At 53.0% G+C, this 115,343-nt stretch carries 95 protein-coding genes and 3 pseudogenes (2 of these 98 cut by a window edge); 43 read left to right on the top strand and 55 right to left on the bottom strand.

Annotation, left to right across the window (positions count from 1 at the left end; genetic code table 11):
• The 4 genes in view from ACRQ84_RS21145 to ACRQ84_RS21160 are tightly spaced (at most 31 nt apart) and all read right to left on the bottom strand, a layout consistent with a single transcriptional unit that may run on beyond the window.
• Nucleotides 1-225, bottom strand: partial view of an autoinducer 2 ABC transporter substrate-binding protein gene (locus tag ACRQ84_RS21145; protein ID WP_483817989.1) — the start only. The gene continues 747 nt to the left of window position 1, outside the view; 225 of the gene's 972 nt are visible here — the first part of the coding sequence; its start codon is at nucleotides 223-225; the stop codon falls past the left edge of the window.
• Nucleotides 226-256: 31 nt separating this feature from the next.
• Entirely contained in the window at nucleotides 257-1,024 is a 768-nt protein-coding gene (locus ACRQ84_RS21150; RefSeq protein WP_064740163.1) for an ATP-binding cassette domain-containing protein, read from the bottom strand.
• On the bottom strand, nucleotides 1,021-1,680 hold the full coding sequence (locus ACRQ84_RS21155; RefSeq protein ID WP_064740164.1) for a TenA family protein: 660 nt from the start codon (nucleotides 1,678-1,680) through the stop codon (nucleotides 1,021-1,023). Before ACRQ84_RS21155 ends, ACRQ84_RS21150 begins: the two co-directional genes overlap by 4 nt.
• Nucleotides 1,680-2,525: a BtpA/SgcQ family protein gene (locus tag ACRQ84_RS21160; protein WP_483817990.1), complete on the bottom strand. Its 846-nt coding sequence runs from the start codon at nucleotides 2,523-2,525 to the stop codon at nucleotides 1,680-1,682. The genes ACRQ84_RS21155 and ACRQ84_RS21160 overlap by 1 nt, the downstream gene beginning before the upstream one ends.
• Before the next feature lie 28 nt (nucleotides 2,526-2,553).
• Here ACRQ84_RS21160 and ACRQ84_RS21165 point away from each other — a divergent pair, with 28 nt between their 5' ends.
• On the top strand, nucleotides 2,554-3,423 hold the full coding sequence (locus ACRQ84_RS21165) for a PfkB family carbohydrate kinase (protein WP_483817991.1): 870 nt from the start codon (nucleotides 2,554-2,556) through the stop codon (nucleotides 3,421-3,423).
• Between the two features lie 4 nt (nucleotides 3,424-3,427).
• On the opposite strand, the gene ACRQ84_RS21170 is transcribed toward ACRQ84_RS21165, so the two are convergent.
• Nucleotides 3,428-4,378 (bottom strand): ABC transporter substrate-binding protein, encoded by a 951-nt coding sequence (locus tag ACRQ84_RS21170; protein WP_483817992.1) that lies wholly within the window; start codon nucleotides 4,376-4,378, stop codon nucleotides 3,428-3,430.
• A 511-nt stretch (nucleotides 4,379-4,889) separates the two neighbouring features.
• Between ACRQ84_RS21170 and ACRQ84_RS21175 the strand changes: the two genes are divergently transcribed.
• The 6 genes from ACRQ84_RS21175 to ACRQ84_RS21200 all read left to right on the top strand — a co-directional run bounded on the left by ACRQ84_RS21175 (nucleotide 4,890) and on the right by ACRQ84_RS21200 (nucleotide 11,028).
• Nucleotides 4,890-5,918, top strand: coding sequence for a LacI family DNA-binding transcriptional regulator (locus ACRQ84_RS21175; RefSeq protein WP_483817993.1), 1,029 nt, complete (start codon nucleotides 4,890-4,892; stop codon nucleotides 5,916-5,918).
• A gap of 371 nt (nucleotides 5,919-6,289) precedes the next feature.
• Nucleotides 6,290-7,036, top strand: a complete 747-nt coding sequence (locus tag ACRQ84_RS21180; protein WP_176972170.1) for an ATP-binding cassette domain-containing protein — start codon at nucleotides 6,290-6,292, stop codon at nucleotides 7,034-7,036.
• A gap of 18 nt (nucleotides 7,037-7,054) precedes the next feature.
• Nucleotides 7,055-8,056 (top strand): ABC transporter permease, encoded by a 1,002-nt coding sequence (locus ACRQ84_RS21185; protein WP_179452746.1) that lies wholly within the window; start codon nucleotides 7,055-7,057, stop codon nucleotides 8,054-8,056.
• A gap of 3 nt (nucleotides 8,057-8,059) precedes the next feature.
• Nucleotides 8,060-9,139, top strand: coding sequence for a phosphotriesterase family protein (locus ACRQ84_RS21190; protein WP_483817994.1), 1,080 nt, complete (start codon nucleotides 8,060-8,062; stop codon nucleotides 9,137-9,139).
• A 12-nt stretch (nucleotides 9,140-9,151) separates the two neighbouring features.
• On the top strand, nucleotides 9,152-9,907 hold the full coding sequence (locus tag ACRQ84_RS21195; protein WP_483817995.1) for a glutamine amidotransferase: 756 nt from the start codon (nucleotides 9,152-9,154) through the stop codon (nucleotides 9,905-9,907).
• Nucleotides 9,907-11,028, top strand: a complete 1,122-nt coding sequence (locus tag ACRQ84_RS21200) for a M20 family metallopeptidase (RefSeq protein WP_483817996.1) — start codon at nucleotides 9,907-9,909, stop codon at nucleotides 11,026-11,028. Before ACRQ84_RS21195 ends, ACRQ84_RS21200 begins: the two co-directional genes overlap by 1 nt.
• Before the next feature lie 31 nt (nucleotides 11,029-11,059).
• Here ACRQ84_RS21200 and fhuE read toward each other — a convergent pair whose 3' ends face one another.
• The gene (gene fhuE / locus ACRQ84_RS21205; RefSeq protein WP_483817997.1) at nucleotides 11,060-13,255 is read right to left on the bottom strand and encodes a ferric-rhodotorulic acid/ferric-coprogen receptor FhuE; all 2,196 of its coding nucleotides are present in this window, start codon (nucleotides 13,253-13,255) and stop codon (nucleotides 11,060-11,062) included.
• Nucleotides 13,256-13,830: 575 nt separating this feature from the next.
• On the opposite strand from fhuE, the gene ACRQ84_RS21210 reads away from it, so the two are divergent.
• Nucleotides 13,831-14,232, top strand: a complete 402-nt coding sequence (locus ACRQ84_RS21210) for an H-NS family histone-like protein (protein WP_064740174.1) — start codon at nucleotides 13,831-13,833, stop codon at nucleotides 14,230-14,232.
• A gap of 65 nt (nucleotides 14,233-14,297) precedes the next feature.
• Here ACRQ84_RS21210 and ACRQ84_RS21215 read toward each other — a convergent pair whose 3' ends face one another.
• The 4 genes from ACRQ84_RS21215 to ACRQ84_RS21230 form a co-directional block, all read right to left on the bottom strand.
• Entirely contained in the window at nucleotides 14,298-15,158 is an 861-nt protein-coding gene (locus tag ACRQ84_RS21215; protein ID WP_483817998.1) for a 5'-methylthioadenosine/S-adenosylhomocysteine nucleosidase, read from the bottom strand.
• A gap of 141 nt (nucleotides 15,159-15,299) precedes the next feature.
• The gene (locus tag ACRQ84_RS21220) at nucleotides 15,300-16,499 is read right to left on the bottom strand and encodes an aminotransferase class I/II-fold pyridoxal phosphate-dependent enzyme (protein ID WP_483817999.1); all 1,200 of its coding nucleotides are present in this window, start codon (nucleotides 16,497-16,499) and stop codon (nucleotides 15,300-15,302) included.
• Nucleotides 16,500-16,517: 18 nt separating this feature from the next.
• Nucleotides 16,518-17,819 (bottom strand): LLM class flavin-dependent oxidoreductase, encoded by a 1,302-nt coding sequence (locus ACRQ84_RS21225; RefSeq protein ID WP_064740176.1) that lies wholly within the window; start codon nucleotides 17,817-17,819, stop codon nucleotides 16,518-16,520.
• 33 nt (nucleotides 17,820-17,852) lie between these two features.
• On the bottom strand, nucleotides 17,853-18,923 hold the full coding sequence (locus ACRQ84_RS21230; RefSeq protein ID WP_483818000.1) for an iron-containing alcohol dehydrogenase family protein: 1,071 nt from the start codon (nucleotides 18,921-18,923) through the stop codon (nucleotides 17,853-17,855).
• A 330-nt stretch (nucleotides 18,924-19,253) separates the two neighbouring features.
• Here ACRQ84_RS21230 and ACRQ84_RS21235 point away from each other — a divergent pair, with 330 nt between their 5' ends.
• From ACRQ84_RS21235 to ACRQ84_RS21245, 3 genes are read left to right on the top strand one after another with little or no spacing between them, the layout of a single operon-like run.
• Nucleotides 19,254-19,799 carry a GNAT family N-acetyltransferase gene (locus ACRQ84_RS21235; RefSeq protein WP_064740178.1) on the top strand — a complete coding sequence of 182 codons (546 nt, stop codon included), beginning with the start codon at nucleotides 19,254-19,256 and terminating at the stop codon, nucleotides 19,797-19,799.
• On the top strand, nucleotides 19,796-20,938 hold the full coding sequence (locus ACRQ84_RS21240; protein ID WP_064740179.1) for an amidohydrolase: 1,143 nt from the start codon (nucleotides 19,796-19,798) through the stop codon (nucleotides 20,936-20,938). Before ACRQ84_RS21235 ends, ACRQ84_RS21240 begins: the two co-directional genes overlap by 4 nt.
• A complete protein-coding gene (locus tag ACRQ84_RS21245) occupies nucleotides 20,938-22,251 on the top strand; it encodes an MmgE/PrpD family protein (RefSeq protein ID WP_483818001.1) in 1,314 nt (437 codons plus the stop codon). Before ACRQ84_RS21240 ends, ACRQ84_RS21245 begins: the two co-directional genes overlap by 1 nt.
• Here the strand turns inward: ACRQ84_RS21245 and ACRQ84_RS21250 are convergent.
• The gene (locus ACRQ84_RS21250) at nucleotides 22,248-22,472 is read right to left on the bottom strand and encodes a hypothetical protein (protein WP_008103158.1); all 225 of its coding nucleotides are present in this window, start codon (nucleotides 22,470-22,472) and stop codon (nucleotides 22,248-22,250) included. The genes ACRQ84_RS21245 and ACRQ84_RS21250 overlap by 4 nt on opposite strands.
• A 114-nt stretch (nucleotides 22,473-22,586) precedes the next feature.
• Nucleotides 22,587-22,709 carry a hypothetical protein gene (locus ACRQ84_RS21255; RefSeq protein WP_255438391.1) on the bottom strand — a complete coding sequence of 41 codons (123 nt, stop codon included), beginning with the start codon at nucleotides 22,707-22,709 and terminating at the stop codon, nucleotides 22,587-22,589.
• A 424-nt stretch (nucleotides 22,710-23,133) separates the two neighbouring features.
• Between ACRQ84_RS21255 and ACRQ84_RS21260 the strand changes: the two genes are divergently transcribed.
• The gene (locus ACRQ84_RS21260) at nucleotides 23,134-26,844 is read left to right on the top strand and encodes an NAD(P)-binding protein (protein WP_483818002.1); all 3,711 of its coding nucleotides are present in this window, start codon (nucleotides 23,134-23,136) and stop codon (nucleotides 26,842-26,844) included.
• A 102-nt stretch (nucleotides 26,845-26,946) separates the two neighbouring features.
• On the opposite strand, the gene ACRQ84_RS21265 is transcribed toward ACRQ84_RS21260, so the two are convergent.
• The 4 genes from ACRQ84_RS21265 to ACRQ84_RS21280 form a co-directional block, all read right to left on the bottom strand.
• Nucleotides 26,947-29,232 carry a molybdopterin-dependent oxidoreductase gene (locus tag ACRQ84_RS21265; RefSeq protein ID WP_483818003.1) on the bottom strand — a complete coding sequence of 762 codons (2,286 nt, stop codon included), beginning with the start codon at nucleotides 29,230-29,232 and terminating at the stop codon, nucleotides 26,947-26,949.
• A 148-nt stretch (nucleotides 29,233-29,380) separates the two neighbouring features.
• Nucleotides 29,381-30,142: an amino acid ABC transporter ATP-binding protein gene (locus ACRQ84_RS21270; protein WP_061719602.1), complete on the bottom strand. Its 762-nt coding sequence runs from the start codon at nucleotides 30,140-30,142 to the stop codon at nucleotides 29,381-29,383.
• A complete protein-coding gene (locus tag ACRQ84_RS21275) occupies nucleotides 30,135-31,058 on the bottom strand; it encodes an amino acid ABC transporter permease (protein WP_483818004.1) in 924 nt (307 codons plus the stop codon). Before ACRQ84_RS21275 ends, ACRQ84_RS21270 begins: the two co-directional genes overlap by 8 nt.
• Nucleotides 31,055-31,951: an ABC transporter substrate-binding protein gene (locus ACRQ84_RS21280; RefSeq protein WP_483818005.1), complete on the bottom strand. Its 897-nt coding sequence runs from the start codon at nucleotides 31,949-31,951 to the stop codon at nucleotides 31,055-31,057. Before ACRQ84_RS21280 ends, ACRQ84_RS21275 begins: the two co-directional genes overlap by 4 nt.
• Before the next feature lie 500 nt (nucleotides 31,952-32,451).
• On the opposite strand from ACRQ84_RS21280, the gene ACRQ84_RS21285 reads away from it, so the two are divergent.
• A complete protein-coding gene (locus ACRQ84_RS21285) occupies nucleotides 32,452-34,623 on the top strand; it encodes a TonB-dependent siderophore receptor (protein WP_483818519.1) in 2,172 nt (723 codons plus the stop codon).
• Between the two features lie 17 nt (nucleotides 34,624-34,640).
• Here the strand turns inward: ACRQ84_RS21285 and ACRQ84_RS21290 are convergent, their stop codons facing one another.
• Nucleotides 34,641-35,555, bottom strand: coding sequence for an alpha/beta fold hydrolase (locus ACRQ84_RS21290; protein ID WP_483818006.1), 915 nt, complete (start codon nucleotides 35,553-35,555; stop codon nucleotides 34,641-34,643).
• Between the two features lie 326 nt (nucleotides 35,556-35,881).
• Here ACRQ84_RS21290 and ACRQ84_RS21295 point away from each other — a divergent pair, with 326 nt between their 5' ends.
• Nucleotides 35,882-36,796 (top strand): DMT family transporter, encoded by a 915-nt coding sequence (locus ACRQ84_RS21295; protein WP_483818007.1) that lies wholly within the window; start codon nucleotides 35,882-35,884, stop codon nucleotides 36,794-36,796.
• A 2-nt stretch (nucleotides 36,797-36,798) separates the two neighbouring features.
• On the opposite strand, the gene ACRQ84_RS21300 is transcribed toward ACRQ84_RS21295, so the two are convergent.
• On the bottom strand, nucleotides 36,799-37,686 hold the full coding sequence (locus tag ACRQ84_RS21300) for a MurR/RpiR family transcriptional regulator (protein ID WP_483818008.1): 888 nt from the start codon (nucleotides 37,684-37,686) through the stop codon (nucleotides 36,799-36,801).
• Nucleotides 37,687-37,893: 207 nt separating this feature from the next.
• Between ACRQ84_RS21300 and ACRQ84_RS21305 the strand changes: the two genes are divergently transcribed.
• From ACRQ84_RS21305 to ACRQ84_RS21320, 4 genes are all read left to right on the top strand, one after another.
• On the top strand, nucleotides 37,894-40,023 hold the full coding sequence (locus tag ACRQ84_RS21305) for a TonB-dependent siderophore receptor (protein WP_483818009.1): 2,130 nt from the start codon (nucleotides 37,894-37,896) through the stop codon (nucleotides 40,021-40,023).
• Nucleotides 40,013-41,182, top strand: a complete 1,170-nt coding sequence (locus ACRQ84_RS21310) for an ABC transporter substrate-binding protein (protein ID WP_483818010.1) — start codon at nucleotides 40,013-40,015, stop codon at nucleotides 41,180-41,182. Before ACRQ84_RS21305 ends, ACRQ84_RS21310 begins: the two co-directional genes overlap by 11 nt.
• A 117-nt stretch (nucleotides 41,183-41,299) precedes the next feature.
• Nucleotides 41,300-41,452, top strand: coding sequence for a KGG domain-containing protein (locus ACRQ84_RS21315; RefSeq protein WP_008110189.1), 153 nt, complete (start codon nucleotides 41,300-41,302; stop codon nucleotides 41,450-41,452).
• A 248-nt stretch (nucleotides 41,453-41,700) separates the two neighbouring features.
• Nucleotides 41,701-42,597 carry an SDR family oxidoreductase gene (locus ACRQ84_RS21320; RefSeq protein WP_483818011.1) on the top strand — a complete coding sequence of 299 codons (897 nt, stop codon included), beginning with the start codon at nucleotides 41,701-41,703 and terminating at the stop codon, nucleotides 42,595-42,597.
• Nucleotides 42,598-42,704: 107 nt separating this feature from the next.
• Here ACRQ84_RS21320 and ACRQ84_RS21325 read toward each other — a convergent pair whose 3' ends face one another.
• Nucleotides 42,705-43,616, bottom strand: a complete 912-nt coding sequence (locus ACRQ84_RS21325; protein ID WP_483818012.1) for a LysR family transcriptional regulator — start codon at nucleotides 43,614-43,616, stop codon at nucleotides 42,705-42,707.
• Nucleotides 43,617-43,763: 147 nt separating this feature from the next.
• Here ACRQ84_RS21325 and ACRQ84_RS21330 point away from each other — a divergent pair, with 147 nt between their 5' ends.
• Entirely contained in the window at nucleotides 43,764-44,510 is a 747-nt protein-coding gene (locus tag ACRQ84_RS21330) for an SDR family NAD(P)-dependent oxidoreductase (RefSeq protein ID WP_483818013.1), read from the top strand.
• 150 nt (nucleotides 44,511-44,660) lie between these two features.
• On the opposite strand, the gene ACRQ84_RS21335 is transcribed toward ACRQ84_RS21330, so the two are convergent.
• Nucleotides 44,661-45,833 (bottom strand): ROK family protein, encoded by a 1,173-nt coding sequence (locus ACRQ84_RS21335; protein ID WP_483818014.1) that lies wholly within the window; start codon nucleotides 45,831-45,833, stop codon nucleotides 44,661-44,663.
• Nucleotides 45,834-45,984: 151 nt separating this feature from the next.
• On the opposite strand from ACRQ84_RS21335, the gene ACRQ84_RS21340 reads away from it, so the two are divergent.
• From ACRQ84_RS21340 to ACRQ84_RS21360, 5 genes are all read left to right on the top strand, one after another.
• Complete coding sequence (locus ACRQ84_RS21340) at nucleotides 45,985-47,304, top strand: MFS transporter (RefSeq protein ID WP_483818015.1); 1,320 nt, start codon at nucleotides 45,985-45,987, stop codon at nucleotides 47,302-47,304.
• A gap of 10 nt (nucleotides 47,305-47,314) precedes the next feature.
• On the top strand, nucleotides 47,315-48,958 hold the full coding sequence (locus tag ACRQ84_RS21345; RefSeq protein ID WP_483818016.1) for a GMC family oxidoreductase: 1,644 nt from the start codon (nucleotides 47,315-47,317) through the stop codon (nucleotides 48,956-48,958).
• Complete coding sequence (locus ACRQ84_RS21350; protein WP_483818017.1) at nucleotides 48,951-50,030, top strand: M24 family metallopeptidase; 1,080 nt, start codon at nucleotides 48,951-48,953, stop codon at nucleotides 50,028-50,030. The genes ACRQ84_RS21345 and ACRQ84_RS21350 overlap by 8 nt, the downstream gene beginning before the upstream one ends.
• 10 nt (nucleotides 50,031-50,040) lie before the next feature.
• Complete coding sequence (locus tag ACRQ84_RS21355; protein WP_483818018.1) at nucleotides 50,041-50,820, top strand: SDR family oxidoreductase; 780 nt, start codon at nucleotides 50,041-50,043, stop codon at nucleotides 50,818-50,820.
• 262 nt (nucleotides 50,821-51,082) lie between these two features.
• Nucleotides 51,083-51,973 (top strand): oxidoreductase, encoded by an 891-nt coding sequence (locus tag ACRQ84_RS21360; protein WP_483818019.1) that lies wholly within the window; start codon nucleotides 51,083-51,085, stop codon nucleotides 51,971-51,973.
• Between the two features lies 1 nt (nucleotide 51,974).
• On the opposite strand, the gene ACRQ84_RS21365 is transcribed toward ACRQ84_RS21360, so the two are convergent.
• From ACRQ84_RS21365 to ACRQ84_RS21375, 3 genes are all read right to left on the bottom strand, one after another.
• The gene (locus ACRQ84_RS21365; protein WP_483818020.1) at nucleotides 51,975-52,754 is read right to left on the bottom strand and encodes a MipA/OmpV family protein; all 780 of its coding nucleotides are present in this window, start codon (nucleotides 52,752-52,754) and stop codon (nucleotides 51,975-51,977) included.
• Between the two features lie 78 nt (nucleotides 52,755-52,832).
• The gene (locus ACRQ84_RS21370; protein ID WP_483818021.1) at nucleotides 52,833-54,101 is read right to left on the bottom strand and encodes a sensor histidine kinase; all 1,269 of its coding nucleotides are present in this window, start codon (nucleotides 54,099-54,101) and stop codon (nucleotides 52,833-52,835) included.
• Entirely contained in the window at nucleotides 54,098-54,799 is a 702-nt protein-coding gene (locus ACRQ84_RS21375) for a response regulator (RefSeq protein ID WP_483818022.1), read from the bottom strand. Before ACRQ84_RS21375 ends, ACRQ84_RS21370 begins: the two co-directional genes overlap by 4 nt.
• Before the next feature lie 339 nt (nucleotides 54,800-55,138).
• On the opposite strand from ACRQ84_RS21375, the gene proP reads away from it, so the two are divergent.
• From proP to ACRQ84_RS21400, 5 genes are all read left to right on the top strand, one after another.
• Nucleotides 55,139-56,578: a glycine betaine/L-proline transporter ProP gene (proP, locus tag ACRQ84_RS21380; RefSeq protein ID WP_064740199.1), complete on the top strand. Its 1,440-nt coding sequence runs from the start codon at nucleotides 55,139-55,141 to the stop codon at nucleotides 56,576-56,578.
• A gap of 294 nt (nucleotides 56,579-56,872) precedes the next feature.
• Nucleotides 56,873-58,657 (top strand): malto-oligosyltrehalose trehalohydrolase, encoded by a 1,785-nt coding sequence (treZ, locus tag ACRQ84_RS21385; RefSeq protein ID WP_483818023.1) that lies wholly within the window; start codon nucleotides 56,873-56,875, stop codon nucleotides 58,655-58,657.
• Nucleotides 58,654-61,140, top strand: a complete 2,487-nt coding sequence (treY, locus tag ACRQ84_RS21390) for a malto-oligosyltrehalose synthase (protein WP_483818024.1) — start codon at nucleotides 58,654-58,656, stop codon at nucleotides 61,138-61,140. Before treZ ends, treY begins: the two co-directional genes overlap by 4 nt.
• Before the next feature lie 35 nt (nucleotides 61,141-61,175).
• Nucleotides 61,176-63,248 carry a glycogen debranching protein GlgX gene (glgX, locus tag ACRQ84_RS21395; RefSeq protein WP_064740202.1) on the top strand — a complete coding sequence of 691 codons (2,073 nt, stop codon included), beginning with the start codon at nucleotides 61,176-61,178 and terminating at the stop codon, nucleotides 63,246-63,248.
• Nucleotides 63,249-63,487: 239 nt separating this feature from the next.
• On the top strand, nucleotides 63,488-65,131 hold the full coding sequence (locus ACRQ84_RS21400; protein WP_483818025.1) for a methyl-accepting chemotaxis protein: 1,644 nt from the start codon (nucleotides 63,488-63,490) through the stop codon (nucleotides 65,129-65,131).
• 56 nt (nucleotides 65,132-65,187) lie between these two features.
• Here ACRQ84_RS21400 and ACRQ84_RS21405 read toward each other — a convergent pair whose 3' ends face one another.
• Nucleotides 65,188-65,670 carry a cold-shock protein gene (locus ACRQ84_RS21405; protein ID WP_064740204.1) on the bottom strand — a complete coding sequence of 161 codons (483 nt, stop codon included), beginning with the start codon at nucleotides 65,668-65,670 and terminating at the stop codon, nucleotides 65,188-65,190.
• 190 nt (nucleotides 65,671-65,860) lie between these two features.
• Here ACRQ84_RS21405 and ACRQ84_RS21410 point away from each other — a divergent pair, with 190 nt between their 5' ends.
• Nucleotides 65,861-66,559, top strand: a complete 699-nt coding sequence (locus ACRQ84_RS21410; protein ID WP_483818026.1) for an RluA family pseudouridine synthase — start codon at nucleotides 65,861-65,863, stop codon at nucleotides 66,557-66,559.
• A 47-nt stretch (nucleotides 66,560-66,606) separates the two neighbouring features.
• Here the strand turns inward: ACRQ84_RS21410 and ACRQ84_RS21415 are convergent, their stop codons facing one another.
• The 7 genes from ACRQ84_RS21415 to ACRQ84_RS21445 all read right to left on the bottom strand — a co-directional run bounded on the left by ACRQ84_RS21415 (nucleotide 66,607) and on the right by ACRQ84_RS21445 (nucleotide 73,439).
• Nucleotides 66,607-67,146: a DUF2058 domain-containing protein gene (locus ACRQ84_RS21415; RefSeq protein WP_483818027.1), complete on the bottom strand. Its 540-nt coding sequence runs from the start codon at nucleotides 67,144-67,146 to the stop codon at nucleotides 66,607-66,609.
• Nucleotides 67,147-67,295: 149 nt separating this feature from the next.
• On the bottom strand, nucleotides 67,296-68,036 hold the full coding sequence (locus ACRQ84_RS21420; RefSeq protein ID WP_483818028.1) for an SDR family oxidoreductase: 741 nt from the start codon (nucleotides 68,034-68,036) through the stop codon (nucleotides 67,296-67,298).
• Between the two features lie 19 nt (nucleotides 68,037-68,055).
• Nucleotides 68,056-69,186, bottom strand: coding sequence for an alkene reductase (locus tag ACRQ84_RS21425; protein ID WP_483818029.1), 1,131 nt, complete (start codon nucleotides 69,184-69,186; stop codon nucleotides 68,056-68,058).
• A 179-nt stretch (nucleotides 69,187-69,365) separates the two neighbouring features.
• Nucleotides 69,366-70,121, bottom strand: coding sequence for an alpha/beta fold hydrolase (locus ACRQ84_RS21430; protein ID WP_483818030.1), 756 nt, complete (start codon nucleotides 70,119-70,121; stop codon nucleotides 69,366-69,368).
• A gap of 35 nt (nucleotides 70,122-70,156) precedes the next feature.
• On the bottom strand, nucleotides 70,157-70,837 hold the full coding sequence (locus ACRQ84_RS21435) for a type 1 glutamine amidotransferase domain-containing protein (RefSeq protein ID WP_483818031.1): 681 nt from the start codon (nucleotides 70,835-70,837) through the stop codon (nucleotides 70,157-70,159).
• A 275-nt stretch (nucleotides 70,838-71,112) separates the two neighbouring features.
• A complete protein-coding gene (locus tag ACRQ84_RS21440) occupies nucleotides 71,113-72,507 on the bottom strand; it encodes an NAD-dependent succinate-semialdehyde dehydrogenase (RefSeq protein WP_483818520.1) in 1,395 nt (464 codons plus the stop codon).
• Between the two features lie 119 nt (nucleotides 72,508-72,626).
• On the bottom strand, nucleotides 72,627-73,439 hold the full coding sequence (locus tag ACRQ84_RS21445; protein ID WP_483818521.1) for a helix-turn-helix transcriptional regulator: 813 nt from the start codon (nucleotides 73,437-73,439) through the stop codon (nucleotides 72,627-72,629).
• A gap of 381 nt (nucleotides 73,440-73,820) precedes the next feature.
• Here ACRQ84_RS21445 and ACRQ84_RS21450 point away from each other — a divergent pair, with 381 nt between their 5' ends.
• A complete protein-coding gene (locus tag ACRQ84_RS21450) occupies nucleotides 73,821-74,804 on the top strand; it encodes a DUF1852 domain-containing protein (RefSeq protein ID WP_483818032.1) in 984 nt (327 codons plus the stop codon).
• Between the two features lie 29 nt (nucleotides 74,805-74,833).
• Nucleotides 74,834-75,865: a methionine synthase gene (locus ACRQ84_RS21455; RefSeq protein WP_483818033.1), complete on the top strand. Its 1,032-nt coding sequence runs from the start codon at nucleotides 74,834-74,836 to the stop codon at nucleotides 75,863-75,865.
• A gap of 75 nt (nucleotides 75,866-75,940) precedes the next feature.
• Here the strand turns inward: ACRQ84_RS21455 and ACRQ84_RS21460 are convergent, their stop codons facing one another.
• Entirely contained in the window at nucleotides 75,941-77,446 is a 1,506-nt protein-coding gene (locus tag ACRQ84_RS21460) for a glucosyltransferase domain-containing protein (RefSeq protein ID WP_483818034.1), read from the bottom strand.
• Nucleotides 77,447-77,619: 173 nt separating this feature from the next.
• On the opposite strand from ACRQ84_RS21460, the gene yajD reads away from it, so the two are divergent.
• Nucleotides 77,620-77,967, top strand: a complete 348-nt coding sequence (yajD, locus tag ACRQ84_RS21465) for an HNH nuclease YajD (protein WP_034460453.1) — start codon at nucleotides 77,620-77,622, stop codon at nucleotides 77,965-77,967.
• A 48-nt stretch (nucleotides 77,968-78,015) separates the two neighbouring features.
• On the opposite strand, the gene fliD is transcribed toward yajD, so the two are convergent.
• Nucleotides 78,016-79,428, bottom strand: a complete 1,413-nt coding sequence (gene fliD / locus ACRQ84_RS21470) for a flagellar filament capping protein FliD (RefSeq protein ID WP_483818035.1) — start codon at nucleotides 79,426-79,428, stop codon at nucleotides 78,016-78,018.
• Between the two features lie 306 nt (nucleotides 79,429-79,734).
• Between fliD and licT the strand changes: the two genes are divergently transcribed.
• Nucleotides 79,735-80,598, top strand: coding sequence for a BglG family transcription antiterminator LicT (gene licT, locus ACRQ84_RS21475; protein WP_483818036.1), 864 nt, complete (start codon nucleotides 79,735-79,737; stop codon nucleotides 80,596-80,598).
• Nucleotides 80,599-80,671: 73 nt separating this feature from the next.
• Here the strand turns inward: licT and ACRQ84_RS21480 are convergent, their stop codons facing one another.
• The 4 genes from ACRQ84_RS21480 to ACRQ84_RS21495 form a co-directional block, all read right to left on the bottom strand.
• A complete protein-coding gene (locus ACRQ84_RS21480; RefSeq protein ID WP_483818037.1) occupies nucleotides 80,672-82,066 on the bottom strand; it encodes a glycoside hydrolase family 1 protein in 1,395 nt (464 codons plus the stop codon).
• A 15-nt stretch (nucleotides 82,067-82,081) separates the two neighbouring features.
• Nucleotides 82,082-83,950: a PTS beta-glucoside transporter subunit IIABC gene (gene bglF, locus ACRQ84_RS21485; RefSeq protein WP_483818038.1), complete on the bottom strand. Its 1,869-nt coding sequence runs from the start codon at nucleotides 83,948-83,950 to the stop codon at nucleotides 82,082-82,084.
• Nucleotides 83,951-84,163: 213 nt separating this feature from the next.
• Nucleotides 84,164-84,868, bottom strand: coding sequence for a YoaK family protein (locus tag ACRQ84_RS21490; protein WP_064740217.1), 705 nt, complete (start codon nucleotides 84,866-84,868; stop codon nucleotides 84,164-84,166).
• A gap of 64 nt (nucleotides 84,869-84,932) precedes the next feature.
• On the bottom strand, nucleotides 84,933-86,381 hold the full coding sequence (locus ACRQ84_RS21495; RefSeq protein WP_483818039.1) for a sugar porter family MFS transporter: 1,449 nt from the start codon (nucleotides 86,379-86,381) through the stop codon (nucleotides 84,933-84,935).
• 243 nt (nucleotides 86,382-86,624) lie between these two features.
• On the opposite strand from ACRQ84_RS21495, the gene ACRQ84_RS21500 reads away from it, so the two are divergent.
• Nucleotides 86,625-86,810, top strand: coding sequence for a con-10 family general stress protein (locus ACRQ84_RS21500; protein WP_073991688.1), 186 nt, complete (start codon nucleotides 86,625-86,627; stop codon nucleotides 86,808-86,810).
• Between the two features lie 41 nt (nucleotides 86,811-86,851).
• Here the strand turns inward: ACRQ84_RS21500 and ACRQ84_RS21505 are convergent, their stop codons facing one another.
• Nucleotides 86,852-87,145 carry a hypothetical protein gene (locus tag ACRQ84_RS21505; RefSeq protein WP_064740219.1) on the bottom strand — a complete coding sequence of 98 codons (294 nt, stop codon included), beginning with the start codon at nucleotides 87,143-87,145 and terminating at the stop codon, nucleotides 86,852-86,854.
• Nucleotides 87,146-87,222: 77 nt separating this feature from the next.
• Between ACRQ84_RS21505 and ACRQ84_RS21510 the strand changes: the two genes are divergently transcribed.
• Together ACRQ84_RS21510 and map are read left to right on the top strand one after the other, a co-directional pair.
• Nucleotides 87,223-87,465, top strand: a complete 243-nt coding sequence (locus ACRQ84_RS21510; protein WP_064740220.1) for a ParD-like family protein — start codon at nucleotides 87,223-87,225, stop codon at nucleotides 87,463-87,465.
• Nucleotides 87,465-88,247, top strand: a complete 783-nt coding sequence (map, locus tag ACRQ84_RS21515) for a type I methionyl aminopeptidase (protein WP_064740221.1) — start codon at nucleotides 87,465-87,467, stop codon at nucleotides 88,245-88,247. Before ACRQ84_RS21510 ends, map begins: the two co-directional genes overlap by 1 nt.
• Nucleotides 88,248-88,290: 43 nt before the next feature.
• Here map and ACRQ84_RS21520 read toward each other — a convergent pair whose 3' ends face one another.
• Entirely contained in the window at nucleotides 88,291-89,793 is a 1,503-nt protein-coding gene (locus ACRQ84_RS21520) for a methyl-accepting chemotaxis protein (RefSeq protein WP_231102743.1), read from the bottom strand.
• A gap of 492 nt (nucleotides 89,794-90,285) precedes the next feature.
• Nucleotides 90,286-90,780: a DUF892 family protein gene (locus ACRQ84_RS21525; protein WP_064740223.1), complete on the bottom strand. Its 495-nt coding sequence runs from the start codon at nucleotides 90,778-90,780 to the stop codon at nucleotides 90,286-90,288.
• Between the two features lie 450 nt (nucleotides 90,781-91,230).
• Here ACRQ84_RS21525 and ACRQ84_RS21530 point away from each other — a divergent pair, with 450 nt between their 5' ends.
• Complete coding sequence (locus ACRQ84_RS21530) at nucleotides 91,231-91,434, top strand: con-10 family general stress protein (RefSeq protein ID WP_064740224.1); 204 nt, start codon at nucleotides 91,231-91,233, stop codon at nucleotides 91,432-91,434.
• A 659-nt stretch (nucleotides 91,435-92,093) separates the two neighbouring features.
• Nucleotides 92,094-92,516: a hydroxyisourate hydrolase gene (uraH, locus tag ACRQ84_RS21535; protein WP_483818522.1), complete on the top strand. Its 423-nt coding sequence runs from the start codon at nucleotides 92,094-92,096 to the stop codon at nucleotides 92,514-92,516.
• A gap of 87 nt (nucleotides 92,517-92,603) precedes the next feature.
• Here the strand turns inward: uraH and ACRQ84_RS21540 are convergent, their stop codons facing one another.
• On the bottom strand, nucleotides 92,604-93,689 hold the full coding sequence (locus ACRQ84_RS21540; protein ID WP_483818040.1) for an aldo/keto reductase: 1,086 nt from the start codon (nucleotides 93,687-93,689) through the stop codon (nucleotides 92,604-92,606).
• Nucleotides 93,690-93,967: 278 nt separating this feature from the next.
• On the opposite strand from ACRQ84_RS21540, the gene ACRQ84_RS21545 reads away from it, so the two are divergent.
• Nucleotides 93,968-94,780, top strand: coding sequence for an OBAP family protein (locus ACRQ84_RS21545; RefSeq protein WP_483818041.1), 813 nt, complete (start codon nucleotides 93,968-93,970; stop codon nucleotides 94,778-94,780).
• Here ACRQ84_RS21545 and ACRQ84_RS21550 read toward each other — a convergent pair.
• A complete protein-coding gene (locus ACRQ84_RS21550) occupies nucleotides 94,773-95,792 on the bottom strand; it encodes a helix-turn-helix domain-containing protein (RefSeq protein WP_483818042.1) in 1,020 nt (339 codons plus the stop codon). The genes ACRQ84_RS21545 and ACRQ84_RS21550 overlap by 8 nt on opposite strands.
• 116 nt (nucleotides 95,793-95,908) lie before the next feature.
• Here ACRQ84_RS21550 and ACRQ84_RS21555 point away from each other — a divergent pair, with 116 nt between their 5' ends.
• The gene (locus ACRQ84_RS21555) at nucleotides 95,909-97,375 is read left to right on the top strand and encodes an MFS transporter (protein ID WP_483818043.1); all 1,467 of its coding nucleotides are present in this window, start codon (nucleotides 95,909-95,911) and stop codon (nucleotides 97,373-97,375) included.
• Here the strand turns inward: ACRQ84_RS21555 and ACRQ84_RS21560 are convergent, their stop codons facing one another.
• The 7 genes and pseudogenes from ACRQ84_RS21560 to xerC all read right to left on the bottom strand — a co-directional run bounded on the left by ACRQ84_RS21560 (nucleotide 97,376) and on the right by xerC (nucleotide 103,092).
• A complete protein-coding gene (locus tag ACRQ84_RS21560) occupies nucleotides 97,376-97,924 on the bottom strand; it encodes a pyridoxamine 5'-phosphate oxidase family protein (RefSeq protein WP_483818044.1) in 549 nt (182 codons plus the stop codon). It abuts the gene before it with no gap.
• Nucleotides 97,925-97,952: 28 nt separating this feature from the next.
• The gene (locus tag ACRQ84_RS21565) at nucleotides 97,953-98,528 is read right to left on the bottom strand and encodes a TetR/AcrR family transcriptional regulator (protein WP_483818045.1); all 576 of its coding nucleotides are present in this window, start codon (nucleotides 98,526-98,528) and stop codon (nucleotides 97,953-97,955) included.
• Complete coding sequence (locus tag ACRQ84_RS21570) at nucleotides 98,525-99,118, bottom strand: NAD(P)H-dependent oxidoreductase (RefSeq protein ID WP_483818046.1); 594 nt, start codon at nucleotides 99,116-99,118, stop codon at nucleotides 98,525-98,527. The genes ACRQ84_RS21565 and ACRQ84_RS21570 overlap by 4 nt, the downstream gene beginning before the upstream one ends.
• Before the next feature lie 62 nt (nucleotides 99,119-99,180).
• Entirely contained in the window at nucleotides 99,181-99,633 is a 453-nt protein-coding gene (locus tag ACRQ84_RS21575; RefSeq protein WP_483818047.1) for a GNAT family N-acetyltransferase, read from the bottom strand.
• A 475-nt stretch (nucleotides 99,634-100,108) separates the two neighbouring features.
• Nucleotides 100,109-100,441 carry an Imm45 family immunity protein gene (gene imm45 / locus ACRQ84_RS21580; protein ID WP_483818048.1) on the bottom strand — a complete coding sequence of 111 codons (333 nt, stop codon included), beginning with the start codon at nucleotides 100,439-100,441 and terminating at the stop codon, nucleotides 100,109-100,111.
• A gap of 1 nt (nucleotide 100,442) precedes the next feature.
• Entirely contained in the window at nucleotides 100,443-101,390 is a 948-nt protein-coding gene (locus tag ACRQ84_RS21585) for a hypothetical protein (RefSeq protein ID WP_483818049.1), read from the bottom strand.
• Nucleotides 101,391-102,036: 646 nt separating this feature from the next.
• Nucleotides 102,037-103,092 (bottom strand): annotated as a pseudogene (gene xerC, locus ACRQ84_RS21590) (site-specific tyrosine recombinase XerC).
• Nucleotides 103,093-103,415: 323 nt separating this feature from the next.
• Between xerC and ACRQ84_RS21595 the strand changes: the two are divergent.
• On the top strand, nucleotides 103,416-103,571 hold the full coding sequence (locus ACRQ84_RS21595; RefSeq protein ID WP_483818050.1) for a SymE family type I addiction module toxin: 156 nt from the start codon (nucleotides 103,416-103,418) through the stop codon (nucleotides 103,569-103,571).
• 47 nt (nucleotides 103,572-103,618) lie between these two features.
• On the opposite strand, the gene ACRQ84_RS21600 is transcribed toward ACRQ84_RS21595, so the two are convergent.
• From ACRQ84_RS21600 to ACRQ84_RS21610, 3 genes and pseudogenes are all read right to left on the bottom strand, one after another.
• Nucleotides 103,619-103,819 (bottom strand): hypothetical protein, encoded by a 201-nt coding sequence (locus ACRQ84_RS21600; protein WP_483818051.1) that lies wholly within the window; start codon nucleotides 103,817-103,819, stop codon nucleotides 103,619-103,621.
• 2 nt (nucleotides 103,820-103,821) lie between these two features.
• On the bottom strand, nucleotides 103,822-104,730 hold the full coding sequence (locus ACRQ84_RS21605) for a VENN motif pre-toxin domain-containing protein (protein ID WP_483818523.1): 909 nt from the start codon (nucleotides 104,728-104,730) through the stop codon (nucleotides 103,822-103,824).
• A 153-nt stretch (nucleotides 104,731-104,883) separates the two neighbouring features.
• Nucleotides 104,884-105,843: pseudogene (locus ACRQ84_RS21610) on the bottom strand (hemagglutinin repeat-containing protein); the annotation flags it as partial.
• On the opposite strand from ACRQ84_RS21610, the pseudogene ACRQ84_RS21615 reads away from it, so the two are divergent.
• Nucleotides 105,834-106,433 (top strand): annotated as a pseudogene (locus ACRQ84_RS21615) (tyrosine-type recombinase/integrase); the annotation flags it as partial. The pseudogenes ACRQ84_RS21610 and ACRQ84_RS21615 overlap by 10 nt on opposite strands.
• A 625-nt stretch (nucleotides 106,434-107,058) precedes the next feature.
• Here the strand turns inward: ACRQ84_RS21615 and ACRQ84_RS21620 are convergent.
• From ACRQ84_RS21620 to ACRQ84_RS21630, 3 genes are all read right to left on the bottom strand, one after another.
• Entirely contained in the window at nucleotides 107,059-107,376 is a 318-nt protein-coding gene (locus tag ACRQ84_RS21620) for a hypothetical protein (protein WP_483818052.1), read from the bottom strand.
• Between the two features lie 196 nt (nucleotides 107,377-107,572).
• Nucleotides 107,573-107,941: a DUF596 domain-containing protein gene (locus ACRQ84_RS21625; RefSeq protein WP_483818053.1), complete on the bottom strand. Its 369-nt coding sequence runs from the start codon at nucleotides 107,939-107,941 to the stop codon at nucleotides 107,573-107,575.
• On the bottom strand, nucleotides 107,938-115,343 hold the 3' portion of the coding sequence (locus ACRQ84_RS21630) for a hemagglutinin repeat-containing protein (RefSeq protein ID WP_483818054.1). 3,871 nt of this gene lie beyond the right edge of the window; 7,406 of the gene's 11,277 nt are visible here — the last part of the coding sequence; its start codon lies off the right edge, out of view; it ends in the stop codon at nucleotides 107,938-107,940. The genes ACRQ84_RS21625 and ACRQ84_RS21630 overlap by 4 nt, the downstream gene beginning before the upstream one ends.

The raw sequence follows: 115,343 nt of genomic DNA on the forward strand, positions 1-115,343 counted from the left end.
CAGGTTCTGCACAATCTGCAACTGATCCATTGGGTTGGTATCCACCGGGCCGCTGTACACGAACTCGACGCCCAGATCGCTGGCTGCACGTTTACCGCCCGCCTCCATCGCCTGAAAATAGGGAATACCGATGATCTGCGGCACAAAGGCCACTTTTTCGGCGGCAAGGGCATAACCTGAAAACAGTAATGAGAGAGAACAGACTGCAGTGGTAATTCGACGCATCTTTATTTCCCCTGGGTTAATGGCATAACAATTACTGATTCTCAAACGCGCGCGCATCGGGATGCGCGCCGGTAATGAGTGAAACGATTTCATCGGGTGAGGTTTCGGCATGACGGCGCTCGGCAATTTTTCGCCCACGGCGGAATACCACCATGCGATCGGCCACCGCGAACACATCGCTGATGTTGTGGCTGATCAGCACCACCGCGCAGCCGCGTTCAGCGAGTCGGCGTGTAAGCTGCAAAACCTTCTGCGTCTCGGCCACCGCCAGCGCGGCGGTGGGTTCATCCATGATCACCAGTTGCGCGTTAAGGTTGAGCGCGCGACAGATCGCCACCGCCTGACGCTGTCCGCCGGAGAGACTGCCGACCGAGGCTTCGGCATCGGAGATGTGTGCATCCAGATCCTTTAACAGTTGATCAACCTGCTCGCGCATCTCCCGGCGTCGCAGGAAAGGAATGCCCAGCACGCGCCGCTTGAGCTCACGACCAAGAAACACGTTTTCCGCAATGCTGAGGTTCTCCGCCAGCGCCAGCTCCTGATAAATGGTGGCGATACCGTGTTCGGATGCCTGGCGCGGCGAACTGAATTTCACCGCTTTACCCTCGATCCATAATTCGCCGTCGCTGGCGCTGTATGCGCCCGACAGCACTTTGGTGAAGGTGGATTTGCCCGCGCCGTTGTCACCCAGCAGCGCGAGAACTTCACCGCGATGAATGCTGAGATTCACCTGATTGAGGGCGGTTAAGGCGCCAAAGCGTTTGCAGATGTTGCGCGCTTCAATAAAACACGTCGTCATCTTGCCTCCCCGGCACTCAGATAGGCGGCGCTGTGAAAATCGATCTCCCACTGCAGTACCTGCGCGTAGAGATCGGATAAACGCTGCTTTTCCTCTTCCGCCAATGCCAGCGCGCTGCGGTCCAATTCGGCTTTCAACCATAACGCCTGTTGGTGAAACGCTTCTTCGGCATGCATATCGACCCAATGACGAATGTCATCATCCAGCAGCGGCTGAGCGCTGACGCGGGCGCACCAGTGGTAATACATCCACTCGGCACCAAACATTAGGGTCAGGATTTCGGCAAAACTGCCCTGCTTTGCCACGTGAAACATGCCATCGCGAAACGCGGTGACGCCGGGCAGATCATCGGGATAATCCAATGGGTTGATGTGGCGGCGCGCCAGCACCTCCTCAAACCAGGCGATTTGCGTATCCACCAGCGCATTCAGCACGCCGATTAGCCAGCGTTGCTGACGAATATCGGGCGCTTTGCTCACCGCCAGCGCGAAGATGTTGATGGCGGTGGCGACGAAGTTACCTTCAAACACCAGATAGCGGTTAAACACCGCGTCGGGCAGCTGATTGCGCTCAATATCTCTCACAAACGGATGTTGTTGCATCGCCTGCCACAGTGCGTGGTGCTGCTGCAAAAGCTGGTCAGTAAAGCTGTTCATTACGCTTCCTCCAGCGCCGCTTGCGCCACGGACATAAAGTGCTTCACGCGCGCGCGTTCTACCTCGTTCCACCACACGCCATCGACTTTCAGGGTGCTGGCAACAATCACGCCTTGCGTGCGGCCAAGAATCTGGCACACGTTGGCGGGCGTGACGCCGGAACCGACCAGCAGCGGCAGCTCGGTGGCGGCGCGGATTTCGTCGATCTCATCCAGCGTGGCGCTGTCGCCGGTGCGTTGCCCGGTGGCGATTACCGCATCGGCTTCGAAGAAATCAACGTCGCGTGTGAGCTCCTGAATCGAGCGGTCGGCCACGATGGCGTGGCTACCGTGTTTGACGTGGCTATCGGCAAACACACGGATATGTTCGGCGCGTAGCTGGCTGCGGTAGCGCAGCGCTTTCGCTGCTGCACCCTCAATAAAGCCTTCGTTGGCGATATAGGCGTTCGCCCATTGATTGACACGCACAAAATCTGCGCCGCCCGCTAAGGCGGTAGCAAAGGCAGGAATGGCGGCGTTCGCCAATACGTTAATCCCCAATGGCACGCCAAAACGTTCGCGAATCTTCTCCGTTATCACCGCCATAAAGGCTGCGGTTTCCGGGCCAATATCGTCTGGTTTAGCAAAAGGAATATCGCCGTGGTTTTCGATAATCAAACCATGCACGCCACCAGAAATATAATTTTCAGCATCGCGTAGCGCACGCTCAATAATAGCTGACAGTGGTTTTCCACGATATTTAGGCGACCCTGGAAAAGCATCGCAATGCACGACGCCAATCACTGCTTTCTTTCTGGAAAAAATATCTTGTATTGCGCTAACTTTTCCTGCTGATATAGAAACCATCTTCTCCACCTTATTAACGAGAACCATTATGCAAATTTATGTTGCAGGGAATATTGTTGTTGATGAAACCTGGTCGATTATCGATCTTCCGCAAAAAGGCGCCTCTATTCACGGCGTTAAAGTCTCGCAGGATATCGGCGGCAAAGGCGCTAATCAGGCGATTGTTATTGCACGCTGTGGTATCGATACACGATTAATTGCTGCCATCGGTGACGACAGCAATGGCCAGTGGCTGCGTGAAAAAATAGCGCAAGAGCCGGTTACGCTACTCCCCACTGAATATTCATCATCGCCCAGCGACGCCTCAATTATTTTAAACAGCCGCGATGGCGATAATGCCATTATTACCACGACGGCGGCGGCAGACACATTAACCGTTGAGCAGATGCTGCCTTATTTAGCCGATGCTCAAGCAGGCGATATTTTATTGCAGCAAGGCAACTTCTCTATTGAGAAAACGCGCCTCCTTTTCATGTGGGCAAAAGCCAACGGCTTGAAAACAGTTTTTAATCCCTCGCCGGTCAATGCTGACTTCACGCAACTTTGGCCGCTGGTCGATATCGCGGTTGTCAATCAGCTGGAAGCGGAGTTGCTGCAACCCGCTGGCGTGAGCAGCTTAATCATCACCCAGGGCGCGGCGGGCGCCTGGCTAATCAATGAAACGGAACGCCACTTCTGCCCGGCAGCGCCGGTGCGCGCGGTGGACAGCACTGGCGCGGGTGATACCTTCCTCGCCGTGCTGCTCGCGTCCTCGCTGTTACGCGGCGTGGAACCCGATGCACTTGCTTTACACCACGCCAGCCTGGCCGCCGCGATGACGGTAGGTCGCACCGGCACCGTTAACGCTTTTCCCAGCCAGCAAGAACTCGCTGCGCTGCTTGCCACGCGCAGCGAGTGATCTGTTACTTAAACAGCGGACGGTAGCTATCGACGTTCGCTTTGGTTACCACGGTGGCCGGAACCAGAATGGTTTTGCTCACCGTTTTGCCTTCAGAAAGCGCGTTCAATGCTTTCAACGCCTCTTCACCCATCTTTTTTGGATCCTGCTGCAACACGGCGGTGACGTAGCCGCCATCAATACCGCTGATGGCTTTTGCCGTCAGATCCCAGCCAAATACTTTGATATCTTTCTGGCGGCCCTGATTTTCCACTGCCGCAATCGCACCGAGCAATGCCGGTTCACCGGTGGCGTAAATTGCGGTTAAGTCAGGATTGCCGGTGATCAGGTTTTCCGCTGCCGTCATGGCGTTGTCCTGAATATTCTGCCCATCCACCACATCGGCGACGGTGATATTGCTGTTACTTTTAATCGTCTCTTCGAAGCCTTTCTGCCGCTGGTTCTGAATTGCCGAATTTAATGCGCCAACAATACCGACACGCGCTTTGCCGCCCATCTCTTTCGCCACGTAATCGACAAAATATTTACCGAGGATTTTTCCACCTTCAAGATTATCCACGCCGACCTGTGCCGCTTGCGGACCGGCGGGTAATACCGCATCAATGGCAATGACGGTAATTTTTGCGGCGGCGGCTTCTTTAATCGCTGGCATAATGCCATTGACGTCAATGGCATCAACTAAAATACCTTTCACACCTTGCTGAATATAGTTTTCAATCGCATCGTTCTGCGCCACAGGATTATCGGTGGCATTGAAAATAACCAACTCTTTACCGCTGGCTTTTGCCGCTTCTTGCGCGCCCTGATTCATGAGATTAAAGAACAGCGCCTGCTGATTAATTTGCACTAATGCATAAGTCGGCGCGGCCTGCGCCAGGGAGAAAAATGAACCCGCAGAAATTAAGGTGGAAGCCAAAACCAATGAACGCAGTTTTCCGGTGAAAGATAACATCATGGTGTTCCTCGTCGGGAATAAAGAATAATCAGCGTTTCCCAGCCTTAAGACACTGAGATTATTTTTTGGCGGGCAAATATCGATGGCGAGATGTACACACGGCAACGTAGCCGTGTTTTTACAACGACCTGCTTAAGTTTTTTTCGGTAACCCATCCGTTAGGAATACCTGGTGAAATAACTTAAGTCGGTTTGGGAATGGATTCCCGGTAATGCGGTAAACTGTGCATACAATTCGCTGAGTGACTTTTTTTGTCAAGTGTTTATTTACGCGCCAGTGAATACAGGAAAGCGCTGTATCAGCTGTGCTTATGTGTGTTACAGATATTGCGGCGCTTAGTGAGGTCGCCATTTTTGGCGCAATGCTTGTCAGTTACTTCAATAACCGAGCGCACACATTGTAGCGGCGCAATTCATTGCGCGATAAATCGCGCCGCTACGGAATGTGCGGTGTTTTGATACGGCGCTTAAGTGAACGGTATTACCCCATTTTTGGCGACCAATAACTCAATATGGCGAGGACTATGAATACCAAACGCGTGCTGTTATCCGACGTGGCACAGTTAGCCGGGCTTTCCAAAGCCACGGTCTCTCGCTATATGAATCACAGCATTGTATTGCCGCAGGAGACGATTGATCGCATCGAAGCAGCGATACGTCAGCTCGATTATCGCGGCAACAGCCTGGCGCGGCGCCTGAGCAAAGGCGGCAGCGAAACCCTCGGCCTGGTGCTACCCGATATCACCAACTCCTTCTTTGCTGAACTGGCCGATGCCGCAGAAGAAGCGGCGTCAGCGCGGGGTTACAGTTTGGTGCTGTGCATCACCCGCAACAATCCCGACAAAGAAGCGCAGTTCATTCGCTGGCTGGATACACGTCAGGTTGATGGTCTGCTGTTCACCACCAACCGCCCCGATAACGGCCTGTTGCGTAAAGAGATCCAGCGCCATCAGCATATTGTGTTACTCGATGAAGACATTCCCGGCAGCAGCGTGCCAAAAGTGTTTGCCGACAACGTGCAAGGTGGGCGTATCGCCACGGAACACCTCATCGCCGCCGGACATCGTCATATTGCGTTTATCGGTGGCCCGGAACAGTTAATGAGTGTGCGCGAACGTTATCTCGGCTTCTGCACTGCAATGAAGCAAGCCGGTTTGGCGATACCGGACGAATGGGTGATGTACGGCAACTACGCACGCGAGTTCGGCCAGCAGGCCTTGCAGCACCTGTTTAGCCAGTCGCCACGCCCTTCAGCGGTATTTGCGGCCAGTGATTATTTGGTGCTGGGATTGCTGGATGGTTTACGCGCCAGTGGATTACAGGCACCAGATGCCCTTTCACTGGTTGGCTTTGATGACGCCAACTATACCGACCTGACGCAGCCGCGTATCTCGACCATCCGCCAGCCCGCACGGCAACTGGGTTATACCGCAGTGGACATCATGCTGCGCCTGCTCAATAACGACACCACTATCCCGCTGGAAACGCGCCTGCCCGTTGAGTGGGTGGGACGCGATTCAATCCAGATTTGCCTTAGCTGACCCACAATGGCGCAAAATTGCACAACATTGGCGCAAATGTTGATCAATGCAGTGACGTCAAACGGCGCGAGGTAAACCGGTTTACTAAACATTAAATTATTAACCTGCTGAATTTGAATCAGTTTTACCCTAGCTAAACTGACTACATTCTAACCTGGCACAGAAGCTGCAACGTTCCCAGCGGCAAACAAATATCGTTGTAACCTATTGCTCTGTGAGTTCGGATAATAATTTATCTGACAGGTAAACCGGTTTACTAGACTGTAAATCGTGTCAGATAAGGCATTTTTCGCGCTAACAGAGCCTGTTCCCGGCAACCGATTGGGAGTGTTCAGATGCTGCAGCCACACGCTACCTCAGCGCGGGTAGAGATGATTAACATCACCAAAACTTACGGTTCAATACGGTCCCTGCGCGGCGTCAATCTGCAATTGGCGCCGGGCGAAGTACTGGGCTTAGTCGGCGATAACGGCGCGGGTAAATCGACGTTAACCAAAGTGCTCTCTGGCGCGGTAGTGCCCACCAGCGGCACCATTCGCATTGATGGAGAACAACAGCACTTTACTAATCCGGCCGATTCGCGCCGCTGTCACATCGAAATGGTCTATCAGGATTTGTCGCTGTGCGACACCGTAGACGTCGCAGGAAATCTGTTTATGGGTCGCGAGCCCATGAAAAGCGTGCTCGGTATTCCTTTTCTCGATCAAGCCAAAATGCACGCTGAGGCGCGCGAGATGCTGAAAGGCTTAGGCATTTCAATTCCGGATACGCGTTTACTGGTGCGCAATTTGTCTGGCGGACAACGTCAGGCGATTGCAATTGCGCGTGCCGCCGCGTTCGAGCCCAAGGTGCTGATCATGGATGAACCGACTGCCGCATTAGCGGTAGCGGAAGTCGAAGCGGTGCTGGAACTGATCCGCCGTGTCTCGGCACGTGGAGTCAGCGTCATCCTCATCACCCATCGCCTGCAGGATCTGTTCCTGGTGTGTGATCGCATCATGGTGATGTACGAAGGCACCAATGTGGCGGATCGGCGCGTAGCGGATACCAGCCTGAGCGATATCGTTAATTTGATCGTGGGTGAGAAGTTTACCGCTCACTCAGCGGCGGCACACTGAGGTAACGGGATGAGCATCATGAATTTAAGCAGTTCGCGCATGATCCAGCATTCGCTACCGCGTCGCCTGCTGCACAACCATTCGGGCGTGGTGAGCATTGCGCTGTTTTTCATTTTTTGCTGCGTCGTGTTTTCACTGATCACCAGCAACTTTCTCTCCAGCACTAACTGGCTGAATATCATTCGCCAGAGCGCCCCACTGCTGATCGTCGCCACCGCGATGACGCTGGTGATCACCACCGGCGGCATTGATCTATCGGTGGGTTCGACGCTGGCGCTGGTGGGTGCGCTTTCGGCTATCGCGCTGAATAACTGGGGATTGCCGTGGCCGGTGGTGTTAATTGGCGGGCTGTTGCTGGGCGGATTGGTTGGCGCGATTAATGGCTTCTTTATCGCCTTTGAGGGGATTCCGGCGTTTATCGTCACCTTAGCCACTTTAGCCGTGGTGCGCGGTATCGCGCTGCTGGTCACTCAGGGTTACTCAATTCCGATCCCGGCTGACAGCCTGTTTACCTTTATGGGCCGCGCGTGGGTGCTGGGCATCCCGATGCCCGCACTGATCGGTATCGTGGTGCTGTTCGCCGGGCATATAGTGCTCAATCATATGCGGTTTGGCCGCTACGTGACGGCGATTGGTTCGAATGCCGAAGGCGCGCGCCGCAGCGGCATCAATACCAAAGCGGTCACCATGAAGGTCTACATTATCAGCGGCATGGCTGCGGCGCTGGCCGGGATGATCATTACCGCGCGTCTCGGTAGCGGTTCATCTAATCAGGGCGAAGGCTTTGAGTTGCAGGTGATCGCAGCTGTCGTTCTCGGTAGCACCAGCCTGTTTGGTGGCTTCGGCACCATTATCGGTACGCTACTGGGCGCGCTGTCGATAGCGATTATTCAGAACGGGCTGATCCTGTCGCACATCTCGCCGTTCTATACGCAAATCGCTACCGGCACCATCATCCTGCTAGCCATCTGGCTCAACACCCGCATTCTCAATCCCACCCGCGCGCCGGCAAAAGGATAGCTCATGAAAGGATCGATTTTTCGTCATGCGGATCCGTTACCGCTCGGCGTACGCAGTGGACAAGTGATGACAGTTTTGGGGCCGCTGCCGCTGAGCCAGATGGGCGTCACTTTAATGCACGAACACATTCTGCTGGATGCGTCCGGCAAATGGGTGCCGCCCTGCTGCTGCAGCGATCGTCATCTCGCTGAGATGCCGGTCAAAATGGAGAACCTCGGCGAACTCAACATGAATCCGTTGATGAGCCGCGACAACTGCCAGCTGTTTGACGTCGAGATGGCGATTGACGAGTTGATGAAGTACCGCGCATTGGGCGGCGAAACCATCGTCGATCCTACCAATATCGGCATTGGCCGCGATCCACAAGGCTTGCAACGCATCGCGCGTTTAACCGGACTCAACATCGTGATGGGTACCGGGCTGTATCTGGAACCGTCACATCCGGAATGGGTGAAGCGCATCAGCGTCGAGCAACTCGCTGAGAAGTTGATTTTTGACCTCGGCGGTGCAGCGGAAAAACCCGAGGTGATCGCCGGATTGATCGGCGAGATCGGCATCTCCAGCCGCTTTACCGCCGATGAAGAGAAGTCGCTGCGGGCTGCCGGGCGCGCCAGTGCGGCGACCGGCGTACCGATTCAGGTGCATCTACCGGGTTGGGAGCGTTTAGGTCACAACGTGCTGGATATTCTGCAGCAGGAAGGCGCCGATTTGCGTCATACCGTGCTGTGCCATATGAATCCCAGCTTTGCCGATAAAACCTATCAGCGTGAACTGGCCGACCGCGGCGTGTTCCTTGAATACGACATGATCGGCATGAGTTATTACTACGCCGATGAATCCGCGCAATCGCCTTCCGATGAAGAGAACGCGCGCGCCATCTGCGAACTGATCGATGACGGCTACATCCAGCAAATTTTGCTGTCGCAGGATGTGTTCCTGAAAACCATGCTGACCCGCTTTGGCGGTCACGGTTATGGCTACATCCTCAAACATTTTGTCCCGCGCCTCAAACGTCACGGTGTTAGCGGCGAACAACTCGAAACCTTAATGATTGCTAACCCGCAGCGCGTATTTGGCGGGTAAAAGGGAAATATTATGCAGAAACAAGTCTTGCTGGTGGGCGAATCCTGGACCAGCACCTCGAACCATATTAAAGGCTTTGACCAATTTTCCACCGCGACCTGGCACAGCGGTGCCAACGATTTTATCGCGGCGCTGAAGGATAGCGATTACGCCATTACCCACATGCCTGCGCATGCCGCCGCCACGGATTTCCCGCTGACGCTCGAAGGGCTGCAAAAATGGGATGTGATTATCCTGTCGGATATTGGCGCCAATACGCTGCTGCTGCATCCTGATACCTGGCTGAAAAGCCGTCGCACCGCCAACCGCTTGTCATTGATCCACGATTACGTTGCCGCCGGCGGCAGCCTGATGATGATCGGCGGCTACTTCAGTTTTCAGGGCATCAATGGCGGCGCGCGTTTCCGCAATACGCTGGTCGAGAAAGTATTGCCGGTGCGCTGCCTCGCCTGGGATGACCGCATCGAAACGCCGGAAGGTTCCACGCTGGAGATAACACAATCACACGCGCTGTTCGATGGTATCTCTGACGAATGGCCGTGGATGCTGGGCTACAACGAAGTGGAGATGCAGCCCGAAGGCACGCTGCTGGCGACCGTCGCCGGGACTTTGCATCCTTTATTAGCAGTGCGCGAATATCAGCAAGGCCGCTCGCTAGTGTGGACCAGCGATATGTCGGCGCACTGGTTGCCGGAAGAGTTTACCCAATGGCCTGGCTATCGCCAGCTGTGGATTAACTGCTTTGACTGGCTGACGGAGCGCGCCTGATGCAGCCGGCTTCACTCGCACTCGCCCAGCAACTGCTCGGCTTCGACACCATCAATCCGCCGGGCAACGAAGCCGCCTGTATGGCGTTTTTTGCCGCATGGCTGAGCGAGCAGGGTTTTGACGTGCAGCTATCATCGTTTGGCGAAGGTCGCAGCAATCTCGTGGCGCAGATGCGCGGTACTGCTCCGGGCAAACCGCTGGCGTTTACCGGACATATCGATACCGTGCCGCTCGGCAATCAGCCGTGGCAGCACGATCCTTTTGGTTCGGAGGTGGCCGACGATCGGCTGTATGGGCGTGGTTCGAGCGACATGAAAGCAGCCATCGCCGCGTTTGCCCTCGCCTGCATCCAGCAACAGCAGGCAATTCGTGCCGGACGCGGCGTGGTGTTGCTCATCACTGGCGGTGAAGAGACCGGCTGCGATGGCGCGCAGGCGCTGATTGAGGCGGGAACGTTGCCGGCGATTGGTGCGCTGATCGTTGGCGAACCCACGGCAAATTACCCGGTAATTGGTCACAAAGGCGCGCTGTGGTTACGCTGTGAGACGCGCGGCAAAACCGCGCATGGCGCAATGCCGGAATTGGGTATTAACGCCATTTATCTTGCCGCCGATGCGTTAGGTAAAATCCGCCACTTTTCTCCCGGCGCGCCGCATCCCTTAATGAAGCAGCCCACGCTCAACGTTGGCCGTATTCAGGGTGGCTTGAATATTAATTCGGTGCCGGATCGCACGGCGTTTGATGTTGATATCCGCAGCGCGCCCAACCTGCAACACGCCACTATTCGTCAGCAGTTAGGCGACTTGATGGGTGAAGCCGTACACATCACCACCTTAGTCGACCTGCCTGCGGTGTTGAGTTCAGAAGAGAACCTGTGGATTCAGTCGATCTACCGTCATTGTCAGGCGATGTTCGAGCAGCCATTACACGCGCGCGTGGTGCCCTATTTTACCGATGCATCCTTACTGCTGCCCGCGCTGGATCATCCGCCGTGTATTATTTTAGGTCCTGGCGAGCCGACGATGGCACATCAAACCGATGAGTATTGTCTGGTGAGCAAGCTGGGTGAAGCCGAGCAATTGTATGGTGAGATCATTGCCGAGTGGATGAGGATTTCGTAGGGTGCGCAATCCTGCGCACCCAGACCTTTCATCAGAAGCGATAAGTTGCCGAGACTGAGAAGTTACGCGGATCGCCGTACACGATGCCGCCGTTACTGACGTTGGTATCGTACTCTTTGTCGAACAGGTTGTTGATGTTCGCTTGCAGCGAGACGTTTTTGGTGACGTCATAGCGCGCGAACAGATCCACCACCGAGTAGCTGCCCTGACGAGCACGCCAGGTGCCTTCACCCTCTGGACCACCAATGTCGCCGTACGTTTTCGACTGCCAGGTCACGCCGCCACCCATGGTCAACTGATCCAGCATCGGCAAGCGATAGCTGGTGAAGAGATTGAATGAGGTGCGCGGCAATTGAGAGTTGTAGTTTTCGCCATCACGATCTTCAGCCACATAGCTGGTGCCGCCGAAGGTCATCTGCCAGTTATCAGTTACCGCACCGTTGATTTCAAACTCGACACCACGGCTGACTACACCACTTTTACCCACATAAATAGCATTGCCGGTTTCCGGGTTAGTTTGCCCGGTAGCCTCGCCAACGTTATCCAGTTCGGTACGGAATAACGAGATAGAGGTGGTCAGACGGCTGTTAAACCAGTCTGATTTCACGCCCGCTTCGTAGTTTTTGCCAATCACCGGCGCCAGGAATCCGCCCGAGGCATCCTGATAATCCTGCGGCTGGAACACTGACGTGTAACTGGCATACGCAGACCAGTTGTCGTAGAAGTCCCAAATCACGCCACCATACGGCGTGATGTTGTTCTTCTCCATCTCTTCGCTCAGCGTCTGACGATTCCAGTTGGTGTAGCGTGCGCCCAGAATCACATGCAGCGGATCGGCCAGCGAGAGGCGGGTTGCCAGATAAGCAGATTTCTGATGTACCCGTTGTGTATCTGACGCAGGTTCACGCGGATCCCAGTTGGATTCCGGGAAATCGCCGTTGTAGTTATTGAAGTTACCCAGCTCGGCGGATGAGATGTTTTCCCACGAACTGTAGTACTTGTTGTCCTGACGGCTGTAGTTAACGCCGATCATCAGCTCATGCTGACGGCCTAGCAATTCGTATGGGCCGCTGGCGAAGGCATCCACCGCATCCACTTTACGTTTACCGGTGTTGTAGCCCGTACCGCCGATAACCGGATAGCCGGCGTAAGAAGAAGAACCCGCACCGGTGGTTTTATCAAAGAAGCCATCGATATACAGCTGTTTGCTGTCGAGGAACATTTCGTTGTGCGTGCCGTTAAGCGTAATGTTCCAGCCGTTATCGAAATTCTGCTGCAGGTTAACAAAGACCTTTTTGTTTTCTTTGTTGTTGTAAGCCCAATCCGGTGCGGTGTTGTAACCCCGACGCGCTTTAATCTGCGAACCATCGGTATACCAGCGCGGTGAACCGCTCCACATTGGCGAATCGGTATTGACCTGCGAGAACTCGTAGCCCACCGACAATTTGGAGGAGTCGGTCAGATCAGCGTCAACCACGCCATAGACGAACTTTTTGTCTGCGCCGTAACGTTCGATAAAGCTGTTTTTATCTTCATAACCCGCGACCAAACGACCACGCACGTTGCCTTCTGGCGACAGCGGTGCGGAGAGATCCGCAACATAACGCTGCTTATTCCAGCTGCCATAGCTGGCGGAGACATCACCGGTGAACGTTTTGCTGTCGGCGTGCTTACGCACCATGTTGATCGAGGCGGATGGATTGCCTGGGCCAGTTAACAAACCGGTGGCACCGCGCACCACTTCTACGCGCTCATACAGCGCCATATCACTTTGCGCATCGCCCAGGTTCCAGCGTGATGCGAAGGCAGTGGGAATACCATCGACCATATAGTTGTCGATAATAAAACCGCGCGAATAGTAATTAGTACGGTCCATATCGGACGAGACGCCGTGAATGCCGGTGGTGTTCTTCAGCACGTCATTGAGCGATTGCAGCTGCTGATCTTGCATACGCTGCTTGCTTACGATCGAAACCGATTGCGGAATATCGCGCGCGGTGAGCGCCATTTTGGTACCGGCACGCGTCACCGGAACGCTGTAATCCTGTGCCGCCTGCTGTTCCTGTTCCGCAGTAGCGCTGGCATCAACGTTCAGTGTCTGTTCGGTTTGGCTGGTCTCTGCTGCCTGCGCGATACCCGACGCAACCAACATAGCCAGTAAAGAGAGACGCAATGCACGCTGAGGCACACTGCCGGGTTTCCTGACGCGCAAATCTTCGAAAGACATACGATTCCTCGATCAACTTATCGTTATTTTTTTGCGGCACCGCTGCTGACGTCTGAAAGAGGAACGACAGTAAGGAAGCCGTTAAGAAAGCAAATGAGAAATATACGCATTAAGATTTCCAATGCAAGAAATTGTTACCGGTTTACTGACACTTTTACACTTCAAGAAAAACCTTAATCTTCAACGAGTAATAGTTGAGAGGCGTTATTTTTAGGAGTATCCGCTTGGCATTTCCGGCAACTATGTGAAATTAAACGGATTCACCCTGTAGCGGCGCAATTTATTTCGCGTGAATTGCACATTGAATCGCGCCGCCACAGAATGTGCGGCGAAATAATGATGAACTTAACTAAACGGCATAAAACGTGGAGTACGTGCACATTTATTACTCGCATTGCTTTGCGTCATAAAAAAACGTCAAATAGTGTGAATAATCATCAAGTCAAATAAAGAAATACCTGATCTCATCCCTATTTTCCGGACAATTCTGTTGATAGTAGATTATTTTAATTTGGTGAAAAATCTCGTAGAATGCGCGGCTTCAAACCATTTATATAAGTAATAAGGATTTATTCATGAGCGATGCACTTAAAGCATTGAACAATCTTCGTACGCTGCGTGCTCATGCGCGTGATATTGAGGTCGCAGTATTAGAAGAGATGCTGGAAAAATTCGCCGTGGTAGTCGCCGAACGCCGTGAAGAAGTGGATGCAGAAACTGCAGCACAGCGAGAAAAAGAAGAAAAACTGGCGCTGTACAAAGAGATGCTGCTGAATGACGGCATCGATATTAATGACCTGGCGCAATTAAACCTGCAGGAAAGTAAACCAAAAGCGAAACGTGCGCCGCGTCCAGCTAAGTATAAGTTCATCGATGAACAGGGTAACGAAAAATTGTGGACCGGCCAGGGCCGCACGCCGTCACCGATTAAGGCTGCACTTGATGCCGGCGGTTCAATGGATGATTTCCTGATTTAATCGACACCATGCAGTACAGCGCATGAACGTAAAAAACGCAGCACATGTGCTGCGTTTTTTACTTATTACTTCTGAACGTTAATCTGTTTGATATACGCCTTTAAAACGTCGTAAACATAATCCTGGCAAGCGATACCGGTTTGCGCATCGTACTTACCGTTATTGGTGATGTTGTTGGATAACACACGGATACCGATAAACGGGATAGTAAACAGCGATGATATCTGTGCTGCAGACGCGGTCTCCATCTCCTCGACAGAGGTGCTGAAATTCTCATGGAAGAAGCGAATACGGTCTAACTCGCTATTCCACACATCCGCAGATCCAATCACGCCTTCCACTACTTTGCCTTTGGTGTAGGCCGGTATCGCCTGCTCGGCCGCTTTCATCAGCTGCGGATCGGCGGCAAACTGGCGGATGCTGTGGGCATTTTTATCTTCACCTGCGCTGCCTTTCGAGGCCAGTAGATCCATCGGTTTCCACTCAACGGAATTACTGCCTGCGCCTTGTAACTTGTGCGGCGTTTTAAACGCACCGAGGTTCACCGAATATTTGCCTACCACGATGTCATAAACATGTAATGCCGGATCGTGACCGCCCGCCGTGCCCTGATTAATGATGGCTTTGGGTTTAAATTCGACCGCAGCAATCGAGGTTGCTGCCGCCACATTCGACATGCCTTTTAATGTTTCAGAAACAATCACCGGATAACCGTCAACCGTGCCCTGCCAAAAACGCCATTCGCCAATCTGGCGCTGTTTAACGTTATCCAGTTTGGCAGCAAAATGTTCTGCTTCTACCGGCATCGCTCCCTGAATAATAATCGGTGCTGGAGACGTTTCTGTATTTGCCAGGGCGTGCAGCGGTGAGAATATAGCCACGCCGCTGATCAATGCGGTATTCAGATTCAACAATAGTTTAGGCATGAAATAATAACCGAAAATAATGAAAAAAATCATTATGCGCGATGACACGCGCGTTGGAAAGTTGTTAATTCATTGATGAAGTTATGGTGATAAGACGCCAGATAAATCTCAGGAAATATCTGACATCATTTAATAGCAGGATTATTTCAGCGCTGCACAGGCCTGCGCAATTCTGCGGCCCGCCTCACGCACCGTTTCAATATCGGTGGCAATCGACAAGCGGAAATAAGGCGATAAACCGTACGCGCTACCCGCCACACCAGATACACCGCTCTCCAGCAGATAATTCATCACATCTTGCTCGTTTTCGATCTTCTGACCATCGGGACGCGTTTTGCCCAGTAAACCTGCGCAGCGGCAGAAAATAAAGAACGCGCCGTCAGGATTCAACACTTCAATATCGTGCACCGGCATTAACAGCGCCATAATCGCATCACGGCGATCCTGATAAGCCGTGCGTTGCGGCGGCAGGAAGTCGAGTCCACCATTATACGCCGCCACCGCCGCGGCCTGGCTGATAGCGCTGGCACCGGAACTGTTTTGCGACTGCACCACCACCATCGCATCAATCAAAGCTTTGGGCCCGGCACCGAAGCCGATGCGCCAGCCGGTCATGGCGTAGGTTTTCGACACGCCGCCCACCAGCAGAATTCGATCGGCTAAATCCGGCGCGACGTGCAACAGGCTGACGTGTTCACGGCCATCAAACAGAATATGCTCGTAGAGCTCATCCAGCATGATCAGCACATTGGGATGATCGCGCAGCACCGCCGCCAGCGCGGTCAGTTCATCGGCGCGGTACACCATGCCAGAAGGGTTGCCGGGATTGTTCAACACCAGCCAGCGAGTTTTCGCCGTGATCGCCTGCGCCAGCTGCTGCGGCTGCAACTTATATTCCTGCTCCAGCGGGCATTCAAGCAATACCGCTTTACCGCCATTAAAACGCACGCTATCGGGAAAAGTCGGCCAATACGGTACCGGCACTATCACCTCATCGCCTTCATTCAGCGTGGCGGCAAAGGCATTGAAGATGATCTGCTTGGCACCGTTAGCGATGCAGATCTGCGCCAGTTCATAATCGAGCTGATTTTCATTTTTCAGCTTGGCCAGCACCGCCTTGCGCAGCGGCGTGGTGCCGTTGGTTGGCGTGTAACGCGTTTCACCGGCTTCCATTGCTGCCACCGCCGCCTGACGAACATGCGCGGGCGTATCAAAATCTGGCTCACCGGTGGTGAGATCGAGAATATCGACGCCCTGCTCTTTTAGCTGGCGCGTTAGTTGACGCGCCGCAGCATTGGCAGAGAGCGACACGGACTGCACACGCTTTGATAAGGTGACCATGTTGAACTCCTGAATAAGTTAAGCCACCGGTAAGCCAAGGTTTTCACGCAGCGTGGCGAACTCGTAGTCGTCACGGAACAGGCCGCGACGGCGCAGTTCAGGGATCACCAGCTCAACAAACAGATCCAGCTGCTCAGACATGATTGCTGGCATGATATTGAAACCATCCGCGCCGCCCTCTTTCATCCACAGCTCGAAATCGTCGGCAATATCTTCGGCGGTGCCGACAATCACGCGGTGTCCACGTGAACCAGCAGCCACTGCCGCCAGCTCACGCAGCGTCAGATTTTCACGCTTCGCCATGTCGGTCATCAGTTTGACGCGACTCTGGTTACCTTCACCCAGCGGTACTTCTGGCACCGGACCATCCAGCGGGAACTGGCTGAGATCCATGCTGAAACGCAGCGACAGCTGGCGCAGACCGTTTTCGATATCCACCAGCGTGTTGAGCTCTTTCCACAGTGCTTTGGCTTCTTCACGCGTGCGGCCAACAATCGGCATCACACCCGGCATAATGACCACGTGATCCGGATTACGACCGGCGGCAACCACCTGATCTTTCTGCGAACGATAGAAGGTTTGCGCTTCTTCGAGGCTGGCGGCGGCGGTAAAGATCACTTCCGCAGTTTCCGCCGCCAGTTTCTGGCCATCGGCGGATGAACCCGCTTCGATAATCACCGGACGACCTTGCGGCGAACGGGTGATGTTAAGCGGGCCTTGCACCTGGAAATGTTCGCCTTCGTGGTTAATCGGCTGAATTTTGTCATCAACAAAGTACGCGCCGGTTTCTTTGTTTGGCTGCACTGCGCCCTCTTCCCAGCCGGCCCACAGTTTTTCCGCCACTTCGAGGAACTCGCGCGCACGCGCATAACGCTCGGCGTGATTCGGCATATCGTTGCGGCTAAAGTTGCGTGCCACATCGGCAGAAAACGATGTCACCACGTTCCATGCGGCGCGACCACGGCTGATATGATCCAGCGAGGAGAAGCTGCGCGCCATCGTGAACGGATCGCTAAAGGTAGTGGATGCCGTGGCTGCCAGGCCAATGCGTGTGGTGTTCACCGCCAGCGCCGACAGCATGGTTAGCGGCTCGAGACGCGCCATAGTCGATGGCAGACGATACATGCTGGTGGCCAGCGCATCGCCGACGAAGAACAGATCGAATTTACCGGCTTCCGCTTTTTTGGCGATGGTGATCAGCCAGTCAATGTCGGTAGGATCGCCGAGTTTTTCCGTCAGACGCCAGCCGCTAACGTGTTGTCCTACCGGTTGTACGAAAAGGCCTAAGCGGATGCGGCGTTGTTGTTGTGAGTTAGCCATTAATTTGTCCTGGTCAATAAAAAGTGGTGCGTTTTAAAACGTGTTCTCGGTCGCCAGTAGCGCTTGTTCCAGCGCATCGGCTGAGATGCGGAAGGGCAGACGTTCAGCGCTGGCCGCCGGGAATTTGATGTGTTCCGCGATAGTGCGGATCGCCACGGCGCGGTTGCCGGTTAAGGGTGCTAGCGTTAAAGGCATATCGTACTCACGCAGGAGCGCCAGCAGATCGGCATCCGGCACGCCGTTATGTTCAATCAACGATTGCACCAGCAGGCTGTAACCCACCTTCTCGCCGTGCAGCCATTCGTGCAGTTCCGGCAGATGGGTGAGACGATTGTGGATGGCATGGGCAAAGCCCGGCGTCGGCAACACATCGCGTACGCTGTTGGCCAAACCGGCTAACACGATATTGGCATCGATGATTTTCACCAGCTCCGGCGTTACCTGCTGCTGTTGGTTAGCGGCAACAGCCGCTGCACCCAGCTCGCGATAGAGATCCAACGCGCGTTTGGCGGTCATCACTTTGAGATCCAGCGCCAGATCGTTGGGATTATTACGTTGATAAGGGTAGAACTCGTAGTATTTTGCCAGCGCATCAACGATGCCGGCTTTTAAATAACGCACATCGCTGCGTGCAATAATTTCGCTATCAACCAGCACCAAATCCGGCATTTTGCCCAGCGGCTGGCTGCGCACATGGCCACCCTGTTCATTGTAAATGATGGCGATGGGCGACCAGGCCGCGCAGGTGGCGGCCACCGTCGCGAAGTTAATCACTTTGAGATCGGGCAGCTGGCTGCCGACCGCTTTCGCCGCATCCAATACACGTCCGCCGCCCACCGCAAACAGCAGTTCAGCACCTTGTTGCACCACATTGTGCTTCAGGCTTTCGATGGCGCCGTCGGTACATTCGCCCGATAAATATTCAAGTTCCCAGCGAATACCGTTGGCCTCCAGGCTCTGCGTTAATTCCGGATTAACGGCCTGCCAGGCACGAGGAGAAGTAAAGATGCGAATATGCGAAGCGTAAGGTTTGATAAATTCACCGGCGCGCGCACGCAAACCGGATTCATGTGCGTATGCACGCGGAGATTTGATCGCTAACACGGCGTCACCCTGATTAAGAATAAGGCTATAACGGATTAAAATTAAGATAATTCAGAGGGTTAATACAGAATAGTTATAGCGCTATGTATTTTCTGCATACTACGGTAAATAACGATTTAAGCAATGCAAAACCGGCGATTTCATTTTCACAAATTCGCATTAGCTTAGTTATTTTTCACATATAGCGCGGTAAGGCTTTGCTGGTAATCTGATCTTTATGACTGCAAGCTCAATCCGCAGCGGCGCAATTTATTGCGCGATAAATCGCGCCGCTACGGATTGTGCATATTTTTTTATTCGCCGCCTATTGGCGGTTTTCCGGGGATGTCTATGTCACTTGAATTTCGTCAGGTTAGAGAAGACGAGGTGGAAACCTATCAGGCGCTCATGCATGCCGCGTATGCGCCCACGCTGGCACTGGGCATTAAGTTTGATGCCGCCACCGCCGATCGCGCGAAAACCCTGCGCCACCTGCAAAGCCACGGTGTTTATGCCCTTTATGCAGATGAGGTGATGGTCTCGTCCGTTACCGTGCGCTATCCGTGGGGACCGCTGCCCGGCCCCTTTGGCTTGCCACATATCGGCTGGTTCGGTGCGCATCCCGACTATCCCGGCAAGCAGTATGGCCGCCAGGTGCAGGATCGCCTCGAAGAAGACATTCTCTGGGGCAAATTACGCGCCCCCGCCGTTTCGCTTGGCACCGCCACCAGCCATCCGTGGCTGATTGACATGTACCAGAAGCGCGGTTTCCAATTGATGCACACCACCGATCTCGGCAAAGGCCACATTACCCAATATATGAAGAAAGTACTGGATGCAGCCGCCCATGATGCGTGGTTATCACGCCAGGCGGCGCAACAAGGAGTAAACGCATGAGTCAATCACTCGACACCTTAGGCGAACAGCTGATCGCTTTCCGCCACGAACTGCACCGTTTTCCCGAGCTCTCCAATGAAGAGTTTGAAACCACCGCACGTATTCGCCAGCAGTTAGAGCAACACCACATTCGCGTGCTGGATCTGCCGCTCAAAACGGGCTTAGTCGCTGAAATCGGACCGGAAACAGGTCCGCTGATGGTGTTACGCTCTGATATCGACGCGCTGCCGATTGAAGAGCAGTCAGACGTTACGTTCCGCTCTGAACGTCCTGGCGTGATGCACGCCTGCGGCCACGATTTCCACAGTTCAGCGGCGCTGGGCGCGGCGATTCTGTTGAAACAGCAAGAAGAGACACTGCCAGGCCGCGTGCGCATTCTGTTTCAGGCCGCTGAAGAGACCGGCCAGGGCGCGCCCGACGTGATCGCCACTGGCGCGCTGAATGACGCGGTGGCGATCTTCGGTATCCATAACGATCCGTCACTGCCGCCGGGCGTGATTGGCAGTAAAGCCGGTCCGCTAACTGCGGCGGTCGATCGCTTTGATATCAGCATCACCGGTATGGGTAGCCACGCCGCTAAGCCACATCAGGGCAACGATCCGATTGTGATCGCCGCGCAAATTGTCTCGGCAGCGCAAACGTTAATCAGCCGCAATGCGCCCTCCGGCGACAACGCAGTGGTATCGATTACGCAGATTCACAGCGGCAGTACGTGGAACGTCATTCCAGACAGCGCCTGGCTGGAAGGCACGGTGCGCTCGTTTTCACAGGAGACGCGCGAACGTCTTGAGCAGCGCTTCCGTGAAATCGTGCAAGGCATCGGCGCAGCCTTTGCCGCCGAGGTGAAATTCAACTGGCATGCAGGTCCGCCCTCCGTGGTGAATGATGCGCATTGGGCGGATTTTGCCTTGCAGCAGGCCAGCGCAAGCGGCTTTGAGGCGCGCGTGGTCGAAGCCAGCCCGATTGGCGAGGACTTCGCGTTCTATCAGCAACAGCTGCCGGGTGCGTTCATGATGATCGGCACGGGCGAGCCCTATGCGCTGCACCATCCGGCCTTCCGCATCAATGATGATGTGCTGCTGCCCACGTCGCGCTACCTCGCTAATTTGGCGGTCGCGGCCTTGAAGAGCGTGAGCTGATGAACCTGACTGCCGCGCTGGCTGAGCGCATTGTTCACAGCAAACCGGATGCCGCCGCACGCGACGCGGCGCGCACAGGCGTGCGTGATTTTCTCGCCGTCAGCTGGCCGGTGCTGCAAGGCCAGGTGCCGGACAGCGGTTTACCGGCGCTGCGCAGCGTGTACGGCGACGGCAGTGCGCGATCCAATGCGTTGCTGCTGGGTTATGCCAGTCACGCGCTGGATTACGATGATTTTCATGCGGATTTTCGCGGTCACCCCAGCGTGGTGATCTTGCCCGCGCTGTTTGCCTGGCAGCAACAGCAGCCTTCTGAGCGGGACCATTTCCTTGATGCCTATGCGATTGGCGTGGAAGTCGCCGGACGTTTAGGCCTCGCCGTTAGCCAGCAGCATTACGCATTAGGCAATCACAACACCGCGACGCTTGGCACAGTTGCCGCCGCCGCCGCGCTGGCGCGTTTGCTGGCTTTGGATGTGACCGCCACCGCGACGCTGCTCGGCATTGCCACTACCCAGGCCAGCGGTTTGCGTGCGCAGTTTGGTTCGGCAGTGAAGCCGTTGCACGCTGGCTTTGCCGCAGAACGTGCGGTAACCGCGGCACAGCTAACGTTGGCAGGTTTTGAGGGTAAACAGGATGGCGTGATTGATGCGTTCATCTCTGCCACCAGCAACGGCCAGGCGCAGCCAGAAAAGCTGGTTGAGAACTGGGGGCAACCGTGGCGCATTGTCTCGCCAGGTCTTGAGTTCAAACCGTTCCCCACCTGCGCCGGTACGCACAGCGCCGCGGAAGCCACGCGCATTTTGCGCAATGAATGGCTGGCGAGCGGTAAATCCCTGGCGTCGTTGCTGGAAAGTATTCGCGATATTAGCGTGGCGTTTCCGCCCGGCGGCGATATAGCCGCCTCGGTGCGCGTGCCGACTAATGGCATTGAAGCACGTTTCAGTCTGGAATACGTGATTGCCGCGATGCTGATTTACGGCGATTTACGCTTGCAGGATTTTGCGGAGGGCGAGTTAAATCAAGAAGTGATGCCGCTGGCGGCCAAAGTATGTCGCGCCCCGGATAGTACTGCGCCGCCGGATGCGATTAATCCAGCGCTGCGTTTTCATCTGGTAACGATCACGCTGCGAGATGGCTCACAGTTGCAGCATCGCCGCACACGTCAGCAATCGCTGGCCGATGCGGTCGATGTCGCAGGCAAACTGCGTGCGGCGTTGCAGCAGGAATCTCCGCAACGCCAGCACCAGCTGCTCACCAGTAGCGAACTGGTTAATACCACACATTTGATGGCATTAACTCAGCTGCTACATTAAAGCGTTTCGACGGGCTCAAGCGCATCCTGAATGGCATCGGCCAGATTTGCGATCTCATTGGCAACCGCCTGCAAATCCCACGATGCCTTTGATCCGCTGGCAGAGGTTGAGGCGCTCACTGACTCTTTTGCCACCGCTAACGCTGCAGCAACCGCAACGGTACGCTTATGCTGCTCAACTGTGACGCCAATCGCTGGCTGTGTGAAATAGTCGTTGACCATCGTATCTCTCCCTCAAGTGCTAAAAAAATAAATGAATTCAGGAGAGGTATTATGGGGCAATTACAGCAGAGTGCTATCTAAATAGTGAGCCGCCACTGGCGGCTCACGCCATTTTCAGATTTTAGGTTGCTGATCTTCTGGGAATTCAGTATCGCGGGGTAAATCATCATCTTCGTCGGGTAATGGTTCATCATCACCTGGCAGGGGAATTACATCATCATCTGGACGCTCTGACATAGGTACCTCCGTAAACCCGAAATGGGTTAATTAAATTGTAGTAATAAAATAAATTTAAAAGCACCCTTCTCTCCATTATGTGAGTTAAGCGTAAGAATTAATTTAACTATATCACTTAAAGACTCACCTGCCGCTTCACTTATTTAACCAGAACTCACGCTGTGCTTATTTTCTTTTCAGCTCAGTCATTTGCGTTAAGCCAAAGCGTGGTTATAATTTTAATTGGTTTTTCCAAAAAATGTGTCGTTTAGATACGCAGTCTAACGATCGGTAAATGACCGCACATATCGTAGCAGCGAGATGTATCGCGCAATAAATTGCGCCGCCACGAGATGTGCGCAGATAAATATTTATGCGTACCACTTAATTAATAAATTAAATTCTCTCACTTTTTATTTCCTGAATTCTATTCCGGGGGAACACCATGCCGCCATTTTCCAGCTTTTGGCAAGCCGGTTATGAGGGAGCAGATCATATCAATCCCTGCGGGGAACGGCTTTCAATGAATGCGTTGACCGACCATTTATCACAATACCATACCGATTATGCCGCGCTGCAGCAGTTCGGAATTACATCGGCCCGCGAAAGTATTGGCTGGCGACTGGCGGAAATGGAACCGCAAGCCACGCTCGAAAGTTTAAAAAAGCGCATGAATGCCGCGCGCTCATTTGGTGTGCAAATTAACTGGACCTTTTGCCATTACGGCTGGCCGGACGACTTAACCTTATTTTCCAGCGAATTTGTGCCGCGCTTCGCCGCATTTTGTCAGCGCATGGCGCTATTTCTCGCTGAATATTATGAAGACGCACCCATATATTCGCCGATGAATGAAATCTCGTTTATGGCATGGGGAATATCTGTCGGCCTGTTTGGCAATAATGCGCATAACGATCCCGACGAAATTAAACGCCAGCTCATTCGCGCCACGCTGGCGGGCTGCGCCGCGATTCGCTGTGTCGATCCGCGCGCACGCTTTCTGCATTGTGACCCGATTATTCATGTGGTGCCGGATGAAGACAGCGAGGCGTGTCGGCAGCGCACCCGCGAGATCAACGCGTCACAATATCAGGCGTGGGACATGATTGCCGGTCTGCGCGAGCCGGAACTCGGCGGTAAACCACACTATCTCGACGTGGTGGGTGCCAATTATTACCACAGTAACCAGTGGTTTGCCTGGTCTGGTGGTCTGTTGGACTGGCATCTCGGAGATAAGCGCCGCGTGCCGCTGCATCCGTTGCTGACGCAGTTAACCCAGCGCTATCAGCGGCCGATTTTGCTGGCTGAAACCAGCCATGTCGGCAGCGGACGCGCCGCCTGGATTGCTCAGGTCACTGCCGATGTCGCGCAGGCACAGCTTAGCGGCTGTGATATTCGCGGCATATGCCTTTATCCGATTATCGATCGCCCACTTTGGGAGGATCTCCAGCACTGGCCACGCAGCGGCTTGTGGGATGTAGATCCCCACAAAAAGCGCCAGCTGAACCCGGTTTATGCCGCGTCATTACTGCAATCACAACGCGTATTAGCCCGTTTCCAGGGTCTTATCACCGTGGCCAACCGGCCAGAGGAAAGCGTCATGAAACAATCCGTATTAGTGGTATTCAGTCATCTACGTTGGGGATTTGTTTTTCAACGTCCGCAGCATTTGTTGTCGCGCCTCGCACAGTTCCACCGCATCGTGTTTATTGAAGAGCCGATTTATCAGCCCGGTGAAGCGGCGTTACGCCAATATCAACCAGCACCCAATGTGACGGTGATCGAGCCGCATACCGATGTGGCTGCACCCGGTTTCCATGACAGCCAAATCGCCGTGCTGCAACCGCTGCTGGCCGAACTGCTTGATGACGATGAAACGCCGCTGGTGTGGTTTTACACACCGATGGCGCTGCCGCTACTGGCCTGTTTCACCCCAAGTGCCATTATTTATGACTGCATGGATGAGCTCTCTGCCTTCAACCAGGCTCCACGTCAGTTACAACAACGTGAATCCGCGCTGTTAAGCCGCGCAGACATTGTGTTCACCGGCGGCACCAGCCTGTATGAAGCGAAAAAACATCGCCATCCGCAGGTTTACTGCTGCCCAAGCAGCGTAGATGCCGCGCATTTTGAGCAGGCGCTGGACCGGACTAACAGCCATCCGCTGCAGGAAAACATGCCGAAACCGCGCCTGGGCTATTACGGTGTGATTGATGAGCGCCTCGATTTAACGCTGATTGCCGCGCTGGCAGATGCACATCCTGACTGGCAGATTGTGATGGTCGGTCCGGTAGTGAAAATTGACGTCGCCAGCTTGCCGCAGCGCAGCAATCTGCACTGGTTTGGTCAGCAGCCTTACGCCGCCTTGCCGCATTTTCTCGCCGGTTGGGACGTGTGCCTGATGCCCTTCGCGTTAAATTCATCTACGCGCTTTATTAGCCCAACCAAAGTGCTGGAATACATGGCGGCGCAGCTGCCGATCGTTAGCACGGCAATTGCCGATGTAACACGTCATTATGCCGAGGTGGTGAGCATCGCCGATTCACAGCAGGATTTTATTCAGGCCTGCGAAGCGGCGCTCAACATGCCGGTAGAAACCCGTTATCAATTGGCGAAAAACATGGCAGCACGCGTCGCCGAGACTTCATGGGATCGCACCGCTGAAGAGATGCAAGCGCACATCGTGGCGCTGATGAAACACCCGACTTCCCCTGCCGAAGTGGCCGCCGCCGCCCCGCCAGCGCTGGCGCATAACACCATTGAGTGCCTGATCCTGGGTGCCGGCCCCACCGGATTGAGTGCCGGATATCATTACGGTGCAGGTGCAGTGGTGCTGGAGAAGAATGCCAGCGTAGGCGGCTGGTGCCGTTCTGTCGAGGATCAGGGATTCACTTTCGATCACGCCGGCCACATCATGTTTTCTAACGATCCTTACGTGTTGCGCCTGTACGACATTCTGCTGGGCGACAATCAGCACTGGCAAACGCGTGAAGCCTGGGTTTACAGCCATGATGTTTACACCCGCTATCCGTTCCAGTCGGCGCTGCATGGTTTGCCTGCCGAGGTGATTGGCGAATGCGTGTTGGGTGCGATTGAAGCGCGCTATGAGTCGGCTCCTGTGCTGCAAGCCGTCGCCACAGAAGCGCGGCATGACTGCTGCGCTGATGGTGCCATCCCGGATGGTGAAAGCCTGGCCTGTCAGCCGGAGAGTGAAGATTTCGAAAGCTTTATTTTCCGCACCTGGGGTAAAGGCATCGCCCGACATTTTGCCCTGCCCTATAACCAAAAACTGTGGAAAACGCCGCTGGCAAATATGGAAACCTCATGGCTCGGCGGACGCGTACCCTTGCCAGATTTAGAGCAAATCATTTCTGGCGCACTGGCACCGCTGGATAAACCTGTCGGCCCCAATGCACGCTTTGGTTATCCGCTGCGCGGCGGTTTTCAGGCGTTGATGGAAGGATTCCTGCCACATCTGGCTTGCTCGCTGGAGATGGAGGCGAGCGTCAATGAGATTCAGCCGCTGCAACGACGCGTACTGTTGAGTGATGGCCGACAATTCCACTATGACCAAATGATCAGCACCTTGCCGCTGCCGGAACTGGTGCGATTGATGGGCAACTTTGCGCCGGAAGCGGTACAAAAATCGGCAAAACAGTTGCGGCATATCTCGGTACGCTGCGTCAATCTGGGCATTGGCCGCGCGGCCATCAGCGATAAGCACTGGATTTACTATCCTGGTAACACGCTGTTCCACCGCATCTTTTTACAAGGTAACGCCAGTCCACACTGTAATCCTGCAGGCGGTTTTGGCCTGACCTGCGAAATGACCTATCGCGATGATCAACCGCTGCCCTGTGAAGGCGACGCGTTGATTGAACGCTGTATCGCGGATTGTATTCGCGTGGGCATTATTAATGCCGATGATGCGATCGTTACCGCCAGCGAAGTGGATATGCCGTATGCCTACGTGGTGTACGACCATCAGCGCAGCGCCAATGTTGCGCTGATTCGTAGCTGGCTGGCGACGCAAGGTATACATCTTTCAGGACGTTACAGTGAGTGGGAATATTACAACTCAGATCACGCGTTTCTTGCCGGGAAACGTGCAGCGGAAACGGTCAAGGATTTGACGCATAACCAGAAAACCACCGCGTAATTAACGGTGCGCATCCCTGCGCACCCGACAAAAATTTCGCCAACTGACTGTACGGTCGCCATTGATGGCGACCGATTTACGTTGTCCCGCCGGACATCATGATCACTGTGGCGGCGTAAATGCCTGCACCGGCGTCAGTTCGCCACGGTATTTGCGCACCTGCACCACCGTGATTTGCCCGCTGCAGCCTTGTGCAAGTGATGAGGTGCCGATATCCAGCGTCAACACATTCGGATTGCCGTGACGGCACAGCGGACGTAGTGCGGTGGGATCAACCGGATCATACCAGGCGCCGGTCGGCAACTGCACCACGCCACGCATAATGGTTTCGGTCAGACGCGCACTGGCCAGCACATGACCGCGCGCGTTGTAGAGTTCGATAATGTCGCCATCGTGAATGCCTAATGACGCCGCATCAGCCGGATGCAAACTGCACACTTCGCGCCCATCCCGTTTGCCGCTCTGGCTGTAATCCCCGAAATCGAGCTGGCTGTGCAAACGCGTCGCTGGCTGATTGGCGATCAGCCAAAATGGATGATCGGGATTCGGTTTCTGCTGCGGTTCACGCCATACCGGATGACCCGGGCAGTTTTCGTAGTTAAAGCTGGCGATAGTGGCGGAGAAGATTTCGATTTTGCCGCTTGGCGTTGGCAACGGCGAGGTATCTGGATCGGCGCGGAAGGCGTTAATCATACGGCCGCCATCCTTCAGCTGCGGCAACGCCAGCACGCCTTCTTGCCAGAATTTATCAAACTCAGGAATCTCAACCTGATGCGCCGCCAGCTTTTGCTGCAGCTGGGCATAATGATGTTGCAACCAGCCGCGCGTATCACGTCCTTCAGTAAACGCCTCTTCGCGGCCTAAACGCCGCGCCAGCTCGGTGAAAATCGCGTAATCATCTTTGGCTTCGCCGAACGGTTCTGCCACCGGCTGCATGGCAAACAGGTGACGATCGGTTGGCGCGCCGCCAATGTCTTCACGTTCCAGCGTCATGGTGGCGGGCAAGACGATATCCGCATGACGCGCGCTGGCGGTCCAGGCAATTTCATGCACGATCAGCGTATCCAGCTGGCAGAATGCCTGCCGCAGGCGCGCCAAATCCTGATGATGATGGAACGGATTGCCGCCCGCCCAATATGCCAGACGGATATGCGGATAGGTTAACCGGCGACCATTGTAATCAAATGGCTTGCCGGGATTGAGCAGCATATCGGCGATACGCGCCACCGGAATCAGGCGATCGATGCCGTTTTTGCCCTGTTGCAGCGCCGGGAAACTCACCAGATTGTGATGTTTGCCGTAATGGCCGAGCGCGCCAAGTGCATAGGTATAACCGCCGCCCGGCAAGCCCGGTTGCCCAAGCGCTGCCGCCAGCACCAACCCTAGCCACACAGGCTGTTCACCGTGTTCGGCGCGCTGCAGGGCATGTGCTACCGTCACCAGCACGCGCTTGCCGTGCAGCTGGCGGGCAAAATCGTTAATAAATTCGGCGCTTACGCCGCAAATTGCTGCTGCCCACACTGCATCGCGCGGTGTGCCATCCTCTTCGCCACGAATGTAGGCCGCCATTTCTGGCCAACCCACGGTATAGCGCGCGAGGAAGGCTTCATCAGTCAACTGCTCGGCGATCAACACTGATAACACGCCAAGAATAAAGGCCGCGTCGGTGCCCGGTCGCAGCGCCAGCCATTCGCCCTGCGCTTCTTCAGGCAGATCGCTTTTCAACGGACTGACCGAAATGAAGCGCGTGCCGCGCTGCGCTGCCTGCTGCATAAAGCCGCGCTCGGTGTGTTCGCTTAAACCGCCGCTGGCGACCTGCGAGTTTTTCAGCGCCAAACCGCCAAATGCCAGCACGATTTCGCTGTGTTGGGCGATCTCTTCCCAGCTAACGCCGCGACGGGCAATTTCATTCATGTCGCCGACAATATGCGGCAACAGCACTGAAGCGGAGCCGGAACTGTAGCTATTGACCGAACGCACGTAGCCGCCGAGCGTGGTGTTGAGAAAACGATGCACCTGACTTTGCGCGTGGTGGAAACGTCCCGCGCTCGACCATCCGTAAGAGCCGCCGAAGATGCCTTCCGGACCATAATTGTCGCCGACGCGTTGCAGCTCACGCGTCACTAATGCGTAAGCTTCATCCCAGCTCACCGCCACGTACTCATCGTTACCGCGACGATCGTCTGGGCCAGGCCCATTCTCCAGCCAGCCACGACGCACCATCGGACGGGAAACGCGCGCCGGATGGTTTAATGCGGTGCGGAAGTTTTGCAGGAGCGGACTCGGATCGGGATCGCCCTTGAACGGTTCAATGGTGAGCCGATCGCCCTGTTGCTGGGCATGAAAAGCGCCCCAATGGGCGCTGTGCATTACCGGTTTTTGCGTCATCACTGTTCCTGGCATTCATTGAAATCCAATCACTGCAGATAGGGTAGCGGCGCAATTTATTGCGCAATGCCGCAGCGACGAATGAAATTAAAAACAGCGCGATAAATCGCGCCGCTACGGTATGTGCATGCTGCAAGGGCTGAGGAAATTAAAGCACCGTTGCAATAAAGTTTCTTACGCGCCCGTTTTCCGGGTCGTCGAGGACTTGCTGGGTCGGCCCCGCCGCCACGATTTTGCCGCTTTCCATAAACACGATGTTGTCGGCAACCTCGCGGGCAAAACCAATCTCATGCGTGACCACCACCATGGTGATGCCGGAGTGCGCCAGCTGTTTAATCACCTGCAGCACTTCGCCAACCAGTTCAGGATCGAGCGCAGAAGTGGGTTCATCAAACAGCATCACGCCGGGATCCATTGCCAGCGCTCGGGCAATCGCCACACGCTGCTGCTGACCACCGGAGAGATTCTGCGGCCACTCTTCTTCGCGGCCTGACAAACCCACTTGCTTCAACAGCGACAGCGCTTTACTGGTCGCTTGCTGACGGCTCTGCTTCTTCACCCGCATCGGTGCATCCACGATATTTTGCAATACGGTACGGTGCGGGAACAGGTTGAACTGCTGAAACACCATGCCGATTTCGGCACGCTGACGCGCAACCTCACCGCTGCTTAACTCGTGCAGCGCCTGGCCTTTTTGCTTGTAGCCAATGATCTCGCCACCAATGCGAATGGTGCCGCCATCCAGTTTTTCCAGATGATTAATGCAGCGCAACAGCGTCGATTTTCCCGACCCGGACGGCCCAAGGATTACCGTGACTGACCCGGCGGGAATATCCAGATTCACTTCGTCAAGAATAGTGACGCCAGAGAAGCGCTTGGTGACTTTACGTAATGCGATGGCTTCACCCATTGCTGACGCTCCTTTCTGCTTTCGCCGCTGAGAAGCCCGGCAGCGATTTAAACAGGCTGCGTTTTTCCCGGCGTGTGACGCCACGACCAAAATAGCGTTCCACATAGAACTGACCCACTGACAGCACCGAGGTCATCAGCAGATACCACAAGGTTGCCACCAGCAGCAGCGGAATCACTTCATAGGTACGCTGGTAAATAATCTGCGCCGAGAACAGCACGTCCTGCAGCGAGATCACTGAGACCACCGCCGTGGTTTTCAACTGACCAATGATTTCGTTTCCGGCGGGCGGCATGATGGCGCGCATCGCCTGCGGCAGCACGGTGTGACGGAAAATCTGCGATGGACGATAGCCAAGCGCACGCGCGGCTTCCAGCTGGCCGTTGCCGACGCTTTGGATACCGGCACGCACAATTTCAGCAGCATAAGCAGATTGGTGCATCACCAGCGCGATCACCGCCGCACTGAATGGGCTCACCAGCGCGTTAGATTGCGTGCTCCAGAGTTCGCCGAGACCCGGGATAGACAGGGCGATGGTTGGATAGAGCGCCGCGATGTTGTACCACAGGAACAGCTGTACCAGCATCGGCACACCGCGGAAGAACCAGGTATAAAACCAGCTTACGCCCACCAGCACCGGATTGGAGGAGAGGCGCATCAGCGCCAGCACCGTACCGAAGGCAAAACCCAGCACCACAGAGATCGCGGTGAGCTGCAGCGTCATTACTACGCCTTGCAGGATCGATTCGCCGGTAAAGTTCTCCGCAATCACGCTCCATTCGAAGCGTGGGTTGTTAATCATCGAGTTCGCCATCGCCACCACGCACAACAGCACCACCAGCGCACTCAGCCAGCGTCCGTAATAACGTTTGCCGACGATTTTCAAATCGCCGGTGTGGTCGTGAATATCACTCATTGAAAGATTTCCTGATTGCGTTTGGCTTGTTTAACAGCGCCAAAGCCGATGCCCCAGGTATCGAGGATCTTGTTGTAGCTGCCGTCTTTGATCAATGAGTTGAGCGCGGCCTGTACGGCTGGCTCCAGCGCAGAGTCTTTCGGGAAAGCGACAGAAACTGGCGCGTCGTGAACGGTGATTTCGCCGCTCATGGTTAACGGTTTGATCACTTTAACCTGCCACAGCAGGCCTTCGTACGGGCCGAGGAACATGGGCACGCGACCGCTTACCACCGCCTGCACGCCAGCAGGACGATCCGGGAACACCGACACTTTGATCGGTTTTTTACCTGCGGCTTCACAGGCTTTGCTGGCGTCTTCAAGGCGCGTGACCTGCGTGGTGCCAGAACCGGCCCCCACTTCTTTACCGCAGACATCCGCAAGATCTTTGAATGGCGCAATATTGGCATCTTTACGCGAGATAATGCCAAGGCGGCTGGCATCGTAGTAACCGACGAAGTCGATGATTTTGGCACGCGTCGGCGTGGCGTTGATGTTGGAAAGCGCCACATCATAACGACCGGTTTTCAGGCCTGGAATAATGTTGTCGAAACCGCCGGTATCGCGCCATTGAACCTGGATTCCCAGACGCTCACCTACGGCATTCATGATATCGATTTCACGACCCGCCAGCGTTTTGTTGTCTTCTTTATAGAAGGTGGTTGGCGGCGTGTTGGGGTTGGTTCCGGCGACAATGTAGCCACGCTTTACCACATCCGCAGGCAGCAGGCTTTTCAGCGCAGGATCGGCCTGCACATGGATTGAGCTGTCAGTTGGCACGGATTCATCGGCGGCAAACGCGGTGTGGGCACTCAGAGCGAGCGCAATAAAAGTGATGCCTTTGGCGAGTTTCACTGGAACCTTTCTCCTGATTTATAAAATGTTTCCCCATCGGGAAAAGGCGTTGAGGTAGCGATGTTTTTTTCTCCAGACTCACCGCGCATCACGGCGTACAGTGGTTGGCATTTTCATCCTCATTACGTCCCTGCGTCATTCTCTGTGAAGATATACAGCGATCACAAATGCAAAAAATACATATCTATTCCCGAAAAATGGGAATAGAGAGACCAACGCCTTAAATCAGGCATTTCCGCGCAGGTGTGCGTAAAGAAAAGCGCGCGGATTTCAGATTTTACTAGCGAATCAATAACCTGCTTTTGCTGCTCGCAATGAATAAACGCTTCTTAGTCATAACAGATTCATCTAACCGATTAGGACTACCCCGCTTCAATTAACGTCGCCTCGGTGTGTAAAGGTTTGTCATGCCAGATATACAATGAGAAACGTTATCATTATCATGCGCATTTACTTACAATTGTTAACCTAACAGGGAGAAAAATTAAGTGAATGTAACCATGCGTGGCAAAAAGCGTCCGATTGCGCTTGTTTTAGCGGGAATGCTAACGTCGCCTGCCTTTGCCGTTGAAACAACCGAAAAGCTGGCTGACGATGAGTCGATGATTGTTACCGCCGAGCAGGAGCTCAAACAGCAACCGGGCGTATCCACGATTACGGCTGAAGACATCAAGAAAAATCCCCCTGTTAACGATCTCTCCGACATCATCCGCAAAATGCCCGGCGTTAACCTCACCGGTAACGGTGCCAGCGGCAGCCGCGGTAACAACCGTCAAATCGATATCCGCGGCATGGGCCCGGAAAATACTTTAGTGATGATCGATGGCGTGCCGGTTTCCTCGCGTAACGCGGTGCGCTACAGCTGGCGCGGCGAACGTGATTCTCGCGGCGATACCAATTGGGTGCCGGCTGAAATGGTTGAGCGTATTGAAGTGATTCGTGGCCCGGCTGCGGCACGCTACGGTTCTGGCGCGGCGGGCGGCGTGGTGAATATCATTACCAAGCGCCCTACTAACGATTGGCATGGCTCGCTATCGCTGTATACCAGCCAGCCCGAAAATGACAAAGAAGGCGATACCCGACGCGCTAACTTCAATCTCAGCGGCCCGCTGGCCGGTGATGCGTTGACGATGCGTCTCTACGGCAATATCAACCGCACCGATGCCGATGCGTTTGATATCAACACCGCCGAAAATGGTTCTTATGCCGCGGGCCGTGAAGGCGTGCGCAATAAAGACATCAACACCGTGCTTTCGTGGAAAATCACGCCGTTGCAAATCATCGACTTCTCTTACGGCTACAGCCGCCAGGGCAACATTTACGCCGGTGATACGCAAAACAGTAACAGCAACGCCAGCACCGACGGTTTAGTGGAATCGCTGTACGGCGATGAGACAAACCGCATGTATCGTCAAAGCTACGGCATCGCGCACAACGGTATCTGGGATTGGGGAACCTCAAAGTTCAATGTTAACTACGAGAAAACCAACAATACGCGTCTGCAAGAAGGCACTGCCGGTCGTACCGAAGGCATGATCAATAGCGATACTTATGCCACCAGCCGCCTGGAAAGCTACCGCGCGGGCGGAGAGATCAACTTCCCGCTACAGCTGCTGGTTGATCAAACCGTGACGCTGGGCGCGGAGTGGAATCGCGATGAGCTGAACGACCCAGCATCGATGCTTTCGGCCAGCGCTATCGGGGTGAATTTGCCGGACAGTTCAGGCGATCCGTCGCAGCGCAGCAGTAAAAACAGCGCCACCCTCAGTTCGCTGTTCTTCGAAGACAACATTGCCGCCACCGATAGCACCGAAGTGATTCCGGGCCTGCGCTTTGATTATCACGATCAATTTGGCGCGAACTGGAGCCCAAGCCTCAACGTTTCGCAAGGTCTGGGCGATTACTTCACGTTGAAAGCCGGTATTGCGCGCGTGTTTAAAGCCCCTAACCTTTATCAATCTACACCGGGTTATCTGCTCTCCACGCGTGGCAACGGTTGCCCGATTGGCCTCAGCCAATGTTATCTGCTGGGTAATCAGGATCTTGATGCGGAAACCAGCGTCAACAAAGAGATTGGGCTGGAATTCAGTGACCAAGGCTACGTCGCGGGCATAACCTGGTTCCGCAATGACTATAAGAACAAAATTGTCTCGGGCACCGAGCCGGTTTATTCCAGCAGCCGCCCGGTTTACAACGTGCTGCGCTGGGAAAACGGTGGCAAAGCGGTTGTTGAAGGACTGGAAGGTAATCTGACCATTCCTTTAATTGCCGACACGCTGGAATGGCGCTCTAACGCCACCTATATGTTCCGCTCCGAGAGCAAGAAAACCGGCAATCCGCTGTCAGTGATCCCGGAATTCACTATCAACTCGCAGCTAGAGTGGCAGGCGACGCAGGATCTCAGCGCTAACATCAACTGGACGCAGTATGGGCGCCAGAAACCGCGTCAGAATGTCGAGACCAATATCGATGCGTCCAGCATGACGACGCAGGAGATTAGTCCCTATTCGGTGTTTGGTTTGAACGCCAATTACGACATCACTAAAAACCTGCGCGCCAATGCCGGTATCAACAACCTGTTTGATAAACGCATTTACCGCGAAAACTCGGGCGCTTCAACCTATAACGAACCAGGCCGCGCCTATTATGCTGGCGTGACGATGTCGTTTTAATTGAGCCGCTTCCTGGCTTAACTAAAAAACTCGCGTAACGCATCTGCTAGCGCCTGCGGTTGCTCATCTGGGATGAAGTGACCGCAGTGCGCGATTTTAATTCCCGTGACATCCGCCGCGTATGCACGCAACGGCATCGCCATATCGGGAATCGAACCTTGATCGGCGCTGATCGCTAATAAAGGCAAGGCGAGTTTGCCGCGTTGATGAAGTAACTCACGGTTTTGCCCTGCGGATACCGCCACGTCACGATATGCAGCCATGCCTGCGCGTATCGCGCCCTTCTGCTGTAACAAACGGGTGTATTCCGCCATATCTTCATCGCCGAACACCATCGGGCTGGCCGCTTTCCGTTTCAGGAACCATTCGAGATAGATCGCTTCGCGCCCTTCAATCAACGCCTCCGGTAAATCGGGCAAGAGATGGAACGCGAAGTGCCAGGTTTTCCACGCTTTATCCGGCGTAGCCGGCAGCGACTCCGGCAAGGTGACGCCGGGAATGCCAGCATCCAGTAACGCCAGCTTTTTTACCTGGTGGCTAAACAGCGTGGCATACGGCCAGGCAACCCACGCACCGACGTCGTGCGCCGCGAGATAATAGCTATCGAGGTCCAGTTGCTGCATCAAACCCTGCACTTTTTGCGCCAGCGAGGTGGTGTCGTAGCCGCTGAGCGGTTTATCTGAGTCGCCCTGGCCGGGTAAGTCTGGCGCGATAATAAAATAGCGATCGCCCAGGCGCGCCATTACCTGTCGCCAGGCAAACCAGCTTTGTGGGAATCCCGCCAGCAGCAGCAAGGTTTCCCCGTTTACGTTACCGCCACTGACATAATGCAAACGTACGCCATCCACCGTGGCGTAATGATGGGAAAATCCGTCTAATTCGCTAAAGGGCTGCGTCCAGCCCGGCGCATGCTTCAAAACTGATGCTGACATTTTTGCTCTCCAGATATTTAGGAAACGATCGATACCTAAATACTACATGACGATCGCCACATTGGGGAATTTAAAACCTGATTGCGTGAAGGGTGAGACGGTCGCAATGAATGGCGTAATGCCGATCAGTTAAGCCCCGTATTAATTACCGCACATTCCGTAGTGGCGCGATTTATCGCGCAATAAATTGCGCCGCTACAAGGTGTGCGCCAGGTAGTTGGGGTTTTCATCTCTTAACTGACAAGCATTACGCAGTGAATGGCGCCCCTACGTCGCAGGTTATTTGCTAACATAAGCGCGAATTTTTCTTAACCATTGTGAAACTTATGCGAACATCGGATCTGTTGCGACTGCTGCTTTTAGCCGCGATTTGGGGTGCCAGTTTTCTGTTTATGCGCATTGCCGTGCCGGCGCTGGGCGCGGTGAACACGGCATTTTTACGCGTGTTGTGCGGCATGTTGGGCTTATTGCTTATCATGGCGATAATGCGCATTCCTCGCCGCTTTGATGGCAAGTTAAGCTGGGCGATGTTGTTAGGCGTGATCAACTCCGCCATTCCGTTCCTGATGTATTGCCTTGCGGCGCGTGTGTTGCCTGCGGGCTATTCCGCTATTCTCAACGCCACTGCACCCTTAATGGGCGTGATAATCGGCGCGGCCTTTTTTGACGATAAGCTGACCGTTAACAAAGTGCTCGGCATGATCGCTGGATTTAGCGGCATCATCGTGATTAGCACCACCGGCGAAGCGCATTTAAGCACAACCTTGGTGATGGGGATTTTGGCCTGCCTGGTGGCAACAACCTGTTACGGCTTTGCCGGTTTTCTAGCGAAACGCTGGATTAGTACTCGCGGTGGCTTGGACGCCACTAAAGTCGCATTTGGCAGCCAGCTCGGCGCAACTCTCTTTTTGCTGCCCTTTTTTGCCTTCAGCGCGCCGCAAACGCCGGTCGCCAGTTGGCAGATCCCGGCAGTATGGGCCTCGATTCTGGCAATTGGGTTTATCTGTACCGCACTCGCCTACATTCTGTACTTCCGCCTGCTGGCCGATATCGGCCCGCTGCGCACGCTGACTGTCACCTTTATGATTCCGCCATTCGGAATTTTATGGGGCTGGTTAGTGCTGGACGAGCAGATTAATCAGGGCTTTATCGGCGGTTCGCTGCTGATTGTCTGTGCGGTTTGGCTGGTGACCAGCAAGGGTTTCGGCAAACGCGCCGCGGTTAACAGCAGCGCCAAATAGCGTTACTTCTTACCCGATGGCTTCAGCGATCGATTGAGATCCTGAATACGCTTCATGGTTTTCACCGTGCGCGATGAGGTCGCCGAAGCCACCGACAAAATCAGCATCTCCAGACACACCAACACCGTACCGTGCAGCGGCATACGCCCCTTCTCGCCGCCGCGCGGCACGTTGATAATCACATCCGCCTCTTTAGCGAAAGCTGAATCCATGGCGTTGGTGAGCAATATCACCGGCATGCCGAGACGTTTCGCCTCTTTCAGTGCGGTGATGCCTTCACGATGCGCCGATTTCTGCGCCATCATAATCAGCACATCCCCACGTTGCAGCGTGATCAGCTGTTCCGCCAGCGCAATGCCTGAGCGGTTGAGCGTCACCGCCGGAATGCCAATGCGCGTGAATAACCGCGCGCTGTATTCTGCCAGAATCCCCGATGCATTAATGCCAAACAGCGCCACCTGGCGGGCGTCAATCAGGTGCGACACCGCTTTAGCGACAGCTTCGCGATTGTGCGTTTCGGATAACGCATCGCAGGCACGTTTATGCCCACTCAGCACAAAATCGATGCCCGAATTGATATCGCACGACAGTTCGTTGACGGTGGCGCTCATCTTCTCTTCGGAGTTCATCGCCGGACCAAACCAGGCGTTCAGCGTGGTTTTTAAATCACGTAAACCGGCAAAACCGAGAGCCTGCACCGCGCGAACCACGGTGGCGTCCGATGTGTTAGTGGCATCGGCTATTTCCAGCGCCGTGGCATCCAAAATCACCTCGCGGTTGTCGTGTATGTAACGCGCCACCGCTTGCAGACGGGATGATAATGTCGGCGCACGTGACCGATAGCGTTCCCCCAATACATCCACACGACTTTTAATGCTATTTCGACTCATCTGCTGATTGCTCAATTAATAGTGAGGATGACGGGATGGGTTTAGGGGTTATTTGTAGTAAATTCTTCACATTATTCAACTGACATGCAAATAAATGCATGATTTATAATAAATATCATTGTAGTGATTGTGTAATTATTTCCATTTACTACTACATTACAACATGATTGAATGATTCTCAATTGCATTGCACCAGGTTAATGTCCCATGAATAACAACAAACTGTTCGCTTTTAAATCTCAGCGCCATCCAGCCATCCTTGCTGCGATTTACGGCGTGAGCATCTGGGGTTCCACCAGCAGTTTTGCAGCTGAGGAAAGCAACACCCTCACTGTCTCAGCGCAGGAAGATAGCGCGCAAGGTTACAACGTCACGAATAGTTCGGTTGGCAGTAAAACCTCTACACCGCGCATCAATCAGGCGCAATCAGTTAGCGTGGTAACGCAGCAGCAGCTTGAAGATTATCAGGCATCAAGCCTCGCCGATGCGATGCGCTTTGTCAGCGGTGTAACGGAAGGCAACACGTTGGCAGGCACCGAAGATGGCTTTGTGCGCCGCGGGTTTGGTAGTAACTCGGATGGTTCAATCTATCGTGACGGCGTCCGCAGCAGCCAGGGTTTGAATTTCGATGCCACCACCGAGCGCGTGGAAGTGTTAAAAGGTTCTGCATCCCTGCTGTATGGCATCCAGAATCCGGGTGGCGTGATCAATGTAGTAAGCAAAAAGCCGCAGTATGAATGGCACACTAAAGTCAGCGGCAGAACCTCAAGTGAAGGCGGCGGCGCGGGCACCGTCGATGTCACGGGACCGCTCGGCAACGGCTTTGCCTTCCGCCTGATTGCGGAAAAACAGAATCAGGATTACTGGCGCAATTTTGGCAGTGAGAAACATACATTGATTGCGCCCTCGCTGCAGTGGTTTGGGGAGCAAGCCAGTTTCCTGATTAGCTACGCAGATTATCAGTACGACATTCCTTACGACCGCGGTACTGCATTTATCAACGGTAAGCCGATTGATATTGGTTACAAAGATCGTTTGGATGACAAAGCCAATCATGCGTGGGGCCATAATAAAACCCTCAACGCGCATTATGAGTGGCAATTTAATGACGACTGGAGCACGCGTGTCACGCTCGGCTGGAACCAGCGCCAATATGATAACAATGAAGTGCGCGTGACCGCAGTGAATCCCACCACCGGCGTGGTGACGCGCCGTGCCGATGCCAATCGCGGCTTCAACCATAAAACCAAATACGTATCGTGGGACTTAATCGGCTCACAGCAAATGTTGGGTATGACGCATGATCTGGTGCTGGGCAGCGATTATGAGATGATCCAAACGTATCGCGCGCATCAATATCAAGGCAAAGCCAATACCGGATTTAACTTCACCGATCCGCAGTACGATATTCTGTCGCCGATCGCCAACAGCAGCACCGAAAACAGCGCCAATGCCAATAATCTCAACCGCACGCACAGCCGTTCAATCTATGCAAAAGATAGCATCAGCCTGACGGAAAACTGGATTGCAGTGTTAGGCGGGCGTTATCAGCATTACGAACAGCGCGCCTCGAAAGGCTTCGATCCGGTGGTGCAAACGCTGGACAGCGAAGGCAACAAATTCCTGCCGCAGGCCGGTTTGATCTACAAAGTGACGCCGGACGTGGCGCTCTATACCAGCGTGAGTAAATCCTTCACGCCATCGACCGATGTTGATGATGATGGCAACGTCGGTAAACCGGAACAGGGCACCACATGGGAAGTGGGCAGCAAATGGCAGATTTCACCGAAGCTGTTTGCCAGCGTGGCGCTATATCGCATCGACGAGCGCGATATGTCGCTGAGCATCAACGGCACCACGCGCGCCATCAATAAAGCCCGTTCCAGCGGCGCAGAATTTGAGTTAAATGGTGAAGTGCTGCCGGGTTGGGATCTCAGTGCCAACTACAGTTACGATAAAGCAGAGATCGTTGATGATGGCGTAAACGCTGATAACAATGGTCATCGTCTGCAGAATGCGCCCCGCCACTCAGGCGCGCTCTATCTGAGCCATAATCTGGCCATCTCCGGCATGCCGGGCGACTTCCGCGTAGGCGGTGGCGCACGCTATGTGGGCACGCGTGCGGGCGATCCAGAAAACAGTTTTACCCTGCCTGATTACGTGGTCGCGGATAGCTTTATCGCCTGGAACAATCAGCTGTTGGGTGAGAAAACACAACTGAAACTCAATCTGAATAACCTGTTCAACCAACACTATTACACCTCCAGCGGCGGCAATTTGCGCGTGCGTGAAGGAGAAACCCGCAACCTGATGCTCGAGGCCAGCGTTGAATTCTGATGCGAAATTGACGGCAGGCGCACCACGTGCGCCTGTCCTGCTCAGCCCGTTACGGGTGCTACTGACCTGTTTTTTGCTGATGTTGAGCAGCGCGGCGTGGGCAAAAACGGTCACCGATATCGACGGCAATCGCGTTGAAATCCCCGATCATCCGCAACGTATCGTGCTGGGCGAAAGCCGCATGTTGTATACGCTGGCGCTGCTGGAGCCGGGCGATCCGTTTCAGCATATTGTGGCGTGGCCGCAGGACCTGAAAAAATACGACAGCCAAACCTGGAACAGCTTTGCACGCCAGTTTCCTCAGATGCTGAAAATCCCGTCGCTCGGTTCTGGCGGTCCGAACGCCATCAACCCTGAACAGATTCTGGCGTTGCAACCTGACGTGGTAATTTTGCCCAGTCTGGCACGCTATGATGATGCCGACTTGCGATTAGTTACCATGCTGAAAGCAGCGCATATTCCGGTGGTAAAGATCGATCTGCGCGTGCATCTGCTCAAAAATACGCGCCGTAGCGTAGAGATTTTTGGGGAGGTTTTGAACCAGCAAGCGCGAGCGCAGGCGTTTAATCGGTTCTACGACCAGCATATGCAGGTGATTCGTGAACGCTTAGCCCGCTATCAGGGCGCCAAACCTTCGGTGCTGCTACAACTGCATCTTGGGCGACGTAACGAGTGCTGCGTGACGGCGATCAACGGCAGCCTTGGCGAGTTACTTAACGCGGCGGGCGGTGACAATATTGCCAGTAAAACTCAGCACGGCGTGTTTGGTCGCCTCAGTGAAGAAAGCGTGATTGCTGCCCAGCCGGAGTATTACTTCGCTACCGGCTTTGGCGATAACGCCTCGCAGGGCTTACTCAAATTGGGGCCAGAAGTGGCACACGGAACCGTGCTCAGCAGTTTCAAACAACTGACTGCGCAGCAAAACGGTTTGCGGGAATTAACGGCCGTGAAAAATGGCCACTCGGCGGTGATCTGGATGAACTTCTATCTTAGCCCGTGGCATATTGCCGCCACCGAATTTATGGCGAAAATGCTTTACCCGCAACTGTTTACCGACATTGAACCGGAAAATACGCTGCAGCAGATTTTTCACGATTTCTTACCGATTCCTTACAGCGGAACTTATTTCACACCCATTCCGCCAGTGAACAATAAATAATCATTAGCGCTCCGCTTGTGATTAACTGGAACCTCGCTAATCTTAAATTTGCAGCACGGGCACGGCGTCGAAGAAGTTATTTCCGTCGTGCAACAACAACTCACGAGAGGATGTTTTATGGCTGAGCATAGAGGCGGTTCCGGTAATTTTGCTGACGATAAAAAGAAAGCGTCAGATGCCGGTAAAAAAGGTGGAGAAAAAAGCGGCGGTAGCTTCAAAGACGACCCCGCTAAAGCGTCAGAAGCAGGAAAGAAAGGCGGTAAGAAGTAGTCACCTACGCTGTAAATAGCACCACGTATCTTGGAAATCCGCCAGGGCATGGACGCCCTAAGAATTATCTCATCCCCGCATTTACATTTTGAAAAAGATTCGTTAATTACCTCACGTAACAGCTGACATTTTTAAACATCTCCTTTTCCGTTTCGTCTTAATAAATCTAATTGCTCACTTTCTAACGTGACAAATATCACATTTATGCCAGGCTTATTTTATTCACCTCATGCGACAAGGAGATATATATGACTACGCAAACCACCAATAAAACCCTAATTACTGAAACGTATCCGGTTCCGCCATTTAAAAAGCAGACGCAACCGATGCCGGGTTTGGCGAGCAAAATGGATCCACGTCCCGATCATGGTGAAACCAGTTATCGTGGTACCGGCAGATTGACCGGTCGTAAAGCCCTGATCACCGGCGGTGATTCCGGGATTGGCCGCGCCGTAGCGATTGCCTATGCTCGTGAAGGGGCTGATGTGGCGATTAACTTCCTGCCGGAAGAAGAAGCTGATGCGGCAGAAGTAGTGAAACTGATTGAAGCGGAAGGCCGCAAAGCGGTGGCGATTCCGGGTGACATTCGTTCAGAAGAGTTTTGCCAGCAGCTGGTCGATCAGGCCGCTGATCAGCTAGGGGGATTGGATATTCTGGTGAATAACGCCGGACGTCAGCAGTTCAATGAATCAATCCTCACTTTATCCACTGAAGACTTTGACGCCACCTTCAAGACTAACGTCTATGCAATGTTCTGGATTACCAAAGCGGCGTTGAAATATTTGCCAGCCGGATCGTCCATCATCAACACCTCGTCTGTGCAGGCTTACCAGCCAAGCGCCATTCTGCTGGATTATGCGCAAACCAAAGCGTCGATTGTGGCATTCACTAAAGCGCTGGCGAAACAGTTGGGTGAAAAGCAGATTCGCGTCAATGCGGTTGCGCCCGGCCCATACTGGACTGCGCTTCAGGTGAGCGGTGGGCAGCCGCAAGAGAAAGTGGAGAAGTTTGGTGAATCCGCTCCGCTGGGCCGTCCGGGACAACCGGCGGAAATTGCCCCGCTCTACGTTACGTTCGCGGATGTGAAAAACAGCTTCACTTCCGGTCAGGTTTGGTGCTCTGACGGCGGTACCGGTACGCTGTAACCCGCTGCTATGATAGAAGGTCGCCATAAATGGCGACCTACGTTGATAGCGCTGATTTTTGTAGGGTGCGCATTCATGCGCACCCTTATTTATGTGTCATTTATTGCTTATGTGAGCGCCAGCAATCGCTCAGGAAACACCTCACGCAACCACGCGATAAACACCTGCAAGCGCTGCGTCAGATGACGATTTTGTGGATACACCACATGAAACGGATAATTTGCCGGACGCCATTCCGCCAAAATCTCCACTAACCTCCCCGCCTGCAAATCCCCCGCCGCCGCGTAGCGGAAGGTTTGAATGATGCCCAATCCCGCCACCGCCGCCGCCAGATGCGCATTACTTTCATTGACGCCAATCCGATGCTCGGTTTTGATTTCCAGCGTCTGCTCACCGTTGGCAAAGCGAAACGGAAATGCCCGGCCGCTTTGAGGCGAGAGATAACTCACCAGCCGATGGCCGTTTTTCAACTCTTGCGGATAGGCCGGCACGCCATAGGTTTTCAAATAGCCCGGCGCGGCGCAGGTGATCATCTCTGCATCACCTAAATGCCGCGCGACCAGTGAGGAATCACTGAGCGGACCGCCGCGAATTACGCAATCGACGTTACCGCTAATCAGGTCAACCGCTCGATCGGACACGCCTAGGTCAAGCTGAATGTCAGGGTAGCGACGGATGAAATCGGGCAGCGCGGGAATCAGCACGTCACGCGCCGTTGAGCCGCCAATATCAATGCGCAGATAGCCGCCTGGTCGGGTGCTTTCCGCATTGAACGAGTGATCGATATCTTCCAAATCACGTACGATGCGCAGCGCTTTTTCGTAATAATCGCGCCCTGCTGGCGTTACCGTGACGCGCCGCGTGGTGCGTTGCAGCAAGCGAATACCGAGATGCGCTTCCAGTTCCTGCACCAGTTTGCTCAGCGTCGCGTTGGGCATGTCGAGCGAATCCGCCGCCCGCGTAAAGTTGCCTGCTTCGACCACGCGCGCAAATGCCTTTATCGCCATTAACTGATCCATGCTGTTTTCCGCTGCATTTGATTATCCACACACAGAAATAGTCATTTCGATTTTACACCATTTATCAGCAAACGCCGTGAAGATAGATTGCTTATCAGCCACTGCAGCGCAGTGAACGAAACCTCATCACACACTGGAGAAGCAAACATGAACGCACTCAACGGTAAAATCGCCCTGGTAACGGGCGGCACATCGGGCATTGGTCTGGCATCCGCGCAAGAGTTGGCGGCACAAGGCGCTCGCGTCTTTATTACCGGTCGTCGTCAGGTGGAACTTGATGCGGCAGTAACCCGCATCGGTGCCAGCGCAACGGGCATTCGCGCTGACGCTTCGGTACTGACCGACCTCGACAACGTTTACGCAGAAATTGCGCAACAAGCGGGCCGCCTCGACATCCTGTTCGCCAACGCCGGTGGCGGCGACATGTTGCCGCTCGGCGCCATCACCGAAGAACATTTTGACCGCATCTTTGGTACCAACGTGCGCGGCGTGCTGTTTACCGTGCAGAAAGCCTTGCCGCTGCTCAGCGACCACGCCTCAGTGATCCTCACCTCTTCCACCACCTCGGTGCAGGGCACCGCCGGATTTAGCGTGTATAGCGCCAGTAAAGCCGCGGTGCGGAACTTTGCCCGCTCGTGGGCGCTGGACGTGAAAGATCGCGGTATTCGCGTCAATGTGGTCAGTCCCGGCCCGGTGCGTACGCCAGGGTTAGGCGGTTTAGTACCTGAAGAACAGCGTCAGGGATTGTTTGATGCGCTGGCAGCGCAGGTACCGTTGGGTCGTCTTGGCGAACCCGACGAAATTGGCAAAGTTGTGGCGTTTCTGGCGTCTGATGCATCCAGCTTTATCAATGCCGCCGAACTGTTTGTTGATGGCGGCATGGCGCAGGTGTGATGACATCCAGAGCCTGTAAGGTCACCATGAATGGCGCCCCTACGTTTACAGCGCTGGGTTTTCGTAGGGTGCGCATTCATGCGCACCTGCATCATCAGGCAATTCTTTGCTTCAGTGAGCAGCATTACACCATGAATGGCGACCACTTTCTTAAGCCGCGCTGGGATCCGCTTCCACATACAAATACCCGATCCCCAATACCTGACGGGCACGATCCAACTGGCCAAAATGCACATGGGTGCCTTTGCTTTTCAGCGCATCACGCGGATCGAAGGGATTCACATCAATCTGGCGCACGATGGTGTTTAGCCACGCTTCACCAAACGTGCAGCTACGACCGTATAACCAAATTTGATTAATATTCAGCGTGTTGAGAAAATTGTACAAACTCACACCAATCGCCTCGGCCGCTTGCTGTGCCCACGCCACAATCCAGGGTTCACCCGCTTGCCACGCCGCCAGTAACTGCTTACTGCTGGGCTGCGGTGCATCCGGCACGCGCAGATGCGCGGCCTGCTTTAACGCACTCAGCGACGCCAGCGTTTCCAGACATCCCTGGCGTCCGCAGCTACAGCGCTGCCCGTGTGGTTCAATGAGGGTATGGCCAATTTGTCCGCTGCCATACAGATTACCGCGAAAGATCTCACCGTTGATCACGAAGGATGAACCGATGCCGTAATCCACGTTAATCACGCAGAATTCGCTGAGAACATTGCGATTAAGCCACTTCTCCGCCAGCGCCAGCATCACGCAGTCGTTATCAACGCGCACCTCAACCGCAAGCTTCTCCTCAAGTAAAAATTTCAGCTGCAGCGGGGTTTTCCACGCCGCTTGCGGCATATGCTGCGACACTCCGGTCACCGGATCCACCTGGCCATGCACCGCCAGTGCCAGATTGATGCGCCTTTTCGGCCACTGTTTGCAGGTTTGCCGCCACACCGCTTCAATCTCGTTCAGCAGATCCTGCGGCGTTGCCGCGTTGATGGTGATCTGCTGATAGTCGCCCTGCGCCACCAGCTGCGCATCAGCCAGTTGAAGCTCAATGCTGGTCGGTTTAATGCATAAACATAAGGTCCAGGCACCTTCAGCAGGCAGTTGAAAGCTGCCGTTGCTGTGGCCGCGCGCGCTCATCAATACAGCGCTTTTTTGCAGTTTTTTTTCGTCCAGCAGCGCCTGCAAAATTTTACTGGTGGCAGGAATGGTCAAGCCGCTCAGGAGCGCCAATTGCGCTTTACTGAGCTGTTTATGGCGCCACATTAGCGCCATAAACAACGCCTTATTGTGTTTTCGCACCTGGTAATTATTCAAACCAACCTGCTTCATATTCACTCCAGCGCAACACGCCATACACGTTTACTAAACAGAGTTTACTGTCTTTTGTGATGATCACGCCATCCCGGCAACTTGCCTTGCTCTAAAGTTCATCCCCATCCCTATAACAACGAACCATCGCGACCTCTTAGAGAACCTTAAAATGACAACATCATCGACTCAACATCCGTGGCTGATTCGCCTCGGCATTCCCCCGGCGCTGGCGTGGGGCTACGTAGCCGTTCTGCTGTTTATGATTGGCGACGGCGTGGAATCCAACTATCTGGCACCTTATCTGCACGAAAATGGCTTCTCCCTCAATATCGCGGCGGCGGTGATTGCCTTTTACGGCGTTACGGTCACGCTCGGCTCGTGGCTGGCGGGTTCGCTCTCCACGTTGATTGGCCCGCGCAAAGTAATGCTGGCGGGCGGCGTTATCTGGATTGTGTTCGAAGTGCTGTTCCTTGCCATTGCGCTGCCATCCCACAGCGTATTGCTGTTGGCGTTGACCTACGGCCTGCGCGGCGTGGCGTATCCAATGTTTGCGTATGCATTTTTAGTGTGGATTCAGGCGGCGGCACCTGCTGATATGCGCGGCTCGGCTACCGGTTGGTTCTGGCTGGCGTTTACCGGCGGCCTGCCTACGCTGGGATCGCTCGTGGCGATCTTCTCGATAAAATTGATTGGCGAGTACGCCACCTTCTGGCTTTCGCTGGGGCTGGTGGCGCTGGGAATGCTGGTGATGGTGATCGCGCTGAAGGAGCGCAGCGGATATCAGTCGCTGCTGGATGAACAGCAACGTCAGCAAAGCGTGGCACGTACGCTGATGGGCGGCATTGATATTCTGTGGCGTGAACCGCGCATTGCGGCCGCTGCGGTAGTACGCATCATCAACACCACGCCCTACTTTGGTTTCTTTATTTTCCTGCCGGGCTTTTTCACCGAGCAGATCGGCTTTACGCAAACCGAATATCTCAGCCTGATCACCATTATGGGTTTAGTCGGCATGAGTTTTAACCCGATTGTTGGCAAGCTCAGCGATCGCCTCGGGTGGCGCAAAGTGTTGACGGTATTTGGCGGACTCGGCTCCGGCATCTCCATGTTGCTGATGTACTTCGTGCCGCAGTGGAGCCACGGCAGCTTTGTGCTCAGCGTGATCTGTGCCTGTTTATATGGCATCACCTTATGCGGCTATGTTCCGGCTGCCGCCCTGTTCTCTTCCCTGTGCCAGCCGAAAGATAAAGGCAATGCGATGGCGATTTACTGTTTCGCCGCCGGACTTTCCACCTTTTTCGGCCCGGCGCTGTACGGCGCTTTCAACGCGCTGTTTGGCACATCGGGCGTGATTTGGGGCTACGCCGCCTTGTATTTGATCAGCGCCATCGTCTCCTGGTGTTTCCTGCTCAGCCCACTCGATCCCGGCGAGCAGCATAATCCCGAGGCGCAGCGTCTGCGCCGTTTAGATTCCGTTGCTTCAGAGTAAAGAGAGAACCATGAAAGAGTTTGATTACATTGTGGTAGGCGGCGGCAGCGCCGGTTGTATTGTCGCCGCCAGGTTAGTCACGCAGGGTAACGCGCGCGTCTTGCTACTGGAAGCCGGACGCGATGAGTATCATCCGGTATTAAAAATGCCGGCGGGATACATGAAATTCCTCGCCAGGGATAAGTTTCTCACTCTGCATCAAACCGAGCCGCAGCCGCAGCTGAATGGGCGCGGCGTGATTGTGCCGCAGGCGAAAGTGCTGGGCGGCGGCTCAACGGTGAATGCCATGGTGTATATGCGTGGGCATCGCCAGGATTATGCCGACTGGAACCGCGCGCTCGGCAATCGGGGCATCGACTGGTCGTGGGATGCGCTGCTGCCGCACTTCACCGCCATCGAAGATAACGATCACCTTGGCGCGCCCCATCACGGCGTGGGCGGGCCGATGAAGGTGTCGCATCTCGGTCACTTTAGCCCGCTGAGCCGCGCCTACGTCAAAACCCTGCAAGGCATGGGCATTCCCTACACGCCGGACTTCAATACCGGCAATCCCTATGGCGTCGGTTTTATGCAGCACACCATTAACGGACAAACGCGCCAGCGCTGCAGCGTGGTGGATGCCTTTATCACGCCGCTGCGCGAGGATCAACGCTTGACCATTGCCACCGGCGCACAGGTAGAGGAAATTTTGTTCGAGGGCGCGAACGCCGTCGGCGTGCGCTATACCCAGGACGGACATCCGCAGCGTGCCCGTGCGCGCCAGGAGGTGATCCTCGCCGCCGGAGCCTATCAAACGCCGAAATTGTTGATGCTCTCCGGCATCGGCCCGCAGCAGCAGCTGAAACAACATGGCATCACGCTGCGCCAGCATTTGCCCGGCGTTGGTAAGAACTTGCAGGATCACTACGAAGTGCCGGTGGTGGCCAGCACCAACGGCGAATTTGGCTATTACGGTCAGGATCGCGGCTGGCCAATGGTGAAAGCCGGATTGCAATATATGTTGTTCAAAACCGGCCCGGTCACCACCACCGGTGTGGAAACCTGTGCCTTTTTCGATCCGCTCGATTTCAACGCCACGCCAACCATTCAGATGTTCTGCGTGCCCACGGTTTATCTCGATCGCGACGTGATGGGTGCCGATCCCGGCCACGGCGTAACCGTTAACTCGCTGCTGCTGCGGCCAAAAGCCACCGGCGAAGTAACGCTGCGCGACGCCAGTGCCAGCAGCTTGCCGCGGGTGGATACGCAAATCTTTGGTCATCCTGACGACCTCGCTCGCACCATCGCCGGTTTCCGTTTTGCGCGCAAGGTGATTGCCGCCGCGCCGATTAGCGCCATGGTGCAACATGAGATCTTCCCCGGCGCGGAAATCACCTCGGATGCGACTATCGCTGAGCACTGCAAACGCATGGTGAAAACCGGCTACCACCCGGTCGGCACCTGCCGCATGGGTCACGATGACGATCCTTTGGCGGTGCTGCATGATGATTTGCGCGTGCGCGGGGTCAACCGGCTGCGCGTGGTAGATGCTTCCATGATGCCCAACATTATTAGCGGCAACACCAACGCCATCGTAATGGCGGTGGCGCATCGCGCTGCTGAGCTGCTTTTGCAGACCCAGGTTGCCGAACAGAAGGAGCCGGTTTATGAGTGAAAAATTAATGCGACTGCAAGCTGCCCTCGCCGACTGGCAGCTTGACGGTGTGCTACTCACGCGGCGCGATAACGTTGCCTGGCTGACCGAAGGTGCCAGTTATTATGTGGTCGAGCGCGCCGAAACCGGCGTGGCCAGCTTGCTTATTACCGCGGACAAGGTGTTGCTGCTCGCGCCAGAAAATGAGCTGCCGCGCATTCTTGCTGAAGAGCCGCTGCCGTTTGCCTGCGAAACGCAACGCTATCCGTGGTTTCGATCGCTAAATAGCGTGTTGCCACAGGGCCAGTTCGGCAGCGATATGCCGCCTGGCGAAACGGCAGATATTCAGCAACGGCTGGTGGCGCTACGACAGGGCTTAAATGCTCATGAACAGCTGCGCTATAAAGTCCTGGGCCGTGAAGCCGCACAGATTGTCGAAGGTGTGGCGCGCCAGTTAAAAGCGGGCATAACCGAATGGCAAGTGGAGGCGGAGATCGTCGCCGCCTGCCTGGCGCGCGGCATTCGTCCAATGTGCACCTTAGTGGCCGCCGACGAGCGCATCGCCGCTTTTAAGCATCCGGTGCCTACGCCGAAAAAACTGCACCAGCAGATGCTGATTACGCTGGGCGCGGAACGGCATGGATTGCACGTCAGCCTGACGCGCCTGGTGCATCTCGGTGAAATGCATCCCACACTGCGCCAACGACATCACAGGTTGTGCCAAATCCATGCCGATATGTTGATTGCTACGCAGCCGGGCCAGCGCTGGTCTGCGGTTTTCCAGCAAATTACCCATGCTTATCAGCAACACGGCGAGGCGGAGGCGTGGCGGGATCACCATCAGGGTGGTCCCGCCGGTTACGGCTGCCGGGACTGGATCGTCACGCCGGAAACCCCGGGCGAGGTACGCAGCAATAGTGCTGTGGCGTGGAATCCCACGTTGCGCGGCGTAAAAAGTGAAGACACCTATTTGCTCAGCCCGGCGGGATGCGAAGCGCTAACGCGCAGTGACGAATGGCCGCTGATTAGCGTGCAGCGCGGCGAGCGTACGCTGCACTTCCCCGACTGGCTGGTGTTGCCGGCATCTTCATAAGGAAGCGAACATGTCATTACGACTGCACAATAAAACCGCGATTATCACCGGCGCAGGCAGCGGCATTGGCCGCGCGATTGCCCAACTCTTTACGCAGCAAGGTGCGCGGGTCGCGCTGTTCGACCTGGCGAGTGAAACCACTGGCGCACTGGCAGAGGCATTACAGCAGCAAAGCGGGCAGCGCTGCCTCGCCTACGCCGCCGACGTCACGCAGCCTGATCAGGTACAACGTGCGGTCATCGCGGCACAAGACGCACTTGGCCCAATTGATATTCTGATTAACTGCGCGGGTGTTAATGTGTTTCGCGATCCGCTGGCGCTGGAAGATGACGAGTGGCAGCGCTGCATGGAGGTGAATCTCAAGGGGCCGTACAACCTGATCCGTAGCGTGCTGCCGGGGATGCTGGCGCGCCAGTATGGCAACATCGTGAACGTGGCTTCGGTGCATGGCCATAAAATCATTCCCGGCGCGTTCCCCTATCCGGTGGCTAAGCATGGTTTGATCGGTATGACGCGCTCGCTGGGCGTGGAATACGCCAGCCAGGGCATTCGCATTAATAGCATTTCACCGGGATTGATCATGACGCCCGCCGCAGAAGCCTGGCTGGCAAGCTGCGCGGACCCACAAGTCGAGCGCGAACGCCAGGCGGCGTTGCTGCCCTGCAAACGCATCGGTGAACCGGCTGAAGTGGCCTACACTGCGCTGTTTCTCGCCTCCGATGAAGCGCGATTTATCAATGCCACCGATATTCTGGTCGATGGGGGGCGCAGCCAGGTTTATCACGATTAATAAAGTGGACAGCATTGCGCTGGAATGCCATACAGTTGAGCGCGAGATTTCTTTTACGCAGATTGTGTAGCGGCGCGATTCATCGCGCAATAAATTGCTTAATTGTACAGGTGCGCATGAATGCGCACCCTACGAAAACCCAGCGCTGTAAACGTAGGGTCGCCATTTATGGTGACCGATTCGCGCTTAACTGACGAGCATAACGTAATAAATTGCGCCGTCACAACAGATGCGCCACTTGATAATCAGGAGCTTACTAAAGATGTCTGAGAATCCCACCATCGCTCTAATTGGCCCGGGCGCGATTGGCACCACCATCGCCGCAGCCCTGCATGAAGTTGGACGCACGCCGATCATTTGTGGTCGTACCGCGCATCCGCAGCTGGCGTTGCGCCATGACAGCGGCACTATCATTGTTCCCGGCCCGGTGCTGACCAATCCTGCCGAGATCGCAAAGCCGTTTGATCTGGTGTTTGTGGCGGTGAAAACCACCCAGGTTGAGGACACCGCGCCCTGGCTGGCCGCGTTGTGTGATGAGAATACTGTGGTGTGCGCATTGCAGAATGGCGTGGAGCAGAAAAGCCAACTTGCGCCCTATGTGAACGGAGCCAGCGTGCTGCCTTCGGTGGTGTGGTTCCCGGCCCAGCGTGAACCGGATGCATCGGTGTGGCTACGCGAAAAACCGCGCCTGACGTTGCCCGATACGCCGCACGCCGCACGGGTAGTTAACGCCCTGCGCGACACGCGCTGCGCGGTCGATCTCTCCGCCGATTTTCTCACTATCGCCTGGCGCAAGCTGCTGCAAAACGCAGTAGCCGGTTTGATGGTGCTGGCGAATCGTCGCGCGGGTATGTTTCAGCGCGACGATATTACCGCACTGGCACTGGCCTATTTGCAGGAATGCCTGACGGTAGCGCGCGCCGAAGGTGCCGCGCTGAGCGATGACGTGCCGCAGGAGATTGTCGATCGTTTTCACCGCGCACCCGCCGATTTAGGCACTTCAATTCTTGCCGATCGCCAGGCCGATCGCCCGCTGGAGTGGGACATTCGTAACGGCGTGGTGCAGCGTTATGGTCGGGCGCGCGGCATTCCTACACCGATTAGCGATGTGATCGTGCCGCTGCTGGCGGCGGGCAGCGAAGGTCCGGGTTGAATTAAAAACGCCACGCCGCGTACAGCGCGCCGCTCATCTGGCTTTTTTCTTCGGTGATCGGGCTGTCGGCGGCGTGGTTTTCCAGATGCTGCGCATTTATGCGTGCACCGATCAGCCACGCTGGCGTCAGCGTATACTCCAATCCTGCTTCCCAACCAACCTTTTCCAAACCGGCCCCGGCAGCGTAGCGCGCCAAACCGCTGCGTGCCGATTGCCTTGCCGTAATGCCGTATTGCGTCTGCATATAATCGCTGTCGGCCCAACTCAGGTTCGGGCCGGTATACAAACGCAGGCTTTCGGTCGGACGCCATTGCACATGCGCGTATGAGGCGAGTTTAAAGCCCTGCTTATTGCCGCCCACATCCTGCGTTATAATCATGCCGCCTTTGAAAAAGGCATTTTCATAAATTGCTGAAGTGAAGGCGCGTGGCGTGACATCAATGTCGCCCAGCCCATGAAGAAGGGGATCGTCGGATTCCTGGCGTGGTGAAATGTTGGTTCCCACACCCAGCGAAAAAGTCCAGCCACCGGTTTTGGCCACATCCCAACCGAAAGCGACCAAATCATCCACGCCGCCAACAAACAGCGGACCGTATTGTAGTTTAAGCGCCGGCACAACATCAGTTTTGCTGTCTTTAGCACCGGAATACTTCGGTTTCACACCTACGCCGCCGCCGATAAAGCCGGAGAATGCATTTTGGGCGTCGTCAGCGATAACTGGGAACGTGGCAGGCGATAACAATAAAAATAGCGCGAGAGGTTGAGCCAGGTTGGAACGCATCGACATCTTCCTTTATGAACACAGTGATGATTCCATTGCACCAGCCTTGTGTAACGCCTGTTTTTACCTCGGGTAAAGTTATGTAACAGCCAGCGGTAAACGCACGCAAAACCGGGCGCCGCCGCCCGCTCGGTTTTGCACCTCAATGCTGCCACCATGATGTTCAGTAATCGAACGGACTAAAGCCAATCCTAAGCCCAATCCGTGAGTGCCGTGCGCGAGGCGATAAAACGGCTGGAAAATACGATCTATCTCATCCGGCGGAATGCCAGGCCCACGATCCTGCACCGCCAGCGTAAAGTGACGATCTGCCGCATGCTTCAGCACCACACAAATCTCTGGCCCGGCGTAGCGCAGCGCGTTCTCAATCAGATTACGCAACAAGCGCCGAATAAGCCGCGCGTCGACCTGCGCCACCACATGCTCAGCCTGTAACGCAATGTGCACTGCAGCGCACTCTTCCGCCGCGATCGCCGTGATATCAGCGACGTGAAAGTCGCCGCTGATGGCGCTGGTCGCCATTTCCAGCCGACTCAACGTCAGGATCTCTTCCACCAGCGCATCCAGCTCGCCAACGCTGCGTTGTAGCTCACGCCGCGTTGGCGAGTCGTCTGGCGCCAGTAATGCCGCCGCCATCTGGATGCGCATTAGCGGTGATCGAAGTTCGTGTGAGGCATTGGCCAGCATGGTTTTTTGCGACTGCACTAACTGCTCAATCTGCGTGGCGGAGCGATTAAAGCTGGCGGCCAGTTGCGCCACCTCATCACGCCCGCCGACCCTGACGCGGGCGCTAAGATTGCCGCTGCCAAGCGATTCCACGCTCTGCTGCAGCGACTCGAGCCGCGCGGTTAAACGTCGAATCACCGGGAAGGAAATGAGTGCCACGCTGGCCGCCAATCCCAGCATCAGCAAAATAAACAGCCACGGGCGCTTCTGTTGATCGCTACTCAATTGCATGACCAGCACACGCTTATCCTTGAGCTGCCAGACAAAGCGCATGCCGTACCAGTCATCTTCGAGTTGACCAAAGGCTGCAGGTTGGGGAAATTCCAGTGGCGGATGAAGCGGACGGCTAAGCCGTTCGCCATTGGCGGCAAACAGGGCAAAGCGTGTGTGGGCGCGCGCCATCCAACGATCTATCGCGGCCGTTTGTACGCTACGAGATGCATCGACAGGCGGTAAGTTCTGCTCCACCAGTTCAGAAAAGGTGGCAAACGCGTTGAGATGACGATTGTCGTCATTGTTCCACAGCCACAGCAAGATGGTGCAGATCACCACAATTAACAACGCGCAGCTGAAGGCGAAAAAAATTTGCAGATGTAAAGGGAAGTCAGCGAGGCGCTTCATGCGGTGGGTAACGCCGAGAAGAGATAACCCACGCCGCGCACCGTGATGATGCGTTTCGGCGCGCGGGGATCGTCCTCAATAAGCTGGCGGATACGGCCAATATGTACATCAATCGCCCGGTCAAAACTGTCGTAGGTTTCGCCGCGCACCGATTGCCAGATCTGCTCGCGATTTAGCACCCGTCCGGCGTGTCGTGCCAGCGAGACCAGCACATCAAACTGTAATGAGGTCAATGAACACACTTGCTGATTGAGCAGCACGGTACGCGCGGCTGTATCAATTTCCAACGGGCCAGAACGTATAACGTTGTCGTTTTTTGCCATGCCGCCGGGTTTGATGCGCCGCAGCACCGCACGCATACGCGCCAGCAGTTCACGCGGCTCGAATGGCTTTGGCAGATAATCATCCGCCCCCACCTCTAATCCGATGATGCGATCTGCCGGATCGCCGCGGCCGGTTACCATAATAATCGCCGGTTCATTGTGACATTGAAGACGAATCTCGCGGCACAACGCTAATCCATCTGCATCACCCAGCATCAAATCCAGCAGCACCACATCAAATTCACGCTGCTTCATTTTCCACTGCGCGTCCCGCGCACTGGCGCTGTGTACCACGCTGAATTCGTACTGCGCCAGATAAGGCACGATCATGTGGGCAAGCCGGTGATCATCCTCAATTAACAGAACGGAGGTCATGAGATTTTTTCCAGAGAGAAAGGTTTCGCAGATAGGTTAGAGACAGTGTTAGAGGGTAATTAGTTTCGCCCTGTTGCCACACACTTAAAGAGGGCAACATCGTAGCGGCGCAATGTATTGCGCGATAAATCACGCCGCTACGGAATGTGCGATCGTTGAATCCAGTGCATCGTGGGATTTATGACCACAGGCAGCAGTGTTTTATGTCGCAAACTTGCGCTGCGCTAAAATCTTTACTAGGGTTTGCGCTTCTTCTGCCTCTTATAGCTTTCTTTTCCATTCATGAAAATACGGCTGCGAAAGCTATAAGATCGCGCCATTTTTTCACTTGGGGAATTTATGAGCACAGGAACGGATACAACCAAACCCGCCACATCCAGTGGTTTAACCGTTGATGACATCACCGTTATCGACAATAAGTTACTCAAGCGCGCGGTTGGTGCCGCTGCATTGGGTAATGCCATGGAGTGGTTTGATTTCGGCGTATACAGCTATCTCGCTGTCATCATCGGACAGGTATTTTTTGCCGATGCCAGCGCGGCCGCACAGTTGATTGCCTCGTTCGGTACCTTCGCCGCTGCGTTTTTAGTCCGCCCCATTGGCGGGTTGGTCTTCGGCCCGCTCGGCGACCGCATTGGTCGCCAGAAAGTGTTGGCGATCACCATGATCATGATGTCGATTGGCACCTTCTGCATTGGCCTGATTCCAAGCTATGCCAGCATTGGTATCGCCGCACCGATTCTGCTGTTTGCCGCGCGCTTGCTGCAGGGTTTCTCCACCGGCGGGGAATATGGCGGCGCAGCCACCTTTATCGCGGAATACTCCACCGATAAGCGCCGCGGCTTTATGGGCAGTTTCCTTGAGTTCGGTACGCTGGGCGGCTATCTGCTGGGTGCCAGCCTGGTCACGGCAATGATTGCCTTCTTACCGCATCAAACCATGATGGATTGGGGCTGGCGCGTGCCGTTCTTCCTCGCTGCCCCGTTGGGTCTGTTCGGCTTGTATATCCGTTTGAAGCTGGAAGAGACGCCGGCGTTTAAAGATCACATGGATAAGCGCGAGGAGATGGAGCACAACAAGCCGCGTTTAAGCGTGTGGCAGATGCTGCGCGATCAGCGTAAACCGCTGCTGAAATGTATTGGTTTGGTGCTGTTGTTCAACGTCTCCAATTATATGCTCACCGCCTATATGCCGAGCTATTTAACCGGCGTGCTGGGGATGAGCGAATTATCCGGCTTGATGTTGGTGATGGTGATTATGTTTATCATGATGCCTCTGACCTTAATGTGGGGTCATTTGACTGACCGCATTGGTCGTCGCCCGGTGATTGGTTTAGGTGCGTTGGGCTTAATTTTGCTCGCGATCCCGAGTTATATGCTGATTGGCTCCGGCAATATGCTGCTGGTCTTTGCCGGTCTGGCAATCCTCGGCTTATTACATACCTGCTTCAGCGGCACCATGCCAGCAACGTTACCGGCGCTGTTTGTCACCGATATTCGTTACAGCGCATTGGCAATTGGTTTTAATTTATCAGTTTCGCTGTTTGGTGGCACCACGCCACTGATTACCGCATGGCTGGTGGATAGCACGCACAATAATCTGATGCCTGCGTATTACATGATCGGCGCCGGAATCATTGGCTTGTTGACGGTATTAACCCTGAGCGAAACGGCGCGTAAACCGCTGAAAGGTTCATCGCCTGCGGTTGCGAGCGAGGCAGAAGCGCATCGCTTGATCGATAAACTGCGCAAGCGTAAGTCAAAGCACAAACCGGCTTAATTTGCCACTTGTGTAATCTGTGGTCGCCATCAATGGCGACCCTACGCCATTTCTGTAAGGTCGCCATTCATGGCGACCATCTCAAGCGTTAACCGAAGCGTGAAAATCCCCCTCTTATTCGATAATTTCTGAAACCCGCCTGAAATCCATCGCTTCGCGCCAGAAAAGCCCAAAATATCGACTATGATTTGTAGTCCGATCCAACGTTAGTCCCAATTTATTTATCGTTTTCAGCCAGTAGCGAATCGCTTGATGTCGTCCATTGCCCCTGCGTGGGCTAAACGAGGCAATTGAATGGAATTCAGATCATTTGAAAAATCCTGGGGCGCAGAAATTCTTGCTGATGACAGCGTCCGTTTTCGTGTTTGGGCACCTGGGCAACAGCAAGTTAGCTTGCGACTCGCCGACAATGATTCGGCGATGCTGCAAGGGGGTGACGGTTGGTTTGAACTGCACGTCAGCGGCGTTGCGCCGGGTGCGGAGTATAACTTTGTATTGGCCGATGGCACGGTCGTGCCCGATCCCGCCGCGCGCGCGCAAAAGGCCGATGTTAACGGCCCTTCTCTGGTGATCGATCCGCAACACTATCGCTGGCAGCAGACCGCGTGGCAAGGTCGGCCGTGGCACGAGACCGTGGTGTACGAACTGCATATCGGTACTTTCACGCCGGAAGGCACTTTCCTGGCGGCCATCGACAAATTGCCGTGGCTGGCCGAGTTGGGCATCACGCAGCTGGAGGTGCTGCCGGTGTCGCAGTTTGGCGGCAATCGCGGTTGGGGCTACGACGGCGTGCTGCTCTATGCTCCGCATGCGGCTTACGGTTCACCGGATGATTTCAAAGCCTTTATCGATGCCGCGCATGCCCACGGTATCTCCGTGGTGCTGGATATCGTGCTCAACCACTTTGGCCCGGAAGGCAACTATCTGCCGCTGCTGGCGCCGGAATTTTTCCATCAGGAACGTATGACGCCGTGGGGCGCCGGTATTGCTTATGATGTCGATGCGGTGCGTCGCTACATCGTGGAAGCGCCACTTTACTGGTTGCAGGAGTTCAACCTGGATGGTTTGCGCTTCGATGCCATCGACCAAATTGAAGACAGCTCCAGCAAACACGCGTTAATCGAGATCGCCGAGCGCATACGTCAGGAAATTCCCGATCGCCCTGTGCATCTCACCACCGAAGATTGCCGTAACGTCATCTTCCTGCATCCCCGCGATAAACAGGGCAACGCGCCACTGTTTACCGGCGAATGGAACGATGATTTTCACAACGCGGTGCATGTTTTCGCCACTGGCGAAACCCACGCTTACTACGAAGATTTTGCCGACGTGCCGGAAAAGTTGGTCGCGCGTGTGTTGACGGAAGGCTTTGCTTATCAGGGCGAACTGTCGCCGCAGAGCGGTCAACGCCGCGGCGTGCCGAGCGCCAGCCAGCCGCCGGTGGCGTTCGTTGATTTCATCCAGAACCACGACCAGGTGGGGAACCGCGCGCAGGGTGACCGCTTGATCAGCCTTGCCGGCAGCGATCGTACCAAAGTGCTGCTGGCCACGCTGCTGCTGTCGCCGCACATTCCGCTGCTGTTTATGGGCGAAGAGTACGGTGAAACCAATCCATTCCTGTTCTTTACTGATTTCCACGGCGATTTGGCCAAAGCGGTGCGTGAGGGTCGCGCGAAAGAGTTTACCGGCCACGCCGGGCATGACGAAGAGGTGCCCGATCCGAATGCTGAGCAAACCTTTACTCGCTCGAAACTCGACTGGAATAAGCTGCAAACGCCTGCAGGCCAACGCTGGCTGGCGTTAACGCGCGAACTGCTGGCGCTGCGTCAGCAATACATCGTGCCGCTACTGGCCGATGCCGGCGGCAACTGCGGCAAAGTGCTCACCACCGCTGAAGGCTTCGTGGCCGTCAGCTGGCGTTTCCCGCAGGGCGAGCTGTCACTAGCACTGAACATCGGCAAGCAAACGCAACCGTTGCCGACGATGCCGGGCCGAACGATTTTCGCCTGGCCGCAAGAAACTGAAGCATTGCCACAACACGCCATCGTGGTGCGTTTGGACCAGGGAGCAACAACATGAGTATTCCAACTGCGACGTACCGCATTCAGTTCCGTAATGGCATGACCTTTGATCGCGCCGCTGCGCTGGTGCCCTATCTGCAACGCCTCGGCATTAGCCATTTGTACGCGTCGCCGATTTTCAGCGCCACCGCCGAATCCACCCACGGTTACGATGTGACGGATGCCAATGAGATCGAACCGGCGATTGGCGGTCGTGACGGTTTTAATCGCCTGGTTGAAGCGTTGCAGGACGCAGAAATGGGTCTGATTCTCGACATCGTACCGAATCACATGGCGGCCTCGCTGGAGAACGCCTGGTGGCGCGATGTGATCGAATATGGCGAGAGCAGCCGCTATGCCAATCATTTCGATATTGACTGGACGCGCCGCCTGACGCTGCCGTTTCTTGGTGACAGCTTTGAGAACGTGCTGGAAAACGGTGAATTGAGCATCAAAGCGCATCCGGAATCCGGCCATCCCGCGCTGGCTTATTACGACAGCTTTTATCCGCTGACGCCCGCCAGCTGGCAGGATCGTGTCGACGAGGTATTGGCAATCACCGATGTGAAGGCGATTGCTGAACTGCATGAGCAGCAGCCGTGGCGCTTAATCAGCTGGCGTGCTGCGCGCAGCGAGCTCTCCTATCGCCGCTTTTTTGAGATCACCGGTCTGGTCGGCGTGCGCGTTGAGGATGAAGCGGTGTTCGCTGAGTCCCACCAGCTGATTCTCGAGCTGGTGCGATCTGGCGCGGTCAGCGGCCTGCGCGTCGATCACGTCGATGGGCTTGCCGATCCGCAAGGCTATTTGCGTCAGTTGCGCCAGGCAACCGGCCCGGATTGCTACATCACGGTGGAGAAAATTCTTGCCGAAGGTGAACAGATTCCTGCCGACTGGCCGATTTCCGGCACCACCGGCTACGAATTTATTGCCGCGCTGTCGCATGCGCTGGTCGATGATTCGCAGATCGATACCCTGCATCTGGCGTATGAAGCCACCACCGGACAACGCAACGACGTTGAAGGCGGACTGCGCGTGGCGCGCGAACTGATGGTCGATCGCAATTTCGCCGGTGAGTTTGCGCGTTTACTCAAGCTGGCAACACAAATCGCCGGTACAGAACATCGCAACCTCGGCGAAGCGGAGCTGCATGTCGCATTGCGGGAAATACTGATCGCCTTCCCGGTGTATCGCACTTACGGCCAGCAAGATGGCATGCCGCTAGAAGGCGAAGAGCTGCTGCAACAGGTGCTGGAACGCGTGAAAAACAGCGCATCGCCAACGGTGTTGAGTTTGCTGCAGGCGATTCTGCTGGGCGCGGTCTCCGAAGAGAGCGTAAGGGATGCGCACGAATTCCGCGTACGCTTCCAGCAGTTGAGCGGACCGCTGATGGCGAAATCGGTGGAAGATACGTTGTTCTTCCGCAACCACGTGGCGTTAGCCATCAATGAAGTGGGCGCAGAACCGCTGCCGCACCCCTTCTCGCTCGCACATTTTCACAGCGAGATGCAAACGCGCCTGCAGCAGCAACCTGATGGCATCTCCTCGACCTCAACACACGACACCAAGCGTGGCGAGGATGCGCGTGCGCGACTCTACACGCTGAGTGAAGCGCCCGCGCTGTGGGCCGAACACGTTACACGCTGGCGGCAGATCAATCAGTCGCAGGTGGTGGCGCTGGAAGATGGACCCGCCCCTGAACCGGCAGTCGAATGGATGCTATATCAGGCGTTAGCCGGCATGTGGCCCACCACGCTGCAGCCGCAGGATGCCAGCGAACTTGAAGAACGCTTTATTCCCTTTGTTGAAAAGGCATTACGCGAAGCCAAGCTGCGCACCGACTGGGCAGAGAGCAACGAAGCGTACGAAAAAGCGGTGCTGGATTATGCGCGTCATCTGCTGTCACCGGCAAATCAGCTCTTCCTCAGTGATTTTAGCCACGCCTTGCAACCGTTTATTCAGGCCGGGCTGATCAACAGCCTGACACAAACGGTGATTAAACTGACCGCGCCAGGCGTGCCGGATATCTATCAGGGCAGCGAAGCGCTGGATTTCAGCCTGGTCGATCCCGATAACCGCCGTACGCCGGACTTTGCGCAGCTGGAACAGCAGCTGGAAGAATCGACCCCGCCCGATTTTAACGATGCGCAGCACTGGCTGAGCGGCAAGCTTAAACAGCAAGTGATCGCGCGTTTACTGCATCTGCGCCGTGATTATCCGCAGTTGTTCCGCATGGGGGATTATCAGCCGCTGAATGCCAGCGGAGAACATCAGGAGAAAATCATCGCCTTTGCGCGTCAGGACAGCGATCACGCGCTGCTGGTGATCTTGCCACGCCTGAGCTTCAACAACGCGCAGTGGACGCAAACCGAAGTGGTGCTGACCGAATCACTCGCCCATCGACACTATCGCAACTTATGGACCGGCGAAACGGTGGCGATTGGCGATTACATTGCGCTGGATGAGGCGGCCTCAAGTGCGCCGTTAGTGCTGCTGAGCAGCTGATGCATTACCCGATTAATCTGTATGGAGAATAATTGATGACAAGTAAGCCTTCAGAAATTACAGCAGGTTCGGGACAAGTACTTGGCGCTAACTTTGATGGCGAAGGCGTGAATTTTGCGCTGTTTTCCGCCTGCGCTGAGCGTGTGGAGTTGTGTTTGTATGATGAGAGCGGCGAAAATGAAATTGCCCGCTTCGATCTGCCAGAGTATACCCACGAAGTGTGGCACGGTTATATTCCCGGTTTGCAGCCCGGCGCACTCTATGGTTATCGCGTGCATGGCCCTTACGAGCCGGAAAATGGACATCGCTTTAACCCTAATAAGCTGTTGCTGGATCCGTACGCGCGCGAGCTCGCGGGCGAACTCCATTGGGATGAGTCGCACTTTGCGTACGATCTCCTGCATGAAGATAAAGATTTAAGTTTCGATACCCGCGATAGCGCACCGTTTACCCCGAAATGTCGGGTGATCGATCCCAACGAATTTGACTGGCAAGATGCCAATCGTCCAAATATTCCGTGGTCGAAAACCGTGATTTATGAAGCCCACGTCAAAGGTTTCAGCCAGCTTAATCCGGCGGTGCCGGCTGAAATGCGTGGCACTTACGACGGTTTAAGCAATCAGGCTTCAATCGATTACATTAAAAGTCTGGGTGTGACGACGGTTGAACTGCTGCCAGTGCATGGCTTCCCGGACGATCAGCATCTGCTCGATCGTGGTTTGAAAAACTTCTGGGGCTATAACACGCTGGCCTTCTTCGCACCGGCAACGCGCTACTTTGGCCCGCGCGGCATTCAGGGCTTCCGCGATATGGTGCGCGCCTTCCACGATGCCGGCCTCGAAGTGATTCTGGATGTGGTCTACAACCACACCGCCGAAGGCAATGAACTCGGTCCAACCTTGTCGTTTAAGGGCATCGATAACTACTCCTACTACCGCACGCTGCCGGATCAGCATCGTTACTACATCAACGATACCGGCACCGGCAACACCGTTAACACCTCACATCCGCGCGTACTGCAGATGATTCTGGACTCGCTGCGCTATTGGGCCGAGTCAATGCACGTTGATGGCTTCCGTTTCGATCTCGGCACCGTGCTGGGCCGCGAGCCAGAAGGCTTTGACGAACGTAGTGGCTTCTTCGATGCCATCATGCAGGATCCAGTGCTGTCCAAACTGAAGCTGATTGGTGAACCCTGGGATATCGGACCGGGTGGCTATCAGGTCGGTGGCTTCCCGCCGGGCTGGGCGGAGTGGAACGACAAGTATCGTGATACGGTGCGCGAATACTGGAAAGGTGACATGGTCACCAATGATTTTGCCGCCCGCTTGCTGGGTTCCGGCGATCTCTACGATCAGCGCGGTCGTCGTCCGTGGTCCAGCATCAACTTCCTTACCGCGCATGATGGCTTCACGTTGAACGATTTGGTTTCGTATAACGAGAAACACAACGAAGCCAACGGCGAAGACAACAACGACGGCCACAACGATAACCGTTCGTACAATTACGGCGCCGAAGGCCCGACGGACGATGAAGGCATCAACGCCGTGCGTGAGCGGCAGAAACGCAACTTCCTCGCCACGCTGCTGTTCTCGCACGGCACGCCGATGTTACTGGCGGGCGATGAGTTTGGGCGTAGCCAACTCGGTAACAATAACGGCTACTGTCAGGACAGCGAGATTTCCTGGCTGCATTGGGAAAACCTGCCGCCCTCCGCCGATGCGCTGCGTGACTTTACGCGCCAGGTATTGGCGTTGAGAGCCGCGCAACCGTTATTGCGCCGCGAAAGCTGGCGCGATGGGATGGATATCAAATGGTTCAACGCGGGTGGCGGCTTCCAGCAGGACGATCAATGGGATGATGGCACCACGCTTGGGGTTTATCTCGGCCGCCCGGATCTGCAACCGGAAGAAGGCATCTGGCATGACGTGCTGATGCTGTTTAACCCGTACGAAGGCAACGTGCCGTTCCGCATCCCGCAGTTTGGAGAAGGCGGTTGGGTGCTGGAGCTCTCCACGTCTGACGGCGTTGAAAAGGGATTAGTGATTACCAAAGAGAAGGATTTCGAACTGGAAGGCCGCAGCATGGCACTGTTCCGTAGACCGTAATTATTCCTTCTTGTGATACGCCCTAAATTGCGCCGCTACAGAGTGAGTATGGGTATCCGTAGCGGCGCGATTTATCGCGCTCTGTTGAAATTCCCTCCGCATACGCAATGTCTCCGCAACGTGATGTGTAACCGCTGATAAAAATAAATTAACTAAAAACCCTCATCTGCCGATGTTTATTCATCTGCCCTGCTGCATGCGTTTTTCTGTGGGGCGTTTTTTAGATCAAGGATAATAAGATGACTATCTCGCAACGTCTGTTCGCTACTTTTTCTATTCTGTTTGGTGCCATCATCCTGCAAGCCGTGCTGGCTATTTATTTGCTTTCCGGGTTTCAGGATCGCTTTGAATATGTGCAGGCCAATGCGATTCCCTCGATCAAAGATCTCGGCAAAATGATCGATGAAAGTAATGGACTGGCTTTGACACTGTATAAGCACAAAAGCCAGACTGACAACAGTAAAATGCCCGCCGTTGAGAGTGAAATCCAAAAAAAATTAGCGGAGTTGAAGTCGCAGACGGATTACTACATGGCGCACGATATTTCAAGCGATGAGGATAAGCGCTTAACAGACGTTGCTTATGCCAATATTCAGCACGTTAACGCGACGCTTCCGGCCTTCTTAGCCGCTTCGCAAGCGCATCAAAACGATCTCAGCATGGATTTAATTGACGGTCCCAACGGCATCGGTGCTGCAATACGTCAGCTGATTGCTGATTATCAGAAACAACTGGCGCTCAATATTGCTATTGGCGAAGAGCTGCGCGTCACTAACCGCAGCACCTTCCACAGCGTTCTGTGGACAACCATCGTGGGCGTGATTGCGACGGTAGTGATTTTTGGTGTGCTGTCGCTGTTCACCGTCCTCCGTATTCGTCGTAGTTTGTCTGCGGCAGGCAAAGTGATGATGGATGCCAGCGAAAACCTTGATCTGACATTGAAGGCGGATGAAAGTCGCCGCGATGAAGTCGGCAACATGGCGCATTCGTTCAATATCTTGATGGTGCGCGTTGCCGAAGCGTTATCTTCGGTGCGCCAGGCTTCGCAATCAGTGAGCAGCGCATCAGTGCAAATTTCAGCGGGTAACGAAGATCTCTCTTCTCGCACCGAGCAGCAGGCGGCATCGCTGGAAGAAACGGCCGCCAGTATGACCGAATTAAGTGAAACCGTGCGTCAAACCGCCGAGAATACGCATCAAGCCAGCCAACTTGCCGCTAATGCCAGTACATTGTCAGAGAAGAGTGGCTCTTCACTTACCACCATGCTTTCAACCATGGACAGCATTCGTGGCAGCTCACGCAAAGTAACGGAGATTGTCTCTATTATTGAAGGCATCGCTTTTCAGACCAATATTCTGGCCCTTAACGCCGCGGTAGAAGCCGCGCGCGCGGGCGAACATGGTAAAGGTTTTGCGGTGGTGGCGGGTGAAGTGCGTAATTTATCGCAGCGTTCAACCACCGCCGCGCGCGAAATTAAGATGCTGATTGAAGAGTCACATCGTCTAACGGAAGCGGGTGCGGCTCAGGCCAGCGATGTTGGTCGTAACATGAACGTCATGAACGATGCCATTCATCAAGTTAGTCAGCTAGTGAGCGAAATCGCCGCTGCCGCCGTTGAACAGAGCCAGGGCATTCTGCAGGTTCAGCAAGCGGTAAATCAAATGGACGATGTCACGCAGCAGAACGCCGCGCTGGTGGAAGAAGCGTCAGCCGCTTCCCAGTCACTGCAGGAACAAGCCGGGAATCTTGATCATTTGGTGGGCAAATTTCGTGTTGCTGCAGCGGTAGAAATTCGTCAATCGCAGGCGGTGGTGCGTTCGCCATCGCTGGTCAAGCCATCGCGCGTTGCGGTAGTCAATGACGCGGATTGGCAAAGTTTTTAAGCAGTGATTCGCAGGTGCGTAAAACGCGCACCTGCATTATCCAGGCTTTGAAAATTTCACATTTTGAGCATTTTCACCGTAGCTTCCACGTCTATCTCATCTGCCGAAAAGATTAAGGTTGTACCCTGAAAAGTGGTGATCGCCAGTTTTTTTAACGAGCGCATTTCATCAGGTTTAACATCTTTTTTCGGCTTAATACTGTTCATCAATAAACCCACAGACAGCACCGGATTTTCCTTATCGATGCGGGTCTCGACAGGCACTTCTTCGCTGTAGACCACGAAGTTTTTGATCGCCGTAAGTTTGAGGCGCTCGCCTGCGATATAGATGTATTTGCTTTCGGGTGACACTTTTACAGCATAAGCTGATAAACCCTTGTTATTGGTGGTGGGTTCAAAAGTGACCGCTGCATCTTTTTTAATTAACTCTGGGTTAGCGACCTTAATCACATGAAAATAGCGGTTATCGCCATTTTCATCTTTGATAAATCCAAAACCTTTGTCCTGAAACCAGGTCGTGATCGTTCCGTTCATCGCCATTGCCGCCTACCTAATCGTTATCTACTCAGTTTTTTCAGCGCGCAGTGTAAAGCACATTGCCTGCGCAGACCACGTCTTTGGTTTAAGTCTGGACGATAAATTTCGGCTCGGCGAATGGATAATTGGTCAGATTCGCCAGTGAGTGAAAATTTCGCTATTATCCGCGCCCATACTCCAGCCGGGCAGCCTGATGACGACGATTATCGATACCTTTATTGCCCCGCCATGCGCTGAAGAGATAGAGATTCTCTCTCACGATGATCATCTGGCGGTGATCAATAAACCCGCTGGGCTGCTCAGCCTGTCGGGGAAAAATCCGTTAAATTTCGATTCTGTGCATCATCGGCTGCTTAAGCAGTTCCCCGGCTGCACGCTGGTGCATCGCCTGGATTTCGGGACATCAGGATTGATGGTGATTGCCCGTAATAAGGCTATTAATGCTGCACTTTGCCAACAGTTCAGCCAGCGTAGCGTGACCAAGATTTACAGCGCGCTACTGTGTGGGCATTTGGAAGACGATGAAGGTGTGATTGATGCAGCGATTGCCAAAGATCCGGCACGCTTCCCACGCATGTCAATCTGCCCCATCAATGGCAAGCCAGCGCGCTCACGCTATCGGGTAATTGAACGTATTGATCAATTGCTGGCAGACGGAACAATACTGCCATTAACGCGAGTGCAACTTACGCCAGAAACCGGACGCACTCACCAGCTGCGCATACATTGTCAGCTGTTGGGTCATCCTATTTTAGGTTGCGATCTGTATGGTGGACTTGTGTTAGCAGGTACCGAACAGACGTCTCGTCTGATGTTACATGCCAGTGAGTTGCATTTTGTGCATCCCATTAGCGGAGAATGCATTGCTGCCCGCCATGCCAGCCCGTTCTGAAGACGTCGTATTGCCGCCGAACGGGCGTCCGGCGTTTAAATCATGTATTACCACATCAAATCATCAGGCACTTTAAAATCAGCGTACGGATCTTCTTCGTCCTGCTCTTCCTGACTCAGTGCGCTATTCAGCACAATACTGTTCGCATCGCGCTGCGCAATTTTATCCGCCACGCTAGCGGGAATAATCGCGTACTGGCTCTCCCCATTGCTATCCACGGCTAATCGCGCAATAGCGAGACGACCGCTAATCAGCTGAGCCTGAGTGATCTTATCCACCATCATTTTTTTGATTAAATTATTGTCGGTGAAATTAAAACCAATATTGCCTTTCGAAATATCAATTTTGTTCATTTCGATAAGCTGCTTAACCTGGGCTTTGTGCTCTTTAGATAAGGTCGCTTGCTTTTGCTGTTCACTCAGTTGTTTATCGCGCTCAAGCTGGGCTTTTTTGTTCTCTTCTACCGCCTCTCTTGCTTCACGAGCCTGAACGCGTGATTTTTTAGCCGTTCTCTGGACCTTGTCCATTTTTTTGCTGCTGACCAATCCCGCTTTCAGCATCTGTTCTTGTAAGGTGAGCTTTGTCATTTTGTTTCTAAGTCAGTTGAAAAATTTGGAGGAATTATAGCTGGATTTTTGCCGACTTTACCAGGTTGAGAAGCCTTATTTCATTGTGGAAAATCAGGCCCGGTCCCCCTACAAGAAGCGGGCCTGATGAAATTTGGCACCCGCGGAGATCAGAACTCCTGACGTGTCGGGCGGAGAACTATCTCATTGATATCAACATCCGCGGGTTGTTCAATAGCAAAAGCGATAGCCCGCGCAACAGAGGCGGCAGGTATAGCCTGTTTATAAAATTCCAGAACATTTTCTGCTGCCGTACCTGATGTCGAGTATTTAAGATCGCTCTCGACGGCGCCAGGTTCAATTGAGGTCACGCGGACTTTATCCCCCACTTCTTGCCGTAACCCTTCAGAAATGGCTCTCACGGCGAATTTGGTGCCCGAATAGACCGTACCGCCAGGCGCAAAAACTTTTATGCCCGCCACCGAACTGAGGTTAATAATATGACCGCTTTCCTGTGCCAGAAAACGTGGCAACGCGGCAGCAATACCATAAAGCGTTCCTTTCAAATTAACATCAATCATCGCATCCCATTCGTCAGTATTGACCTCTGACATGGGGCGGATTGGCATCAAACCGGCATTGTTTATCAGCACGTCAAGCCTGCCGAAATCGCTAATTACGGATGAAACTACTGATTCAACCTGCTGCTTATCAGTCACATCAAGCGTGTACCCTCGGGCATTGCCGCCGCTGCGGATGATGTCCTGCAAAACGTCGTCTGTTTTCGCTTGTCTGCGGGCTGCAATCGCCACTTTGGCACCACGACTGGCGAGCAGTCGGGCAACTTCAGCCCCTATTCCGGTATTACCGCCGGTGATCAATACAACTTTATTTTCAATTCCGTTATTCATGGTATGTCCTCTTAGATAATTAACGCTGCGCGTGGTGCACCGGATAATCCGTAAAACCTTCTTCGCCTCCGCCATACAGGGTGGCGGCGTTAAGTTGGTTAAATGCCCAGCCATTGGCGATGCGTTCGGGCAGATCAGGATTGGCGATAAATGGACGACCAAACGCGATGAGATCCGCCAGCTTTTCCTCAATCATTCGGGCACCGCGCTCTGCTGTGTAGCGACCGGCGTAGATGATGCGACCACTAAATACCGCGCGGATCTCACGACGGAAGGTTTCCGGTAAGTCGGGGGCATTTTCCCAGTCGGCCTCCGCTATAGAGACATAGGCGACACCCGCCTTTTCCAGGATTTTTACCGCTTCGATATAGGTTTTATGCGGATCTTTCTCCACCAGACCGATATAGACGCGATCCTCATCGGTGCTGGTGAATAAAGGCGTAAAGCGAACACCCAGACGATCTGCCCCGACCGCCTTACTGATAGCCTGAACAATTTCATTCAGAAAGCGCAGTCGATTTTCAATAGAACCGCCGTATTCATCTTTACGCTGGTTTGCATGCTCCGAAATGAACTGATTGACCAGATAACCATTCGCCGCATGTATCTCAACGCCATCAAACCCTGCACGGATGGCATTTTTTGCCGCCTGAGCATACATATTCACGAGTTTTTTAATCTCATCACGCGTCAGTTCACGCGGGATTGAAGGTGTCACCAGCGTGCCTTTACCTGGCGCAGTCTCAATAAACGCCTTTGCTTGTTCAGCCTGGAGCGCTGAAGGCGCAACCGGGGCATGTTCACCGGGTTGAAGTGCAGAATGAGAGACGCGCCCCACATGCCAGAGTTGAGCAAAAATAATCCCTCCATCGGCATGAACCGCGCGGGTGACTTTTTTCCAACCCTCAACGTGTTGCTCGGTATAAATTCCCGGTGTCCAGGCATAACCTTGCCCACGGGGTTCAATCTGCGTGCCTTCAGTGACCATGAAACCTGCACCCGCGCGTTGACGGTAGTATTCGGCCATCAGATCGGTGGCTACATTACCTGGCTGTGCACTTCTTTGGCGTGTAAGTGGGGGAAATACGATGCGATTTTTCAGGGTGTACGGCCCGAGCGTGGCTGAATCGAACAAGGCTTTATTATTCATAAGGATTTTCCATAGGTGATCACGATGAGCGGTGGCAGACGAGCGTCCTGCCACCTTCACTCCATCAACGGCATGCTTAGCGGATAAATCAGCTGTGCCGTCCTTGCTGTCGAGAGCACTTAAATTAGACCAGTCGTCTAACGACTGGGTAAGTTAAAAAGTGCCCGACGTAGAAACGCTTACTGAGATAAGCTTTTTGCTGCCTGTTCAATGACAGCCGCAATTTTTTCCGGTTGTGATGCGTAAATGGCATGGTTGCCTTTCAGTTCAGTCACGGTGCTGCGCGCGCGTTTGGCCATAAAGCGCTCCAGTTCTGGATTGATAGCACGATCCTGAGTGGCCACAACCGCCCAGCTTGGCTTCGTTTTCCATGCAGGCGCGCCAGCGGGCGCAGCGAACGCTGCGACTGCAGGCATCACCTGTGAACGCGCCAGCAAGTCTGTCTCTTTCACCGGCAGATCTGCCGCAAAGTCAGCGTGGAAATTTTCCGGCTTGATATAAAGGAAGTGATCAGGTGTTTCCGTAATCGACTTGGCGGCAGACGGATATTTTTTCGCCAGGCTTAGTAAAGAGTCACCTTCCTCTGGTTGAAACGCTGCGATGTAAACCAGGCCCGCAACTGAAGGATCATTTCCTGCATCACTGATAATCATGCCGCCGTAACTATGACCGACCAGCAGGGATTTGCCCTGTTGTAACGCCAGCACACGTCGCGTGGCTGCGGCATCATCCGCCAGCGATGTTTGCGGCTCCTGAACAATCGACACTTTATAGCCCGCTTTATCCAGAATACGCGCCACTGGGTTCCAACCTGAGCCATCAACAAACGCCCCGTGTACCAGAACAATGTTTTTTACTGGCTCAGCCAGTGATGATTGTGCATAGACTGACATCACCAGGCTTAATGCCGCAGCAGTAATTGATTTTTTAAACATGATTAATTTCCTTAAATTTTTGATTAAATTACTAATTATGCATTGAGTTGGGTAATCAGCTCTGCCGCCGTCGCTGCTGAGGACGTTGGGTTTTGTCCGGTAATCAGCAGACCATCGCTGACCACATACGAACTCCAGTCCGCACCCTTGGAATAAATTCCGCCTTTGGCAATCAGTTCATCTTCCACCAGGAAAGGCACTATCTGCGTCAGACCTACCGCTTCCTCTTCGCTATTGGTAAAACCGGTGACCTTACGGCCTTCAACCAGAGGTTTTCCTGCGGGTGTTTTCACATGCCGCAGCACGCCAGGCGCATGACAAACGAGAGCGACATGCTTGTTGGCCGCGAGGAATGCTTCGATAAGTGCAATGGAGTTTTTGTCTTCGGCAAGATCCCACAGCGGGCCGTGGCCACCCGGATAAAAGACGGCGTCATAGTCAGCTTGTGAAACGGTATCGAGACGAACCGTCGCTGCGAGTTGCGCAGTAGCTTCAGCGTCGGCCTCAAAGCGGTGAGTCTGCTCTGTCTGAAAATCCGGTTCATTACTTTTTGGGTCTAAAGGCGGGTTACCGCCCTTCGGTGAGGCTAACGTAATCTCAGCGCCGGCCTCTTTAAATGCGTAGTAAGGGGCGGCCAGCTCTTCCAGCCAAAAGCCGGTTTTACGGCCAGTGTCACCCAGTGTGTCGTGTGAGGTTAAAACCATAAGAATTTTCATTATTCATCTCCTGCGTCATAGAGTAGAAAGCATTGATTAGACCGGTCGTCTATAAACTTCGTAAACATTAAGGCGCTTCTCGGCTTGGTCTGTCGAGCCATCGTTGCCATGGATGTAAACTAACAACAATTAGACCGGTCGTCTATAGATAATAGTAAAATATTTCATTGTGCCTATATGAGTCACCTGCTGATAACAGCGCTAAGCATAAGCAGAAAGAGTTAAGGTGATCACGCTCTTTATCTGCAGCTTATCTTTACAAGTGGACAAGGCTTTCAATCCACCTTTTTCGCCCAAACAGCCTGCGCGTTGGTGAATTCACGCAGCCCGAAGTGTGAAAGTTCGCGGCCATAACCACTCTTTTTCACGCCACCAACCGGGATACGGGCGTTAGTGGCGGAAAATCCGTTGATAAACACACCACCTGTTTCTAAGCGTCGCGCGATTCGCTGAGCACGGGAAATATCGCTGGTCCAGAGATTACCGCCTAAGCCGTAATCGCTGGTATTCGCCAGCTCAATGGCGTGTTCAACGTCATCCGCAATAGAAATCGCAGCAACTGGACCAAACGTCTCCTCATCAAATGCGGCCATTCCTGGGACGACTTCGCCTAATACGGTAGGCTCATAAAAATTGCCGCTTCCCGCAATTTTTGTACCGCCCAAAAGGAGTGTCGCGCCTGCTGCCAGCGTTCGTTCCACTTGATTATGCAACTCATCCCGCAAATCTTTTCGCGCCATTGGGCCTACTCTGTTCTGCAGATCCAGCGGATCGCCGACTTTCAACTCACGAACGGCAGCAATGAATTTTTGGGTGAATTCCTCTGCGATAGGTTTTTCCAGAATAAATCGTTTCGCGGCTAAGCACACCTGACCCGCATTTTGGAACCGCGCTTCCACACCTGCTTTAACCGCCAAATCAATATTGGCATCAGCAAGCACGATAAAAGCATCTGAGCCCCCGAGTTCAAGCAAGCTTTTTTTCAGCGCTTTGCCCGCAATGGCCGCAACGGCGGAACCCGCCCGCATACTTCCGGTCAGCGTCACCGCGGCAACGCGCTCATCCTCAATCACTTTTGCAACGGTTTCGTTATCCGCAATGAGATTGGTGAATAAGCCTTTAGGAAAACCTGCATGTTCATAGGCATCCTGCAAAGCATACGCAGAGCCCATCACATTTGGCGCATGCTTCAGGATAAAGCCGTTACCCGACAGCATAATCGGCCCTGAGGCTCGAATGACCTGCCATAACGGGAAGTTCCATGGCATGACGGCCAAAATGGCGCCAATCGGCAGATAAGAAACATATACCGCATCATCGTTTTCAACACTGACAGGGGCATCGGCGAGAATGGCAGGACCATTGTCGGCAATCCAATCAATGGTGGCCGCACATTTCTCAACTTCTGCGCGGGAGGCTGACAGGGTTTTCCCCATTTCCGCGGTAATAATTCCCGCCAAACTTTCTGAACGCTCACGCAATATAGCCGATAAACGGCGATAGGCTTCTACGCGCTCTGTCATCGGCGTCGCACGCCATAAACGAAAAGCCGCGCTATTGTCTGCCAGCATATGTTCGACTTCATCAGCCGTCTGGAAGGGATAGGTTGCAATTAACGCGTCGGTCGCAGGATTTCGCGAAGTCGCGACGTTGAGAGAGGGTGTATTCAGCGTATTAGGTTGAGATGACATTGTGATGGCCTCCAGGTGGATTAAGAGAAGCACGTTGTGTGCTGCTGGTAAATCCAGTGTAAGCAGACCCCATCATCTCAGGAAGGCGTCTTGTTATCCTATGACTGTGAGTCACACGCAACATGTCGGGGGATGTAGGTCACCAGTGAGAGATCGGGTCTTCCCTCTGGCGTAAGCGCGACATAGGTAAATTCAATATGTCCCGAAATGGGGTGCAAAAGTCGCTTGCTTCCCTCGCCCATCCCTTTCACCTCGGTATCCTGCCACCACGTCTTAAATTCAGGACTCTTTTGGGCGAGTTCGTCAATGATAAGGTCGAAAGGCCTTTTGTCCTGAGCATGCGCGCGTGACGCGCGAAAAACAGAGATCATTCCTCGCGCCATCTGCTCCCAATCGAGGATTTGCGTGCGGTAAGGCCGATAAAGAAACAGGAGTCGCAACGTATTACGTTCATGTGGTTGCAGCGAACCATAATCGATAAACAAATCAGCGATAGCACTATTCCAGGCAAGAATATCCAGCCGGGCATTCCTCACGTACGCCGGAATGGGATCGATTGCTCGCACTAAACTTTCCAGACCGTCACTCACCCCATCCTCAATCGTGCGTGGCGTCGGTTCTTCGCGCGGTGAAAGCGCAAAAAGATGGGATGACTCAATTCGGTCAAGCCGGAGAACTTTCGCGATACGCTGTAAAGCATCAGCCGAGGGTTTGATCTCCCTTCCTTGCTCCAGCCACGTATACCAACTGACGCTGACACCGGCCAGCACGGCGACTTCCTCACGGCGTAAACCCGGCGTACGGCGTGCACCCTTTTGCATGCCGAAGTCCTGAGGATCCAATCTCGCACGTCGGCTGACCAGGAAAGCACCCAGTTCCCGACGTTGCTCTGGAGAAGTCTTTTTTACCATTTGGCGTTCAATCTTATCGGTTGTACATCCGTTTTTAATACACGCGATCTCAATCACATGAAAGCTTTTTGAACAGGCTGGGCAATGAATAGGGTCAGCGATTATCGAAAAAAAGCCAATGCTACACCTGGGTGATCATCTCTGTGGATGCAACAGAGTTGATCACCCAGTGCGGACGGCTCACGTCATCATGAAATTCCTTCATGTTCGATGAAATTAAATCACTTTTTTTCAACCGGTGACTCAGGCATAAAAGATGTATTGTTAATAACTTAAGATAATATGAAGCCTGCTGATCAAGCGTTCCAGAGCGACATTGGAAAATTTTGCAATCGAGCATTTCACAAGGCTTTATATTTGTAACCGGGAAGCAAAACTAAAATGAATAACGCGTTTACTTTTACTGTTAAGAGCCTTCGCTTCGACGAAAATTATAATCCTTCTGGAAATACTCGCATCACCACCAACTTTGCGAATTTGGCCAGAGGCGAGAAACGTCAGGAGAATCTGCGCAACGCGCTTGTGATGATTGATAACCGCTTCAATTCACTGGCGAATTGGGACAACCCTAAAAGCGATCGTTACGCTGTTGAGCTGGAAATTATTTCTGCCGAGCTGAATCTTAGTGCCGAAGGCAACGCCACCACCTTCCCGGTGATTGAAATATTGAAGACCAATATCGTTGATAAAAAAACCAACGAGCGCATTGAAGGGATTGTGGGTAATAACTTCTCCTCTTATGTCCGTGATTATGACTTCAGCGTACTGCTGTCTGAACACAACAAGAATCACCCCGAATTCCGCACGCCAGATAACTTTGGCGATCTGCATGGGAATATATTCAAGCACTTTGTTAACTCTGATGCTTACAAAAAGAACTTCACTAAAGCACCGGTTATTTGTTTGAGTGTGTCAAGTAAGAACACCTATTACCGCACCGGTAATGAGCACCCGGTGTTAGGTATTGAATACCAACAGGATGAACTCTCCCTGACTGATGAATACTTCGGCAAAATGGGCTTGCGGGCGCGCTATTTCATGCCGGCAAACAGTGTTGCGCCATTGGCCTTTTATTTCCATGGCGATTTGCTGAGTGATTACACCAACCTTGAGCTGATCAGCACCATCAGCACCATGGAAACTTTCCAGAAGATTTACCGCCCTGAGATTTACAATGCGAATTCTGCTGCCGGTAAACTGTATCAGCCAAGCCTGAACCATCTGGACTACTCATTAACCCAAATTGTTTATGATCGCGAAGAACGTAGCCATCTGGCTGTTGAACAAGGGAAGTTCACGGAAGAGTGCTTCATCAAGCCTTACCAAACTGTTCTTGAGCAATGGTTTGCTAATTCCGTTCTTTGATTACCCATAAAAATATAAGGTCACCTGCTATGAAAAAATTATTACCGACTTCCACTGCTGGTAGTTTACCGAAACCGTCCTGGCTTGCTCAGCCTGAGGTACTTTGGTCACCGTGGAAATTGCAAGATCAGGAATTAAACGACGGCAAACACGATGCGCTGCGCTTGTGCCTGGACGATCAACAGCAGGCAGGAATTGATATCGTTAGTGATGGCGAGCAAACGCGCCAGCACTTTGTTACCACCTTTATTGAACACCTCAATGGCGTGGATTTTGAGAAGCGCGAGATCGTTAAAATTCGCGATCGTTATGATGCAAGTGTACCGACCGTCGTTGGTCCTGTGAGTCGTCAAAAATCTGTGTTTGTAGAAGATGCGAAGTTTTTGCGTCAACAAACTGATCGTCCAATTAAGTGGGCGCTGCCAGGTCCAATGACCATGATCGATACGCTTTATGACAACCACTATAAAAGCCGCGAAAAACTTGCCTGGGAGTTCGCTAAAATTCTCAATGAAGAAGCGAAAGAATTAGAGGCGGTGGGCGTCGATATTATCCAGTTTGATGAGCCTGCATTTAATGTCTTCTTCGACGAAGTGAATGATTGGGGTATCGCGACCTTAGAAAGAGCCATTGAAGGGCTGAAATGCGAAACTGCTGTGCATATTTGCTATGGCTATGGCATCAAAGCCAATACCGACTGGAAAAAGACGCTGGGCACCGAGTGGCGTCAATATGAAGAGATTTTCCCTAAACTGCAGAAGTCGAATATCGATATCATCTCACTGGAGTGTCAAAACTCGCATGTGCCGATGGAATTGATGGAACTGATTCGTGGCAAAAAAGTGATGGTTGGCGCCATTGACGTGGCAAGCAATACCATTGAAACCCCAGAAGAAGTTGCCGCAACGCTGCGTAAAGCACTGCAGTTTGTCGATGCCGACAAGCTCTATCCGTGCACCAACTGCGGCATGATTCCGCTGCCTCGTGGCGTGGCAAGGGGCAAGTTAGATGCGTTGAGCGCAGGTGCAGAAATTGTTCGCAAAGAGCTGCTGAATAAATAACTCCAGCAAACAGTAGCGCTAATTAAAACTCAGTCCGGAATTGTTGCCAAACACTAACCGGACTGAGCAGCTGAATTAGGGTTGGGTAATCTGCCCACCCGATTTTCTGAAATCAATCACCATCGTATTCCCATCCTGAAAGGCGTCAAAATCCGTTCCCTGCGAGAAATACTGACGCGGTTTCATCACTCTCATTTCGTCCGTTGCTTTCACCGCTTTTAACCTCAAGCCTGCATGTTTGATAAGAGCCAGCCAAATCCACGGCTCAGACTCACCCAGCATTTTCATCCGGATATGATCAATGATGGGGAAATTACGAATATTGATTTGTACTTCCGGGGCATCATTTAACTGCCCAATAAAAGCGAGGGAATCGATCGATTGTGCAGTGGGAGCTGACAGCGTGATTTTAATCTGATTCATCACCTGCATTTGATAACGTTGATCGTTCACCACCGTATTGAAACTTATCAACATCACCACCAGATGGTAAAACAGCAAAATTACGCTGGCGCCCGCTAGCCAGTTTCTCATTGCAGGTAGAGATTGCACCGATACGTAGAAACAGAACAGGAAAGCAATGCTGCATGCGCCGAGCATGCGTGGAGCAATTAACGGTGTAGCTAATGCCAAAGAAAGTCCGGGAATTGCCGCGATGACAACGACTCCCGCAGTGAACATCAATATCCCCGCACTTAGCGTCAATTTCCGCTGCTGTTTAAGGTTTCGAGCCATCAAAATAAGGCCGGAAAACAACATAAGCAGAGGCAGCAAGACAAATATCATCATGCCACGCGGATAGGCGCTGAGAATAAGGTGACTGAACGCTTTAATCGTATCGATGAACACTAACAGTGAATCTGCGTCCGGTGATAACAGCTGACTGTGTTTCATGCTGTACCAATCGATCTTCACCGGCAATAAATAATTCATCGCGAATTTATAAACCAGAATAGCAATACCCAACGCAATGAGTTTCCCGAATAGCCACTTCCAGCTGAATTGATCGTGATTGAGCCGGGAGACGAGAAGCAAGGCTACGCAGGCAATATAGACATTAAGTCCTGGCTGATAGAGCGTCTGAATGAGCAATAACACCAGGGCAGTGTAAATGACCGCCTGAAACAGGTTAACTCGGTTGACCAGGCTTGCCAGCATGGCGCCAGCGAATGACAAAAGTATGGTTAGACTGTCATAGGTATAGAGCATGCCCTGCGTCAGAAAGGGATTAAGGACGACAAAAAGTGGCGGTACAAATGACCAGAAACCCGTAAGCGGAATTCTCAATTTTTCTGTGTAAAACACACTAGCAATACTTAACGCCAGCAGTCCAAGAAGTAAATTAAGCGGAGAAACATCGCTGACCGTATTACCAAATGAGATGAGGGACTGTAATAACCAGGTGCCCGGCCTGCCGTTACTTAGCCACGTCGAACTCGCCCCATCCAGTACTCTGTAAAGATCATCCCGATAATAAATTTTGTTGGTCCACACAGGAAGCGTGGCCAGCATTGCCACCATCATGGTCAAAGCGATACGCGGCATCCGGCTTACTGACGGAGGATCATTTACGGGCATCATGTTCTCACCAAATTCCCAGCGAATTAGCGCAGGCGGCTTTTCATCTCCGCGTAGTTACAGCCTAGTGTAGGCGGTTTTTTTCGAAGGGAGGGTCAGGGATGATAAACATTATTGGCAGGCTCGGGGTTCGCAGATAACATGTCGTTTTACCTCTTTAACAGGCAACGTCGGCAATGGCTCTGATCCCTAAAAACTACACGCGGCTGGAAAGCGGCTATCGCGAGAAAGCATTAAAAATCTATCCGTGGGTATGCGGCCGCTGCTCGCGCGAATTTGTTTATTCCAACCTGCGCGAATTAACTGTCCATCATATTGATCACGACCACACCAATAACCCGGAAGATGGCAGTAACTGGGAGTTGTTGTGCCTGTATTGTCACGACCACGAACACTCGAAATACACCGAAGCTGATCAGTACGGCACAACGGTTGTGGCGGGAGAAGATGCGCAAAAAGATGTCGGTGAAGCGACCTACAATCCTTTTGCCGATTTGAAGTCTATGTTGAATAAAAAGAAATAAGGTTACGGTCAGAAATAGCGGTCACCATGCATGGCGACCGCTATGCCCTTACTTATTCGTCTTAGTGCTATTACTGAACTGTTCGGTGAGATAGTTGCTGGTGTTGTTCAACACGCTGACCATCTTATCCAGATTGGTAAACTGCTTTTTATAACGCGCGATGGTGTCATCGATACGTTTGCTGGCGGTATTGTACTGATCGGTCAACGTATTCAGTTTTTTACTGATGCCATCCGTTGCGCCCTGCAATACGCCTTTGCTGCTGAGGAATGCGGTGAACGTCGTGTTCAGCACCGTCGACACGCCGGTTTTCTTGCCATCACCGGTGAACATGTCACGAATCGCTTCCGGTTTTACCTGCAGGCTGGTGGTCAATTTGGCGGCATCCAGATTAAGCTTACCGCTGGTTGGATCGGTGGTAATGCCCGCCTGCGATAAGGTTTTGTAGACGTTCGAACCCGAACTGTTCGCCAGAATACTCTTCAATTGCACCTGGATGTTACGCAGCGTGCCGTCGCCAAGCAGCGCCCCATTCTTCCCATCCGGATCTTTACCCGCGTCCACCGGCGTGTATTTGGTCAAACTCGCCATCGTATCCTGCAGCGAGTTATAGGCATTCACCCAATCGGTAATGGCGGTTTTGGCTTTATTTGTATCGCTGCTGACCGTCAGCGTTTGGTTGCCGCTGGTTTCATCGTTGAGCTTCAGCGTGATGCCTTCCACCGCGTCGGCGATCACATTGCTGCTGCTCTCAATCGCCACATTATTCACGGTCAACCTGGCATTCTGCGCCTCGACGCTTTGCGCCATACCGCTGCTGGCAGCATCTGACGCATCAAAGCCGATAAAGTCCTGCAAGGTATCATCGCCGGTCACGCTCAGCGATTTCAGCGCATTGGCGGTGCCGGACGCAGATGAAGTCAGTGATAAACGGTATTCAGTGGCTGACACCTTGATCAGGCTGGCGGTAACGCCAACGTCGGATTTGTTGATGGTGTCACGCATGGCCGAAAGCGAAGTCTGATCTTTGGTCAGCGTGATGCTCTTCTCTTTACCTTCGGCGTTAACAAATTTTAAGGTTCTGGACGCCGCATCGCTACCCATCGCCGCTTTGATATCGGTTTTGGTCTCGCTGGTTAGCGTCTGCGATTGCGCCAGTTTCTGCACGCTGATGGTGTATTTTCCCGCCAGCGCATTGCCGTTGGAATCGGCGCTAAACGCGCTCGAGCTGGATGCTGTGGTAGTCGATGTATAAAGCGCGGCATCGTTTAATTTATTGTTTGCCGTCTGGAAGGTCTGAATCGCGGTTTTAAGCGTGCCGTAAGCGGACAACTTCGCGGTTGCGGCGGATTGTTGTTTGGAAATCGGTGCCAGCGATTGTTTCTCTGCCGCGGTCAGTTTGTCGAGAATGGTGCTTAAACCCAGCCCTGAACCCACGCCTAATGTTGAAATCCCAGTCATGTACGCAACTCCTGTTAAATTAACCTTACGGTACTATCGGCAGCCTTAACGCAAACTTTATGGAATCCTGATCATTTCTTTACGCTATCTTTACACTCATTAAAACGGCGTCATCGTCTCCTCTCGCAGCATCGGATTAATCGCGCTGGAAATATGATGCGTTTCACATTTACCTGTCGCTCTGCTTGTCGGAAAAGTTCAGCCGATTATGATCTTGCGAGATTGTTACTGCGTTCAGCGCAGGCAAAACCTGACACGCCGTCCTCCCGGTGGGTCAGGTTTTTTATTTTTCAGGGCAGACAAAAAATGAAAATCGCCAAAATCCTCAACAATAATGTCGCGGTGGTACTGGGCGACAACGGCAAAGAACAAGTTGTGATGGGACGCGGTTTAGCGTTTCAGAAGCGCGTTGGCGACGAACTGGATGCGCAGCAGATCGAAAAAGTATTTGCGCTGCAAAGTGATGCCTTAACCGGCCGACTGAGCGAATTGTTGTCAGATATTCCGCTCGAGGTGATCACCACCAGCGAACTGATTATTGCCAATGCGCGCCAGCAGCTTGGCCAACCGCTGCATGAAAGTCTCTCTATCGCGCTGTGCGATCACTGCCATTTTGCGATCGAACGCCATCAGCAAGGCATCCCGATTCGTAACGTATTGAAGTGGGAGATCAAAACGCTTTATCCGAAAGAGTTTTCACTCGGTGTTGAAGCGCTTGAACTGATTAACAAGCGGCTGGGCGTCGAGCTACCGGAGGATGAGGCTGGATTTATCGCCCTGCATCTGGTGAACGCGCAGCTCGGCAGTGACTTCGCGGATGTTTCGCACATTACGCATTTTATGCAGGAAATCTTGCATATCGTGAAGTATCGCCTGCAACTGGATTACCGCACCGACAGCCTGAGCTACAACCGTTTTGTTAACCATCTGAAGTTCTTTGCGCAGCGCATGTTGGGCAAACGGGGCGTGTGGAGCGAGGATGAATCTCTGCATGATGTGGTGCGCGACAAGTATCCGCTGGCCTATCAATGTGCGGTGAAAATCGACCAGCATATTCAACAAAAATATCTGTATGAACTCTCCAGTGAGGAGCGCATGTTTCTCACTATTCATATCGAGCGGGTACGTAAAGAGACGCTGGCATTGCAGGATGACGCGGATGAGGCATAACGCTACGGTTTATGCGGCAATGCGCAATAAATTGCGCCGCTACGGTTTTTGCGGCGCAGGATTGATTGGATGGTTACTTCAATGCTTCACCGTGACTGCGAATCACATCCTGATACCAGAAGAAACTCTTTTTGCGTGAGCGCGTTAGCGTGCCGTTGCCCGCATCATCGCGATCAACATAGATAAAGCCGTAACGCTTGGAGAACTCGGCCTTTGACGCGCTAACCAAATCGATCGGTCCCCAACAGGTATAACCCATCACGTCCACGCCATCTTCAATCGCTTCACGCACTTGTACCAGATGATCATTGAGATACTGGATGCGGTAATCATCGTTAATGCGCCCGTCAGCTTCCACCACATCTTTGGCGCCGAGCCCATTTTCCACGATAAACAGCGGCTTTTGATAGCGGTCATACAGGATGTTAAGCAGAATGCGCAGCCCTTCGGGGTCAATCTGCCAGCCCCAATCGGAACTCGGTAGATGCGGGTTTGGCACCATTGAGAGGATATTGCCACGCGCTTTTTGATTCTCCTCTTCATTGGTGGTGACGCAGCCGGTCATGTAGTAGCTGAAGGAGATATAATCGACGGTATTTTGCAGGTCGCGCTTATCGGCTTCGGTGATCGCAATGCTGATGCCACGATCGGCGAAGAAGCGTTTCATATAGGCGGGATACGCGCCGCGCACCTGTACATCGCCAAAAAACAGCCATTCACGGTTTTGCTGCAAGGTTTCCAGCACATCTGCCGGGCGGCAGCTCAGCGGATAGAGCAGCGCGCCCAGCAGCATGTTGCCGATTTTGCCGTCCTTAACGATGTCATGGCAGGCTTTCACCGCGCGTCCGCTCGCCACCAGCTGATGATGAATGGCTTGATAGATCGCCTGCTGATCGCTCTCTTCCGCTAGTCCCACGCCAGTGAACGGCGCATGCAGCGACATGTTGATCTCATTGAAGGTCAGCCACAGTTTCACCTTATGCTGGAAGCGGGTGAACACTGCGCGCGCATAGCGCTCGAAGCAATCAATGGTGATGCGATTGCCCCAGCCGCCATACTTTTTGATCAAGCCGTAAGGCATTTCGTAATGTGACAGTGTCACCAGCGGTGTGATGTTGTATTTGGCCATCTCATCGAACAGGCGATCGTAATAGGCTAATCCTGCTTCATTGGGTTCCGCTTCATCGCCCTGCGGGAAGATGCGCGTCCAGGCAATCGAGGTGCGCAGCACGGTAAAGCCCATTTCGGCGAACAGTTTGATATCCTCCGGAAAACGGTTATAGAAATCGATAGCGGTATCTTTAATACCAAAGTCATCACCGCCGCGCTCCACGCGCGCACCAAAAATACCTTTCGGCTGCAAATCCGAGGTTGATAAGCCTTTACCACCTTCCTGATAAGCACCTTCAACCTGGTTAGCGGCCACCGCGCCGCCCCATAAAAATCCGTCCGGGAAACGTTTAGTCATTTGCTTGCTCCTCTATTATTTCAGCACCGCCAACAACGGAGCGCCTTCGCTCACGGCCGTGCGGCTCAGGGTTAACACATCCACAAAGTCATCACTGTTACTCACCAAAACCGGCGTGGTGAGGTCATAACCTGCGGCTTTAATGGCATCGAGATCGAACTCCAGCAGCAGATCGCCCACTTTTACCGGCTGATCGTTCACTACTTTGGCCGAGAAATATTGTCCATCCAGCTTCACGGTATCGAGGCCGACGTGGATCAGTACCTCCGCGCCCTGCGCCGACGTCAGCCCTATCGCATGGCCAGTACGGAACATTGACGACACTACGCCATCAATCGGGGAAACCACGCGGCCCTGCTGCGGAATAATCGCCGCGCCTTTGCCAAGCAATCCGCTGGCAAAGGTTTCATCGTTAACCTGATCGAGCGGGATCACGTTGCCCGCTATCGGGCTGACCACGCTTTCGCGGCGCGTCAGGCTGGTGGGCTGAGAAACCGGTGCGGGTGGCGCCACCACGTCGGCTGCGGGTTCACTCAGGCCGAACAGATAGGTGGTTACGCAGGCAAATAACAGCGCTACCGCCGCGCCAGCGAATGCCGCCAGCACGCTGGCATCAATGCCGCTGTTCGGCACCACCTGAATAAAGGTGAATACGCTTGGGAAACCAAAGGAGTAAATGGTGGTGTGCCAAAAGCCGAGAATCGCCGCACCCAATGCGCCACCGACGCAGCCGAAGATAAACGGACGACGACGTGGTAGCGTCACGCCATACACTGCCGGTTCAGTGATACCGAAGATGCTGGCGGTAAAGGCCGATCCCGCTATCGCTTTGAGTTTGACTTCGCGGGTACGCAGAAAAACACCCAGCGTTGCGCCCGCCTGGCCCAATACCGCAGGCATCAGCAATGGCAGCAGCGTGTCATGACCAAAGTTGGCGAGGTTGTTCAGCATGATCGGCACCAATCCCCAGTGCAGACCAAAAATCACGCACACTTGCCAAATTGCGCCCATCACTGCACCCGCGATCATCGGGCTGAGACTGTAAATCCACAAATAGCCTTCGGCCAGCATGCGGCTCAGCCAGGTCGCGGCCGGACCAATCGCCAGGAACGTCAGCGGCACGGTGATCAGCAAACAGCACAACGGCGTAGTGAAATTACGTACCGCGCTGGGTGAACGCGGATGTACCCAGCGCTCAATCAGGCTGGAAACCCAGGCCGCAAAGATAATCGGAATGACTGACGAACTATAGTTCAGCACTTCGAGCGGAATGCCGATGAAGGTCAGCGGATGGCCCTGCTGTTGCTGTTGCAGCACCTCGAGAATCATCGGATGCACCAGCGCAGCGGCGATGGCCATGCTGACAAACGGATTGCCGCCAAATTTTTTACCGGCGCTGTAGCCAAGCAAAATCGGCAGGAAGTAGAACAAACCGTCGCTGGCGACGAACAGCACTTTATAACTGCCGCTATCGGCACGCATTACACCCACCACCAAAGCCAGCGCCAGCAACCCTTTGATGATGCCGGTGGCGATCATCACACCGATAAACGGGGTAAAGATACCGGAAACCAGATCGATAAAGCGGGCAAACAGGCCTTGTGGCGCATCGGTGTCTGCGGCCTCGCTCTGATTATCCAGCACGTGACGTGCCGTCAGTTCGCGATACACTTCCGCCACTTGATTACCAATCACCACCTGATATTGGCCGCCGCTCTCCACCACCATGATCACGCCAGGGTTATCCTTTAACGCGGCGGTTTGCGCTTTTTGACTGTTTTTCAGTTTGAAGCGCAAGCGCGTGGCGCAGTGCATCACGCTGATGATGTTCTCTTTGCCGCCAACACCATTAACGATGTCATCCGCCAGTTCCTGATATTGCATCACTTTTTCTCCTGAACCTGCCTTAAACTCATGCCCCAAATTTCGCGCAAAAAAAAACCTGAGACGCGCCCTCTTCAACTGAAAAAGGGCGCGTCTCAGGTTTTGCCTGCCGAACAGTAACAATCCTCAACGGACGCTATCTTGCTTACAGGGCGATAAAAGTGGCAAGCAGTTTTAGTGAATGCCGTGGAGAAGTGTGAAGCCGGTCACCGATTAAATTCGTTTCAGTGCCGCCAGTGCCAGCACGCTGAGCAGTGCGCCAATCACCATCAGCAACAGATAGCTCATCCACTGCAGCAACCAAATCCCCAGCACGCCGCCGCCCAAAAACGCTACAACGGTGTAAAAATGCAACTTAAGCCGTTCAATGTAGAGCGGCGCATCTTTCGGCGATTCTTTGCGCCGCAGCACATCAAAAAGCATCGCCAGCTCAATGCCAATATCGGTCGCGGTGCCGGAAACGTGCGTAGTACGAACGCGAGCGTTGGAGATGCGCGTCACCACCGCATTCTGCAATCCCATCAAAAAACTCAGGCTCAGCACCAGCAGCACGCCGGAACCGCTAAAACGGAACCAGCTTTCAACCATGCCCAGCATCAGTAAAGCGATGCCTTCAATCAGGATATTGATGGCGTAAATGCCGCGTATCTGACGTCGTCTGCCGGAATTAATGATCAGCGTTGAGACCGATGATCCGGCGATAAACAGCAATACGATGAGCAGAAAAAACAGGCCAACGTGCAGATTGGCTTTTGCCAGATGGTCGGAGAGAGAGGAGACATTGCCGGTCATGTTCGCCGAGAAGAAGCCGACGGTTTCAAATGCCGCGGTGTTGAGTGCGCCTGCAACGGCGGCCAACGTGCAGGCCAGTCGGATATCGGTATTGAAGGTGCGCGTGTTCTCGGCGGTGATTAGCATGGGAAATCCTGGCCCGGTGAAAGAAACGTATCTTCCTCCCGCGACCAGGAATTCTCAAGCATCGCTATGCGGTTTGCTGATCCTGCTCTTGCTCGCTAAACCGCTCGCGCATTTCGTTTTCGATCTGCTCGAGTGATTTGCCCTTAGTCTCAGGCAACATAGTAATGACGAAAATCAGCGAACCGACATTAATGGCCGCAAAGATAAAGAATGCCGCATTGCCGGTAGCGGCCAACAACGGCGGGAAGGCAAACGCCACCGCCGCATTACAGATCCACTGGAATGAAACTGCAGCGCCGGTCAGCACGCCGCGCACTTTCATCGGGAACAGTTCCGACATTAACAACCAGTAAACCGGCGAAATACACATCTGCATGAAGAACAGGAACACCAGAATCGCCGCCAGCGCGAAGATACTTTGCGTCATATCTTGTGGCATCAACAGCAGCACGCAGCCGAGGACCAGCTGCATGGCGATCACCACCGTCAAACCGGTCATCAGCATGGTACGGCGTCCGAAACGTCCTACCGCTTTGATGCCCACCATGGTAGCCAGCACCGACACAATGCCGTTACCAATGGTCGCCGCAATCGACGCGTTGGTGCCCATGCCGGTGGTTTTCAGAATCACTGGCGTGTAATACATAAAGGCGTTCACGCCGGTAAATTGAATGACAATGCCCAGCCCCGCGCCCACCAACAGCAACCGCAGGATCCACTTCTCTTTCAACAGTTCTTTCGCTGAAGGCCCCTGACGCGCCGCCTTGGCGTGCTGACGCATCTCTGCCATCTCCCTTTTCACTTCACGCGGTGTTTCACGCAGTTTGTGCAGGATACGGCTCGCTTCTTTAATGCGCCCTTCTGCCACCATCCAGTGTGGTGACGCCGGGACAAAAAAGGTGCCGATGAACAGCAAGGCGCCCGGAATCATAGCCATCGCCAGCATGTAGCGCCACAGGTGCGGATCGTTAAGCGTAAAACTCATCACTGCGCTGACAACATAAGCCAGCAGCTGTCCGGAAACGATCATCAGCTCGTTGCGGCTGACCAATGGCGCACGACGCTTTGGTCCCGCAATTTCTGCAATAAACACCGGTACGGTTGAGGAACCCCCGCCGACGGCAATCCCAAGCAGAAAACGCATCGCCACCATCACATGTAGGTTTGGTGCTAATGCGGTACCAATTGCGCCGGCGACAAAGATCAGCGCCAACGTACGCAGCGTAATACGGCGACCAAAGCGGTCGGAGACGTAGCCACTGATAAAAGCGCCCATTGCGGCACCGAAAATCAGTGATGACGTCACTAAACCCTCGGTGAACGGGGTGAGATCGAGGCCGCCCTGATCGAGCGGTAAAGTCATAAACGGCAAGGCACCGGAGATAATGCCGGTGTCATAACCAAATGCCAGTGCGCCCATGGTGGCCACTAATACCACAAAGAAGATTCGCTGTTTGACGGTAAGGTTACTTAGCGGCGAATCGTCTTCACTATTTTGCTGCGATGTGTCCATTCCTGTTCCCTGCATGTTGAACGCGCCATCAGGCGCAAAGGTTGAAACCCAAAAGGCAGAAGTATAGACAGGAATTTCAAAATGTGACGGAGGTCACTGTTAAATAGCCAGATACATGAACTTTTTTTGATCTGTTTAAAACGATTGCGCTTTTATCTCTGGCTTAACTGTTGCGACGGACTAAAATAGCAGCGTGACTAGCTAGTCCTTAAATCTAATGGAACATTGATAAGAGGTCTTCCTATGAAACAACAGAGCTACAGAGGCGGCGCAGGGAATTTTGCCAACAATCCGGAACGTGCAAAAGAAGCTGGTAGTGCGGGAGGCAAAGCCAGTGGTGGCAACTTCAGAAACGACCCTGAAAGAGCCGTTGAAGCGGGCCGGAAGGGAGGCAAAATAAGCCGTCGTCCTCCAACGAAGTCTGAGTAAGGCGCCTTAGGATTTTTTATGCCATGGATTGGCTTCACCCTTCAGCTTTTACTGAACGTATAATTGAACACCCGGCCATTTTTCGTTTGAACAGTCAGTGTCTTTCCAGCCGTAGTATCCATCGTTCGGGCTTCGCTGTAGTTCCACATCATCAGTCTTTGGCCATCCGGATAAGCGGATTCCTTATCAGGCGGGCCAAACATGGCGATCAATTCAGCGCGGGTTGTCTGGCCTGTGTGTATGTTCTGAATACTGGCGGTATCAAAATTACGCCCCACCGAACTGGAACAGGCTGTCAGTACCAGCAGCAAACTGGTGATAATTATTCCTCTCATTATTTCTCCTTTGCATATCTCACCTTAAAATTGTAGCCTATATACATAACGCATACGTTTCATATACAGGTTATCGCATGGGCATCGTGAAAATCTCTGAGTTAATGCATGAGAATCTGCGCATCGCTAGCACGGCGATGAGCCGTTCAATCAATGCGCAGGCAGAACACTGGATGAAAATCGGCATGCTAGCCGAGATCTATCCGTCACTCAATCATCAGGAATTGACGCGTTTATTGATGCGCGTCGAACGCGACAGCGGTGCTGATTTAGCGCAACTGCTCGACCATCCTTCTTTCACCTCGCAGGGAATCGCGTAATGAGCATCAAACTGCACACCGCTGAAGAGATCGAACTGGCGCGTGCCGCCGGACACGCCGCCGCTAAAGTGCTGGAGATGATCACGCCGTACGTCAAACCGGGCGTGACCACCGATGAGCTGGACGCAATTTGCCACCAATACATCGTCAACGAATTGAAAGTTGTGCCGGCCAATATCGGCTATCACGGCTATACACGCACCACCTGCACCTCGGTGAATCACGTGGTGTGTCACGGCATCCCGGGTGAGAAAAAACTCAAGGATGGCGACATCGTCAACATTGACGTTGCCATTATTAAGGACGGTTGGTACGGCGATACTAGTCGCATGTATTACGTCGGTCAGCCATCGGTACGCGCGAAACGTCTGGTGGAAATCACCTATGAATCGATGGTGGCAGGCATCAACGTGGTAAAACCGGGCGCGACCTTGGGCGATATTGGTGCGGCGATACAACAGGTGGCGGAAAAAGCGGGTTTTTCCGTGGTGCGCGAGTATTGCGGTCACGGTGTTGGCGAGGTGTATCACGGCGATCCTCAGATTCTGCATTACGGCACCCCAGGCGAAGGATTAGCGCTGCAAGCCGGCATGATCTTCACGATTGAACCGATGATTAATGCTGGCAAAGCGGGCACCAGCGTATTGTCTGATGGCTGGACGGTGGTGACTAAAGATCGCTCGCTGTCGGCGCAGTGGGAACACACCATTGCGGTGACCGAAACTGGGTTTGATTTGTTAACACCGTGGCCAGAAGGCACCGGCGAATATCAGGCCATCTAAAAAATGATCCAGAACGCACACGCCGTTCTGGATCATCATCATCTTATGCCGTTCTACGCAGCGTAAACACGCTCACGCTATTCACCATATTTGCCGCCTGTTCGCTGAGCATCGCCGAAGCCGCCAGCGATTGCTCCACCAGCGACGCGTTCTGCTGGGTAGTGATATCAATCTGGCTGATAGCGGTATTGATCTGGCTGATGCCGTCGGCCTGCTCGCTACTGGCCTGATTGATCTGCACCAGCAGCTCTTTCATCTCAGCCACGTTGGACATCATGCCGTTCATCAGCTTATTGGCGTCCGTCACCATATCGCGCCCATCCGCAATACGCGTGGAAGACTCCTCAATCAAATTACGGATTTCATGCGACGAAGTCGCGGTTTTCTGCGCCAGGGCGCGCACTTCCTGCGCGACAACGGCGAAACCGCGACCATGTTCACCGGCACGCGCGGCTTCAACTGCCGCATTCAACGCCAGAATATTGGTTTGGAAGGCGATGGAATCGATCAGGTTAATGATGTCCGCCATACGGCTGGCAGAATCATTGATCTCGGCCATTTTGGTGGCAACGTTATCCATCATGCTGGCGTTACGCCCCACCGTGGTTTCAGCCTTGGCGGAAAGATCAGCGGCAACATGCGTGTTATTACGCGTATTGTTGATGGTGGCACTGAACTCTTCCACTGAGGCCGCCGTTTGTTCAACTGAACTCGCCTGCTCTTCCGTACGTGCAGCGAGATCGTTGGTGCCCGACATTATTTCGCTGGCACCACCCGATATTTGTTCAGCGCTCATACGAATATGGCTAACGATATGCGACATTTTCTCCTGCATTTGCTGAATGGCATTAATTAACTGGCCCATTTCATCTTTACGCTGCTCATAAAAGTCAGAGCTGAGATCGCCATCCGCCACTCTGCCAAGAAACGCAACGACCTTTCGTAATGGCACAGTAATCGAGCGGATAATTATCCAGCCAATTAACGCTGATACCATAATAGCCGCAACAAAAATAATCAGCATTGAAATTTTCGTTTTGCTGTAAGAGGCCATAAAGTTATTATAAGAGTCATTTATTTGCTGCTCTTGCAAAGTAATAAACCCTTCTACTTCATTGATATAATTCCGTTGTGCTGAAGCAAGCGTAGAAAAATAGAAATCCACTGCTTTAGACACATCATTGTTCACTAAATCAAAGAAGGCGTTTCTCTCTTTAAGGAAGTCCGCTCGCTTCACTTCAACGCGCTTAAGAAAGGCCAGTGACTGTTCATCCGTTGCCAACTCACCTAATCGCTTATAGGTTGCAGTGATCTTCTTCGATGCCTCCTGAAGATTGCTCTGAATGGTTGCCCGACGCGACGTATCGATTGGGCTCATCAGCAGTGCCTGCTGCTGCACTGTCACGTTGATTTCATCAATCAATTGGTTACCTAACGCTATGGTGGGGTAATCCTCTTTCATCATGCCATTGACGCCGGTCTCGGCTAAAAATAGCGAGTTTAATCCGAGCAATGCCACTAACAGTAGCATCGCGATATTGAGCACAGAGGATATTGTTAGTTTGGTCCGCAACTTTACATTACGCGAAAATCTTTGAACTACGTCCATTTAGAAACCTCAATGATTTTGATTGAAAAGTAGTGAAGAGAACGGTGTTATTTTAAAAATAGAAAATGCTCCGAGAGTGAATCGGCATCATCTTTGTTGTTATCGTCATCTATTTCATTAACATTAGCGTTGAACGTTAATTGAGGTGATTGGTAAAAAACAGGCATGAATGAATATTTCTTGAAATCGATTTCATTGATCAGTTTCAGTTAATAGAAACGAAACAAATGATATTATCCGCCTGGTTATTTTGCTTATTTTATAATAAAGAATTCCGTTAACCCTCAGAATATGGAAGAATTGATCTTATTTTTATCATTTGCAGCAATTTGACTCAGAGAAAACTGATTACTTATCTGCATAGTTTGGGATTTAGCACACGAAGCAGCGGTCAGCAAAGCTATCCTGCTGACCGACCGCCGTCATCCCTCAAAATGCTACTTCAGCACGCTGCAAAATCGCTTCATTCGCGACATCAGGAAGCTGATGGAGCAACCAATCCGCCATCTGCATTTCATGCTGCACGATACGCTGAAAAACCATTACGCCTTTATCATCTGCCGCCTGCTGTGCGGCTGCTAACAATGCAGTGTAGGTCGCCACTTTGTAGTTGCAGAAAACATAGCTGCTTACCGCAATGCGCACGCCCTCTTCATCACGCAGCATATCGCTTGCTGCCTGCCCAACCACTGACATACGTCCTAACGCATCTTTCATTGCCGACCAATTGCTGTCGTAACGTTTAAGCACATCTTTAACCTGCTGCTGTTGTTCACGTGTTTGCTGCATGTATTGCTTAATGCGCGCCTGCAGCAGCGGGAAGTCATCCAGACGCAACGCGGCGGCTTGCAGCAGTGACTCAGCATGTTTCTCCATGGCATGCGCATCGCGCAGCCAGTCCAGGTACACAAATTCTTTGGTCATCAATTCGCTCCGAAAGTGGGAATTTCTGCTACCGAACGGCTTGGTGATCGCGCACCGCCTGATAGCTGCCTGAAGGGATAAATATCGGCTCATTTAGACTAATAAATTAAAATAAGCGAAGCGTTAATTAAGACTTAACGAGCAGATTAATTAAACGTAGCAACGGTTCGCTGCGGCGCAAGTATTGAAACCCAGAATTGCGACTGAGATAAAATGTAACAACACCTACCGCTTCGCTTATTATTTCTGGCTGGAAAGCTTCCCTCTTCGCGTTAAAAAAATAATAATAAAGATTCATGGTAATTTCATGAAGACATCAATGAAAATCGACTGATAGTTAGGCAATCAAGATTGTTGAATTAAGTATTAAGATTAACCCTGGCTTGAATCTGGTAAAAACATCACTACATTTATTTTGCATCACATTGGCACTAACAAAGAGGAGAACCAATGACGGACGCTAAGAAGCTACCCGATGAGGAAGAAAAAAAACCGCAACGTCGTGGGGGCGCAGGTAACTTCGCAGAGAATAAGGAACGCGCGGCTGAAGCTGGGCGCAAAGGTGGTCAGGCGAGTAGCGGCAACTTCAAAAACGATCCTGAACGCGCCATTGAAGCAGGCCGTAAAGGAGGGAAGATCAGCCGGCGCAAATAACATTAGCATCACAAGAATACACAATTAACGTCGTTTAACTTCTGCCCCACACTCTCCTGACCCTGCATTTACGCTTCGCTTAAATACAGACACAATGCTGTCAGGGGAGTAATTTTTGTTAATAATACGATGCAATCGATTATTTCTTGATCAATCTCCACTTATTTACCGCTTCGCTTAACCTGGCTTTACCCTTCGCTTATTCCCAGGAAAATTACATTTGCAGGCTAATAATAAATTGCGTGTTTATTAAGATATTTCCGGCTCCGCTTACAGGATGTTACACACTTAGCCAGTGTATTCTGAATGATCGTAGGTACTAATTAGCCAGACATTAACGAAAAGTGAAAATGAGCCAAAACAAGCACAGTTGATTTTGTTGAGCGCCTTACATGCTGTTTACAGACCCACAATCTGATTTAGATAAGCGGGGTTACGCCCGCTTACTTGAAGATGGTGAAGCCAAAGTAGAGGAGTTCATGTCTGGGTGAATCTCTGTTACCAGATTGAAACTGCTGTATGAAATTGCGGCAAAAGATGATTTTGTCGATTACGTGCGCAATCTTCCAGGAAATTTCACATTTAATTCGATCGATTATCCTTCCGATATTTTTCGCCCTATTCTTCACCCACATTCACCTGTAAAAAATGGACATTTAATGAAAACTCAACTTGCTTTGATTGGCGCTTTACTTTCAACCGCAGCCATTTCAGCCGTGGCGGCACAACCTGCGGCAACTAAAAATCCGCTTAGCGTTCATGTATTGAATTTGCAGACCGGCTCGCCAACTGCAGGCATTGAAGTCGAACTCGATCAAAAACAAAATAATAACTGGGTGAAGTTAGCGAGTGGTAAAACCGACAGCAATGGCAGAATCAGTGCGCTGTTTCCAGCTGATCAAACGGCGACCGCAGGCAGCTATCGCGTGGTATTCAAAACCGGCGAATATTATAAAACCAACAATCAAAAAACCTTCTTCCCGGAAATTCCAGTGGAATTCAACATGGAAAGCAACGGCGAGCACTACCATATTCCTCTGCTGCTGAGCCCGTTTGGTTATTCGACCTATCGCGGTAACTAACTTCTTATTGGCCGCTATTGATGGCGGCCTGTTATAAACCCAACGCGTTTTATTCTGCGGGCCATCTGGTGTGGCCCGCTTAATGCGCTATTTCATTGCCTGATCTTTTCTGCTATCGAGCGTTTGCTGATATTCATTAAGAAAAGGCTGTTCCGCAGGATCAATACGATCCATGCCGCTGGTAAAACGGTGCCAATAAGGGTAATTAGGTGCCGGACGCGTTACCTGCTCAATACGCTGACGCTGCTCATCACTTAATTGCAGCTCGAAAGCGTTAAGGTTCTCACGTAAGTGCGCTTCAGTTCTGTTTCCCACAATCAGTGACGTAATGCCCGGTCGGTCGGCTAACCATGCCAGACAAATTTGGGGGATGGAAGCATTCAGTTCAGCACCCACTTCTTCTAGCACTTCAATGACTTTATAAGCATGCTCCATATCGTGCACATACGGCTCAGGCCATCCGCTACCTTGACGCGTCGAGGCCGGCGCCTTCTTATTGCGTCCCACCGCGCCGGTTAACAGACCCTCACCCAGCGGCCCCCAAACCAGCGTGCCAATATCCTGATCTAATGCCATCGGCAATAACTCGTATTCAGCTTCGCGTGATTCCGGCGTGTAATAAATCTGCTGACTCACAGGTTTAAATAACTGCTGTGCTTCAGCTCGCCCCAGCGTTTTCATCATTTGCCAGGCGGTATAATTCGAGGTACCAAAGTAACGAATCTTGCCGCTTTTAACCAAATCCTCCAATGCACGCAAAGTCTCATCCACCGACGTTACGCCGTCCCAATTGTGGATTTGGTACAAATCGATGTGATCGGTATTTAAGCGCTTTAAGCTTGCTTCACAGGCGTTAATTAAGTGGAAACGACTTGCTCCACTTGCGTTAGGGTCGTCGCCCAGCGGGCTTCTTGCTTTACTTGCCAGGATGATTTGGTCGCGTTTTTCTCGCAGCGCCTCACCTACAACCTCTTCGGCCCCGCCCATTGAATACAGGTCGGCTGTGTCGATCATATTTACACCGTGATCCAGCGCGATATCAATAAATCGGCGGGCTTCTGCTGCATTAACATTGCCGGTTTTTTCAAAGCCAGCTTTACCCGCAAAGGGAACCGTACCCAACACGCATTTGGAAACAAGCAGGCCGGAATGTCCGAGTTTTCTATATTGCATTTACTTTCCTCCTCTACAACTTTAAAAGGCGATCGTAATCGCAATTATTTCACACTATTAAATGATTTCGTTGAAAGCATAGAAGTCATCTACCTGATATGCAAACGGCGAAAGGACATTATTAGGAAACACGAAAATTAGCGGTAATTAATATACGCTTACATTCTTTTATTTTATTAAGCTGATTAAACCGAGCCATTGACCAAAATCGCGGTTATTTCAGCCAATATTTACTATTTGGTCTATCTTCTTCATACTCCTTATAAGATGGAAACTTTATGAAATCTTTACCTCTGATTATCTTTCCCGTTCTGTTATTGGCCGGTTGCGGTGCCTCAAATACGCCACCGCATACGCCCCTGCCTGGAAAGGAAACGTCTGCAAAAATGCGTACGCTAGAATCGGGAGCACAGGTGATGCAGTCGCGCCCGCCCGTGGAGGCCATCAGCGCATATCTTGACGGTTTTCATTTTTACAATGGCGACAAAAACGGACAGATGGAAGCGCATCACTATGTCACGGTGCTTAATGATGATGTTATGCAAGCCGTTATTTATGATGGAAATACTAAAGATGCGCGGCTAATGGGCGTTGAATACATCATCAGAGAGCGTCTGTTCAAAACGCTGCCACCCGATGAAAAAAAACTCTGGCACAGTCATCAGTATGAGGTGAAATCCGGCAGTTTAATTGCACCCGGTCTGCCAGCAGTTGCAGAGAAGGCGTTGATGAGTAACATCGTTAACACCTACGGTAAAACCTGGCACACCTGGCACACTGATCGAGATAAAACGTTGCCGCTGGGCAGTCCGGCGCTGATGATGGGCTTTACCGGTGAAGGGCAACTTGATCCGGCACTGCTTGCAGACCGGGATCGTCGTTTTGGTGTCAACACCCGAGACATCAAAGCACAACGGCAAGACATTGTGGCTCGCCCTGTAGCCGCGGGTGCAGATGCCTGGCAGCAAGGTAATGTCGTACAACTTAAACTGATAACAGGGTCAGGCGATCATGGCCACAATGACACGGACCATTTTGGCACCTCTGAGCAAACCGAACGAAAAATCAAACCGGACAAACCTGCTAGATAATGCTTGTTTCGTCTAATGACGCTCGTTCATTGAATGTCTTGCGCCAATTGGTCGGCGTGGTATTGAGTCGCTGGCGGAAGTGATGACGCAGCGCTTCCGGCGATCCAAATCCAGCCTGTTCGGCAACCTGATCCACACTCAGTTTGCCGCTCTCCAGCAGAGCACAGGCTTTTTCCAGCCGCACGTTTAGCATCCACTCTCCCGGCGTGGTTCCCGTGGCGTCATGAAAGCGTCGCAAAAAGGTGCGGCGGCTCATGCCGGCTTGCCTGGCGAGCTGATCAATCACTAACGGCGTGTTGAGGTGATTGCGTAAATCATCGAGCAGCGGTGAAAGATTTTTTGCCGCGCGTAGCGGCACCGGTTGCTGGATCAGCTGCGCCTGATTTCCTTCACGCAGCGGCGGCGTGACCATGTGGCGCGCGGTGCGGTTTGCCACTTCGATGCCATAATCGCGGCGAATCAGATGCAGGCACAAATCCACACCCGCCGCGCCACCCGCGGAGGTAATGATGCTGCCTTCATCAACATAAATCATGCCGTGCTCAACCTGCACTTGCGGGAAGCGTTGCGCCAGAATCTCGGTGCTGTTCCAGTGCGCGGTAGCACGCTTCCCATCCAGCAATCCGGCGGCGCCGAGTACGAAACTGCCTGCGCAGATCGAAACAATACGCGTGCCGTTGCGGTGGGCTTTTTGTAACGCCGCAATCAGCTGATCCGATGCCGGTTCATGCACGCTGCGCCAGCCGGGAATCACGATGGTGCCCGCCTCTTCCAGCAGCTCAAGTCCGCCGTCAACCACCAGCCGCACGCCGCCTTGCGCGCCGAAAACGCCCTCTTCTACCGACGCCACGCTCAAATCATACAAAGGCTGACCGAACACCTCGTCGGCGCGTCCGAAGGCCTCAACGGCGATGCCGAATTCAAAGGTACACAGACATTCATAGGCCAACAGAACCAGTCGGCGGTTGAACGGTGCAGGCGAACGGGCATGAAGCGGAGCAATCATTTGCATTACAGGTCACCGGAAAAATTGGCACGATCTTGACGATATATGGCATGCGGGCAGATTTCCACTGCCACGCCAATCTTTCATGCTGGCACGCTCTTAACGTATCGCAGGGATTGAGTATGAAGAACATGTTGGCGCTGATGGCGGTTTGTCTGGCCGCGTTGATGTCGGGATTGGAGATATCGAGCGTGCCGGTGATTTTGCCGGTGCTGGAAAAAGAGATGCACGCCAGTTTCCGCGAGCTGCAGTGGATCATGAATGCCTACACGCTCGCCTGCACCGCCGTGTTAATGGCAACCGGCACGCTGGCAGACACCTATGGACGCAAGCGCGTTTTTATCATCAGCATTATCGCCTTCGGCGTGACATCGGTGATGTGCGGATTGGCGGGAAATGCGCAGTGGCTGATCGTCGGGCGTTTGCTGCAAGGACTCAGCGGTGGCGCGATGCTAACTTGCCTGATTGCCATTTTGTCGTTCCAGTTTCCCCAGGGAAAAGCGCGCAGTCGTGCCTTCGCTGCGTGGGGCATTACTTTTGGCTTTGGACTGGGATTCGGCCCGATCATCGGCGGCGTGCTGGTCGCCTGGTTTAGCTGGCAATGGGTGTTTTTGGTGCATGGATTTATCGCGTTGCTGACGCTGATCCTCGCTTTAAAAAATGTGTTGGAATCGCGCGATGCCGAAGCCAAAAAGCTCGATCTCAGCGGCCTGATCACCTTATCGTTCAGCGTGGTCGGCACAACCTACCTCATCACGCAGGGCAGCAGTCTGGGTTGGCGCAGCCTTACGGCACAGCTGATTTTACTGGTTACGTTGCTGAGCGCGCTGCTGTTTGTATGGATTGAGAAACGCCATCCACACCCGATGTTTGATTTCTCAGTGTTCCGCATCCGTGCCTTTTCCGGTGCGCTGATGGGATCGATTGGCATGAACTTCAGCTTCTGGCCGCTGATGATTTATCTGCCGGTGTATTATCAGAGCGGACTTGGCTACAGCAGCATGGCAACCGGTTTGGCGCTGCTGGCTTACACCTTGCCGACCTTACTCATGCCGCCGCTCGGCGAAAAGTGGGTGGCGCGCTTTGGCGCGGCGCGCACGATTCCGCTGGGATTATTCACCATCGGCGCCGGCTTTATGCTGATGAAGTTCGCCGCCGCGCAGCAGATGAGTTTACTGCCGGGCGCGCTGATCGCTGGCATCGCGCTCGGGCTGACCAACACGCCTGTCACCAACACCACAACCGGATCGGTGCCAGGTAATCGCGTGGGTATGGCTTCTGGGATCGATATCAGCGCGCGCCTGATTACGCTTGCTATTAATATCGCGCTGATGGGCAGCTTGCTGGTGGCGGGCATCGCAGCGAGTCTGCAACGCCTTATGCCGGGACAAAATGATGTGTATGCACTGGCCGAGCACATCGCCGGCGGCGGCGAGGTTTTACTGGCCCCCAACATTGCCACGCAGGTGCTGACAGACGGTTTTTCCGGCGTGCTGTTGTATGGCGCGGCAGGCGTGTGGGGATTGGCGCTGGCCAGTTATCTGCTGTTTAACGTCCGGCGCAAGGCGCAGGAACAATGTACGTCTTAGTTACGGATGCACCCATTTGCTGTTGGTGAGCGCTCCGTCTGAGCTGTAATTGAGCAACGCTCTTTGATTGTTTTCCCGCGCCAGCAAACACCAATCCAGTTGGGTAATGCGGATCTGCAAGACGCCGAAATTATCCTCCGCATTACCGGCATCGTTGGCTGGGGAATCGAGGTCACTTCCCGGCGCAGCACCAGCATAGGTTTGCTGCGTCCGGGGCGTTAATCGTTGCCACGCCGCTTTAGCCACTGCGCTGTGTGCGGCGTGCAATTTGACCGTTCCCTGCAGCCGCAGCTGGGTTTTAGTGCAGTAACCTAAAACCGTCACGTCAGGATTAACCGCCAGCGCCTGCCACTTAGGGCTGCGCATATCGGTATGAAACTCCAGCGTGCGATGTATGTGGTCAACCGCGCGCAGCACCAATGTCCTTGCCTGCGGCTTGCCCTGTAGATCAACGGAAGCGAGCGTTAAGAAGTGAAATCCGGCATCAGGCTCGCGTGCGCTGGTTTCCAGTTGTTGCCAGCAAGCGTTATCAATCTCGCGCAATGACATCTGTTGCTCCTGTTGGCTGGATTAACGGTTATTGGTGACGTTCAACCAGCGCCAGAATCAGCGCCTGAAGTTCCGCTAATCCTTGCTGCTGGCTGATATCGCCGCACACCACTGCATTGGAAATCGCATCGGCGGCGCCTAACATTCCCCACATGCTGGCTTGCGGCAGCGATGCTTCAGCAAACCAGCCTCGGAATTTTTCAATGAAATCGAGCTGGTATTTTCGCTTCACTTCCGCCAGCTCCGGCGAGCTATCAAGCGCCGACAGCACATCCGGAATTTCACGTCCCTGCGTCAACACGCAATCGACGTAACTCGACGCCACCACCTTAGCCCGCTCGACAAGACTGGCACCGGCGGCATTCATTGCCGCCTCGATAATCGCGTTCTGGCGCAGATCGAAATCCTCATACAGCGCCGCGAGCAGACCGTGGCGCGTGCCAAAATGATCGTAGACCACCGGTTTACTGACGCCAGCCTCTTCCGCCACGCGTCCTAACGTCAGCGCATCGCTGCCTTGCGCGCGCACCAGATTCCACGCCACGCCAATCAGCTGCTGACGACGTGCCTGATGTGTCATGCGCTGGCGAGTGGGTTGATTCATGCCGGTTCCTTAATGTGAAAAAGTCGCTGTCCAAGCTGATCTGCCAGCGCAAAGTGTGCGTCGGGATAGTTTTCATCGGTTGGCAGCAGCAATTCGCTGGTCACTACCGGCGCGCCGCAATAGCCAAAAATCCCCTCATCGATCTGCGTGCGCATGCTGCTGAAATAGCCGCGACGCACATACGTACGCTGGCTGGCGGCGCCCAACGCCAGCAGATGGACGTTTAAGTGGCCTAACTTTTTTACCACGGTTTGGCCGTCATCCTCATAGGCCCAGCCTTGGGTGAAAACGCGATCGATCCAGCCTTTCAGTTGCGCCGGGAACGACCACCAGTAAATCGGGTAGACCAGCACCAGCGCATCCGCACGATCCAGCCGCTGCTGCTCGGCTACGACATCGGCGGGCGAAGGTGCAGCACTTTTGAACTGGTCAAAATCGGCCTGGTTGAAGCGCGGATCAAACTGCTCCGCCGCCAGATCGGCGATTTCATAACTGTGGCCACCCGCAGCAATACCTTGTGCAATCTGCGTGACAATGTGGTGCGTGTGTGAATTTTGGTCCGGATGAGCAGTAACGATCAGAGCATGCATGGCAACAACCTCCGCAATGAGTAAGCTACTAGTAGTAACTTACCATTGGTAGGTTGTCAAACTCACAGCGTTTTAGCAAAGCAGATCGATTCGTTTCGGTCGATGTATGGTCCGTAGTTCTCGATCTGGGTGTAGCCGGAACGGTGATAAAAGGCCACGGCACGGCGATTAATTACGCGGGTTGAAAGCCGGATTTCGCGGTATTTCATGTTTTTGGCCAGCGTTTCCAGATACTCCAACAGCGCGGCGCCAACGCCCGGCACGCTACGATCAGAGTACATGCGCTTCACTTCAGCGGTATGCTTTGCAAGCGGTCTCAACGCCCCACAACCCACGGCGTTGCCTGCTTCATCTCTGGCCAGCAGCCACAACGAACGGTCGGTGTTTAGCTCCTGGGCGCTGAAATGACTTTTGCCGTTATCGACGGTGATCACCGCGAGTTCGGCCGATAGTTTCTCTACCAATAACTGGGATTCAGATGAGAGGGGATCGGCTTGCTGGATTTTGATGTTCATGAAGAATAGGCGTTCCTGATTTAAGGGCTGGGACATTGAACAACACGTCAATTAATGAATATCATAAATATGTTAAATTGAATGCCTGAATACGCATTCATAACCTGTTAATCTTATCACCTGTATTCTATCCGCAACTCAACAACAATCCGTAACCGTTCAATTGTAGCCAGCCAACATGTTAATTCACGCATTCGTTAACTATAATCTCAACGACAATTTCAAAAAACGTAACTCTTGAACTCTTAACTCATGCCTCACCCGTTCGCTCGTCTACGGTTATTGATTTCTATTGGTACCGTGGGCATCAGTTATTTCGAACTAGCGTCGAGCGGGCGCAGTTAAGCATTCTGAAAAGTAATTCAGTAACATTTGGAGCTCTCCGCCGTATCCGAGGTGATCCAGCTACGGCGTCGAGAATATGTGGCTTTAGAGCTTAAATAGAGATCCTGAACAGTAGACCGTGATCTATATGTTACTCGATAGGTGTTGCTATATATCGACCAATTACATGAACATCATTGACATCACATTCTGGATAGATCCATTTTTCCCAGTTATCTATGACCCATTGAGTACTTAAGCCTCTGGCCTCTTTTAACTCACTTTCCTCTGGTAATAAAACAAGTATTAGCCCAGCCTTATGGCCCGATGAGACCATAAGACCATTAGACCGATCACCCCCAGACATATCGAATACCATAAAATCAACCAGCTCTTCATAAGGCCATTCTCCGGGAAGACGCAAAATAGTTCCATGAACCAATGCCTTACTAGGATAATTAACCAATTTCATTACGTTATTCATATTACTTAACCTTCAAGTCATGACTACCGGAGGTATCTTTACTACCTTCAATAAATTTCAATCCCATATCAACCTCCCCTTGGTGTTTACCATTTTTGGGATTAACTAACTCAAAACGACCATGCTGTGTATCAAGCGCATAAAGATTACCATCCGAGCCTTTATAAACATCTCTATTGTTCATTTTGGTTAATTTGTTATCTTTTACCCAGCCATTACTTTGAGCAACTGAACTGGCCATTTGCTTGACTTGAGCAACTCTTTCCCTCGGTGGTAAACCAACCAGACTCGCTTCATAATGATTAACTTGCTGCCCATTGGGTAGTTTAGTTGTGTTGGCTTGACTCGGTTTTCCAGCTTTTCCCATACCGCCTGTAACAGCGGCCATGGCTACACCAGCCAAGATTTCAGCTTTCTGGTCATCCAGGCCATACATGGTCTGAAGCCGTTGAGCAAATTCAGTGCTGTTGACAATTCCTGATTCATCTATCTGCTGCATCAGCAAGACCGATAAATCGTTCTTCATTGCCCTCGGAATATCTTCACCCAGCGCTCTGTCGATCGCTTCATGAACCAACATAGTATTAGCTGGGATATCACCGTAATTTTCTTTACAAGCCTTCGCATCTGAAGCACAAGTAACGATTAGCTCATTACGTTGTTTCAGGCTCAGTTCTTCCATTTCTTTAACGATCTGACCGCAGTCACCGCGAGCTTCACATCCTTTCGCTCTTGCAGCGAAATCATCAATCTGCGGTGCACTCAGCCCATTATTCTCCACAACAACTTTATCCGGTGCAGAGCCAGCCGTCGTACAACGTTTTTTCCTGTTCTTTCCACAGGTTAGAACAGGTTTTCCCTGTAGCGTTTTCCGGACCGTAACTTTTTGCCCCGACGCGCTTTTTTCGCCCGTGCACGCTACCGCCAGGCCGGGGCGTCCTGCCTGCACCCGCGCATTTTAACAACACCGTTCTGCCTGACATTACCTGCGTTCATCGCGGCGGCTATCCGGGACACAGCTTGTCTGTGGGCCGGATTGCCGCCTGCCGGGCGCGGGCTGGCGAGGCCCGCAAGCGACGGAACGGCGCTATGAGACGCTGAAGGTTGAGCCAACACACGTTTTGCATGTCCGCACTCAACCTGGGCGAGGGCGGAAGCGGGCGAGGCGTGAACGAGCAACGCAGTGCGAGCCGCCGCAGCCAGACGCAGCGGGCGGGCATAAAGCCCTTTTAGCGGAGGCCGTCAGGCCGACAACCGCTTTGCCTTTACTCACTGACGATGATGCGGCTGACGCCGCCAGGAGGGCGGCCGCACCCGCAGTTCAACGCGGGGCGCACGCCATAATGCAGATTATGCGCACACGAGCGCGTGAGGGGATTAAGACCGGAGGACGCAGCTGACCGCGAGAGTGCGTGTAATCTCCCGCATTATGGTGAATGGCCGTATGGCGGCCACGCCGGACCGGTATATTCTGCAACGCCCGCGCCGCTGTGCGGCCATTTACCCCCGCGCTGCACAGGGATTGATGAAGGCAGATCGCCGCCGGGAAGCGGCGCTCTGCCGTGCACGGAACAGCCGCACTAACAGGGAGCCGGCTAACCCTGCGGTATCAGTGGCGGCGCCGCTGCTGCGTCCGGCTCCGGGATTTCCTTTTGCTCTGCCGGATGCGTTGACGCGTGTACCGCCTGAAGCGCGCGTATGCTGACCTGCGTGTAGATCTGCGTCGACTCAACGCTCGCGTGGCCCAGCACCGCCTGTATCCAGCGCAGGTCCGCACCGTTCTCCAGCATCTGCGTGGCCATCGCGTGCCGGAACAGGTGGCAGCTTCCTTTGGCGATACCCGCCGCTCTCAGGTACGGCACCACCGCCATCGTAATGCCGCTCGCCGTCAGACCGGCCATGCCGTCCATTGCCAGGAACAGCGCTCTGCAGTCAGGAACGACGAGCACCTCCGGGCGCACGTGCTGCAGATAACGTTGCAGCCACCACAGCGCCCGTTCGCCCACCGGGATAACCCGATCCTGCTTTCCCTTGCCCTGCACGATGGTCAGTATTCTGCGGCTGAAGTCCGGGCTGTAGATCGCCAGTTTTTCCACCTCACCACGCCGGATACCGGTTGACCACAGCAGCTCCAGCAGCGCCCGATCGCGGATGCCCTGCAGCGTCGTCAGGTCACACAGGCTCAGCGCCTCTTCAACCTACTCCACGCTCAGGATAGTGCGCGGCAGGAGCTTCTCCAGCCTCGGTAGCTCAAGGTCGGCGGCGGGATTCGCCAGGATAAGATGCTGCTGCGTCATCCAGCGGAACCACACCTGAAGCGGCTGTAGCGTGGTGCGCTGCGTCCGGGTGGTCAGCGGTTCGCCGTTGCTTTTGCGGTAGCCGTACAGGTAACGCTGATAGCTTTCCAGAACCGGGCGCGTGACGTCAGCCGCATAATACAGTCCGCGTTCACCGGCCCAGCAGATAAAGCGGTAGCTGTGATGCGTCTGTACCTTCAGCGTGGTCTCCGACCAGTTACGCTCCCTGCGCCACTTCACGAACCGCAGCAGCAGCGCATACAGGCTTTTCGGGTCTAATGCCGGGCCGACCGGCTGGCGATACACGTCATCAACAGTAAGCAGCCGGTTCGGACCGGTTTTGCAGTTAGCCATTCTTCACCGCCTGCAACGAAGGCGATGGCGACGGTAACGTCCCTGTTTTTTCTTTTATTACCACGTTTTGCTCAGCCCCGACCGGTTCAGGTTGTGAGCCTTTCACGGCATGGCCTGAAGCCGGTTTCTGATGCTCCGACCGGCTGCCGGCCGCACCCCGACCGCTGGCCGGCCGGAGCTCAGTCACATCCGACCGGCACGTATCGCCTTCGTCAGCCGCCACGTTCAACCCGCTAACCATCAGCAACTAAGCGAGGTAGTTAACCATGGCTGCGCAACATCATAAGTCAGAACCTGCGGCACCCTAAGCCCGGCGTTATACGGTGGGTTATATCAGAGATGCGAGGAAGTTTGAGCCGTCACCGTCCATTACGCTGAAGGGCCAGTGGATGGCGGCGCTGGGGTTTGAGACCGGGCAGAAGATCGAGGTGATCACACAGCCGGGGCAACTGATCATCCGGCTGGCGGTGGAAGGATAGCTGACTGACAAAATAAAGATCCCGGCTCGATGGCCGGGACTTTGTCATTAAGAGAGCATTTTATCTAATATGCTTCCAATTTTGCCCAGCAAAGCTGCAACCTCATTTTTTTCAGCGCCGATTCTTGTTTCAAATTCAGCAATATCAATACCATTACAGACTTCATTCAGCGCTGAATTTAAAATCAGCAGCTCTTCCTCTGTTATATTAATTTCTGCATTTTTCTTTGTTACTGATAATAAATCCATATTTACCTCAAGCTATCAAAGTAGGCTCTTCCATTAACTGGTCTGAACGCAGTGCCGCCATCACCAGGTTTAGGGTTACGTATCACTACTGTGTTTGTCGACTGATCCCAATAAGCTGATCTTCCACCACTTAACTCTTTGACAGAAGTTGGATTTTTGACAACATTTTCGATGTGTTGAGCAAACTGCTCTTTTGTCTTTATACCCAAATTAGAGAATTCATTTTGCTGAATAACATGCTTTTCGAAAGCATGCCCATTGGCAATTTCTTTTCCCGTTAATTCGGCATTCAGATTTTTACCATTGGCAGCACTATGAGCTTCATTGTTTCTCGCATTTTCCTCGTCCTGCGGCTCCCAACCACCTGGCGTTCCAGATCCCGTTCCACCCAGCTCGGCTTTATCAGCATCCGACAGATCCTTGCCAATATTTGGCTGGCTCTGCTCCTCACTACTTTCTGAAGAACATGCTCGCCCAAAGGAGCATTGAGTCGCCTTGTCCATTACATCGCCAAGATCTTTAATGGCACCTTCAAGGCCTGATGCTATCTTCTTATCCGCATCCTGTTTAACCTGGTCGCCAGGACCAACAGGTACCCCCGGAACAGGAACTGGCGGAGCTGGTAGACTCAGCGCATTATTCTCAACCGCATTCTTACCAGCCTGAGCTCCGGATATTGCTCCGGATGCACTGTCACTGCCCACGCCAGCAGCAATACCCGAAGCCAGCGTCGCCAGCGCGCTCAGGTTTTCCTTCTGCTCCGAGGTGAGTTTATCGCTGTCAGAAGTACCATAAAGCGCCAGCGCAATTGCCGGGGCAGCCAGCTCTCCTGAGACGGCACCCGTCGCGCCCGCGACCGCACTGCCTCCGCTAAGCTCATCGATAACGCCACCTAAAATAGCATGTGCCATCAGATTGTTAAGCTTTTGTGTATTCGTCAGCGTGCTGTAATCCGCGTTATCCGTTGTGATTTCTTTGACTTTAGCCGCAAGGTAAGGGGCTGCGTCCTGTGCCAGCGCAGCTTTAATATCTCCGCCCGCTTTTAGTCCGACATCACCTTCCGCCGCCAGCGCTGCTGCCTCGCTGGTAATATCCTGCCCGGCTACCAGCATCAGGTTGCCGCCGCTGGAAACGGTCGTGCGTTCAGCACCGGAGCTATGAGTTTCCTTGTTACCTGTTTTACGGCTTTCGCTGGTCTCGATGCTGTTGAGACTGAGGTCGTGCCATGCATTGAGCAGCAGATCGCCACCTGCGTTCAGTGAGGCACCGGTGATGTTGATATCGTTGCCGGACTTCAGGCTGAGCGCATCCAGCGACGTAATCGCCGCAGTCTGGCCAAGCAGCGTCTTGCTTGCCTGCACAGGCCCGCTGCCGCCGATTGTCCACTGCGAACTTGCGGTAGTGTTATTGATGTCACCGTTGACAGCGTTCTGCGCCACGATAGTGCTGGTGCTGTTGGTGATGTTCCCGCCGGAGAGCGTCACGTTGTTTCCGGCAATCACGCTGCCGTTGTTCATCGCAGCATCTTTTTCGGACAGGCACACTTTCGGCACCATCACCGTCTGACCATTCACCGAGGCGGCTTCCCACCAGATGATACTTTTATCCAGCGAGGCAACCTGTTCTGCGGTAAGCGACACGCCAAATTGCAGGCCTAAAGCCTGCTGTGACGCGGCGGCGTTATCCATCAGGTAACGCATCTGATCCAGATCGGAACCCACGCCATTCAGATAGCGATTGCCGGTCTGATTCAGCACAACATTGCTGACGTAGCGGGTATCAAAGGCCGCATCGCCGAGGAAGCGGTAATCGTTGTCTGACTTGAGATTCAGCCTGTCCAGCAGATAGGACGAGCCGAGGAAGGTATTCACGTCGGTATACTGCTGACGGCTTTCCTGTGGCGCGCTGCCAGACTGTTTACCCAGCAACTGATTGAGATCGCCAAACAGGCTGGCGTCCAGATGCCCCAGACCGTTTAATTTCGGGTTCACGGTGATGAGATAGGGACTGCTGCTGGTCAGGCTACAACAAGATGCAGCAGCACCGCGATTTGGCATTTCTGTCTATGGCATATGCCACGTTGCTGCGTGTCAGCGAACTTGGACGTCTGCGCGTGCGGGCTCTCTCTCGCGCACAAGATGGCCGAATCATTCTTGATGTGGCCTGGACCAAAACGATTGTGATGACCGGTGGCCTGATAAAAGCGCTGGGCGATCTGTCTTCGCAAAGACGTACGGAGTGGCTAAATAAATCAGGGCTGATTCACAAACCGGATGCATTTATCTTCGGTCCTGTTCACCGTACTAATTGCGCGACAGCTGTATCGCTAAAGCCTTTGCCTACCCGCGCGCTGGAGGATATTTTTGCCCGAGCATGGCGTGAAGCTGGCCCCGGGCAGGATGCGCCGCCAAATAAAAATCGATATCGGAGATGGTCGGGGCACAGCACTCGCGTAGGCGCTGCGGTCGATATGGCTACAAAAAAATGCAGCACTGCGCAGATTATGCAGGAGGGTACTTGGAAGAAGCCAGAGACAGTGATGCGATACATTAGGCATGTTGACGCTCATGCCGGCGCTATGGTCGACTTCATGGATAATTACGCTCGAAGCTAAAAGCTTTAGTGCAGAATTCTTTACCACTACACGGCTCAACTGCTAAGTGCTTAGTCATCCTGCCTTTCATGATGATGTCCACTCCGGTTCATTTCCTCGACTAACTCAAATATAAAGTTGGTGGTTTTAGGTTGCAGGCAACAGAAAATATTTCTCTGTATTATTTGCCTCTCTCCTATTAGCGCCTGCACTGAAATTAAGCGCGCAGCGTCTCTGATTGATTAGTAAAATCGTAGCGAAAGCATCTCCTGGTACAGCAAATGGAATTTCTCTTGTGCCATTTGGACGGTAGCCGTTCTTCAGGCCGGCCAGGTTTTGGTTAGAGTGTGATTCTGCCGGTCATAACTGTATCGAAGTGATGAATTGTCGGGGATCTCGAGTGCCGACTATGCATCAGCACGCTACTCCTTGCTCAAACGCCATCATAATCTTATTTATATGCGTGTGGACGACCGGAAGGCATCCAAAATGGCGGGCTGAGCGCTTCGATGAAACACGAAGTTCACAACATCATAATTATGTTAAATATTGTGTCAGGAGTCACACCCGTCACCGCGCGATGCTTTCATCTACTCAGACGGCACCCAATTTTTTGGGTACCGTTCAACTGTGGGTAGGATTATTGTTACTTAATGGGGTAATTGTAATGCGAAGGTATTTTATAATCTTCAGGTATACCAGGCCAATCAGAAGATTTTAATAAAGCATCAGCATCTTCTTTAAATGCATCAAAAAAACCTGATAAATTCATTGAGTATACCCGGATATAAACCAGCGCCGCTTGTATTGTAACCTTATCATCATTCAACCAGGCCTTTTCTAGAAGCTCCTTTGCATGCCCAAGAAATTCAAGTCCACGATGAAATGAGGCGCATTGTTGAGCTTTATAATCAATCAAAAGTTCATCTTTATCTATTGGTTTTTTTGGCAAAACCTTCGACAACTGAAGATAAATTTCTTTTAATTCATCAAAATCAATTTATTTAATCATTTAGGCAATTTCTGTCCTTCAGCATCAGCTGTACGTCATCCGCTCATCACCTGCCTTTTTTCACTATCCTTTTGCAGGTAACGGCTCGTGGAGTGGCGCACACTACTCAAGGAGCTCTTTGCTGGTGAGGGCTAAGGATTACATGTCATTACGTCCAGATTTCTTCACCTTCAGAAGTAATCCAAACGATGCCGGCTGGCGCTTTGACAAAAAACCACATACCAAACTCATCTAAATCATCATCTTCATCTTCTGATGGATATGGAGGCCAGGAAGATTCCAATTCTCTTAATTGCTGCTCAATTTTCCCTTCTAAAAATAAACCATCTTTAGCTAATTTTATTCTTCCTTCATTCAATAATTTTTCTAATAGAATAAAAAATATTTTTTTCCTCAAATTATAGTTTTCAGGTTTATTTGCGCACTCAACGCTTATGTGTTGCCACATTGTCCCCATCGACAGCCCATACGAAGTAACACTAACATCATCACATACTTTATCAATGGAATCTGTCATTTAAACTTAACCTCAACTCTTCTGCCATTGTTAATAGATGGAGTTAAAATATCTATAGTCCATTTGGCACCTGTTTGTTGCGACGAATTTGAAAAGTCTCTTAATGTCATAGTGCTGCCAGCATTAGGACCTTCAGTTATTTTAATGGAGTAGACAGTTCCTTTGCCAGCGATGTTTTTTCCATCAGGCATATTTCCTGACCCAGTAATCTGCTTAAAGTAAGTCATTACATCTGCATCAGACGCACCTTTGAATACTGGAGCACCGATACTTGTTTCAGGATCTGCAGACATTGTTTTTCCATTAACTGTTATTTTAAAGTCTTTGGGCTGCACAGACAGGTTATTGAACTGAAGTGCTAAGTCATTTATCTTATTTTTGGCTTGCTGTTGCAAGATACTGCCTTGCGGCTTACCGCTCAGGTCGACAGCGTTCTTACCATTCTGCCCGATCTTGTCCAAAGCAGTTTTTTCAGCTTCAACCAGCGATGCCGTATCTTTAGCTGCAACTGAAGATTCCTTCGCACCTTTCAATCCATAGGCTGCGCCGCCTATCGCCGCAACAGTATGAACGCCTGCCATTGCAGTATAGAGGCCGTCCGCTATTTCTTTACTGATGCCCCAGTTTTTAGCGATTCGATTAACATCTGCCTCGCGCTCTGCTTTCGCATCAGCGCTGGCGTATTGCCAGATCAGAGTATCTACCTGAACTTTACCATCTTTGTAGACGGTACCCATGTTACCAATATACTGGCCGTCGAGTTTCTCGTCATAGCTGCGACCCATCACGGCCAGTTCCTGCCGCATCCCATGACAGGCTGACGAAGTCAGATTCTTACACGCCGAATCCAGTGCAGCATCAAATGCCTTATCCTTCGCGTTGAGGTCAATAATTAACTTCTCTGCTTGCTGCTTTTTCTCTCCCTCCAGATAAGGTAGCGACCATTTTGCATCTTGTCGTACTTTATCGTCCGCCGCATACAGTGCGTTATTTTCTGCAGAATTTTTTCCTAACTGAGCAGCATTAACCGCTTGTGAAGTATTACCGCCGATTGTGGCACCAACAAGTCCTGATGCGAGTGTGCTCAGCGCACTGATGGTCTGCTTCTCTGTTTCGGTTAGGCCGTCGACCGTTTTTCCCGGGTATAACTGACCCATCACAATTTGTGCCATCAGCTCACCGCTGACGGCACCCGCTGCTCCGGCCAGCGCGTCATGCCCGGAGGCATAAGAGGCAATGGCTCCGACTACGGCATGCGCCATTGCCTGCGCTTCAGGATTGCCGCTGGTATATTTGTGAATCTGTTCTGCCAGATAGGGAGCGGATGCGCCACTGATAGCCTGACCAATGTTATTGCCTGCCAGCCCTTGCATTGCAGCCGTTACGGCCTGAATGCCCTGCTGCACAGCACTGCCCGTTCCCAGTTTTGTTGCATTAAACGCGGCATCATAATTGTTCTGCCAGGCCTGCTTAGCGATGTCATCGTTACCTGCTGTCTTTCCTAGATTGGCTTTTTCCCAGTCGGACTTCGCCTTAGCAAGATCCGACGCGCTCAGGGAAGACATTTTCTCATTGGCCTCCCGCGTAGCGATGATTTGGCCCTGTGTACGCGCTATATCACCCACCTGCACGCCAATTTCGCCAACCATCTGCGCGGTTTGCAGGCGCTTTTGCTCTTTCTCTTTATTAAGGATCGGACTGATGCTGTCGTTGGCATGCTCAGTATCACGACTCAGGTCACTCATACTCTGCTGCTGGTTAGCCTGATCGCGAACTACAATCGTACCTTCAGCCACAGCAGATTGCGTAGTGCCTTCGGCATGCCCCTTACCGCCAGCGCCGGCAAGCAGTGTATTTGCCATATTACCGGCAAACTGCCCTCCCATACTCCCGCCTGAACTGATGCCTGCACCCTGGTGCCCAGTCTTATAATTCGCTTTATTCTGTATGTCGGAAAAGCCCAGCGTTCCCGTATCGAGAAGGTTTTTAGCAGCATCTGCCTGACTGGCAATTACCGCGCCATTCAGTTGCGTGTGGTTCCCCACAGTAATATTAAAACCGCCTGTACCTGCATAGATACCGCTCTGCTCCAGCACGCTGTCATAATTGCTGTGCATATTATCCTGGCTGGCGTTGATGTAACCTGACCCCGTCATAGATCCGAAGGTAAAGCTTCCTCCTGCGCCAAAGCTGGCTTGTTTCGAATCATACTTATCGCTGTCCTGTAGGCTTGTTATCGTCAGATCGCGACCAATATTTGCGTTGACACTATTACCATTCACCTGCGCACCACTGAGCAGGGTATCCCGGCCGCTAATAATTGATACGTCTCCTCCGCTGTCCAGCGTAGTTTCACTCCAGAAAGTACCGCTACCCTTTTCACTGCCTTTTGCACCATTCACACTGGCAAAAATACTGATCCCGGCACTTCCTGAACCTACACCAATACTTACACCGACCCCTCCGCCGCTACTGCTGTTTTTACCGGTGGTCTGTTGCGTATTTTCGGCAGCAATAAGTTGGATATCGTTAGCGGCCTGTAACGTCGTATCACCTGCGGCCTTCAATTGCCCTCCTGCAATCAGCAAATCACCACTGCCAGAATGGTTCCTTTCGCCTGTTGCATTTATGACCAGATTATTGCCGGCATTAATGGTCGTTCCGGTTATCGTATCGGTTTTTTGTTGTTGCTCAGATTTTGAATGCTGAGTTGAATACGACAGGCTTATGCCTATCCCGTTAGCAGGATTACCCTGTTCCTGTGAAAGCTGATTTGCCTGGCTGGCTTGCACTCCTGAAAGAACCGCTTTCGTGGCTTGTAGGGCGGCCAGACGGCCATCGCTTTCCTGCCTGGCTGACTGTGTTGCTGCAATAGCACTGTTCGCAGCTTCGGCTACCGCGCCTGACAGTGCCAGCGTCAGCCCGCTAGAGCGCTGTTCAGAACGTTCATCAATCTGGCGAATATCATGACCTGGCAGAATTGAAACACTGTCTCCCTGCAGGGTAATATTGTTTCCGGCAACTACATCCGCGCCAGCTATTTGTAATTTATCGCCGGCTCTGATTAAGACGTCGCCACCGATACTGCCTATCGTGCTGATACTCTGGCTCTGAGTAGCCCCTTTCTCCCGCATCTCATTCATTGAGTGGCTGCTGCCCAAAGTAATACCCAGCCCACCAGAACCTGAGATACCAATCTTCTTCGACTCAGAGTAACGCCATGCGGTATCGGTATTGGTCGCCGCCAGGATACTGACGCTGTCACCTGCATCAAGAGTTAATTTGTCGTCCGCTACTATTTGAGAGCCTTTAACCAGCAAATCTTTATCTGCAGAAACCGAGACATTTAGACCACTGAGTAAAGTCCCTTTTTCATTGGTGGCGCTGTCCTCCTGAATCGTTTTCGTTTTAATCCGGCTCAGATGATCGTAACGTGTTTTTGTTTGCTCCTTGTAGAAATAATCAGATTCCCCTGCAGTTGTCAGGTTGACGTCAGCTCCAGCATTAAGGGCAATATCGCGTTTAGCGCTTACATCACCAGCAACAATGTTGATATCTCGTTTTGCGTTTAAGCTGATGTTCTCTCCTGCTGAAAGCGTCGTACCGCTTTGGCGTACCGTATCACTGATAACAGTCTGTCTTCTGTAATGGCTTTCAGTGCCTTCACTTTGCGAATTTGCATTAAGATCTATATCGCGGCCTGCGCTGAGAGTTATATTTTTTCCGGCAGCCAGAATAGCTGCCTGGCTTGTGATGTCATTACCTGCAAAAACATTCAGATTGTTACTGCTACTTAGCGTGTCCTGACGGGTACCCGTTGAATATGAATTTCGTGATGTGCGGCTTGTATGAGTTTCCTCCTGGCCGGAAAGCAGGTTGACATTACCACCTGCGATGAGCGTAGCATCTTGTTCTGCACTGAGAGTACTGGCTTCTATCGTGAGATCTTTCCCAGCCTGTAAATGGATTTCTCCTGAAACATCCACATTGCTACCTGAGCCAGATTTCAGGCTGAAATTTTGCCAGCTGTCTTTCAAGACAGCCATATTGTGGTTTGCCATAATATTCAAGTTTTTCGCGGCATTGAGTGACGCGTTCTCATCAGCGCGAACTGAAGCTCCCTTGATATTGATGTTGTTTCCGGCGTTTATAAGTAGATCGCCACTCGAGTAAATATTTGCTCGTTCTTCCTGCTCAGTGAAGCGGGATAACACGAATTGAGAACTGTAATCAATATCTTTCATCAGAGTGATGTTATTGACATTTCCCTCAATGCTTTCGAGAGTAACTTTTTTCCCTGAAATGGATGAGCCGATATTATTTATATCGCCCAAAGCACTCAGATTCAATTCTCCGCCTGACTTAATTAATGAACTGTTTTGGTTACCGATTTTAGTTTTGCTACTAACATACAATTTATTGGTGGCTGATAATGTACTTGAATTATTTTCAATGTTTTGGCCCACGATGCTTACGGTATTACCGGCAATCACGCTTCCATTGTTTACTTCAGTGTCTGATGCCACAAGATAGAGTTTAGGTACCAGAACCGTTTCACCATTAACAGTAGCGGCTTCCCACCAGAGAATGCTTTTATGAAGTGAGCCTATCTGCTCCGCGCTGAGTGAAACGCCCGCTTTCAGACCGAGGGACTGCCCTGCCTCTGCGGCATTATCCATCAGATATGTCATTTGTTCGAGATCTGAACCCAGCCCGTCAATATATTGCTTACCGGTCTGACTCAGTACGGCATTACTGACATAGCGGGTATCGAAAGCAGCATCTCCCAGCAATCGGTAGTCAGACTCAGGTTTCATACCCAGTCTGTCCAGAAGATATGTTGACCCCAGAAAAGTTTGTTTGTCAGTATATATCGGAGACGTCTCTAATGGACTTTGTTGGGGCTGTTTACCGAGTAGTTGATTCAACTCACTGAAAATCCCCTTATCGAGTTCCCCTAGTCCGGCTAATTTAGGGTTTACAACAATGAGATAGGGGCTTTTAGGATCAGCAGAGACGTTGAAATATCCATTAGTGCTCTGAGGTATCGGATAGGCCTGAATATCAACTGACGTTCTGTTAGTTAAATTCTCTTTCTGAGCAATGGTGCTATAGGGGCTATCCTCTAACTTTTTAGTAACTTGTATTTCTTTAAATTTTTCACCGATTCCAGCCAGACTTTGTAACCCTGTTGCTTTTTGGCTCTGAGTATATAGAGAGTTACCGCCATTTACCGCTTGTAATGCGTCTGTAAGCTGATCAGTCCATGATGGACTACCGGGTACGACACTACCTGCGTCAATTAATGCAAGGCTTTCTAAACCTTTGCTAACGGATTGCGTCGATAATAAGTCAATGCGTGGGTTCTTGAGCAATGGCGTAATCGTGCCACGTACATCAGATGAATCACTGTTGTTAAGAATGTTTGTAAAATTTGTTTGAAGATTTCCATTGGACTGAATCACACCGTGTATAGTGCTTCCTTGTTCTGTACGATAGGAATCAGTCGCGAAGGAATATATTTTATCGTCAAACTTTACAGGCAGGCCGTTATAACTTGACGAGCTGCTATCATATTCAGGGCTTAAGAAAGTATAATCACTTGGTTTAATTTCTTCATATACAAGATAGTAATTTTTAATAGGTGTGTAACTTCGCCATACGTTTTGCGTTCCTGAGAGATAGGACTGGTTGTTAAGTTCGACACCATCCATGTGCATGTCTTTTCCAGCAAGGATGTAGCTACCTAGGTTGTCCACTCTTCCCAGTTGTCCATAAAAATTACGGCCTGCACTGATCCTTCCTGCCTGACCTGTTACCTGCGTGCTGAATATGATTCGAGAAATTAATACTTCTTTATTCTGGTCTAAATTTACAGGGAGGGGTGCGACCGAATAGTAGTCCATACCGGGCGCTTTCTGGTAAAAATATTTAAGCTCATCAGCTCCAAAAATATTCAAAGGAAGGGCATAAACTCCCTGCGCACCATGAATGCCAAAAATGTTGGTGCCGCTGAAAAATGCATAGTTTTCCTCAAAATCCTCCCTTTGTGTGGGGCCGACAGTCAGAGAGGCCCATTGATTAAGCAGATGCCCAGTCTTAATCGTGATATCACCATTCTGCGACTCAATGGTTCCCGAAGTATTGATCACCTCGCCATTGGCATTCCCCGCCGCGTCGCGCTGCATCCACACACTGTTGCCCGCCAGCATATCGCCGCGCTGGTTTTTAATGCTGTTAGCGTAAAGATAGAGATTCTGCCCGGCATACAGCAGCGCCGTGTTCACAATGCTGCCCGGTGAGGAAAGGGTGAGATTACCGCGGGTGCCGGTAAAGCCGTTAAGCGCCACGTCGCTGCGGCTGGTAAGCGCCACATTGCCACCGCCCTGCAGCGTGCCCGCGCTGTTCATGTTGATGCGCTGCCCGCTCAGGCTGCTGTCGCCAGTTCCGGTGGTGAGCTGGCCATTGTTGGTCAGATCGCCGCCTGCGCTCAGCGTCAGCGCCTGGCCCTGCAATGTTCCCTGGTTCTCAATTGCGCCGTTACTACTGATAGTCAGGCGATTCCCTGCGGCCAGCGTGTTGCGTGCGGTAAAACTGTTGATGAGTTTGAGCGTTGCGTCGTCCAGCGCCACCACCTGTCCAAGCTGATCAAATCCCGTGCTTTCCAGCAGCAGATTCCCGCCGGTGAACAGCTTGCCCGCGGCCTGCTGGGTCACATTTGTGGCTTTGACATTCAGCTGGTTGACGCCCAGCACCGTGCCGTTGTTAGAGAGTTGCGCGTAGTTCACCGTCAGGTTTCCGCCCTGTGCGATGCCCTGGTTCTGCAGGCTGGTGCCGGTGAGTGTCGCCTGCTGATCCGCCATCAGTGTGCCGCTGTTGCTGGCGCTGGCCGCATTGAGGACCAGCTGCGAAGCCTGCAGCCAGCCGCTGTTGACCAGCTGTGGCGCGCTGAGCGTGAGATCCGCTGAAGAGAGCACTTTGCCGCTGTTGTTAGCCAGGCCGCTGGTGGTAATACGGCTGGTGGCTCCCTGGATCACGCCGTAGTTATAGAGTTCGGGCGTGGTCAGCGTCAGGCCGTTTTGACTGAGTAACGTCCCGCTGGCGTTATTGGTGAGGCGTCCGCCGGCGTTCAGCTGCAGGTTGTTGTCGCCCTGCAAGCGCCCGCTGTTGGTGACGCTACCGCTGCTGAGTAACAGATTCTTACCCTGCATCCGGCCCGCGTTATCCACGGTGGCTGCATGCACGTCCAGCGTGCCACCGCTCAGCAGCGCCGCGTTTTGCTGCTGCGTCAGTGCGCCTGACAACGTTGTGGTCAGTCCTTCTACGCCCGACATCTCGCCGCCGTTGTTAAGCGTCGCGCCCTGTAACGTCAGGTTGCGGGCAATCCACTGTCCCTGATTGG

Source organism: Pantoea sp. E2023-21 (genome assembly GCF_051302795.1).
Classification (GTDB): domain Bacteria; phylum Pseudomonadota; class Gammaproteobacteria; order Enterobacterales; family Enterobacteriaceae; genus Pantoea; species Pantoea ludwigii_A.

Excerpts from the sequence above, each read along its gene's own strand:
- bglF (WP_483818038.1), bottom strand. The coding sequence starts at position 83,950 with ATGCAATATCAGGAACTGGCGGATGACATCGTTAATGGTGTTGGCGGC.
- ACRQ84_RS21480 (WP_483818037.1), bottom strand. The coding sequence starts at position 82,066 with ATGACTAAACGTTTCCCGGACGGATTTTTATGGGGCGGCGCGGTGGCC.
- ACRQ84_RS21190 (WP_483817994.1), top strand. The coding sequence starts at position 8,060 with ATGAAAGGATCGATTTTTCGTCATGCGGATCCGTTACCGCTCGGCGTA.
- ACRQ84_RS21600 (WP_483818051.1), bottom strand. The coding sequence starts at position 103,819 with ATGGATTTATTATCAGTAACAAAGAAAAATGCAGAAATTAATATAACA.
- ACRQ84_RS21195 (WP_483817995.1), top strand. The coding sequence starts at position 9,152 with ATGCAGAAACAAGTCTTGCTGGTGGGCGAATCCTGGACCAGCACCTCG.
- ACRQ84_RS21355 (WP_483818018.1), top strand. The coding sequence starts at position 50,041 with ATGTCATTACGACTGCACAATAAAACCGCGATTATCACCGGCGCAGGC.
- ACRQ84_RS21165 (WP_483817991.1), top strand. The coding sequence starts at position 2,554 with ATGCAAATTTATGTTGCAGGGAATATTGTTGTTGATGAAACCTGGTCG.
- ACRQ84_RS21325 (WP_483818012.1), bottom strand. The coding sequence starts at position 43,616 with ATGGATCAGTTAATGGCGATAAAGGCATTTGCGCGCGTGGTCGAAGCA.
- ACRQ84_RS21215 (WP_483817998.1), bottom strand. The coding sequence starts at position 15,158 with ATGCCTAAACTATTGTTGAATCTGAATACCGCATTGATCAGCGGCGTG.
- ACRQ84_RS21200 (WP_483817996.1), top strand. The coding sequence starts at position 9,907 with ATGCAGCCGGCTTCACTCGCACTCGCCCAGCAACTGCTCGGCTTCGAC.
- ACRQ84_RS21340 (WP_483818015.1), top strand. The coding sequence starts at position 45,985 with ATGACAACATCATCGACTCAACATCCGTGGCTGATTCGCCTCGGCATT.
- ACRQ84_RS21460 (WP_483818034.1), bottom strand. The coding sequence starts at position 77,446 with ATGATGCCCGTAAATGATCCTCCGTCAGTAAGCCGGATGCCGCGTATC.
- ACRQ84_RS21360 (WP_483818019.1), top strand. The coding sequence starts at position 51,083 with ATGTCTGAGAATCCCACCATCGCTCTAATTGGCCCGGGCGCGATTGGC.
- ACRQ84_RS21345 (WP_483818016.1), top strand. The coding sequence starts at position 47,315 with ATGAAAGAGTTTGATTACATTGTGGTAGGCGGCGGCAGCGCCGGTTGT.
- glgX (WP_064740202.1), top strand. The coding sequence starts at position 61,176 with ATGACAAGTAAGCCTTCAGAAATTACAGCAGGTTCGGGACAAGTACTT.
- ACRQ84_RS21510 (WP_064740220.1), top strand. The coding sequence starts at position 87,223 with ATGGGCATCGTGAAAATCTCTGAGTTAATGCATGAGAATCTGCGCATC.
- uraH (WP_483818522.1), top strand. The coding sequence starts at position 92,094 with ATGAAAACTCAACTTGCTTTGATTGGCGCTTTACTTTCAACCGCAGCC.
- ACRQ84_RS21225 (WP_064740176.1), bottom strand. The coding sequence starts at position 17,819 with ATGGCTAACTCACAACAACAACGCCGCATCCGCTTAGGCCTTTTCGTA.
- ACRQ84_RS21185 (WP_179452746.1), top strand. The coding sequence starts at position 7,055 with ATGAATTTAAGCAGTTCGCGCATGATCCAGCATTCGCTACCGCGTCGC.
- ACRQ84_RS21255 (WP_255438391.1), bottom strand. The coding sequence starts at position 22,709 with ATGTCAGAGCGTCCAGATGATGATGTAATTCCCCTGCCAGGTGATGAT.
- ACRQ84_RS21490 (WP_064740217.1), bottom strand. The coding sequence starts at position 84,868 with ATGCTAATCACCGCCGAGAACACGCGCACCTTCAATACCGATATCCGA.
- ACRQ84_RS21160 (WP_483817990.1), bottom strand. The coding sequence starts at position 2,525 with ATGGTTTCTATATCAGCAGGAAAAGTTAGCGCAATACAAGATATTTTT.
- ACRQ84_RS21335 (WP_483818014.1), bottom strand. The coding sequence starts at position 45,833 with ATGAAGCAGGTTGGTTTGAATAATTACCAGGTGCGAAAACACAATAAG.
- ACRQ84_RS21320 (WP_483818011.1), top strand. The coding sequence starts at position 41,701 with ATGACTACGCAAACCACCAATAAAACCCTAATTACTGAAACGTATCCG.
- ACRQ84_RS21505 (WP_064740219.1), bottom strand. The coding sequence starts at position 87,145 with ATGAGAGGAATAATTATCACCAGTTTGCTGCTGGTACTGACAGCCTGT.
- ACRQ84_RS21305 (WP_483818009.1), top strand. The coding sequence starts at position 37,894 with ATGAATAACAACAAACTGTTCGCTTTTAAATCTCAGCGCCATCCAGCC.
- ACRQ84_RS21270 (WP_061719602.1), bottom strand. The coding sequence starts at position 30,142 with ATGGGTGAAGCCATCGCATTACGTAAAGTCACCAAGCGCTTCTCTGGC.
- map (WP_064740221.1), top strand. The coding sequence starts at position 87,465 with ATGAGCATCAAACTGCACACCGCTGAAGAGATCGAACTGGCGCGTGCC.
- ACRQ84_RS21295 (WP_483818007.1), top strand. The coding sequence starts at position 35,882 with ATGCGAACATCGGATCTGTTGCGACTGCTGCTTTTAGCCGCGATTTGG.
- ACRQ84_RS21240 (WP_064740179.1), top strand. The coding sequence starts at position 19,796 with ATGAGTCAATCACTCGACACCTTAGGCGAACAGCTGATCGCTTTCCGC.
- ACRQ84_RS21330 (WP_483818013.1), top strand. The coding sequence starts at position 43,764 with ATGAACGCACTCAACGGTAAAATCGCCCTGGTAACGGGCGGCACATCG.
- ACRQ84_RS21290 (WP_483818006.1), bottom strand. The coding sequence starts at position 35,555 with ATGTCAGCATCAGTTTTGAAGCATGCGCCGGGCTGGACGCAGCCCTTT.
- treZ (WP_483818023.1), top strand. The coding sequence starts at position 56,873 with ATGGAATTCAGATCATTTGAAAAATCCTGGGGCGCAGAAATTCTTGCT.
- ACRQ84_RS21300 (WP_483818008.1), bottom strand. The coding sequence starts at position 37,686 with ATGAGTCGAAATAGCATTAAAAGTCGTGTGGATGTATTGGGGGAACGC.
- ACRQ84_RS21275 (WP_483818004.1), bottom strand. The coding sequence starts at position 31,058 with ATGAGTGATATTCACGACCACACCGGCGATTTGAAAATCGTCGGCAAA.
- ACRQ84_RS21370 (WP_483818021.1), bottom strand. The coding sequence starts at position 54,101 with ATGAAGCGCCTCGCTGACTTCCCTTTACATCTGCAAATTTTTTTCGCC.
- ACRQ84_RS21430 (WP_483818030.1), bottom strand. The coding sequence starts at position 70,121 with ATGTTTAAAAAATCAATTACTGCTGCGGCATTAAGCCTGGTGATGTCA.
- proP (WP_064740199.1), top strand. The coding sequence starts at position 55,139 with ATGAGCACAGGAACGGATACAACCAAACCCGCCACATCCAGTGGTTTA.
- ACRQ84_RS21365 (WP_483818020.1), bottom strand. The coding sequence starts at position 52,754 with ATGCGTTCCAACCTGGCTCAACCTCTCGCGCTATTTTTATTGTTATCG.
- ACRQ84_RS21540 (WP_483818040.1), bottom strand. The coding sequence starts at position 93,689 with ATGCAATATAGAAAACTCGGACATTCCGGCCTGCTTGTTTCCAAATGC.
- ACRQ84_RS21285 (WP_483818519.1), top strand. The coding sequence starts at position 32,452 with ATGCGTGGCAAAAAGCGTCCGATTGCGCTTGTTTTAGCGGGAATGCTA.
- ACRQ84_RS21180 (WP_176972170.1), top strand. The coding sequence starts at position 6,290 with ATGATTAACATCACCAAAACTTACGGTTCAATACGGTCCCTGCGCGGC.
- ACRQ84_RS21455 (WP_483818033.1), top strand. The coding sequence starts at position 74,834 with ATGAAAAAATTATTACCGACTTCCACTGCTGGTAGTTTACCGAAACCG.
- fhuE (WP_483817997.1), bottom strand. The coding sequence starts at position 13,255 with ATGTCTTTCGAAGATTTGCGCGTCAGGAAACCCGGCAGTGTGCCTCAG.
- ACRQ84_RS21410 (WP_483818026.1), top strand. The coding sequence starts at position 65,861 with ATGACGACGATTATCGATACCTTTATTGCCCCGCCATGCGCTGAAGAG.
- ACRQ84_RS21530 (WP_064740224.1), top strand. The coding sequence starts at position 91,231 with ATGACGGACGCTAAGAAGCTACCCGATGAGGAAGAAAAAAAACCGCAA.
- ACRQ84_RS21400 (WP_483818025.1), top strand. The coding sequence starts at position 63,488 with ATGACTATCTCGCAACGTCTGTTCGCTACTTTTTCTATTCTGTTTGGT.
- ACRQ84_RS21525 (WP_064740223.1), bottom strand. The coding sequence starts at position 90,780 with ATGACCAAAGAATTTGTGTACCTGGACTGGCTGCGCGATGCGCATGCC.
- ACRQ84_RS21425 (WP_483818029.1), bottom strand. The coding sequence starts at position 69,186 with ATGAATAATAAAGCCTTGTTCGATTCAGCCACGCTCGGGCCGTACACC.
- ACRQ84_RS21405 (WP_064740204.1), bottom strand. The coding sequence starts at position 65,670 with ATGGCGATGAACGGAACGATCACGACCTGGTTTCAGGACAAAGGTTTT.
- ACRQ84_RS21155 (WP_064740164.1), bottom strand. The coding sequence starts at position 1,680 with ATGAACAGCTTTACTGACCAGCTTTTGCAGCAGCACCACGCACTGTGG.
- ACRQ84_RS21315 (WP_008110189.1), top strand. The coding sequence starts at position 41,300 with ATGGCTGAGCATAGAGGCGGTTCCGGTAATTTTGCTGACGATAAAAAG.
- ACRQ84_RS21545 (WP_483818041.1), top strand. The coding sequence starts at position 93,968 with ATGAAATCTTTACCTCTGATTATCTTTCCCGTTCTGTTATTGGCCGGT.
- ACRQ84_RS21500 (WP_073991688.1), top strand. The coding sequence starts at position 86,625 with ATGAAACAACAGAGCTACAGAGGCGGCGCAGGGAATTTTGCCAACAAT.
- fliD (WP_483818035.1), bottom strand. The coding sequence starts at position 79,428 with ATGACTGGGATTTCAACATTAGGCGTGGGTTCAGGGCTGGGTTTAAGC.
- ACRQ84_RS21350 (WP_483818017.1), top strand. The coding sequence starts at position 48,951 with ATGAGTGAAAAATTAATGCGACTGCAAGCTGCCCTCGCCGACTGGCAG.
- ACRQ84_RS21435 (WP_483818031.1), bottom strand. The coding sequence starts at position 70,837 with ATGAAAATTCTTATGGTTTTAACCTCACACGACACACTGGGTGACACT.
- yajD (WP_034460453.1), top strand. The coding sequence starts at position 77,620 with ATGGCTCTGATCCCTAAAAACTACACGCGGCTGGAAAGCGGCTATCGC.
- ACRQ84_RS21260 (WP_483818002.1), top strand. The coding sequence starts at position 23,134 with ATGCCGCCATTTTCCAGCTTTTGGCAAGCCGGTTATGAGGGAGCAGAT.
- ACRQ84_RS21570 (WP_483818046.1), bottom strand. The coding sequence starts at position 99,118 with ATGCATGCTCTGATCGTTACTGCTCATCCGGACCAAAATTCACACACG.
- ACRQ84_RS21445 (WP_483818521.1), bottom strand. The coding sequence starts at position 73,439 with ATGGTAAAAAAGACTTCTCCAGAGCAACGTCGGGAACTGGGTGCTTTC.
- ACRQ84_RS21495 (WP_483818039.1), bottom strand. The coding sequence starts at position 86,381 with ATGGACACATCGCAGCAAAATAGTGAAGACGATTCGCCGCTAAGTAAC.
- ACRQ84_RS21375 (WP_483818022.1), bottom strand. The coding sequence starts at position 54,799 with ATGACCTCCGTTCTGTTAATTGAGGATGATCACCGGCTTGCCCACATG.
- ACRQ84_RS21575 (WP_483818047.1), bottom strand. The coding sequence starts at position 99,633 with ATGAACATCAAAATCCAGCAAGCCGATCCCCTCTCATCTGAATCCCAG.
- ACRQ84_RS21175 (WP_483817993.1), top strand. The coding sequence starts at position 4,890 with ATGGCGAGGACTATGAATACCAAACGCGTGCTGTTATCCGACGTGGCA.
- ACRQ84_RS21555 (WP_483818043.1), top strand. The coding sequence starts at position 95,909 with ATGAAGAACATGTTGGCGCTGATGGCGGTTTGTCTGGCCGCGTTGATG.
- ACRQ84_RS21560 (WP_483818044.1), bottom strand. The coding sequence starts at position 97,924 with ATGTCATTGCGCGAGATTGATAACGCTTGCTGGCAACAACTGGAAACC.
- ACRQ84_RS21625 (WP_483818053.1), bottom strand. The coding sequence starts at position 107,941 with ATGACAGATTCCATTGATAAAGTATGTGATGATGTTAGTGTTACTTCG.
- ACRQ84_RS21415 (WP_483818027.1), bottom strand. The coding sequence starts at position 67,146 with ATGACAAAGCTCACCTTACAAGAACAGATGCTGAAAGCGGGATTGGTC.
- ACRQ84_RS21245 (WP_483818001.1), top strand. The coding sequence starts at position 20,938 with ATGAACCTGACTGCCGCGCTGGCTGAGCGCATTGTTCACAGCAAACCG.
- licT (WP_483818036.1), top strand. The coding sequence starts at position 79,735 with ATGAAAATCGCCAAAATCCTCAACAATAATGTCGCGGTGGTACTGGGC.
- imm45 (WP_483818048.1), bottom strand. The coding sequence starts at position 100,441 with ATGAATAACGTAATGAAATTGGTTAATTATCCTAGTAAGGCATTGGTT.
- ACRQ84_RS21150 (WP_064740163.1), bottom strand. The coding sequence starts at position 1,024 with ATGACGACGTGTTTTATTGAAGCGCGCAACATCTGCAAACGCTTTGGC.
- ACRQ84_RS21565 (WP_483818045.1), bottom strand. The coding sequence starts at position 98,528 with ATGAATCAACCCACTCGCCAGCGCATGACACATCAGGCACGTCGTCAG.
- ACRQ84_RS21265 (WP_483818003.1), bottom strand. The coding sequence starts at position 29,232 with ATGACGCAAAAACCGGTAATGCACAGCGCCCATTGGGGCGCTTTTCAT.
- ACRQ84_RS21550 (WP_483818042.1), bottom strand. The coding sequence starts at position 95,792 with ATGCAAATGATTGCTCCGCTTCATGCCCGTTCGCCTGCACCGTTCAAC.
- ACRQ84_RS21170 (WP_483817992.1), bottom strand. The coding sequence starts at position 4,378 with ATGATGTTATCTTTCACCGGAAAACTGCGTTCATTGGTTTTGGCTTCC.
- ACRQ84_RS21450 (WP_483818032.1), top strand. The coding sequence starts at position 73,821 with ATGAATAACGCGTTTACTTTTACTGTTAAGAGCCTTCGCTTCGACGAA.
- ACRQ84_RS21235 (WP_064740178.1), top strand. The coding sequence starts at position 19,254 with ATGTCACTTGAATTTCGTCAGGTTAGAGAAGACGAGGTGGAAACCTAT.
- ACRQ84_RS21250 (WP_008103158.1), bottom strand. The coding sequence starts at position 22,472 with ATGGTCAACGACTATTTCACACAGCCAGCGATTGGCGTCACAGTTGAG.
- ACRQ84_RS21605 (WP_483818523.1), bottom strand. The coding sequence starts at position 104,730 with ATGGCACATGCTATTTTAGGTGGCGTTATCGATGAGCTTAGCGGAGGC.
- ACRQ84_RS21220 (WP_483817999.1), bottom strand. The coding sequence starts at position 16,499 with ATGGTCACCTTATCAAAGCGTGTGCAGTCCGTGTCGCTCTCTGCCAAT.
- treY (WP_483818024.1), top strand. The coding sequence starts at position 58,654 with ATGAGTATTCCAACTGCGACGTACCGCATTCAGTTCCGTAATGGCATG.
- ACRQ84_RS21210 (WP_064740174.1), top strand. The coding sequence starts at position 13,831 with ATGAGCGATGCACTTAAAGCATTGAACAATCTTCGTACGCTGCGTGCT.
- ACRQ84_RS21420 (WP_483818028.1), bottom strand. The coding sequence starts at position 68,036 with ATGAATAACGGAATTGAAAATAAAGTTGTATTGATCACCGGCGGTAAT.